The organism is Ignavibacteriota bacterium (assembly GCA_016707525.1).
Classification (GTDB): Bacteria; Bacteroidota; Ignavibacteria; order UBA10030; family UBA6906; genus JAGDMK01.
In genome coordinates this window covers 132,501-247,843 of record JADJHP010000002.1, presented here as the reverse complement: position 1 = coordinate 247,843, position 115,343 = coordinate 132,501, and the positions used below count along the sequence as shown (strand labels likewise).

At 60.8% G+C, this 115,343-nt stretch carries 116 protein-coding genes and 7 tRNA genes (2 of these 123 cut by a window edge); 25 read left to right on the top strand and 98 right to left on the bottom strand.

The features are described from left to right. From IPI01_04780 to IPI01_04505, 56 genes are all read right to left on the bottom strand, one after another. On the bottom strand, positions 1–1,850 hold the 5' portion of the coding sequence (locus IPI01_04780) for a PIG-L family deacetylase (GenBank protein ID MBK7257113.1). The gene continues 508 nt to the left of window position 1, outside the view; only the first 1,850 of its 2,358 coding nucleotides appear in the window; its start codon is at positions 1,848–1,850; the stop codon falls past the left edge of the window. A gap of 120 nt (positions 1,851–1,970) precedes the next feature. Next, positions 1,971–3,017, bottom strand: coding sequence for a PorV/PorQ family protein (locus IPI01_04775; GenBank protein MBK7257112.1), 1,047 nt, complete (start codon positions 3,015–3,017; stop codon positions 1,971–1,973). Positions 3,018–3,106: 89 nt separating this feature from the next. Next, positions 3,107–6,556 (bottom strand): hypothetical protein, encoded by a 3,450-nt coding sequence (locus IPI01_04770; GenBank protein ID MBK7257111.1) that lies wholly within the window; start codon positions 6,554–6,556, stop codon positions 3,107–3,109. 18 nt (positions 6,557–6,574) lie between these two features. After that, positions 6,575–9,508, bottom strand: coding sequence for a TonB-dependent receptor (locus tag IPI01_04765; GenBank protein MBK7257110.1), 2,934 nt, complete (start codon positions 9,506–9,508; stop codon positions 6,575–6,577). Positions 9,509–10,148: 640 nt separating this feature from the next. Then, positions 10,149–10,772, bottom strand: a complete 624-nt coding sequence (locus tag IPI01_04760; GenBank protein ID MBK7257109.1) for a YihA family ribosome biogenesis GTP-binding protein — start codon at positions 10,770–10,772, stop codon at positions 10,149–10,151. A 23-nt stretch (positions 10,773–10,795) separates the two neighbouring features. Next, positions 10,796–11,371, bottom strand: a complete 576-nt coding sequence (rplQ, locus tag IPI01_04755) for a 50S ribosomal protein L17 (GenBank protein MBK7257108.1) — start codon at positions 11,369–11,371, stop codon at positions 10,796–10,798. Between the two features lie 25 nt (positions 11,372–11,396). Next, the gene (locus IPI01_04750) at positions 11,397–12,383 is read right to left on the bottom strand and encodes a DNA-directed RNA polymerase subunit alpha (GenBank protein MBK7257107.1); all 987 of its coding nucleotides are present in this window, start codon (positions 12,381–12,383) and stop codon (positions 11,397–11,399) included. A gap of 27 nt (positions 12,384–12,410) precedes the next feature. After that, positions 12,411–13,040 carry a 30S ribosomal protein S4 gene (gene rpsD, locus IPI01_04745; protein MBK7257106.1) on the bottom strand — a complete coding sequence of 210 codons (630 nt, stop codon included), beginning with the start codon at positions 13,038–13,040 and terminating at the stop codon, positions 12,411–12,413. A gap of 16 nt (positions 13,041–13,056) precedes the next feature. After that, entirely contained in the window at positions 13,057–13,470 is a 414-nt protein-coding gene (gene rpsK, locus IPI01_04740) for a 30S ribosomal protein S11 (GenBank protein ID MBK7257105.1), read from the bottom strand. 34 nt (positions 13,471–13,504) lie between these two features. After that, positions 13,505–13,888: a 30S ribosomal protein S13 gene (gene rpsM / locus IPI01_04735; GenBank protein ID MBK7257104.1), complete on the bottom strand. Its 384-nt coding sequence runs from the start codon at positions 13,886–13,888 to the stop codon at positions 13,505–13,507. A gap of 12 nt (positions 13,889–13,900) precedes the next feature. Continuing rightward, positions 13,901–14,014, bottom strand: a complete 114-nt coding sequence (rpmJ, locus tag IPI01_04730; GenBank protein ID MBK7257103.1) for a 50S ribosomal protein L36 — start codon at positions 14,012–14,014, stop codon at positions 13,901–13,903. 18 nt (positions 14,015–14,032) lie between these two features. Beyond that, positions 14,033–14,251 carry a translation initiation factor IF-1 gene (gene infA / locus IPI01_04725; protein ID MBK7257102.1) on the bottom strand — a complete coding sequence of 73 codons (219 nt, stop codon included), beginning with the start codon at positions 14,249–14,251 and terminating at the stop codon, positions 14,033–14,035. Beyond that, on the bottom strand, positions 14,244–15,014 hold the full coding sequence (gene map / locus IPI01_04720) for a type I methionyl aminopeptidase (protein MBK7257101.1): 771 nt from the start codon (positions 15,012–15,014) through the stop codon (positions 14,244–14,246). The genes infA and map overlap by 8 nt, the downstream gene beginning before the upstream one ends. An 8-nt stretch (positions 15,015–15,022) precedes the next feature. Continuing rightward, positions 15,023–16,348 (bottom strand): preprotein translocase subunit SecY, encoded by a 1,326-nt coding sequence (secY, locus tag IPI01_04715; GenBank protein MBK7257100.1) that lies wholly within the window; start codon positions 16,346–16,348, stop codon positions 15,023–15,025. Continuing rightward, on the bottom strand, positions 16,348–16,830 hold the full coding sequence (rplO, locus tag IPI01_04710; GenBank protein ID MBK7257099.1) for a 50S ribosomal protein L15: 483 nt from the start codon (positions 16,828–16,830) through the stop codon (positions 16,348–16,350). The genes secY and rplO overlap by 1 nt, the downstream gene beginning before the upstream one ends. A gap of 28 nt (positions 16,831–16,858) precedes the next feature. Continuing rightward, a complete protein-coding gene (gene rpmD / locus IPI01_04705) occupies positions 16,859–17,047 on the bottom strand; it encodes a 50S ribosomal protein L30 (GenBank protein ID MBK7257098.1) in 189 nt (62 codons plus the stop codon). Between the two features lie 17 nt (positions 17,048–17,064). Beyond that, positions 17,065–17,604 (bottom strand): 30S ribosomal protein S5, encoded by a 540-nt coding sequence (gene rpsE / locus IPI01_04700; protein MBK7257097.1) that lies wholly within the window; start codon positions 17,602–17,604, stop codon positions 17,065–17,067. A 35-nt stretch (positions 17,605–17,639) separates the two neighbouring features. Continuing rightward, positions 17,640–17,710 (bottom strand) — tRNA-Gln (locus tag IPI01_04695). A gap of 29 nt (positions 17,711–17,739) precedes the next feature. After that, positions 17,740–18,108, bottom strand: a complete 369-nt coding sequence (locus tag IPI01_04690) for a 50S ribosomal protein L18 (GenBank protein MBK7257096.1) — start codon at positions 18,106–18,108, stop codon at positions 17,740–17,742. A 30-nt stretch (positions 18,109–18,138) separates the two neighbouring features. Then, on the bottom strand, positions 18,139–18,693 hold the full coding sequence (gene rplF, locus IPI01_04685) for a 50S ribosomal protein L6 (GenBank protein MBK7257095.1): 555 nt from the start codon (positions 18,691–18,693) through the stop codon (positions 18,139–18,141). Between the two features lie 16 nt (positions 18,694–18,709). Further along, positions 18,710–19,105 carry a 30S ribosomal protein S8 gene (rpsH, locus tag IPI01_04680; GenBank protein ID MBK7257094.1) on the bottom strand — a complete coding sequence of 132 codons (396 nt, stop codon included), beginning with the start codon at positions 19,103–19,105 and terminating at the stop codon, positions 18,710–18,712. A gap of 51 nt (positions 19,106–19,156) precedes the next feature. Then, positions 19,157–19,426 carry a 30S ribosomal protein S14 gene (gene rpsN, locus IPI01_04675; protein ID MBK7257093.1) on the bottom strand — a complete coding sequence of 90 codons (270 nt, stop codon included), beginning with the start codon at positions 19,424–19,426 and terminating at the stop codon, positions 19,157–19,159. A 20-nt stretch (positions 19,427–19,446) separates the two neighbouring features. Next, the gene (gene rplE / locus IPI01_04670; GenBank protein MBK7257092.1) at positions 19,447–20,127 is read right to left on the bottom strand and encodes a 50S ribosomal protein L5; all 681 of its coding nucleotides are present in this window, start codon (positions 20,125–20,127) and stop codon (positions 19,447–19,449) included. A 40-nt stretch (positions 20,128–20,167) separates the two neighbouring features. Further along, positions 20,168–20,491: a 50S ribosomal protein L24 gene (gene rplX / locus IPI01_04665; GenBank protein MBK7257091.1), complete on the bottom strand. Its 324-nt coding sequence runs from the start codon at positions 20,489–20,491 to the stop codon at positions 20,168–20,170. A 12-nt stretch (positions 20,492–20,503) separates the two neighbouring features. Next, positions 20,504–20,872 (bottom strand): 50S ribosomal protein L14, encoded by a 369-nt coding sequence (gene rplN / locus IPI01_04660; GenBank protein MBK7257090.1) that lies wholly within the window; start codon positions 20,870–20,872, stop codon positions 20,504–20,506. A gap of 25 nt (positions 20,873–20,897) precedes the next feature. After that, the gene (gene rpsQ / locus IPI01_04655) at positions 20,898–21,185 is read right to left on the bottom strand and encodes a 30S ribosomal protein S17 (protein ID MBK7257089.1); all 288 of its coding nucleotides are present in this window, start codon (positions 21,183–21,185) and stop codon (positions 20,898–20,900) included. Then, positions 21,182–21,424, bottom strand: a complete 243-nt coding sequence (gene rpmC, locus IPI01_04650; protein MBK7257088.1) for a 50S ribosomal protein L29 — start codon at positions 21,422–21,424, stop codon at positions 21,182–21,184. The genes rpsQ and rpmC overlap by 4 nt, the downstream gene beginning before the upstream one ends. A gap of 18 nt (positions 21,425–21,442) precedes the next feature. Beyond that, on the bottom strand, positions 21,443–21,865 hold the full coding sequence (gene rplP / locus IPI01_04645) for a 50S ribosomal protein L16 (protein MBK7257087.1): 423 nt from the start codon (positions 21,863–21,865) through the stop codon (positions 21,443–21,445). 25 nt (positions 21,866–21,890) lie between these two features. Continuing rightward, entirely contained in the window at positions 21,891–22,562 is a 672-nt protein-coding gene (gene rpsC / locus IPI01_04640) for a 30S ribosomal protein S3 (protein MBK7257086.1), read from the bottom strand. A 21-nt stretch (positions 22,563–22,583) separates the two neighbouring features. Beyond that, entirely contained in the window at positions 22,584–23,057 is a 474-nt protein-coding gene (gene rplV, locus IPI01_04635; GenBank protein ID MBK7257085.1) for a 50S ribosomal protein L22, read from the bottom strand. Between the two features lie 6 nt (positions 23,058–23,063). Then, positions 23,064–23,351: a 30S ribosomal protein S19 gene (gene rpsS, locus IPI01_04630; protein ID MBK7257084.1), complete on the bottom strand. Its 288-nt coding sequence runs from the start codon at positions 23,349–23,351 to the stop codon at positions 23,064–23,066. 4 nt (positions 23,352–23,355) lie between these two features. Beyond that, on the bottom strand, positions 23,356–24,183 hold the full coding sequence (rplB, locus tag IPI01_04625; GenBank protein MBK7257083.1) for a 50S ribosomal protein L2: 828 nt from the start codon (positions 24,181–24,183) through the stop codon (positions 23,356–23,358). Positions 24,184–24,208: 25 nt separating this feature from the next. After that, a complete protein-coding gene (rplW, locus tag IPI01_04620; GenBank protein ID MBK7257082.1) occupies positions 24,209–24,499 on the bottom strand; it encodes a 50S ribosomal protein L23 in 291 nt (96 codons plus the stop codon). A 17-nt stretch (positions 24,500–24,516) separates the two neighbouring features. Continuing rightward, positions 24,517–25,146 (bottom strand): 50S ribosomal protein L4, encoded by a 630-nt coding sequence (rplD, locus tag IPI01_04615; protein MBK7257081.1) that lies wholly within the window; start codon positions 25,144–25,146, stop codon positions 24,517–24,519. 15 nt (positions 25,147–25,161) lie between these two features. Further along, positions 25,162–25,797, bottom strand: a complete 636-nt coding sequence (rplC, locus tag IPI01_04610; protein ID MBK7257080.1) for a 50S ribosomal protein L3 — start codon at positions 25,795–25,797, stop codon at positions 25,162–25,164. A 145-nt stretch (positions 25,798–25,942) separates the two neighbouring features. Continuing rightward, positions 25,943–26,251 carry a 30S ribosomal protein S10 gene (gene rpsJ, locus IPI01_04605; protein MBK7257079.1) on the bottom strand — a complete coding sequence of 103 codons (309 nt, stop codon included), beginning with the start codon at positions 26,249–26,251 and terminating at the stop codon, positions 25,943–25,945. Between the two features lie 15 nt (positions 26,252–26,266). Beyond that, the gene (gene tuf / locus IPI01_04600; GenBank protein MBK7257078.1) at positions 26,267–27,478 is read right to left on the bottom strand and encodes an elongation factor Tu; all 1,212 of its coding nucleotides are present in this window, start codon (positions 27,476–27,478) and stop codon (positions 26,267–26,269) included. Between the two features lie 31 nt (positions 27,479–27,509). Then, positions 27,510–29,612, bottom strand: a complete 2,103-nt coding sequence (gene fusA, locus IPI01_04595) for an elongation factor G (protein ID MBK7257077.1) — start codon at positions 29,610–29,612, stop codon at positions 27,510–27,512. A gap of 9 nt (positions 29,613–29,621) precedes the next feature. Then, a complete protein-coding gene (gene rpsG / locus IPI01_04590) occupies positions 29,622–30,089 on the bottom strand; it encodes a 30S ribosomal protein S7 (protein MBK7257076.1) in 468 nt (155 codons plus the stop codon). A 21-nt stretch (positions 30,090–30,110) separates the two neighbouring features. After that, positions 30,111–30,488, bottom strand: a complete 378-nt coding sequence (locus tag IPI01_04585; protein MBK7257075.1) for a 30S ribosomal protein S12 — start codon at positions 30,486–30,488, stop codon at positions 30,111–30,113. An 81-nt stretch (positions 30,489–30,569) separates the two neighbouring features. Beyond that, complete coding sequence (gene rpoC, locus IPI01_04580) at positions 30,570–34,784, bottom strand: DNA-directed RNA polymerase subunit beta' (protein ID MBK7257074.1); 4,215 nt, start codon at positions 34,782–34,784, stop codon at positions 30,570–30,572. Between the two features lie 96 nt (positions 34,785–34,880). Further along, complete coding sequence (gene rpoB / locus IPI01_04575; GenBank protein ID MBK7257073.1) at positions 34,881–38,645, bottom strand: DNA-directed RNA polymerase subunit beta; 3,765 nt, start codon at positions 38,643–38,645, stop codon at positions 34,881–34,883. A gap of 245 nt (positions 38,646–38,890) precedes the next feature. Then, complete coding sequence (gene rplL / locus IPI01_04570; protein MBK7257072.1) at positions 38,891–39,265, bottom strand: 50S ribosomal protein L7/L12; 375 nt, start codon at positions 39,263–39,265, stop codon at positions 38,891–38,893. A 48-nt stretch (positions 39,266–39,313) separates the two neighbouring features. Next, complete coding sequence (locus tag IPI01_04565) at positions 39,314–39,835, bottom strand: 50S ribosomal protein L10 (protein ID MBK7257071.1); 522 nt, start codon at positions 39,833–39,835, stop codon at positions 39,314–39,316. Between the two features lie 112 nt (positions 39,836–39,947). Next, positions 39,948–40,646, bottom strand: coding sequence for a 50S ribosomal protein L1 (locus IPI01_04560; protein ID MBK7257070.1), 699 nt, complete (start codon positions 40,644–40,646; stop codon positions 39,948–39,950). A 77-nt stretch (positions 40,647–40,723) separates the two neighbouring features. After that, positions 40,724–41,149, bottom strand: a complete 426-nt coding sequence (gene rplK / locus IPI01_04555; GenBank protein MBK7257069.1) for a 50S ribosomal protein L11 — start codon at positions 41,147–41,149, stop codon at positions 40,724–40,726. 31 nt (positions 41,150–41,180) lie between these two features. Then, entirely contained in the window at positions 41,181–41,714 is a 534-nt protein-coding gene (gene nusG / locus IPI01_04550) for a transcription termination/antitermination factor NusG (protein ID MBK7257068.1), read from the bottom strand. 15 nt (positions 41,715–41,729) lie between these two features. Further along, positions 41,730–41,912 carry a preprotein translocase subunit SecE gene (gene secE, locus IPI01_04545; protein ID MBK7257067.1) on the bottom strand — a complete coding sequence of 61 codons (183 nt, stop codon included), beginning with the start codon at positions 41,910–41,912 and terminating at the stop codon, positions 41,730–41,732. A gap of 66 nt (positions 41,913–41,978) precedes the next feature. Then, a tRNA-Trp gene (locus IPI01_04540) sits at positions 41,979–42,052 on the bottom strand. Between the two features lie 46 nt (positions 42,053–42,098). Further along, positions 42,099–42,248: a 50S ribosomal protein L33 gene (gene rpmG, locus IPI01_04535; GenBank protein MBK7257066.1), complete on the bottom strand. Its 150-nt coding sequence runs from the start codon at positions 42,246–42,248 to the stop codon at positions 42,099–42,101. A 60-nt stretch (positions 42,249–42,308) separates the two neighbouring features. Continuing rightward, positions 42,309–42,381, bottom strand: a tRNA-Thr gene (locus tag IPI01_04530). Positions 42,382–42,402: 21 nt separating this feature from the next. Beyond that, positions 42,403–42,475, bottom strand: a tRNA-Gly gene (locus tag IPI01_04525). Positions 42,476–42,575: 100 nt separating this feature from the next. Beyond that, positions 42,576–42,658: transfer RNA gene (locus tag IPI01_04520), tRNA-Tyr, on the bottom strand. Positions 42,659–42,695: 37 nt separating this feature from the next. Continuing rightward, positions 42,696–42,768, bottom strand: a tRNA-Thr gene (locus tag IPI01_04515). A 131-nt stretch (positions 42,769–42,899) separates the two neighbouring features. Beyond that, a complete protein-coding gene (locus IPI01_04510; protein MBK7257065.1) occupies positions 42,900–44,744 on the bottom strand; it encodes a DUF2723 domain-containing protein in 1,845 nt (614 codons plus the stop codon). Then, positions 44,741–47,671, bottom strand: coding sequence for a hypothetical protein (locus IPI01_04505; protein MBK7257064.1), 2,931 nt, complete (start codon positions 47,669–47,671; stop codon positions 44,741–44,743). Before IPI01_04505 ends, IPI01_04510 begins: the two co-directional genes overlap by 4 nt. Before the next feature lie 115 nt (positions 47,672–47,786). Here IPI01_04505 and IPI01_04500 point away from each other — a divergent pair, with 115 nt between their 5' ends. The 12 genes from IPI01_04500 (at position 47,787) to IPI01_04445 (ending at position 60,700) form a co-directional block, all read left to right on the top strand. After that, on the top strand, positions 47,787–48,089 hold the full coding sequence (locus IPI01_04500) for an EthD family reductase (protein MBK7257063.1): 303 nt from the start codon (positions 47,787–47,789) through the stop codon (positions 48,087–48,089). A 71-nt stretch (positions 48,090–48,160) separates the two neighbouring features. Continuing rightward, positions 48,161–50,113 carry a hypothetical protein gene (locus tag IPI01_04495; protein ID MBK7257062.1) on the top strand — a complete coding sequence of 651 codons (1,953 nt, stop codon included), beginning with the start codon at positions 48,161–48,163 and terminating at the stop codon, positions 50,111–50,113. A gap of 26 nt (positions 50,114–50,139) precedes the next feature. Next, positions 50,140–50,841, top strand: a complete 702-nt coding sequence (locus tag IPI01_04490; protein MBK7257061.1) for a DUF1573 domain-containing protein — start codon at positions 50,140–50,142, stop codon at positions 50,839–50,841. A 188-nt stretch (positions 50,842–51,029) separates the two neighbouring features. Further along, on the top strand, positions 51,030–51,584 hold the full coding sequence (locus IPI01_04485) for an RNA polymerase sigma factor (protein MBK7257060.1): 555 nt from the start codon (positions 51,030–51,032) through the stop codon (positions 51,582–51,584). After that, a complete protein-coding gene (locus IPI01_04480; GenBank protein MBK7257059.1) occupies positions 51,581–52,372 on the top strand; it encodes a zf-HC2 domain-containing protein in 792 nt (263 codons plus the stop codon). Before IPI01_04485 ends, IPI01_04480 begins: the two co-directional genes overlap by 4 nt. Beyond that, a complete protein-coding gene (locus IPI01_04475; GenBank protein MBK7257058.1) occupies positions 52,362–53,525 on the top strand; it encodes a HEAT repeat domain-containing protein in 1,164 nt (387 codons plus the stop codon). Before IPI01_04480 ends, IPI01_04475 begins: the two co-directional genes overlap by 11 nt. A 71-nt stretch (positions 53,526–53,596) precedes the next feature. Continuing rightward, positions 53,597–54,583 carry a PDZ domain-containing protein gene (locus tag IPI01_04470; GenBank protein ID MBK7257057.1) on the top strand — a complete coding sequence of 329 codons (987 nt, stop codon included), beginning with the start codon at positions 53,597–53,599 and terminating at the stop codon, positions 54,581–54,583. A 257-nt stretch (positions 54,584–54,840) separates the two neighbouring features. Beyond that, positions 54,841–55,851, top strand: coding sequence for a hypothetical protein (locus tag IPI01_04465; protein MBK7257056.1), 1,011 nt, complete (start codon positions 54,841–54,843; stop codon positions 55,849–55,851). A gap of 6 nt (positions 55,852–55,857) precedes the next feature. Continuing rightward, the gene (locus IPI01_04460; protein MBK7257055.1) at positions 55,858–56,187 is read left to right on the top strand and encodes a YbjQ family protein; all 330 of its coding nucleotides are present in this window, start codon (positions 55,858–55,860) and stop codon (positions 56,185–56,187) included. Between the two features lie 76 nt (positions 56,188–56,263). Then, a complete protein-coding gene (locus IPI01_04455) occupies positions 56,264–57,253 on the top strand; it encodes a DUF2911 domain-containing protein (GenBank protein MBK7257054.1) in 990 nt (329 codons plus the stop codon). Positions 57,254–57,384: 131 nt separating this feature from the next. Beyond that, complete coding sequence (locus IPI01_04450) at positions 57,385–59,100, top strand: short-chain dehydrogenase (GenBank protein MBK7257053.1); 1,716 nt, start codon at positions 57,385–57,387, stop codon at positions 59,098–59,100. Positions 59,101–59,104: 4 nt separating this feature from the next. After that, positions 59,105–60,700, top strand: coding sequence for a response regulator (locus tag IPI01_04445; GenBank protein MBK7257052.1), 1,596 nt, complete (start codon positions 59,105–59,107; stop codon positions 60,698–60,700). Here the strand turns inward: IPI01_04445 and IPI01_04440 are convergent. From IPI01_04440 to IPI01_04400, 9 genes are all read right to left on the bottom strand, one after another. Then, positions 60,697–62,229: a sel1 repeat family protein gene (locus tag IPI01_04440; GenBank protein MBK7257051.1), complete on the bottom strand. Its 1,533-nt coding sequence runs from the start codon at positions 62,227–62,229 to the stop codon at positions 60,697–60,699. The genes IPI01_04445 and IPI01_04440 overlap by 4 nt on opposite strands. A 9-nt stretch (positions 62,230–62,238) precedes the next feature. Then, positions 62,239–63,480: an ABC transporter permease gene (locus IPI01_04435; GenBank protein MBK7257050.1), complete on the bottom strand. Its 1,242-nt coding sequence runs from the start codon at positions 63,478–63,480 to the stop codon at positions 62,239–62,241. 7 nt (positions 63,481–63,487) lie between these two features. After that, the gene (locus IPI01_04430; protein ID MBK7257049.1) at positions 63,488–64,714 is read right to left on the bottom strand and encodes an ABC transporter permease; all 1,227 of its coding nucleotides are present in this window, start codon (positions 64,712–64,714) and stop codon (positions 63,488–63,490) included. Between the two features lie 17 nt (positions 64,715–64,731). After that, positions 64,732–65,451 (bottom strand): ABC transporter ATP-binding protein, encoded by a 720-nt coding sequence (locus IPI01_04425; GenBank protein ID MBK7257048.1) that lies wholly within the window; start codon positions 65,449–65,451, stop codon positions 64,732–64,734. A 1-nt stretch (position 65,452) separates the two neighbouring features. Beyond that, on the bottom strand, positions 65,453–66,721 hold the full coding sequence (locus IPI01_04420) for an efflux RND transporter periplasmic adaptor subunit (GenBank protein MBK7257047.1): 1,269 nt from the start codon (positions 66,719–66,721) through the stop codon (positions 65,453–65,455). Positions 66,722–66,744: 23 nt separating this feature from the next. After that, positions 66,745–68,082, bottom strand: a complete 1,338-nt coding sequence (locus tag IPI01_04415; protein ID MBK7257046.1) for a TolC family protein — start codon at positions 68,080–68,082, stop codon at positions 66,745–66,747. 154 nt (positions 68,083–68,236) lie between these two features. Next, positions 68,237–69,655: an HD domain-containing protein gene (locus IPI01_04410; GenBank protein MBK7257045.1), complete on the bottom strand. Its 1,419-nt coding sequence runs from the start codon at positions 69,653–69,655 to the stop codon at positions 68,237–68,239. Positions 69,656–69,658: 3 nt separating this feature from the next. Next, a complete protein-coding gene (locus tag IPI01_04405) occupies positions 69,659–70,651 on the bottom strand; it encodes a Gfo/Idh/MocA family oxidoreductase (protein ID MBK7257044.1) in 993 nt (330 codons plus the stop codon). A 10-nt stretch (positions 70,652–70,661) separates the two neighbouring features. Further along, positions 70,662–71,360, bottom strand: coding sequence for an HAD-IA family hydrolase (locus IPI01_04400; GenBank protein MBK7257043.1), 699 nt, complete (start codon positions 71,358–71,360; stop codon positions 70,662–70,664). Positions 71,361–71,465: 105 nt separating this feature from the next. On the opposite strand from IPI01_04400, the gene IPI01_04395 reads away from it, so the two are divergent. Next, complete coding sequence (locus IPI01_04395; protein ID MBK7257042.1) at positions 71,466–72,650, top strand: class I SAM-dependent rRNA methyltransferase; 1,185 nt, start codon at positions 71,466–71,468, stop codon at positions 72,648–72,650. Positions 72,651–72,728: 78 nt separating this feature from the next. Continuing rightward, entirely contained in the window at positions 72,729–73,502 is a 774-nt protein-coding gene (locus IPI01_04390; GenBank protein ID MBK7257041.1) for a hypothetical protein, read from the top strand. 122 nt (positions 73,503–73,624) lie between these two features. Here IPI01_04390 and uvrA read toward each other — a convergent pair whose 3' ends face one another. From uvrA to IPI01_04310, 16 genes are all read right to left on the bottom strand, one after another. Continuing rightward, positions 73,625–76,453 carry an excinuclease ABC subunit UvrA gene (gene uvrA / locus IPI01_04385; protein MBK7257040.1) on the bottom strand — a complete coding sequence of 943 codons (2,829 nt, stop codon included), beginning with the start codon at positions 76,451–76,453 and terminating at the stop codon, positions 73,625–73,627. A gap of 134 nt (positions 76,454–76,587) precedes the next feature. Then, positions 76,588–78,021, bottom strand: a complete 1,434-nt coding sequence (locus IPI01_04380) for a hypothetical protein (GenBank protein ID MBK7257039.1) — start codon at positions 78,019–78,021, stop codon at positions 76,588–76,590. Between the two features lie 64 nt (positions 78,022–78,085). Continuing rightward, positions 78,086–79,324: a type II and III secretion system protein gene (locus IPI01_04375; GenBank protein MBK7257038.1), complete on the bottom strand. Its 1,239-nt coding sequence runs from the start codon at positions 79,322–79,324 to the stop codon at positions 78,086–78,088. Positions 79,325–79,331: 7 nt separating this feature from the next. Next, a complete protein-coding gene (locus IPI01_04370) occupies positions 79,332–80,240 on the bottom strand; it encodes a hypothetical protein (GenBank protein ID MBK7257037.1) in 909 nt (302 codons plus the stop codon). A gap of 25 nt (positions 80,241–80,265) precedes the next feature. Then, a complete protein-coding gene (locus IPI01_04365; protein ID MBK7257036.1) occupies positions 80,266–81,828 on the bottom strand; it encodes a hypothetical protein in 1,563 nt (520 codons plus the stop codon). A gap of 39 nt (positions 81,829–81,867) precedes the next feature. Continuing rightward, the gene (gene tadA, locus IPI01_04360; GenBank protein MBK7257035.1) at positions 81,868–83,100 is read right to left on the bottom strand and encodes a Flp pilus assembly complex ATPase component TadA; all 1,233 of its coding nucleotides are present in this window, start codon (positions 83,098–83,100) and stop codon (positions 81,868–81,870) included. A gap of 146 nt (positions 83,101–83,246) precedes the next feature. Beyond that, positions 83,247–84,497, bottom strand: a complete 1,251-nt coding sequence (locus IPI01_04355) for a hypothetical protein (GenBank protein MBK7257034.1) — start codon at positions 84,495–84,497, stop codon at positions 83,247–83,249. A gap of 11 nt (positions 84,498–84,508) precedes the next feature. Continuing rightward, entirely contained in the window at positions 84,509–85,153 is a 645-nt protein-coding gene (locus tag IPI01_04350) for a hypothetical protein (protein MBK7257033.1), read from the bottom strand. Between the two features lie 21 nt (positions 85,154–85,174). After that, complete coding sequence (locus tag IPI01_04345) at positions 85,175–85,678, bottom strand: hypothetical protein (protein MBK7257032.1); 504 nt, start codon at positions 85,676–85,678, stop codon at positions 85,175–85,177. A 3-nt stretch (positions 85,679–85,681) separates the two neighbouring features. Continuing rightward, entirely contained in the window at positions 85,682–87,475 is a 1,794-nt protein-coding gene (locus tag IPI01_04340) for a type II/IV secretion system protein (protein MBK7257031.1), read from the bottom strand. 9 nt (positions 87,476–87,484) lie between these two features. Continuing rightward, a complete protein-coding gene (locus IPI01_04335) occupies positions 87,485–88,864 on the bottom strand; it encodes a type II secretion system F family protein (GenBank protein ID MBK7257030.1) in 1,380 nt (459 codons plus the stop codon). A 144-nt stretch (positions 88,865–89,008) separates the two neighbouring features. Then, on the bottom strand, positions 89,009–89,380 hold the full coding sequence (locus IPI01_04330) for a hypothetical protein (GenBank protein MBK7257029.1): 372 nt from the start codon (positions 89,378–89,380) through the stop codon (positions 89,009–89,011). Between the two features lie 103 nt (positions 89,381–89,483). Then, complete coding sequence (locus tag IPI01_04325) at positions 89,484–89,894, bottom strand: hypothetical protein (protein MBK7257028.1); 411 nt, start codon at positions 89,892–89,894, stop codon at positions 89,484–89,486. 239 nt (positions 89,895–90,133) lie between these two features. Then, the gene (tadA, locus tag IPI01_04320) at positions 90,134–91,942 is read right to left on the bottom strand and encodes a Flp pilus assembly complex ATPase component TadA (GenBank protein ID MBK7257027.1); all 1,809 of its coding nucleotides are present in this window, start codon (positions 91,940–91,942) and stop codon (positions 90,134–90,136) included. Beyond that, positions 91,942–92,322, bottom strand: a complete 381-nt coding sequence (locus tag IPI01_04315) for a response regulator (GenBank protein ID MBK7257026.1) — start codon at positions 92,320–92,322, stop codon at positions 91,942–91,944. Before IPI01_04315 ends, tadA (IPI01_04320) begins: the two co-directional genes overlap by 1 nt. A 136-nt stretch (positions 92,323–92,458) precedes the next feature. Continuing rightward, positions 92,459–92,532: transfer RNA gene (locus IPI01_04310), tRNA-Ile, on the bottom strand. 236 nt (positions 92,533–92,768) lie between these two features. Here IPI01_04310 and IPI01_04305 point away from each other — a divergent pair. From IPI01_04305 to rpsU, 4 genes are all read left to right on the top strand, one after another. Next, complete coding sequence (locus tag IPI01_04305; GenBank protein ID MBK7257025.1) at positions 92,769–92,948, top strand: hypothetical protein; 180 nt, start codon at positions 92,769–92,771, stop codon at positions 92,946–92,948. 37 nt (positions 92,949–92,985) lie between these two features. After that, complete coding sequence (locus tag IPI01_04300; protein ID MBK7257024.1) at positions 92,986–93,171, top strand: hypothetical protein; 186 nt, start codon at positions 92,986–92,988, stop codon at positions 93,169–93,171. A gap of 145 nt (positions 93,172–93,316) precedes the next feature. Next, positions 93,317–93,709: a hypothetical protein gene (locus tag IPI01_04295; GenBank protein MBK7257023.1), complete on the top strand. Its 393-nt coding sequence runs from the start codon at positions 93,317–93,319 to the stop codon at positions 93,707–93,709. A 21-nt stretch (positions 93,710–93,730) separates the two neighbouring features. Then, positions 93,731–93,925 carry a 30S ribosomal protein S21 gene (gene rpsU, locus IPI01_04290; GenBank protein MBK7257022.1) on the top strand — a complete coding sequence of 65 codons (195 nt, stop codon included), beginning with the start codon at positions 93,731–93,733 and terminating at the stop codon, positions 93,923–93,925. Between the two features lie 106 nt (positions 93,926–94,031). Here the strand turns inward: rpsU and IPI01_04285 are convergent, their stop codons facing one another. Both IPI01_04285 and IPI01_04280 read right to left on the bottom strand, forming a co-directional pair. Then, a complete protein-coding gene (locus tag IPI01_04285; protein MBK7257021.1) occupies positions 94,032–94,241 on the bottom strand; it encodes a histone H1 in 210 nt (69 codons plus the stop codon). Positions 94,242–94,271: 30 nt separating this feature from the next. Further along, positions 94,272–95,378, bottom strand: coding sequence for a deoxyhypusine synthase (locus IPI01_04280; protein MBK7257020.1), 1,107 nt, complete (start codon positions 95,376–95,378; stop codon positions 94,272–94,274). A gap of 290 nt (positions 95,379–95,668) precedes the next feature. Between IPI01_04280 and IPI01_04275 the strand changes: the two genes are divergently transcribed. From IPI01_04275 to IPI01_04255, 5 genes are read left to right on the top strand one after another with little or no spacing between them, the layout of a single operon-like run. After that, a complete protein-coding gene (locus IPI01_04275) occupies positions 95,669–96,115 on the top strand; it encodes a transcriptional repressor (GenBank protein ID MBK7257019.1) in 447 nt (148 codons plus the stop codon). Between the two features lie 10 nt (positions 96,116–96,125). After that, complete coding sequence (locus IPI01_04270; GenBank protein ID MBK7257018.1) at positions 96,126–96,377, top strand: ferrous iron transport protein A; 252 nt, start codon at positions 96,126–96,128, stop codon at positions 96,375–96,377. Then, positions 96,374–98,497: a ferrous iron transport protein B gene (feoB, locus tag IPI01_04265; protein MBK7257017.1), complete on the top strand. Its 2,124-nt coding sequence runs from the start codon at positions 96,374–96,376 to the stop codon at positions 98,495–98,497. Before IPI01_04270 ends, feoB begins: the two co-directional genes overlap by 4 nt. Before the next feature lies 1 nt (position 98,498). Then, the gene (locus IPI01_04260) at positions 98,499–98,693 is read left to right on the top strand and encodes a hypothetical protein (protein ID MBK7257016.1); all 195 of its coding nucleotides are present in this window, start codon (positions 98,499–98,501) and stop codon (positions 98,691–98,693) included. Then, on the top strand, positions 98,612–99,013 hold the full coding sequence (locus IPI01_04255) for a metal-sulfur cluster assembly factor (protein ID MBK7257015.1): 402 nt from the start codon (positions 98,612–98,614) through the stop codon (positions 99,011–99,013). Before IPI01_04260 ends, IPI01_04255 begins: the two co-directional genes overlap by 82 nt. Positions 99,014–99,039: 26 nt before the next feature. Here IPI01_04255 and IPI01_04250 read toward each other — a convergent pair whose 3' ends face one another. The 8 genes from IPI01_04250 to IPI01_04215 form a co-directional block, all read right to left on the bottom strand. Beyond that, entirely contained in the window at positions 99,040–100,461 is a 1,422-nt protein-coding gene (locus IPI01_04250; protein ID MBK7257014.1) for a tetratricopeptide repeat protein, read from the bottom strand. 8 nt (positions 100,462–100,469) lie between these two features. Next, a complete protein-coding gene (locus IPI01_04245) occupies positions 100,470–100,781 on the bottom strand; it encodes a hypothetical protein (protein ID MBK7257013.1) in 312 nt (103 codons plus the stop codon). After that, positions 100,772–103,204, bottom strand: coding sequence for a response regulator (locus tag IPI01_04240; GenBank protein MBK7257012.1), 2,433 nt, complete (start codon positions 103,202–103,204; stop codon positions 100,772–100,774). The genes IPI01_04245 and IPI01_04240 overlap by 10 nt, the downstream gene beginning before the upstream one ends. A 182-nt stretch (positions 103,205–103,386) precedes the next feature. Further along, a complete protein-coding gene (locus tag IPI01_04235; GenBank protein ID MBK7257011.1) occupies positions 103,387–104,286 on the bottom strand; it encodes a phosphoribosylaminoimidazolesuccinocarboxamide synthase in 900 nt (299 codons plus the stop codon). A gap of 12 nt (positions 104,287–104,298) precedes the next feature. Continuing rightward, a complete protein-coding gene (locus tag IPI01_04230) occupies positions 104,299–104,700 on the bottom strand; it encodes a hypothetical protein (protein MBK7257010.1) in 402 nt (133 codons plus the stop codon). A 168-nt stretch (positions 104,701–104,868) separates the two neighbouring features. Beyond that, on the bottom strand, positions 104,869–105,444 hold the full coding sequence (locus IPI01_04225; GenBank protein ID MBK7257009.1) for a leucyl/phenylalanyl-tRNA--protein transferase: 576 nt from the start codon (positions 105,442–105,444) through the stop codon (positions 104,869–104,871). 33 nt (positions 105,445–105,477) lie between these two features. After that, positions 105,478–106,506, bottom strand: coding sequence for a zinc-binding dehydrogenase (locus tag IPI01_04220; GenBank protein ID MBK7257008.1), 1,029 nt, complete (start codon positions 106,504–106,506; stop codon positions 105,478–105,480). Continuing rightward, positions 106,503–106,697, bottom strand: a complete 195-nt coding sequence (locus IPI01_04215) for a hypothetical protein (protein MBK7257007.1) — start codon at positions 106,695–106,697, stop codon at positions 106,503–106,505. The genes IPI01_04220 and IPI01_04215 overlap by 4 nt, the downstream gene beginning before the upstream one ends. A 117-nt stretch (positions 106,698–106,814) precedes the next feature. Here IPI01_04215 and IPI01_04210 point away from each other — a divergent pair, with 117 nt between their 5' ends. Continuing rightward, complete coding sequence (locus tag IPI01_04210) at positions 106,815–107,720, top strand: decaprenyl-phosphate phosphoribosyltransferase (GenBank protein ID MBK7257006.1); 906 nt, start codon at positions 106,815–106,817, stop codon at positions 107,718–107,720. 90 nt (positions 107,721–107,810) lie between these two features. Here IPI01_04210 and IPI01_04205 read toward each other — a convergent pair whose 3' ends face one another. Beyond that, positions 107,811–108,032, bottom strand: a complete 222-nt coding sequence (locus IPI01_04205) for a zinc ribbon domain-containing protein (GenBank protein ID MBK7257005.1) — start codon at positions 108,030–108,032, stop codon at positions 107,811–107,813. Positions 108,033–108,319: 287 nt separating this feature from the next. On the opposite strand from IPI01_04205, the gene IPI01_04200 reads away from it, so the two are divergent. After that, positions 108,320–110,821, top strand: coding sequence for an ATP-dependent Clp protease ATP-binding subunit (locus IPI01_04200; GenBank protein ID MBK7257004.1), 2,502 nt, complete (start codon positions 108,320–108,322; stop codon positions 110,819–110,821). Positions 110,822–110,836: 15 nt separating this feature from the next. On the opposite strand, the gene IPI01_04195 is transcribed toward IPI01_04200, so the two are convergent. The 6 genes from IPI01_04195 to pstC form a co-directional block, all read right to left on the bottom strand. Next, the gene (locus tag IPI01_04195; protein MBK7257003.1) at positions 110,837–111,610 is read right to left on the bottom strand and encodes a hypothetical protein; all 774 of its coding nucleotides are present in this window, start codon (positions 111,608–111,610) and stop codon (positions 110,837–110,839) included. Positions 111,611–111,673: 63 nt separating this feature from the next. Further along, complete coding sequence (gene phoU / locus IPI01_04190) at positions 111,674–112,339, bottom strand: phosphate signaling complex protein PhoU (protein ID MBK7257002.1); 666 nt, start codon at positions 112,337–112,339, stop codon at positions 111,674–111,676. Positions 112,340–112,367: 28 nt separating this feature from the next. Further along, positions 112,368–113,126 (bottom strand): phosphate ABC transporter ATP-binding protein, encoded by a 759-nt coding sequence (pstB, locus tag IPI01_04185; GenBank protein ID MBK7257001.1) that lies wholly within the window; start codon positions 113,124–113,126, stop codon positions 112,368–112,370. 3 nt (positions 113,127–113,129) lie between these two features. After that, complete coding sequence (locus tag IPI01_04180; protein ID MBK7257000.1) at positions 113,130–113,879, bottom strand: phosphate ABC transporter ATP-binding protein; 750 nt, start codon at positions 113,877–113,879, stop codon at positions 113,130–113,132. Positions 113,880–113,884: 5 nt separating this feature from the next. Continuing rightward, entirely contained in the window at positions 113,885–114,730 is an 846-nt protein-coding gene (gene pstA, locus IPI01_04175) for a phosphate ABC transporter permease PstA (GenBank protein MBK7256999.1), read from the bottom strand. 10 nt (positions 114,731–114,740) lie between these two features. Continuing rightward, positions 114,741–115,343 carry the 3' portion of a phosphate ABC transporter permease subunit PstC gene (gene pstC / locus IPI01_04170; protein ID MBK7256998.1) on the bottom strand. Its footprint extends 273 nt past the window's final position, so only the last 603 of its 876 coding nucleotides appear in the window; its start codon lies beyond the right edge, outside the window; the stop codon is at positions 114,741–114,743.

Genomic DNA, 115,343 nt, shown 5'->3' with positions numbered 1-115,343 from the left:
TGCGCCGCCAGATCAGCCCGGGGCTGGCCGGCGATGCGCAGCACCTCTTCGAGGGGAGAATCGAAGATCGAACTCAGCAGTCCGGCGCGCACGCTCGAATCTGCTCTGACACTGAACGCCCGCGCCGTGACGGACCGCTTCCCGCCGCGCCCGGACAGTTCCAGCAACAACAGCCTGCCGTCGGTCGTCTTCGCCGTTTCACCCGGCAGATAGAGGGTGTCAACGATCTTTTCGTCCTTACGGGTGAACTCCACAGGGAGGTGATCCGGCTCCCCCGTGGTGTCCGAGAGGACCAGGTCTCCCCGGAACCTGTCACGCGAGATATTCTGCAACTCCACGATCACCGGCGTGGAAGGGGCATCGTACACCAGCGGTGTGCGCAGGGTGAATGTCCGGCGCGGACCGAACCGCAGCCGCACGTCTCTCCGGTACATGTAGCTCAACTCGCGGCGGGGGTTCTTATGGATGACCACGAAGGGAAAGACCGTCTCCATCCGCGACTGGGAAAGTCCGAACTCACTTGCCGGGACCGTGTACTGGACCTCGGTCGGGGCAAGGATGTTGAACCTCGATGCGGTGTCGAGCGGGAAGAAGTAGCCGATCTTTTCGTTCACGGTCCATTCGCCGGAGACCGCGAGAGGGAAAATGATGATGGTCTCCCCCTTCCCCCGCGTAGCCGGGTCAGGGGCAACGGAAAGAAAGAAGATCTGATCGGCGGTCAGCACGCTGTCGCTTGCGCTGAACGGGAGCGAGATCCCGCGTACGGCACAGCGGAGATCTTCGAGCGCCTCTTTCCATGCGATGGCGATCCGGCGTTCTCGCCGCGCAAGGACCTTCTTCTGCTGAACGATCGCATACTCCGTTGACGCGATGAGCGGGAGGAGGTCCTTCACTGCAACAGAACGGATCCCCCGGGCATTCGTCCGGACCGCAGCCCGGGCCCCCTGTGCAACGCTCCGCAGGTGGGTGCCGGGGTCCGACAGTTCAAGGCCGATCTTCTCGGGAGGCGTCGCTGGTGCCGTCAGGGCCCCGTTGGTGATCTCGTGATACGAGGATGCCCTTCCGGCCCATCCCCGGATGCGCAAGCGGAGTGTCCGGTACAACGCGCCCGCCGCATCGGCCATTGTGGATGGTGTTGTATGCAGGAGGGGGTGACGGAGGGTATATGCTGCGGGAACGCGGGCCGAAGGCCGTGCGGCGTACAACCGCGACACCGTCCACGGGAGAAGGCCTCTGCTCATCGATGTATCGCGTGACCCTGCAGCGACGCTCATGGCCTTTCGCACGGTCGACAGTGCGACGGTATCTCGGGCAGACATGCGCCCTGCCGGCCCACGCGGGTCGGCCGTCAGCACGATGATATCGGGCTGGACGGTGCGCACGGCTTCCACAAGCCGTTTCGTCGCTCCGGTGGAATCCCAGAACTGCGCAAGGTCGGTCCAACGATCCGGGGCGGCGGCATCGGGTGCATTGATGAACCACGCCTCCGCATCGAGGAGGCGGGCAGCCCGGTGCGCTTCCAGCTTACGTTCGCCGGTCATCCAGACGGGATACTGCGACAGGGTATCGCCTGCCGTAGCTTCGCCATTGGTCAGGAATGTCACGGCAGTGCGGAAGCCCTGATGCGCCCTCAGGTAAGCGAGCAGTGCGGGATCTTCGGAGCCGGGCTCCGGGGCGACCACCATCACGACGACCGGGGTCGTGATATCCAGGCTGCGCTGATGGACGGCGCGGGCTCCGTCGCGGGGAAAGTAGGGGGAATCCTCCCCTGCCGGGGCGGGGTTCCATGTCGTGGCCAGCAGCAGGAGGGCGCCGAGCCACCGTGCGCCGGCGATCGCGTGTCGTTTCATACGTTGGGATCCATGGTTCGGCCCGGAGCACATCCCGGGATGTCACAGTCTAAGATGACAGAAGGCCGACATGGTCTCCATGTCGGCCTTCTGCACGTCACTGATGCTGCGAATGCCGGATCAGAGCCCGACCTTCAGCGTGATGATGTTGCTGGCATCGAAGTACTTCATATGCCGGTAGGCGTAATCGAACGTCAGATCGAGTTCGCCCGTGTTGTAGTGAACGCCGGCACCCACCGTGAAGTCGTACAGATACCCGCGCTGGCCGAGCGCATCGTTCGTCGAGTGGCCGGGCATGGTGTAGCCACCACGCACGAACAGCAGATTGTCGAACGAGTACTCGAGGCCCAGGTTGTACTCATCTTCCTGGTAGTTGTTGTTGCGGAAGAGGCCGCCAACGGTCGCCAGGTTCTGATCATCGAACTTGTGCGTATAACCAAGGCCGATCTCCAGGCTGGAGGGCATTTCGTTGGATGCTGCTTCCACTGCATAGAACTGCGTGCCACGCAGGCCGGTTGCGGACGCACCCTGCTGGAGCAGGTTGGACCCGGCGAACTGCATGTTCGTACCGATGTTCTTCACCGCGATACCCAGATTCAGTCCCTGCGTACCGAGGTTCTGGTACTGGATACCGACGTTGAACGCGACACCCGACGCGCTCATCTCGAGGATGCGCTCGTTGACGAGGTTCGCGGTCAGACCGACAGAGATGCGGTCGGTGAGGGACTTCGAGTACGTCGCACCCAGGGTCAGGAATGTCGGCGAATAGGATTCGCCGGTCCCGTCCGGGAACGTGGTCGTGGTCACGGGGATCTTGCCGAATCCGATCGACTTGATGGAGAAGCCGATGGTGCCGAACTCGCCGGCTTTGATGCCGAGAGCTCCGTAGACCACGTTGATATCAGCGATATAGTTCATGGACGACATCATCGCCTCGACGCCGTTGGTCATCTTGCCGAGACCCGCAGGGTTCCAGTAGATGGCTTCGACGCCGGTGGAGAAGACCATGTATGAGCCGCCGACGGCGATACCTCGCGCGCCGACCGGGATCAGGAGTTCCTGCGCGCCGGCTGTACCGATACGGCTCCGGTTCTCAGCGTCTGCTGACCCAGCGACGAACACCGCGAGCAGCAGGCACAGGACCGACCGCACTAGTGTGTTCTTCATAACTATCTCCTTAGAATTCCGATTTCTCATTGACGATTGAATCCCGCCTCTGCCGGCCGGTCTGGCCGGCAGCGGTCGGGCGTGGTGTCTCACCAGCGATCGAGATACTGGCGTTCGGGGACAATACCCAGTTTCAGGATCTTCGTGACGCCAAGGTCCGGCATATCAATGTACGCAATGTACATGCCGGCCGAGACCGGGAAATCGGCCGTGTTATTAAGATCCCACTGTGCAAACTGCGTTCCATCATCCTTCACGATCGTGCGAACAAGCACGCCCGCCAGGTTGAAGATGCGGATGTTTGCCTTGCGGGGGAGATGGTTGAACGTGACGAACTTCGCGTACCGGTTCGTTTCCGCGGGGTTGAAGCCAATGTACGGATTCGGGTACACGTTGATCAGACGGATGTCTTCCTTCGCCAGCGCAGCGTCACTCGTCACCGACGGTGCCGTGAACGTGAAGGCATCCGTCGGGGTGTTCGGCTTCGTCGAGATGATGCGGAAGGTCGTGCCGGCCTGCGGCATCTGCTGCCCGTAGGCACCGGATGCGACCGTGCCGCCATTCCACAGCACGAGGACCATGCGACGCATGACGTCACCATCCGTCACTGCGGGATCCAGATAGGGATCACCGGCCGCGGCGATCGAGGCCGCGTGAGCCGCGACGATAGCGTCGTAGCCAGCCTGGCCCGGGGTGACATATTTCGGCTTCACCCAGTAGACCCAATCCGTGAACGGATCGTTCGCGCCACCGGAAATGGAGTGCGTCGGTCCGCCACCACCGAAGTCAACAGTGTCCGTTCCTGCCTTGGTAAGCAGGTTGAACGTGCTGCTGTTGTCAACATCGAGGATGTAGGGGAACAGACGATAGTCATCCGCTGTATTGGTCGGCGTATTGATGCCGATGTTCCAGAGCTCGAACGGCACATCGACGATTTCATCAGCTTCACCCGTGAAGGCACCCGCAAACAAAGCCTTGCCACCGGCCGCCGTAAAGCGGATCTCGAAATCGTACGGCACGATCTTCGACCACCGCGCACCGCCCTGCGTCACGCGACTGACGAAGAATGGGTAGTGCAAGTCCATCGTGGCGGAGTTCATACCCGTATGAATACCCCATCCCTGTGAGGCCGTCAGACCGGTCGTCTGCTGCTTCGTTCCGTCCGGACGGTCGGCCACCAGCGTGTGCGGGAACTCAGAGGCATTGAATGCGAACGCACCAGCCTCCGGCGGATTGATCGCACCCGCGGCGTTGCTCACGGTCAGGAACTCTTTGAAGTCGTTCGGTGCACCACTCACCCTGATCGCGATACCATCGGCGATCACCGTACCGGCGTCCGTACCGGACTGATCGGTCTGGTTCCGGGCAAGCGTGTCGGTCCTGCCACCAAGCGTACGGACCAGATGCCACACCGGCGCCCCACCGTTCGTGCCGAACACGACGCGGTAGGATCCACCCGTGAGGGCCGTCGGGTTGACAACTTCGGCAAACACACTGCCGTCACTCGACCCGGACGCACGCGTGATCGCTATTGTATCACCCGCTGCACCACCGTAGCGGACGCCGGGGGCGGCCGATTGCGGGATGGCGGGGAACGTTGCACCGGAGGGCGAGCTCTCAAGAGCATGCGTACCGGCTGCTGCGGGGGGATTTGCGTTGTAGCTGTACGCGGTGACGCCGAAGTAGTAGGTCGTACCGTTGATGAGCGGTCCGCCCGTGAACTTGCTGGTCGTCAGCGTGATGCTGCGGATGATGCCGCCATCGTTGCCGGCCTGGACGACCGTCGGGATGTTGGCACCGGCCGCCGGGTCATAGATCGTGTCAAGGACGGTCGTGATGCCGTTGTTCAGGTCAAAGGCCCCGAGGAGGATCGGATCGCCACCGACTGCGGGCGGCGGATACTCATAGACCTTGTACCCTTCGAACGCGAAGCCCTGATCAACTGTACCTTCGGTCTTCTTGACGTCCGCTGCCTCACCCCAGGTGAGGATCAGCTTCCCGTCCAACTCTGCCTTGGTCACCACCGGAGCAGGCGGCGGAGCGGGGATCGAGAACAGGTTGTTGTACGCTGCCTGTGCCTTATCGTCCACTGCGCGCATCTGCGAGATGCTGGAGAGGCGGTCGCCACCGACACCGGCGACGCTGGCCACGACGAGTTCCTGCGTGTCACCCACTGCCATCGTGAACGGGCCGGTGATCAAGCAGATACGACGATCCTGCGGCGTGAGGCCGCCCTGACCGTCGACCCATCCTGCGGAACCGTCCTGTGCAATGACCGGGTCACCCGCAAGACAGAACTTGGTTTCCTGGTTCGTATTCGGATCGACGAACGGCAATCCGCCGGGGGCGGTCGTCGACTTCATCAGGCGGTACCACTGCACATCACCGTTCGGCCCCTGGGCCGGATCGGAGAATGCCGTGAATCCCTGCGAGAAGAACACGAACGACGTCATCGGCAGATTCTTGAAGCCCTGGCGATACTGCAGACGGAAGAGGGCGGAGTCGCCCGGGGAAGGAACCATCGGCCCCTGGAAGAAGTCGAACCCGACGGCCGGACAGGCCGCTCCGTACGTCGCATCAATCGCATCACCATTATAGACGAAGCCAAGACTCCGGGTCGTGTCGCAACCGGCATAGTCATCGCCGGCATCGCCGAGATCCGGATCGGACCACTGCACCATGTACATCGTATCGATGGGCGCGCCGCTCTTGTTGATGAGCAGCGTGCTGGCGAAGATGGTGTTGCCAAGAGCACCCGCGCGGCGGTAACCCCAGACCGTGCGCTGCATCTCGACGCCGATCGGCGGGCAACCCGCGAGGTTCTGCGTACGCGAGGAGCTCATGTCATTCGACACATACCAGAGCGTCTGGTCGGAGCCCGGCTGGCCCGGGATGTCGATCGTGGGCTCGTAGATCTGATTGTTGTTCATGTCCTTATACGGCGCACCATCAGTTGCCGGCCATTCATTCCAGTCGGCGATGTACTGATCGTAGATCTCCTGCGCGGTGAAGCTTTCATAGCGGCCGATCAGATCGACCTCTTCGGTCTGGATCTTGTTCTGCACCGCTGCGAACTCCAACGTAGGATTGATGTCCGGACGGACACGGAAGACCCGGTACTTCGCGAGCGCTGCATTGTCCGCGACCGGATCCGTCGTTGCCGTACCGTTGCTCAGGAGCTTGCCGGCCTGAAGGCCATGGCGGTACACCGACCCGCCAACCTTCGGGACAGCACGGCCCTTGTGGTAGCCGCCCCAGACCACGCCTTCTTCGAATATCGTGGTCTTGCCGGTACCCTTATAGAACTCGAAACCGCCGTTGTTCGTCGAGTACTTGTTGTAGGATCCGTCGCCATTGTTCCCGTAGTAATTGAACACGTTGTTGATGAGGAACGGCCGGTACAAATCGTTCGCATTCGTCTTCTCCAGACGGTTCGCCTTCTCCGTAGCGGGAAGATCCGCCAGGGCGAGGCTTGCGCCGAACGCTAGGAGAACAGCGACGGAGCGAATCACTGTCCATACACGTGGTTGTTTCAACATCGGAGATCCTCCTAGGTATTAGTAATCAAGTCTCAATCCGAAGCGGATCTGCCGCGGCGGACCGTAGTTTCCGGAGTTGTCACCAAGGGTCGTCTGACGCCAGAAGTCGACATACTGCGGACCGTTGGACAGCGCGTCCGCGCGTCCACCTTCGGTCGAGAACCAGCCGTCGTCAGCCGGGTCACCCGTCCGGAAGAACGCGTTCACCGGATTGAGCGTGCCAAGCACGTTGATCACATACAGGTACACGTTCAGATCGAGCGGACCAACGGAGAAGCTCTTGTCCAGACGTGCATCAAGCTGGAAGTACCACGGTGTCGTCGAGGCACCGATCGGTTCGACCGGGATGCGGAAGCGGGGGTCGCCCGGGACGGAACCGCGCTGCTGCGCAATGACGCGCGTGAAGGCGTGGCCGCTGTTGAAATTCAGCCAGAGGTTCAGGCCGAGGCGTTCGAGGATCGCACCGCCGTCGTTCTTGCCGAACCGGTAGTCGAACAACACCGAACCACGGTGCGTCTGATTCCAGTCCGCCGGGAACGTGTAGTGCGGCAACGACACCACCGAGCCAGCCGACCACAGGCCAGCGGTGCTGGCAGTGTTCGAACCGGTGGTACTGACGTTCGAGAATGTGTAGGACATCTGTGCAGAGATGCGGTTCACGCGGCGAACATTGATCTTCACCTCGAGACCACGGGCCGTCGAGAAGTCACGGTTCACAAGGATACCGTAGTTCTGCAGGGCGGTGCCGGCTGCCGGTGCAACGTTCGTCCACGCAACCTGATCCTGAATGTCACGATAGAATGCGTTGATATCGAACGATGCGAAATCCGCGATCTGCTGCGAGAAGCCCACTTCGTACTGCGTGGTCTTCGTCGGCTTCAGACCCCAGCCCCAGGTACCCTGGACGAAGAAACCGCCCTTGATGATACCGGCCATCTGCGAGGCACCGAGGTAGGAGTCGCGCAACTGGGTCTGCTGGATGAACTTGCCATACTGTGCGTGGAAGACCGTGCGGTCCGTCACCGGGAAGCTGAATCCGAGGCGCGGGCTGATCTGGCTGGTCTTCTCTGTCGCGATAACATCGCTGGCGAGGATGAAATCGGTACCCGTGAACCCGAGGCGGGACGGATCCGAGACTTCCTTGCTGTCAGGATTGATGAGGTCATAGCGCAGACCGATGTTCAGGATGATATCCTCGAGCTCGATCTTGTCCTGGATGTAGGCAGCCGCAAACACCGGTTTGCGGGGCGCAAGATTCAGGAGGGAGCCATCGGCCCCGATCTCGTCGCTGCTGATCTCGTTGCCGAACACATCGTAGCCATAGGTGTTGGCACCCGTGCCACCGATCTTCATCAGGGTCTGCTCCAACTCCTCGGGGGAAGCGGCTTCCTCTCTCAGGCGGTACCAGGAAAGCTCCCCGCTCGGATCGTAGTTGCGGATGGTATAGCGCTGGTATGAACCACCGACCTTGACCTCATGCGACTTCATCTGGGACGTGAAGTCCAAACGGCCGCCCAACGAGGTCTGGATGCGGCGCGCGAACCCGGCCACCTGCGTGCCCGGCTGGTTCAGCGCGAAGGCACCACCCCACAACTGGTACTGGCCATAGTTGAGGGAGTTCGACTGGAGCTGGTAGCCCAGGGCTGCGTTCGCGGCAGAATCGCCATACGCATAGATGTTGTCGAGGAAATGCGGATCTTCCGTGCGGAAGCTGTTGGTCGTGAAATCGATGTTCGCCTCATAGAACATGGTCGGCGAGATCACATGGGAGATCTTCAAATTGCCGAAACCGTTCTTCGCGGTGTTGATCGGGAGACGATCCTGGTTGAACAGGTTCGCCAGTGTCGTCTGGTTCTGGGACTTCGTCACAGAGTAGGACCCCGCAACGCGGACCTGAATGGGGGTCAGGTCGAAGAGCAGGGTGGCCGATCCGACGAGCGCGCGGTTGTAGCCGCCGAGCGCGTTGCCGCCGGGAAGGACGATGTCCAGCGTGTCACGACTTGCTGTCCGATGAGCAGCCGAGATGACGGGATCCGTGATGACCGCATTGGCCCCGGAGAAATCATACGGGCTGCGGACGGACACGGAGGGGTCACCCAGGTACGTTGCCTGCGCGCTACCGAAGAAGCGGATCTTGTTGCTGAAGACCGGTCCGCCGAAGGTGGCAGTTGCATCGCCGTAGCCGTAGGAATACGTCCCAAGCTTCTTTGCCTTGTTGAGGCCCATGAAGCGATCGGTCTCACCAAGGAGGGTCATCTTCCACTGATCCTGGTTACCGGTGCGCAACTGGGACTGCACGAGACCAGCGTTGGCCCCGCCGTACTCGGCATTGAAACCGCCGGCCTGGACCTGGACCTGCTCGAGGGCTTCTGCCGTGATGCTGACAGCGCGGCCACCGAACAACGCATCGTTCACCGGCACGCCTTCGATCGAGTACCCGACCTCATCCGCACGACCGCCGCGGATGTACACGTTGCCATTCTGAATGACGACGCCGGGCTGGGTCTGGATGGCTGCATTCAAACCGCGGGCAGGGATCTTCTCGAAGAACTCACTGTCGATGATCCGTACTGCGTTCGTTGCATTCTTATTCACGAGCGGACGTTCCGCCACGATCTCCACCACGCCCACGGTCACGCCTTCACTCGGCAACTGGAAGTTCGCGTCCGTCGTCAGATCATTGCTGACGCGCAGATTGGAAATGGTGATGGCCTGATAGCCGACGTACATCGCACGAAGCGTATACGTACCGGCAGGAACGTTGAGGATAGCGAACTCGCCGTAAACGTTGGTCGCCGCACCCATCTGGGTCCCGACGATAACAACGTTTGCTCCTACCAGAGGTTCTCCCGTGCCCGCGTCCGTGACCTTCCCTTTGAACTTGCCTGATGCCAGGACAAGTGCGGGTACGAAGGCTGCGACGAGTAGAGCCATGAAGAGCTTACGTTGCATATTGTGCCTCCTTGTTGTATTGGCTGGAAAAACAATAGCGGTTACTGCAAATTATTCCCCCGTTGTCGGCATGGCGCCATGACCGGCATCACACTCGATGAGGATTATGGTCTCCTGAAAAGGAGCAGGCTCCTGGCGGTCGTACACACCGCGGTGTCACTGCTCTTCTGAACGAGGCCGTACAGCTGGAAGTGTGCTGATCATGTCCGTCTGGACATCGATCGAGAATCGATCACGCGCACGGGGATACTACGGTAAGACAGATGAAAAGTGTATCGAACGTTGCCGGGGCGTCTCCTACTTGTGAGTGGAATTGCCGATTCTGGGGTTGGCAGTACGTTGGTGGTGTGTTAATATAAATAGGCGTGTTGTGTTTGTCAAGTGTTTGAAGGAAATTGTGGCGTATTTCATCGCATTCTCACTTCTGCACCGTCAAACCGTCTGCGGTCATTATAATAGAAGACCGCGGCAGGGTGCCGCGTTCACCGCTTCGCGCGAACGGAACGATATGGTCCCCGGACCGCGATCTTCACAAGCGTGAAGCGATCATCCGCCCGCCTGTCACAGTCCTGGGCCTGTTCTTCGTGGAAAATGGCGACCTGGCACGCGAGCGAGAGAGGCGCCGGGGTGATCGGGATCCCTAGCGGGAGCCGGTCTTCCGCACCTGGTCCGGAGGGGTCTGCAGATGATCTCCAATGATCTTCACGACCTCGGGTTTTCCGAGTCCGCTGACCGAAGAGAACGGAAGCACATCGCGGCAGTAGGAGAACCGTGCGAACGTATCACGCGCAGCCTGCACGATCCGCGGCATCTTGCTGGAAGGAAGCTTGTCCGCCTTGGTCAGTGCGATGAGGAACGGGATCTCGTAATAGTCCAGCCACCCGACCATCATCAGGTCCAGTTCCGTCGGTTCGTGACGGGCATCCACAAGCTGGAGGACGAGGGAAAGCTGGGTGCGGCTCTTGAGATACTGCTCGATGAGTTTGCCCCAGCTGGAGCGTATCTGTTCGGGGAGGCGTGCATAGCCGTAGCCGGGCAGGTCCACGAAGTAGAATTCACCGTTGACGAGGTAGTAATTCATCTCGCGCGTTTTGCCCGGATCCGCGCTGGAACGCGCAAGAGATTTGCGGTTGCACAGCTTATTGATGAAGGAGGATTTACCGACATTGGAGCGACCAAGGAAGGCGACTTCCCTGGCTCCGTCCCGGGGGAGCTGCCGGAGGTTCACAGCTCCCAGAACAAATTCAGCCGATCCAATTTTCATACGCGAAGGAACGAAGGGAAGCGTTACTGCGCTGCAGGTGCGGAGGACCCGGCCGGGGTGGCGGCTTCGGCTTTCGCCGACGCGTCACCCTTCGTCTTCTTCGGGGCCTTCTTTTTGGGCGTCGTTTTCTTTGCCGGTTTCTCGGCCTTCTTCGCTGCGGGCTCCTGCCCGACGTTGAAGTCCACCAGCTCGATCACCGCCATCTCGGCGGCATCACCGTAGCGCTGGCCGAGCTTCAGGATCCGGGTGTATCCACCCGGACGGCTCGCCACCTTTTCGGCGATGACATCGAACAGTTCGGCGACCACGGCGCGGTCCTTGATGTGACGGGCCACTTCGCGGCGCGCATGCCCGCCGGCTTCGATGAACTTCTTCGCGCGTTCCGATGATGCACCCACGTTCGCCGCGGATGCATCCGCCTTGCGGGCATTCTTCGCACGCGTGATCATCTTCTCCACCACCATGCGGGTCTCTTTCGCCTTGGCAATGGTGGTATGGATCCGCTTGTGACGGAGCAAGGCCGTCGCCAGGGCATTGAGGGTCGCCCGACGGTGGCTCGCTGTGCGTTTGAGTTTACGGCCTGATTTACGATGTCGCATAATGGTCGTCCGCTAGATGATCAGATCACTCTGTGTCTTTGAGATACTTGTCCACGTCCATGCCGAACGTCAGATGCTCGGCCTCGACGATCTCCGAAAGCTCGGCCAGTGATTTGCGGCCGAAGTTCCGGAACTTCAACAGTTCACCTTCATCACGCCGCACCAGGTCGGCGATCGTCTTGATGTTCGCCGCACGGAGGCAGTTGTGCGAGCGGACGGACAGTTCGAGCTCATCGACCGGGGTCATGAGCACCTTACGCACGCGCTGGAACTCGGCGTCCTGTGCGGACTCCTCCTTCGGTGCTTCGGGTTCGATGTCGAAGTTGATGAAGAGCTGGATGTGATCGCGCAGGATCTTGCCGGCATAGGCCATGGCGTCTTCGGACGTCACGGACCCGTCGGTCTCCACCTCGATCGTCAGCTTCTCATAGTCCGTCTGCTGGCCCACACGCGTGGTCTCGACGAAATAGCGCACGTTCGTGATCGGCGTGAACGTGGCATCGATCGGGATGACGCCCAGGGGCTGGTCCGGCGTCTTGTTCTCTTCCGCCACCACATACCCCACGCCCCGGCCGATACGGAGTTCGATCTCGAACTGCGCGTCGGCGTTCAGCGTCGCGATATGCAGCGACGGATTCAGGATCTCGATATCCGGCGAGGCCTTCTGGATCTCTCCCGCCGTCAGTTCGAGCGGGCCCTTCACGGGCACCACCACACGGTTGGTCTTTTTATTGACCATTTTCATGCGGACTTGCTTCATGTTCAGCACGACCTCCGGCACATCCTCGACAACGCCGGGGATGGAGGAGAATTCGTGGGCGACGCCGTCCACACGGAAAGCCGTGATGGCATACCCCGGGAGCGACGAGAGGAGCACGCGCCGCATCGAGTTGCCGATGGTGACACCGAACCCTCGTTCGAGGGGCTGGACGATGAAGCGGCCGAACGTCGGCGTATGGGACGCTTCGTCCAGGTGAATCTTCTCCGGCATCTGGAGTGTTCCGATGGTCATGGTCTTGTCACCCTCTGTGACTGTCACTTACTTCGAGTACAATTCGACGATCAACTGTTCGTCGGCGTTAAGCGGGATGTCGGCGCGTTCCGGCACGTTCAGGAACGTTCCGGTCATCGTCGCCTTGTCCAGGCTGAGCCACGGAAGCATCGCCGTATCCTTCATGCGCTTCATGGAGGAGTGCAGCACTTCCATCTTCTTGGCCTTGTCACACACCTTCACGACATCACCGGCCTTCAGCAGGTACGACGGAATGTCCACGGGCGTGTTGTTCACCGTGAAATGTCCGTGCACCACGAGCTGGCGCGCGGCTTTGCGCGACGGCGCCAGGCCGAGCCGGTACACCACGTTGTCCAGACGGCGCTCCAACAGCTTCACCAGCAGCTCGCCGGTACGGCCGGTCTGCTTGAGCGCCTTCGCAAAGGTGTTCCGGAACTGGGTCTCCTGGAGACCGTACATCCGGCGCACCTTCTGCTTCTCGCGCAGCTGCACGCCGTATTCCGAAACCTTCTGGCGGCGGGATTGCCCGTGCTGGCCGGGCGGGAATGCGCGGCGCTCTACGGGGCACTTCTCGGTGTAGCACTTCGTCCCTTTGAGGAACAGCTTCTGCCGCTCGCGACGGCACAACCTGCAGCTGGGATCGGTATACCTTGCCATAAACGTCCTTCCTGCGTTATACTCTGCGTCTCTTGGGCGGACGGCATCCATTATGCGGGATCGGCGTTACGTCCCGGATGCTTCCGATTTCGAGTCCTGCTGTCTGGAGTGCCCGGATCGCCGCTTCGCGGCCGGAACCCGGACCCTTCACGAACACATCCACCTTCCGCAACCCCATATCGTGCGCAGTCTTGGCCGCCGATTCCGCTGACACCTGTGCGGCGAACGGGGTGTTCTTCCTCGAACCCTTGAACCCGTTCTTGCCGGCGGACGACCAGCTGATGGTGTTGCCGTACACATCCGTGATCGTCACGATCACGTTGTTGAAAGTGGCCTTGACAAACACCTTGCCGCTGACGTCGACCTGGATCTTTTTCTTCTTCCGGACAACGTCCGCCTTCGAACCGCCCTGCGGGGTGGATTTTGCCACGCGTACCTCCGTACCTGAAATGTTCTACAAACTATTAGGTCTTGGCTGCGACTTTCTTCTTCCCTGCGACCGTCTTCCGGCGGCCCTTCCGTGTGCGGGCATTCGTGCGCGTCCGCTGTCCACGTGCCGGCAACCCGCGACGGTGACGGATGCCGCGGTAGCAACCGATGTCCATCAACCGCTTGATGTTCATCTGCACTTCGCTCCGCAACGCGCCTTCCACCTTGTGGTCGGCCGTGATGATGCTGCGGATACGCTGCACCTCATCGTCCGTCAGATCACCGATCTTCTTATTGACATCCACTCCCGCCTTCGCAAGGATCGCGCGCGACGTGGTGTGGCCAATGCCATGGATGTAGGTCAGACCGATCTCTGCACGCTTCTTCTTGGGCAGGTCGATTCCCGCTATACGAGCCACGCCTGTTCTCCTTTAGCCTTGACGCTGTTTGTGCTTCGGATTGGTGCAGATCACCCGCACCACCCCTTTCCGCCGGATGATCTTGCAGTTCCGGCAGATCTTCTTTATGGATGACCGAACTTTCATGTCCTGTCCGCTCCGTCCTTATTTGTACCTGTACGTGATCCGGCCCTTCGACAGATCGTACGGCGACAGCTCCACCGTGACCTTGTCACCCACCAGGATCTTAATGAAATTCATCCGCATCTTCCCCGAGATGTGGGCCAGGATCGTATGTCCGTTCTCCAGACTCACCTTGAACATCGCGTTCGGCAATGTGTCGGTGATGACGCCGTCAACTTTTATGGGACCCTGTTTAGCCATGCCGTGTCAGTATCTCGGCTTCCTCGTTCGTGATAACCACGGTATGCTCGAAGTGCGCTGACGGCCTGCCGTCCGATGTCCGGACCGTCCAACCGTCATCATCCATCTGCACCACATACGTCCCTGCATTCACCATCGGCTCGATCGCCAGCGTCATGCCTGCCTTCAGCACCATCCCCGTTCCCGCCGTTCCGAAGTTCGGCACCGCCGGGTCTTCGTGCAGACTCTTCCCAACACCGTGACCGACCAGGTCCCGCACCACACCGTATCCTGCTGCTTCCGCACACCGCTGAACCGCTGCGGAGATATCGTGGAGATGGTTGCCTGCGCGCGCCTGCCGGATCCCCTCGTGCAACGACGCCTCCGTCACCTGCAACAGCCTGCGCTTCTCCTCGCTGATCTTCCCGACGGGAAAGGTCCGGGCCGCATCACCGTAGAACCCATCCTTCTTCACGCCGACATCCACCGAAACGATCTGCCCCTCTTCGAGCACCTGTTTGCCGGGAATGCCGTGCACCACCACATCATCCACCGACACACACAGCGTCGCCGGGAATCTGTTCCGGCGGTCGGGGCCGTATCCTTTGAAGGCCGGCAGGCCTCCCTGGCTCCGGATGAAATCCTCGGCCAGTGCATCCATGTCCCGCGTCGTTACCCCCGGGCGGATCTGCGATCCCACCAGGGTCAGAACCTCTGCCACGATCCGGCCACTCTCACGCATGAGGGCGATGTCGCCGGCGGACTTCAGGATGACGCGTGACATACCTATCGTCAGCGGGCCCGCCCCTTGAGGCGACCCGATTTCATGAACCCATCATAATGCCGCATCAGCAGATGCGACTCGACCTGCTGGAGGGTGTCGAGTGCGACACCGACCATGATCAACAAGCTCGTACCGCCGAAGAACTGCGCGAAGCTCGGCGTGACCCCAAAGCGGGACACGAAGGCCGGCAGGATCGCGATGATCGCCAGGAAGATGGACCCCGGCAACGTGATCTTCGTCAGGATATTGTCAATGAAATCCGCCGTATGCTTGCCCGGACGAATGCCCGGGATGAACCCGCCCTGCTTCTGCATATTCTCCGAGACGTCCTTCGGATTGAAGGCGATCGCGGTGTAGAAGTAGGTGAAGAACACGATCATCGCACCGTACATGATCGAGTAGGTGATCGAGGTGTACTCCAGATATCCCGCAAGGCTCTGCATCCATTCACTCTCCGGGAAGAAGGTGAGGATCGTGCTGGGGATGAACATGATCGACTGTGCGAAGATGATCGGCATGACGCCCGCCGTGTTGACGCGGAGCGGGATGTACTGCGTGACGCCGCCATACACCTTGCGACCGACCACGCGCTTCGCATACTGCACCGGGATGCGGCGGGTGCCCTGTGTGACGAGCACGACACCGGCGATGATCGCGATCATCACGGCCAGGATGATGAGGCCGATGATGATGTTCTGGCTCACCCGGAACTGATCCACGATCGAATGCGGGAACCGTGCGATGATACCGATGAAGATGATCAGCGAGATACCGTTGCCCAGGCCGCGCTCGGTGATCTGCTCGCCGAGCCACATCATGAACATCGTGCCCGCGGTCAGGAACACCACGGTGCTCATCGTGAAGGCGAGCCCCTGGATCTCGATCGGGACGATCGGGATGCCTTCGATGTTCATGCTGGTCAGGCGGACGCTCACGCCCCAACCCTGGAGGGCGGAGACGACGACCGTGCCGTAGCGGGTCAGCTGGGTCAGCTTCTTGCGCCCTTCTTCTCCCTCTTTCGAGAGCTTCTGGAAGTACGGAACGACCGCACCCAGCAGCTGGAGGATGATGGAGGCGCTGATGTAGGGCATGATACCGAGCGCAAACACCGCCGCATTCTTGAACGCACCGCCGACGAAGAGGTCATAGAGGCCAAAGAGCGTGTTGGCCGTCTGACTCGCCTCCGCTCGTGCAAGCAGGGAGGCATCGACGCCGGGGAGCGTGATGTGTGCGCCGATGCGCACGACGATCAGAAGCGCGGCCGTGAACAGCAGACGCGTCCGCAACTCCTGGATCTTGAAGATATTCCGGAAACTCTCGCCGAGCTTTGCCATTAGTCTTTGGAAAGTGCGCTGATCGTTTGGGCTTTCCCGCCTGCAGCTTCGATCTTCTGCAGAGCGGACGTGCTGAAGGCATGGGCGGCGATGTCCAGCTTCGCCTTGAGCTCGCCCGTGCCGAGGATCTTCACCGGCAGACGGCCGGTCTTCACAACGCCGAGTTTCCGCAGAACCTCGGGCGTCACCGCACCGTCATGCAGCTTGCCGCCCGTCGCCAGCTTCTCGAGGGTCGCAAGGTTGACGATCTGATAGGTCTTCCGGAACGGGCTGAAAAAGCCGCGCTTCGGGATACGTCGGACGAGGGGCATCTGGCCGCCTTCGAACCACGCCGGGTAGCTTGTACCGGAGCGGGAACCAGCGCCTTTGTGGCCGCGCGTGGACGTCCCGCCGTGGCCGGAGCCCTGACCGCGTCCGATGCGCTTCCTTTTTTTGCGTGACCCGGGTGCGGGTTTCAGCGTACTCAGAATATCCGTTGCCATGGTCTCTTCACTTTCCTGCAAGTCAGCTTTATTTCTTCAGTTCTTCGACGCGCACCAGGTGCGCGACTCTCCGGAGCATCCCGCGGATCGCCGGCGTGTCCCTCTGGATCACCGAGTAATTCGGTCGGCCGAGCCCGAGCGCCTTGATCGTGCGCTTCGCGGCTTCCAACTGCTCGATGATGCTCCGGGTCTGTGTGATCTTCAGCATATCTGCCATCGTCGTCTCGTCCTCTGTTACGGTGTTGGGGCCGCGGCCGTGGTGCCGAAGAGGCCCTTCAGGTCCATGCCGCGCCGCTTCGCAACGGCACGTGCATCCACCAGTCGTGTGAGGGCGTCCATCGTTGCCTTCACCACGTTGTGGGGATTCGATGAGCCCATGGATTTTGTGAGCACGTCGCGGACGCCCGCCGATTCCAGCACCGCGCGCACGCCGCCGCCGGCGATGAGGCCGGTACCGGGCGAAGCCGGTTTGAGCATCACGCGTGCAGCACCGTAGCGCCCGATGATCGGGTGCGGAATGGTGCCCCGGAGGAGCGGGACCATGGTCACGCCCTTCTTGGCATCATCCACGCCCTTGGCGATCGCATCGGCAACTTCATTCGCCTTGCCCAGCCCGATGCCGACATGACCCTTGCCATCCCCGACCACGACGATCGCGTTGAAGCTGAAGCGCCGGCCGCCTTTGACGACCTTTGCGACGCGATTGATGTGGACGAGTTTGTCCTTGAGTTCGAGTTCACTCGCTTTGATTCGTGCCACCGATGTCCCTCGCAACGTACCACATGGTTAACTGTTGTCGTTTCGCACTGCTGTCGGGAGAGGAGTCGAACCTCTACTCACGGCTCCAAAGGCCGCTGTCCTGCCATTAGACGACCCGACAGTGAATCGGGTCCCGACGCGTGCGGCGCCTTAGAACTTCAGGCCGCCCTCGCGGGCGCCTTCGGCCACGGCCTTGATCACGCCATGGTACCGAAAACCGTTACGGTCAAACACTACCTGCGCGATGTTCTTTTCCTTCGCACGGCGGGCAACCAACTGCCCCACCAACTTCCCGACGGCCACCTGCCCTTTCGCCGCCTTCGCCTGCTCCACCAGCTCCTCCGTCAGGTCCGACACGCCGACCAGGGTCTTCCCCTGATCGTCATCCACGAGCTGCGCATACACATGCTTCAGGCTGCGGAAGACCGTCAGGCGGGGGCGTTCAGCCGATCCCGCAAGGTGCAGACGGATGTGCTTCTTCGTCCGCTGGCGATGTTCTATTTTCTTCTTCGTGATCATACGAATAATACTCCCGGTGCAGACCTGTGATTATGACTTGGCCCCGCCCGCAGCAGCGGCCTTGCCGGCCTTCCTGCGGATACGCTCGCCTTCATACTTGACGCCCTTGCCCTTGTACGGTTCGGGCGGACGGAAGGAACGGATCTTGGCTGCCACCTGTCCGACCAATGCCTTATCGATGCCGCTGATGAGGATGCTGGTCTGGGTCGGCGCGGTGATCTCGATCCCACCGGGCGGAACGAACAGGATCGGGTGGGAGAAGCCGAGCAGCAGCTGGAGACGCTTGCCCTTCATCTCGGCGCGATACCCGACGCCGACGAGTTCGAGTTTGCGGGAATAGCCGGTGGACACGCCGACCATCATGTTCTGCAGCAATGCGCGCCACAGTCCATGCAGTGCGCGGTCGCCCTTCGCTTCCGAATGTCTCTTCACCTGCAGGATACCGTCGGCCATCTCGACACTGAGGTTGGCATGGACCGCGGCTTTGAGCGAACCCTTCGGGCCCGTCAGGGTCACCTCGCGCTCCGCGATCTGCACTTTCACCCCCTGCTGAACGGGGATAGGTTTCTTTCCAATCCGTGACACGGTGGTCTCTCCTTCGTTACCAGATTTCGCACAGAACTTCGCCGCCGACGCGCGCATCGCGTGCCTGCCGGTCGGTCATCAGACCCCTCGACGTCGAGATGATCGCGATGCCGAGTCCACCCAGTACCCGGGGAATGGCATCCGCATCCACGTACTTGCGCAGGCCCGGACGGCTCACGCGCTTCAGTCCGGCGATGACCGGCCTGGTATCCTGATACTTCAACTGGATCCGGATCACGCCCTGGGCGGTCTCCTTGATCTCGGTGAACCCGGCAACATACTGGTGTTCCACCAGCAGCTTGGTCATCTCACGCTTCAGGTTCGAGGTCGGCACATCCACACGCTTGTGGCCTGCCTGAAGGGCGTTCCGCAGCCTGGTCAGATAGTCGGCGACGGGATCGGTCATTGTCATAAGGTCATTCTCCTGCAACTCACACTGTAAACGTGGTTAGTCCCGTACCTCTTACCAGCTCGCTTTGCGCACACCGGGGATCTTTCCTTCCAACGCAAGGTCACGGAAGGCGATGCGTGAGATCCCGAACTTGCGCATGTAGGCGCGCGGGCGTCCCGTCATGATGCACCGGTTGTGCAGGCGCGTCGGGCTGCTGTTCCGGGGCAATGCCTGGAGGCCGGCGTAATCACCCTTCTCTTTGAGTTCCTTGCGCAATGCGGCATACTTCGCCACGAGTCGTTCGCGCTTCGCCTGCCGGGCCTTTGAACTGGTCTTTGCCATGTGGGACAGCTCCTGTCAGATTATGCTTTCGGTGTCTCGAGTACTTCCTGCCGCTTCACGAACGGCATGCCGAAGGCGCGCAGCAGTTCCTGCGCCTCCTCGTCCGTCCGCGCGGTCGTCACGAACGTGATGTCCATACCGAAGATCCGCGCGATCTTGTCCACGTCGATCTCCGGGAAGATCGTGTGTTCCTTGATCCCGATCGTGTAGTTCCCGCGCCCGTCGAACGACGTGTCGGACAACCCGCGGAAGTCACGGATGCGGGGGACCGTCACGCTGATGAAGCGGTCGAGGAACTCATACATGACCGTGCGGCGGAGCGTCACCCGGCAGCCGATCGGCATCTTCTCGCGCAGCTTGAAGTTCGAGATCGACTTCTTTGCGCGCGTGATGACGACCTTCTGGCCCACGATGGCTTCGAGGTCCTTGGCAGCGACCTCCACCATCTTGGCATCCTGGGTGGCGATGCCCACGCCCATGTTGATGGCGATCTTCTCGAGGCGCGGCACCTGCATCACGTTCGAATACTGGAACCGTTTCATCAAGGTGGGGATCACCTGGTCCCTGTACATGATGCTCATGCGGGCCACCACCTTCTCCCTGGGGCCCTTCGCCCTGGGGGCCTTCTCGGCAGGTGCCTCTTTCTCCTTGGCAGGCCGCTGGGCCTCTTTCTTCGGCTTCTTGGATTTCTCGTCGCTCATACCGGCTTCAGGGTAATGTGATTATCGTTCAGTGGGCGACTCAAAACATCTCGCCCGTTGCTTTCGCCACCCGCATGCGGCGCTTCTTGCCGGTGGTCTCGTCCTTCACCACGCTGGTACCGACACGCGTGGGCTGATTCTGCTTCGGGTCCAGCAACATCACGTTCGACACGTGGATGGGTGCTTCGCGCTGGACGATGCCGCCCTGCGGGTTCTTCTGGCTCGGACGCGTGTGGCGCTTCATGATATTCACGCCTTCCACGATGATGCGCTCCCTCTCGGGGTACACCTTCAGCACTTTGCCGGTCTTCCCTCGGGCATTGCCCGCGATGACCATGACGGAGTCATTCTTCCTGATCTTCATGCGCCTGGTTCCTTATAACACTTCCGGTGCGAGCGACACGATCTTCATGTACTGGCGCTCGCGCAGTTCGCGGGCCACCGGCCCGAAGATACGGCTGCCGCGGGGTTCGCCCGTATCGTTGATGAGTACGGCCGCGTTCTCGTCGAACCGGATGAACGATCCGTCCTTGCGCCGTGTCTCCTTCCGCGTCCGCACGATGACCGCACGGGCAACTTCACCCTTCTTCACGGTTGCGTTGGGGATGGCGGACTTGACCGAGACGATGATCTGGTCGCCCAGACCCGCATATCTGCGGTCGGACCCGCCGAGAACCCTGATGCACCGGACCTTCTTGGCGCCCGAGTTATCGGCCACTACGAGGTTTGTTTCTTCCTGGATCATGTGCGTTTACTCCGTGGACGATCACTCACTTTGCTTTTTCGATGACGGACACCAGGCGCCAGCGCTTCTGCTTGCTCATCGGCCGGGTCTCCATGATCTTCACCGTATCCCCCACGCCAGCGGTGCTCTGCTCATCATGCACCATCAGCTTGGTGGTCCGGCGGAAATACTTCTTGTAGAGCGGATGCGGCACCCGGCGTTCGATCGTCACCAGGATGCTCTTGTTCATCTTCGTGCTCACCACCTTGCCGACACGGGTCTTGCGACGCGTGGTGCGGGCGGGGGCGACTACGGCTGCCGACTCTGGGGTCATGACGTCTTCACCTCGGTGTTCTCAGTCTGTGTGGTCTGTCCGGCCGCGGGCACTGCCTGCCTCTGGCGCAGCACCGTCTGGATCCGGGCGATGTCCTTGCGGACCGTCCGCACGCGGATCGGGCTTTCCAACTGGCTGGTCGCCAGCTGAAAGCGCAGGTTCGCCAGGTTTTCCATTTCGTCGGACAGCCGACGCTTCAATTCGTCGATCGAGAGATCTTTCAGTTCAAGTACCTTCATACGCTCTCCGTGCTAGGATCAGGCTCCCTCGTAATCGGGCCGGATACTGATTTTCGTCTTGATCGGCAGCTTGTGCGACGCAAGGGTGAGCGCTTCGACCGCCGTGGCCTTTGTTGTACCGCCAACCTCGAACATCACACGCCCGGGCTTGATCACCGCCACCCAGTACTCCGGCGCGCCTTTTCCCTTACCCATACGGGTCTCGGCAGGCTTCTTCGTGACCGGCTTGTCCGGGAAGATGCGGATCCAGATCCGCCCCTCACGCTTCATCATGCGGGTCAGGGTCACGCGGGCCGCTTCGATCTGCCGCTGGGTGATCCAGCCGGGCTCCAGAGCCTTCAGACCGAAATCCCCGAAGTCTATCTTCGCGCCGCGGGTCGCCTTCCCCCGCATGCGTCCGCGCTGCGCCTTCCTGAATTTTACACGTTTCGGCATCAACATGATGTGCTACTCCTGCTTGATCTGATTACTGCCCGCGGCGCGGCTGTGCCGGTTGCTGCATGGTCTGCTGTGCATCCAATACCTCGCCCTTGCAGATCCATACCTTCACGCCGATCGCTCCGTAGATGGTCCGCGCCGTCGCCGTCGCATAGTCAATGTCGGCACGCAGCGTGTGCAGCGGGATTCGTCCTTCTTTGTACTGCTCGGTGCGCGCCATTTCCGCGCCGCCCAGACGACCGGCGGCCTTCACGCGGACACCCTCAGCACCCATGCGCATCGCAGCCGTGATACCGTTCTTCATCGCCCGGCGGAACGCGATGCGTCCCTCCAGCTGCTGCGCGATGTTCTCGGCGACCAGATACGCATCCAGCTCGGGCCGCTTGATCTCGTTGATCAGGATCTTCACTTCCTTGTTGGTGATCTTCTTCAGCTCTTCCTCGAGCTGCGAGATCTCCTTGCCGCTGCGGCCGATGACGATGCCCGGACGCGAAGTGTTGATCGTGATCACCGCACGCTTCGGCGTCCGCTCGATCAGAATGCGGGAGATACCCGCCTTCTTCAAACGGTTCCGCACGTAGTTGCGGATCGTCCGGTCCTCTTCCAACTTCCCGGCGAACGACTTCTCATCGTACCAGTTGGAATCCCAGGAGCGGATGATGCCCAGACGCAGACCGATCGGATGTGTTTTCTGTCCCACGACGACTCCTTCGTATGTCGGTTACTTCGATTCCTTTGCGGCCGGCTTCGCCGGCTTTGCGGTCTTCGTGGCCGCCTTCTTCTTCGGGGCTTCCTTCTTCTCTGCCGCCGGCTTCGCTGCCTTCTTCGTCGGCTGCACCGGCTTCGCCTTCTCTTCCTTCGCCGCCACCACGATCGTCACGTGGTTCGAACGCTTCCGCATCCGGAACGCACGCCCCATCGGGGCCGGCAGGATCCGCTTCATCGACATCCCGCTGTCCACGAACGCGGTCTTCACGACCATCCCGGACGGCTCGATGCGGCCTGCATCGTCCTTGTTCTGCAGGTTGGCAACCGCCGACCGCAGGACCTTCTCCGCGACACGCGACGCATGCTTCGTGGAATAGTGGAGAATGTGCAGCGCCTCGTCCACCGACTTCCCGCGGATCAGGTCAATGACCAGCCGCATCTTACGCGGCGAGGTGGGAATATATCTGTTGATCGCCTTAGCTTCCATGGCTGCTTATCCCGGTTTCGACGTTTCTTCTTTTCTTACGCCCGGATGTCCGCGGAACAACCGGGTCGGGGCGAACTCACCCAGCTTATGCCCGACCATTCCTTCGTGGATGTAAACCGGAATGAACTTGTTCCCGTTGTGCACGGCGAACGTCTGGCCGACAAAGTCCGGCGTGATCGTCGATGCACGGGACCAGGTCTTGATGACCTTTTTCTGATTCCCCTTCGACAGAGCGGCTACCTGTTCGAGCAGCCGGACGCTGACGAACGGTCCTTTTTTCAGCGAGCGACTCATGCGCTTACTTCCTTCGTTTCACGATGAACTTGCTGGATGCCTTCTTGTGCTTGCGGGTCTTCTTGCCCTTGGTATGCCATCCCCATGGTGACACCGGGTGAGGATTGCCCTGGGGCGACTTGCCCTCGCCGCCACCATGCGGGTGATCGACCGGATTCTGCACGACGCCGCGGGACTGCGGGCGGATGCCCAGCCAGCGGTTGCGGCCGGCCTTACCGACGCTCAGATTCTCGTGATCGGCATTACCGACGCCACCGATCGTGGCCATACAGTCGAGGGATACCAGGCGGACCTCACCGGACGGCATCTTGAGCTGGGCGAACTTGCCTTCCTTCGCCATCAGCTGCACGGCCATGCCTGCGCTGCGCGCGACCTGCGCACCCTTCCCCGGGCGGAGTTCGATGTTGTGCACGAACGTGCCCGCAGGGATGTTCGACAACGGCATCGCATTCCCCGTGCGGATCTCTGCATCCGTCCCGGAACGAAGCACGTCGCCCACCTTCACACCTTCCGGTGCGATGATGTACCGGCGCTCGCCGTCCGCGTACTGCAGCAGCGCGATGCGCGACGAACGGTTCGGATCGTATTCGATCGCCGTCACCTTCGCATCCATGCCGGTCTTGTCCCGCTTGAAATCGATCACGCGGTAGAAGCGCTTGTGCCCGCCCCCACGGTGGCGCGATGTCACGCGGCCGGTGTTGTTCCGACCGCCGCTCTTGCGCAACGGTTCGATCAATCCCTTTTCGGGACGGCTCTTGGTGATCTCGGTGAAGGCGGGGACAGATGCCCAGCGCGTTCCCGGTGTCACCGGCTTGAGTTTACGTATGGCCATGGTGATTCTCTATCGCTGTTGACTATCAAACATTCTGGAAGAACTCGATCTTATCGCCTTCCTTCAGGCGGACGATCGCCTTTTTCCAAGCGGAGGTCCGGCCCTCGAAACGCCCGCGCTTGGTCATCTGCGACTTGGCCTTGCCTTTGTACCGGACGGTACGGACGTCGAGGACGGTGACGTTGAATTTCTTCGCCACTGCCTGTGCAATGGTGATCTTGTTGGCCGCAAGGGAGACTTCGAAGGCATACTGACCCTTCTCCTGCAGCGCAGTCATCTTTTCCGTGACGATCGGTCTCTTCAGAATGCCAGTCATGGTCGCTTCACGCGCTCTTAGTTCTTGAACGTATTCTGCAACACTTCAAGCGCGCTCTTCTGGATGAGCAGCACCTGCGTGTTCACGAAATCATAGGTCGACGCCTTGTCGGCCTGCGCAACGAACAGCCCGGGGATGTTGCGGCCGGACTTCACGACGTTGGCATCGGGTTTGGCAAGGAGCAGGAGCGTCTTCGTGGTTCCGAGTTCCAGCGCCTTCAGCACACCCACCATCTCTTTGGTCTTCGGCGCGGACGTCGAGAAATCCTCGATGACGCGGATCAGACCTTCCTTGGCCTTGAGCGAGAGCGCGGACTTCCGGGCCAGACGGCGCATGCCGGCCGGGAGCTGATTGGTGTAGTCGCGCGGCTCCGGTCCGAAGATCGAACCACCACCGACCATCACGGGCGACCGCGAGGTACCCTGACGGGCCATGCCGGTATGCTTCTGCTTGAACGGCTTCTTACCGCCGCCCCGCACTTCCCGGCGCGTCTTCACCTTGGACGTGCCCTGGCGCTGGTTGTCCAGGTACACGCGCACCGCACGGTAGATCAGATGATGATTCGGCTCGATCCCGAAGATCTCCTCCGAGAGCTTGACCGTCTCACCGCTCTTCGTCCCGTCCTTCTTATATACGTTGAGTTCCATCGCCGCACTCGTTCGTTACTGTTGAGTCGTGAGCTTGTGGATTTCCACGACGCCGTTCACCGCGCCAGGGATCGAACCTTTGATCAGAAGCAGGTTCGAGTCCGCGATCACGCCGACCACCGTCAGGTTGCGTACCGTAATCTGCGTGCCGCCCATCCGTCCCGCCATACGCTGTCCTTTGAAGACACGCGACGGATACGACGACGAGCCGATGGAGCCCGGTGCACGCATACGGTCGCTCTGACCGTGCGTCCGCGCGCCGCCGCCGAAGTGATGCCGTTTCACGACGCCCTGGAAGCCGTGCCCTTTGGAGGTGCCGACCACCTTGACGACGTCGCCTTTGGCAAACACCCGGTCGACCGTGAGTTCCTGGCCGGGCTGCATCTCTGCGCTCCCGTTGCCGCGGAATTCACGAACGACACGCGCCAGCTTCGCTCCGGCCTTCGCGAAATGTCCGCGAAGCGGCTTGCTGACGAGCCGTTCTTTCTTCTCCCCGAACCCGAGTTGAACCGCCTCATACCCGTCACGCTCTTTGGTACGTATCTGCGTGACGTAGCAGGGGCCGGCTTCAATCACCGTGCAGGGGATCACTTGACCAGTCTCATCGAAGATGCTGGTCATGCCGAGTTTTTTTCCAAGTAGTCCTGTCATACCACCATCCATGTATGCATGCACTTGCCGCCAAGAGGCCGCACCAATGCGGACACTGCTCCCGACGCCGTTCTCCTGCCCCTTCGGGAAGGTCCCTTAGCGGGACCCACCGTCGGGGGGTACACCTGTGTTGTCGTTGGTCTGGCTAGACCTTGATCTCGACGTCAACTCCCGCGGGAAGATCCAGCTTCATCAGGGAGTCAACGGTCCTGTTCGTCGAGTTCAGAATATCGATCAGCCGCTTGTGAGCGCGCGTCTCGAACTGCTCCCTCGACTTCTTGTCAACATGAGGTGACCGAAGCACAGTATAGACCGTACGCTTCGTGGGTAACGGAATCGGGCCGGAGACCACAGCGCCTGTTGACTTGACAGTCTTGATGATCTTTTCCGCAGACTTGTCGATCAGGTTGTGATCGTACGATTTGAGTTTTATACGTATTTTTTGACCGGCCACGGTTAACAGTACTCCTTATTCCAGGATCTTTGTGACAACGCCTGCGCCGACCGTGTGTCCACCTTCGCGGATTGCAAAGCGAAGGCCTTCCTCCATAGCGATCGTGGTGATGAGCTCCACGAAGAGGTTGTCCACATTGTCACCAGGCATGATCATTTCCGTACCTGCCGGAAGCGTGGCAACACCCGTCACGTCCGTCGTCCGGAAGTAGAACTGCGGACGATAGCCGTTGAAGAACGGGGTGTGACGACCGCCTTCTTCCTTCTTCAGTACGTACACCTGCGCATTGAACTTCTTGTGCGGAGTGACCGAGTTCGGCTTCGCAACGACCATACCACGCTCGAGCTCGTTCTTGTCCACGCCGCGGAGCAACAGACCCGCATTGTCACCAGCCTGCACCTCGGTCAGTTCCTTGCGGAACATCTCGGCACCGGTGATGACGGTCTTCTTGTGCGCGCCCAGACCGATGAGCTCCACTTCGTCACCGACCTTCGCCGCACCACGTTCCACACGACCCGTACCCACCGTACCGCGACCCGTGATCGAGAACACGTCTTCGATCGGCATCAGGAACGGCTTGTCAATGTCACGCTGCGGCACCGGGAAGTACGTATCCACGGCATCCATCAGCTCCATGATGCACTTGAACGCCGGATCATCAGGCTTCGAATCCGCCTTCACGGCGGCTTCCATCGCCTTCAACGCGCTGCCACGCACGATGGGGATCTCGTCACCCGGATAGTCATTCTTCTTGAGCAGGTCGCGGAGCTCGAGCTCAACCAGGTCCAGCAACTCGGCATCGTCCACCGCATCCACCTTGTTCATGAACACCACCATGCGGGGTACACCGACCTGGTGGGCAAGCAGGATGTGCTCACGCGTCTGCGGCATGGGGCCGTCGGTCGCGGCGACCACGAGGATGGCACCGTCCATCTGGGCGGCACCCGTGATCATATTCTTGATGTAGTCGGCGTGGCCGGGGCAGTCCACGTGCGCATAGTGGCGCTTTTCCGTGGAGTACTCGACGTGTGCCGTTGCAATGGTGATACCGCGTTCGCGCTCTTCCGGTGCGTTGTCGATGCTATCGAACGTACGGATCGCAGACAGACCCTTCTTCGCCAGCACCATGGTGATGGCGGCGGTCAGCGTGGTCTTGCCATGATCGACATGGCCAATGGTACCCACGTTCAAGTGTGGTTTGTCGCGCGTGAATTTCTCTTTTGCCATTGCTCTATTCTCCTCTAGATAGAAGGGGATATTACGCCGTTACAGAATTCTTTCCTTTGATCTTTTCGATGATGGCTTCCGCAACGCTCTTCGGTGCCTCATCGTAGTGCGACAGCTCCATCGAGTAGATGGCACGCCCCTGCGTCATGGAGCGCAACGTCGTCGAATACCCGAACATCTCGGAAAGCGGCACGCTCGCCTTGATCACCTGCGCATCCTTGCGGGGCGCCATACCGGAGATCTTGCCGCGCCGTGAGTTCAGATCGCCCATCACGTCGCCCATGTACTCCTCGGGCGTGACAACCTCCACACCCATGATCGGCTCGAGGATCGCCGGGTCCGCCTTGCGGGCGGCATCCTTGAATGCCATGGAGCCAGCGATCTTGAATGCCATTTCCGACGAGTCCACCTCGTGGAACGAGCCGTCGAACAGCTTCACCTTGATGTCCTCAACCGGATACCCGGCCAGCACACCGTTGCGCATCGCCTCGGCGATCCCCTGCTCCACCGGCTTGATGTATTCCTTCGGGATGACGCCACCAACGATCCCGTTGATGAACTCGAACCCCTTCCCCTTCTCGTTCGGCTCCACTTCGATCCACACATGACCGAACTGGCCGCGGCCACCGCTCTGCCGCACGAACTTCCCTTCCTGCTGCACCTTCTTACGGATCGTTTCCTTGTACGCGACCTGCGGCTTGCCGATGTTCGCTTCGACCTTGAACTCGCGGCGCATACGGTCGACGATGATCTCCAGATGCAACTCACCCATACCGCTGATGATCGTCTGGCCCGTCTCTTCGTTCGTCGATACGCGCAGCGTCGGGTCCTCTTCGGACAACTTCGCCATCGCCTCGCCCATCTTCTCCTGGTCCGCCTTCGTCTTCGCTTCGATCGCGACGTGGATGACGGGATCCGGGAAGGTCATCTTCTCGAGGATCACCGGATCGTCCTCGGTGCACAACGTGTCGCCGGTGCGCGTGTTCTTCAGCCCGACCGCCGCCACGATGTCGCCTGCATAGGCTTCTTCCACATCCTCACGCGTGTTCGCATGCATCCGGAGGATGCGGCTCAGACGCTCCTTCTTGTCGCTGATCGAGTTGTACACGTACGAACCCGACTTCAACGTGCCCGAGTAGATGCGGAAGTACGTCAGCTTGCCCACGAACGGATCAGACATGATCTTGAAGGCCAGCGCGGTGAACGGTTCCTTGTCGGAAACCTTGCGCTCGATCTTGTCCGTCATGTTCACATGGTGCCCGACCAGCTTGCCCTCGTTCAGGTCCATCGGCGACGGCAGGTAGTGGATCACCGAGTCCAGCAGCATCTGCACGCCCTTGTTCTTGAAGGACGATCCGCAGAGGACCGGGATGATGTTCACTTTGAGGCATGACTTGCGCAGGGCAGCACGGACCTCTTCGGGCGTGATCTCTTTGCCCTCGAGGTATTTCTCGAGCAGCGTATCATTCTCGTCGGAGATCGCTTCGAGCATCTTCGTGCGGTAGACCTGGGCACGGGCCTGCATGTCGTGCGGGATGTCCATTTCGTCCCACTCGGTACCGAGCGTGGATTCGCGATACATCATCGCCTTCATCGTGACGAGGTCGATGATGCCGGCGAACATGTCGCCTTCGCCGACCGGGATCTGGATCGGCACCGCATGGGCTCCGAGCCGGTCCTTCATCATCTGGACGACGTTCAGGAAGTCCGCACCGACACGGTCCATCTTGTTGATGAACGCCATACGGGGAACACCGTACTTGTCCATCTGGCGCCACACGGTCTCGGACTGCGGCTCGACGCCGCCGACCGCGCAGAACAACGCGATGGCTCCGTCCAGCACACGCAGCGAGCGCTCCACCTCGGCCGTGAAATCCACGTGGCCGGGGGTGTCAATGATGTTGATACGATGGTTGTCCCAGAAACAGGTGGTCGCCGCGGAGGTAATGGTGATGCCGCGCTCTTTCTCCTGCTCCATCCAGTCCATGGTGGCTGCACCGTCATGGACTTCGCCCATGCGGTGGAGCACGCCCGTATAGAACAGGATGCGTTCCGTCGTTGTTGTCTTCCCGGCATCGATATGTGCGCTGATGCCGATATTGCGCGTCCGCTCAAGCGGAAATTGTCGCGGCATACGTTCTTCTTACCACTTAAAATGGGCGAATGCCTTGTTGGCTTCGGCCATTTTATGGGTGTCTTCCTTTTTCTTGATCGCGCTGCCCTCACCAGTGGAGGCAGCTATGAATTCTGAGGCCAGCTTCTGCGCCATGGACCGCTCTTTGCGGGCTGTGGCGTACGAGATAAGCCAGCGGATAGCCAGCGCAACGCTCCGTCCGGACCGCACTTCGGTCGGCACCTGGTAGGTGGCACCGCCAACACGGCGGGCTTTGACCTCCAGCATCGGGCGCGCGTTCGACATCGCCTTCTTGAAGACGTCGATGCCGTTCAGCTTCGTGCGCTCTTCGATGATCCCGAAGGCATCATAGAGGATCCGGCGGGCCTTGTGCTTCTGGCCGCCTTCCATGATGTTGTTAATGAATTCCGACACCAGTACATCATTGTACCGGGGGTCGGGGATGCGGATACGGGTTCCTGCGCGTTTCTTTCTCACTGCGAGACCTGGATTGGTTTGCTACGATTTCTTGGCTTTTTTGGCGCCGTATTTCGACCGGCCCTGTTTCCGTTCCGCGACACCTGCGGTATCCAGCGTGCCACGGATGATATGGTAGCGCACACCGGGAAGGTCCTTCACCCTGCCCCCACGGATCATCACGATGCTGTGCTCCTGCAGATTGTGCCCTTCCCCCGGGATATAGGCCGTAACCTCAACCCCGTTGGACAAACGGACACGAGCCACCTTCCGGAGGGCCGAATTCGGCTTTTTCGGGGTGGTCGTATACACACGCGTGCACACCCCCCGCTTCTGGGGGTTCCCGCTGATGGCGGGTGCCTTGCTCTTGTATGTTACCGCACGGCGGCTTTTCCGTACGAGCTGATTGATCGTCGGCACGTTGGCTCCGAAAAACTACAGGATCGTGATGAAGATGGATATAAAAACAGCCTTACAAGGTACAACTTTTTTCATCGAATGTCAAGGCGTCGTTTGACGTTCGCGTATCCGCGGCCGAATTACTTCTGTTTCGGCCACAGGAGGCTCTTCTGAGGCCATCCTGACACCCGTCGGCGGTACCACAAGGTCCGAGAACTTCTTCAGACCCGTGCCTGCAGGGATCAGATGCCCCATAATGACGTTCTCCTTCAGCCCGAGCAGGTGATCCACCTTGCCCTCGATCGCCGCATCCGTCAAAACCTTCGTGGTCTCCTGGAACGAGGCCGCCGAAATGAAGCTGTCGGTCGACAGGGCCGCGGACGTGATGCCCAGCAGCACGGGCTCCGATGTCGCCGGATCCGGCTCCCGCTTCTCAATGACCTTCTTCCCACGCTTCTTCAGGTCCAGATTCAATTCACGGAATTTCTTCAGCGTGATGAGCTGCCCGTTCTTCACCTTCGAGGAGTCACCCTTGTCCTTCACGAACACCTTGTCGCGCAACGACTCGTTCTCTTCCTCGAACACGAGCTTGTCCACGAAATCACCCTCGAGGAACTTGGTGTCCCCCGATTCCGCGATGCGCAGCTTCTGCATCATCATGCGCACGATGGTCTCGATGTGCTTGTCGTTGATCTTCACACCCTGGATACGGTAGACCTCCTGGATCTCATTCACCAGGTACTCCTGCACCGCACCCACACCCTTGATGCGCAACACGTCATGGGGATCGATGGCACCGTCCGACAATCGCTCGCCGGCCCGGATGACGTCGTTGTTCTGCACGAGCACGTGCTTGCCGAGCGAGATGGGGTACTTGCGGACATCCTTCGCGTCGTGGCTCGTGACAATGACCTCGCGCGCACCGCGCTTCTGCGCACCGAAACTCACCACACCGTCGATCTCCGACACGACCGCGGGGTCGCTGGGGCTCCGCGCCTCGAACAACTCCGTCACGCGCGGCAGACCGCCCGTGATGTCACGCGTCTTGCCGATGTCGCGCGGGATGCGCACAAGGATCGTACCGGGGGCGATCTCCTGTCCGTCGTTCACCGCAAGGTGCGCACGCGTCGGGACGATGTAACTGCCCAGCTTATGCTCCTTCGTACCGCGGTGCTCCACGACCACGAGGCTCGGGACCAACGTCTTGTCGCGCGTATCAATGACGACCTTCTGGATGTGTCCCGTCTGCTCGTCGTCGATCTCGCGATACGTCACGTTCTCCTTCAGATCGGAGTACCGCACCATGCCGCCGTGTTCCGAGATGATGACCGCGTTGTACGGATCCCACTCGTAGATGATCTCACCCTTCGCCACATGGGCGCCGTCGGCAACCAGCATGTGGCCGCCGTACGGCACGTCGTACTTGGTCATCACCCGGTTGTCCTGGTCGAGGACGTTCACGATACCGCTGCGTCCGACCACGACCACGTTCGTCTTCCCCTCGTCGTCGACCTCGATCAGTTTGAGGCCTTCGTACTGCAGCTTGCCTTCGAACTTGGACTGGACGCGGGACTGCGATTCGATGAGCGATGCCGTACCGCCGGTATGGAACGTGCGCAGGGTCAGCTGCGTGCCCGGTTCGCCGATGGACTGCGCGGCGATGGTACCGACCGCCTCGCCGGGCTGGATCAGCTTGCCCGTCGTCAGGTTGCGCCCGTAGCACAGCGCGCACACGCCGCGCTTGGCTTCGCACATCAGCACGGAACGGATCTCGACGGTCTCGATCGAGGTTTCGGCGATGCGTTCGGCCTTCTCCTCGTCGATGATCTCTCCCGCTTCCACGATCACCTCGCCCGTCTTTGGATCCGCCACGTCATGCACCGACACACGGCCCATGATGCGTTCGTACAGCGGCTCCTTCACGTCCTCGCCTTCCTTCAACGCACCGGTCACCACGCCGCGGATCGTGCCGCAGTCGTGCATGGTGATGATGGCGTCCTGCGCGACGTCCACCAGACGACGGGTCAGATACCCGGCATCGGCGGTCTTCAGAGCGGTATCGGCGAGACCTTTACGCGCACCGTGTGTGGAGATGAAGTACTCGAGGATCGACAACCCCTCACGGAAGTTGGCGATGATCGGGTTCTCGATGAGCTCGCCGGTGGCACCGGAGAGCGACTTCTGCGGCTTGGCCATCAGGCCGCGCATACCGGCCAGCTGACGGACCTGCTCCTTGGAACCGCGGGCGCCGGAGTCGACCATCATGTACAGCGAGTTGAAGCCCTCGCGCGACTTCGACAGCGATTCGAACAGGCGGTCGGCCACGCGGCTCGTCGCACGCGTCCAGATGTCGATCACCTTGTTGTACCGCTCGCCACGCGTGATGAAACCACGCGACCACTGGCTGTCCACTTCGTCCACGCTCTTCTGCGCCTTGGCGATGATCTCGTCCTTCTCCTTCGGGATGACGACGTCATCCAGGCCGACGGAGAGGCCACCCTTGGTCGCATAGCGGAACCCGATGTTCTTCAGGTCATCCAGGAATCCGGCCGTCTTGAGGTTGCCGACCCGGCGGAACGACGTGGAGATGATCTGCACGAGCCGCTTCTTGTTCAGCAACTCGTTGATGAACCCGACCTCCGGTGGCACGATCTGGTTGAAGATCACGCGGCCGGTGGTCGTTTCGATGATCTGACCGTTGATGCGCACCTTGATGCGGGCATGCAGCGCCACCTTGCGGTGGTTGTACGCCACGATCACTTCGGTGGGCGACGAGAAGATGAGCCCTTCGCCGACGTCGCCGGTGCGCGACTTGGTCAGGTAGTAGCACCCGAGCACCTGGTCCTGCGTCGGTGTGACGATCGGGGACCCGTGGGCGGGCGACAGAATGTTGTGGCTCGAGAGCATGAGGATGCGTGCTTCGAGCTGGGCGTCGAACGACAGCGGCACGTGCACGGCCATCTGATCGCCGTCGAAGTCGGCGTTGAATGCCGTACACACCATCGGGTGGATACGGATCGCCTTGCCTTCGACCAGCACCGGCTGGAATGCCTGGATACCGAGACGATGCAGCGTCGGTGCACGGTTGAGCAGCACCGGATGCCCGTCGATGATGTGCTCCAGGATCTCCCAGACCTCGGGCCCCTTCTTGTCCACCATCTTCTTCGCGCTCTTCACCGTCTTCACGATACCGCGCTCGATGAGCTTGCGGATGATGAACGGTTTGAAGAGCTCGACCGCCATGTCCTTCGGGAGCCCGCACTCATGCAGATGGAGTTCGGGACCCACGACGATCACGGAACGGCCGGAATAATCGACGCGCTTGCCGAGCAGGTTCTGACGGAAGCGGCCCTGCTTGCCTTTCAGCATGTCGGACAGCGACTTCAGGGCGCGGTTGTTGTCGCTCCGCACCGCGTTGATGCGGCGCGAGTTGTCGAAGAGCGAATCCACCGCTTCCTGCAACATGCGCTTCTCGTTCCGGAGGATGACGTCCGGTGCCTTGATGTCGATCAGGCGCTTCAGACGGTTGTTCCGGATGATCACACGGCGGTACAGGTCGTTCAGGTCGGATGTCGCAAAGCGACCGCCTTCCAGGGGGACCAGCGGACGCAGTTCCGGCGGAATGACCGGCACGATATCCAGGACCATCCACTCCGGACGGTTCAACGGCGAATTCTCGCGCTCGCGGAACGCCTCGACAACGCGCAGGCGCTTGAGGGCTTCCTGCTTCTTCTGCACCGAGGTCTCTTCACGGATCTGCGCGCGCAGTTCGGCCGCCAGCAACTCGATGTCGACCTGCTTCAGGAGAGCCTTGACCGCCTCGCCGCCGATCTGCGCCACAAAGCGGCGCTTGTCGGTCACTTCAAGGTCGTCGTTGTTCTCCGGCAGCGAGGCCAGGATCTCGAAATACTGCTCCTCCGAGATCAGGTCCTTCCGCTGCAGTCCCGTCAGCCCCGGGTTGACCACCACGTACGATTCGTAGTAGATGATCTTCTCGAGGTCCTTGGTCGTCATCCCGAGGATGTAGCCGATCTTGGACGGCAGCGAGCGGAAGTACCAGATATGGACCACCGGCACGGCCAGGGCGATATGCCCCATCCGTTCGCGGCGGACGCTCTTCTGGGTGACTTCAACGCCGCAACGGTCGCAGATGATGCCCCGGTAGCGGATGCGTTTGTACTTGCCGCAATGGCATTCCCAGTCGCGGACCGGGCCGAAGATCTTCTCACAGAAAAGACCATCTTTTTCGGGCCGGAACGACCGATAATTGATCGTCTCAGGCTTCGTTACCTCGCCATGGGAACGCGCGAGGATCATGTCCGACGACGCCAGGCTGATGACGATCTTGGAAAAACTCTTGCGCGTTTCTCGTTCGTGACGCAGCAATGGGTACCTCCTCAGTCGGTGGTGTCGCTACTCCAGTTTCACATCCAGTCCAAGTCCCATAAGCTCCCGGATGAGCACGTTGAACGATTCCGGAACGTTGGACTCGGGCAGGTTATCTCCCTTGACGATCGCCTCATAGACCTTGGCACGGCCGGAGACGTCGTCACTCTTCACGGTCAGGATCTCCTGCAGCACGTGTGCTGCACCGTACGCTTCAAGCGCCCAGACCTCCATCTCTCCGAAGCGCTGGCCACCGAACTGGGCCTTGCCACCGAGGGGCTGCTGGGTGATGAGGGAATACGGCCCGATCGACCGGGCATGGATCTTATCGTCGACAAGGTGCGACAGCTTGAGCATGTAGATGACGCCGGTCGTGACCTCCTGGTCGAACCGCTCGCCCGTCCGGCCGTCATACAGCACCGACCTGGACGTGTTGCCCTTGCCGGCCCGCTGCAGCTCCGCCGTCACATCATCCCACGTCGCACCGTCGAAGATCGGCGATGCATACTTCGTTCCGAGCGTCAGCCCTGCCCACCCCAGTGCCGTTTCGAACAGCTGGCCGAGGTTCATACGGGAAGGCACGCCGAGCGGGTTCAGCACGATGTCCACCGCGGTCCCGTCCGGCAGGAACGGCATGTCGGCCGAAGGCACCACGCGCGACACGACACCCTTGTTGCCGTGACGGCCGGCCATCTTGTCGCCCACCGACAGCTTGCGCTTCTTGGCGACGTACACCTTGGCCAGCTGCACCACACCCGGAGGCAGTTCGTCGCCGAGCTGGATCTTGTTCTTTTCGTGACGGAACTCTTCCTCGATCGCTGCCAGCTTGTCGAAGTAGTTGGTGTAGATCTTGCTCAGCGTGGTGTTCTTACGCTTGTCCTCGACCCACTCCTTCGTGTGGTCCAGCTTTTCCAGGTCCTCATAGGACTCAAAGGTGTCGCGGCGGAAGGTCGTCCCGCTGCGGAACACCATGTTCCCGTCATTGTCGCGCACGCCGACCGACTTCTCCTCGTCCAGCAGGATGCCCAGCTTGGACGCAAGGCGTTCGCGCAGTTCGGCCAGCATCTTGCGGCGCTGGCGATCGAGAGCATCGCTCCGCTTCTTGTCCTCTTTCTTGGACTCGGCGTCCTTCTTCTTGCGGCTGAAGAGCTTGGTGTTGATGACCACGCCCTTCATGCCCGGAGGCGCTTTCAGCGACGCATCCTTCACATCGCCCGCCTTCTCGCCGAAGATCGCCTTCAGCAGCTTCTCTTCCGGCGTCGGATCGGATTCACCCTTCGGCGTGATCTTGCCGATCAGGATGTCGCCTTCCACCACTTCGGCGCCGATGCGGATGATGCCGTTCTCGTCCAGGTCCTTCGTGGCCTCTTCGCTGACGTTCGGGATCTCCCGGGTCAGTTCTTCTTCGCCACGCTTGGTGTCGCGGACCTGCAGTTCGAACTCCTCGATATGGATCGAGGTGAAGACATCGTTCGACACCATCTTCTCGCTGACGATGATGGCATCTTCAAAGTTGTACCCGTTCCACGGCATGAACGCCACCACGACGTTGCGTCCGAGCGCGAGCTCGCCGCCTTCCGTCGCTGCGCCGTCTGCCAGCACGTCACCCTTCCGCACGCGGTCGCCCGGCTTCACCACGGCACGCTGGTTGATGCAGGTGTCCTGGTTGGTCCGGAAGAACTTCGTGAGCGGATACTCCACGCGGCGCTTGTCCTCGAAGGAAATGAGCGCCTCGGTGCTGTTCTCGTCGATGTCGTACTCGACCATGATGCGGTCGGCGTCGACATACGTCACGATACCGTTGCGCTCCGCGACCGTGAGGGCGCGCGCATCGCGGGCGATCTTCTCCTCGAGTCCCGTGCCCACGATCGGGGCTTCCGGACGGAGGAGCGGCACCGCCTGGCGCTGCATGTTCGAACCCATGAGGGCGCGGTTCGCATCGTCGTGCTCGAGGAACGGGATCAGTGCCGCCGCCGCGCTCACGATCTGGTTCGGCGCCACGTCCATGTAATTGACCTCGTCCGGCTTCACGACGGGGAAGTCGCTCTGGAAGCGGGCCTTGACGCGTTCCATCTGGAAATTGCCGCGGGTATCCAGCGGCGCATTCGCCTGGGCGACCGTCAGGTTCTCTTCCTGTTCTGCCGTCAGGAACTCGATCTCGTCCAGCACCCGCCCCTTGACCACGCGGCGATACGGGGTCTCGATGAACCCGAACTCGTTGACGCGGGCATGGATACAGAGCGAGGAGATCAGACCGATGTTCGGGCCTTCCGGCGTCTCGATGGGGCAGAGGCGGCCGTAATGCGTATAGTGCACGTCGCGCACCTCGAACCCGGCGCGCTCGCGGGTCAGGCCACCCGGTCCAAGGGCCGACATGCGGCGCTTGTTCGTCAGCTCGGCCAGAGGATTGGTCTGGTCCATGAACTGCGAGAGGGGGTTCGTCCCGAAGAACGCATTGATCACGCTGCTGATCGTGCGGGCATTGACCATATCCTGCGGCGTCAGATTCTCGCTGTCGCGCACGTTCATCCGCTCGCGGATCGTGCGGGCCATGCGGGCCAGACCGATGTTGAACTGTCCGGCGATCTGCTCGCCCACCGTGCGGACACGGCGGTTGCCGAGATGATCGATATCATCGACCGCGCGCTTCTTCTGCTGCAGTTCGATGAGGTAATTGATGATCGCGATGATGTCGCCCTTCGTCAGCGTGGTGGTCGACACCGGAATGTCGAGCCCCAGCTTGCTGTTGATACGATAGCGTCCCACATCACCGAGATCGTACCGCTTCTCGTTGAAGAAGAGGCGGTCGATGAGGGTCTTGGCGGTCTCCAGATCGGGCGCATCGCCCGAGCGGAGCTGCTTGTAGATGGCCGTGAGGGCATCCTCTTCGGACCGGACGCTGTCCTTGAGGATGGTCTTGGCGATGACGGATTCTTCGTTCCCCTGCTGTTGCAGGAGGCGGATCTTCTTGACGCCGGCCTTCTTGATGCGCTTGATGATCTCGGCATCGAGGCGGGTATCCTTGTTGAGGAAGATCTCGCCGGTCTTGCGGTCCACGACGTCGCTGCAGATCATCCGTCCCTCGTAGGTTTCGAGGTCGGCCTTGGCGACATCCACTTCTTCCACGAGGTTGAAGAGGGTGAGGATCTCGTCGTCGGACGAGTACCCCAGCGCGCGGAGGAGCGTCGTGACCGGGAACTTCTTCTTCCGGTCGATGTACGCATACATCACGTTGTTGATGTCGGTCGTGAACTCGACCCACGATCCGCGGAACGGGATGATGCGCGCGGAATAGATCGGCGTCCCATTCGGGTGCATGGATTCACTGAAGAACACGCCCGGGGAACGATGCAGCTGGCTCACCACGACGCGCTCGGCGCCGTTGATGATGAACGTTCCCTTGTTCGTCATCGTCGGCAGATTGCCGAGATAGACGTCCTGTTCGATGGTATTGATGAAGCTCTTCCCGTCCTCGGCCTTCTGCGACAGGCGCAGTTTGGCCTTCACCGGCACGGCGTACGTGAGGCCGCGTTCGACGCACTCGGGGACGGCGTATTTCGGCTTCTCCACGTAGTACTCGACGAACTCGAGGAGGAAATTCTCGCGGGCGTCGGTCACCGGGAAGTTCATCTTGAACACGGCCTGCAGCCCGCGGTTCTTCCGCCGTGCGGGTGCCGCATCGGCCTGCAGAAAACTCTCCCACGACTCGAGCTGGATATTCAGGAGATCGGGTGCATCGATGATCTCCGGGATCTTGCCGAACGAGATGCGCTTGTTGGCTTGATTCTTCAAGAGCGCCACTCCTTGGTCAGTGTCTGGTGTACGGCATCGGGGACACACGTACCGCTAAAAACAGAAACAGCAAGCCACACGGAGAGGGCCTGCTTGTGGGTACGACAGAATGTTGTCAGAGACATAACGCGGTTCACCCGACCGTGTGTTACAATCCAGGGCGTACCGGCCTGCCGTCAGCATCCCCTCCGTTCCGGAACGTCGGAGGTGCTCACGCGGGCCGGTCAGCCCCGGGGACTACCTGCTTACTTCAGCTCGACCGATGCTCCGGCTTCTTCGAGCTCCTTCTTCAGCTTCTCCGCATCGTCCTTGGAGATGGATTCCTTGATCGGCTTCGGTGCACCGTCCACCAGATCCTTTGCTTCCTTCAGGCCGAGGCCCGTGGCAGCGCGGACGACCTTGATCACGTTGATCTTCTGGGCACCGGCTTCCTTCAGGACGACCGTGAATTCGGTCTTCTCTTCGACGGCGGCTGCTGCTGCGGCGGGTGCGGCACCGGCCATCATCATCGGGGCTGCGGCGGTCACGCCGAACTTGTCCTCGAGGGCCTTCTTCAGTTCCACCGCTTCGAGCAGGGTCAGTTTTTCAATTTTCTCTACGATCTCGGCAACTGCTGACATGATGTGTCTCCTTGATTATTCTTCTCGTTTCACTATCGTTGCTGGAACTCAGGCGGCCTTCTTTTTGCCGAGTTCGTCAATGACGCTGACCAGTTCACGGATGACGGCGTTCACGGTACCCGGGACGCCGGCGAGCGGCGCGTTGATGCTGCCCAGGATACCCGAGATCACTTCACCACGCGACGGGATCAGGGCGATCTCTGCCAGACGGGAGCCGTCGTACACTTCGCGCTCGATCACGCAGATCTTCAGCTTGAGCTTTTTGTGCTTGTCGCTGAACTTCTGAATGATCTTCGCGGGTGCGACCGGATCGTCAAACGAGAATGCGACACCCGTCGGGCCTTTGAGGCCGGGGAATACCTTATCGTATCCGCCCAGCTGCTCGAGTGCCTTCCGGATCAGGGTGTTCTTCGCGACGACATAGTCGATACCGGACTTCCGGAGCTCACGACGCAATTCCGTCGCCTGCTCCACGGTCAGACCGCTGAAGTCGGTGAAGAACATCCCGTGCGCACGGCCCGCGACCTCCGCCACATCGGCGATGATCTGTTCTTTCTCCGTACGTTTCATTACGTCCTTCCTACCTCACGGGAGGTATGTGCGCGATGAGAGAGAAGCCCCGGTGATACCCCCCGGGCAATGAACGCGCAGCAGTTGATTAGTGAGTGCGTAACACTTGTTCTTATTGATGCACGGTATGCGCTGTGCGATCAACTTCCACTCCGATACCCATCGTACTGGAGAGGTGAATGCTCCTGATATACGTTCCCTTCGCCGTCGGCGGACGGAGGCGGTTGACCGCATTGATGAACGCATGAATATTGTCTGCAAGCGCCTTGGGTTCGAAGCTCGCCTTCCCGACGCTCGAATGCAGGATGCCGGCCTTGTCCACACGGAACTCAATCTTGCCGGCCTTCACTTCTTTCACGGCCTTCGCAACATCCTGCGTCACCGTGCCACTCTTCGGATTGGGCATCAGGCCCCGGGGCCCGAGGATCTTGCCCAGTTTACCGACCTCGCCCATCACATCCGGCGTAGCGATGATAACGTCCACATCGGCCCATCCGGCCTGGATCTTCTGGACGTATTCCGCCAATCCGGCATGGTCTGCCCCGGCTGCCCTTGCTTCTTCATCGCGGGGCGGGCGGGCCATGACGAGGACGCGCACCTCACGGCCGATGCCATGCGGCAGGGCCACGGTACCGCGCACGGCCTGGTCGGCCTTTTTCGGATCGACGCCCAGACGGATGGCGATGTCGATCGATTCAACGAACTTGGCGGTCGCGGTCGCCTTGACTTTGGCGACGGCTTCTTCCACCGAATACAGCTTGTCCTGATCCACCTGTTTGGTCAAGGCGGTGTAACGCTTGCTCATCTTCATCGCGATGTTGCCTTTATCGTGTGGTATTATCGTCCGGGATGGCCGAACTCCCACCGGCGTGCGAACACGCCGAACCCTTAGTCTTCGACGACCGTCAGACCCATGCTGCGGGCGGTGCCGGCGACCATGCTCATGGCCGCTTCAATATCGTTCGCGTTCAAGTCGGGCATCTTGATCGTCGCGATCTCACGTACCTGCTTCTTCGTCACACGGCCGACCTTCGTACGATTGGACTCCGCGGAGCCCTTTTCGACCTTCGCAGCCTTCGACAGCAACACGGCGGCCGGCGGAGTCTTCGTGATGAAGGTGAACGACTTGTCCGAGAACACCGTGATCACCACGGGGATGATCATCCCGGCTTCTTTTTGCGTCCGCGCATTGAACTGCTTGCAGAACTCCATGATGTTCACGCCCTTCTGGCCGAGGGCGGGACCGACCGGCGGCGCAGGGTTGGCCTGGCCGGCGGGGATCTGCAGCTTCACAAACCCAACGATCTTTTTCATGACAACGTGCCTTCTACGAAATGATCAATCACTACTTTTCGAGTTCCACCTGGCTGAAGTCCAACTCCACCGGCGTCTTCCGCCCGAAGATGGACACCATCACCTTCAGCTTCATCTTCTCTTCGGCCACTTCCTGCACGAAGCCGCTGAAATTGTTGAACGGGCCGTCGATCACCTTCACCGCGTCGCCGACACGGAACGGGACCTCCAGCACTTCGACATCCTTGCGCTCCTCGATCTTGCCGATCAGCCGGCGTACTTCGATCGGCTGCAGCGGCGCAGGCGTGTTCTTCGGCCCGACGAAGCTGATCACCGAGGGCGTGTTCAGGATCACATGCTGGGTCGCCTTGTCCATGACCGCTTCGACAAGGATATAGCCCGGGAAGAACGTCCGCGTCTTGCTCTTCTTCTTGCCGTCCTTCACCTCGAACACCTTCTCGGACGGCACGATCACGGCGGTGATCTTCTCGCCGAGATTGGACTGCAAGACCTCGTTCTCGAGGGCCAGTTTGACCTTATTTTCGTGGCCCGAATACGTCCGCACCACGTACCATTTCTTGTCCACCGCTCGCCCCTTCCCTTACAGGATCTGCTGGAGAATCAGGGTGACCCCCGCGTCGACCGCGTAGACGAAGCCGGCGATGATGAGGCAGACCACCAGAACGATGACCGTCGAATCGCGCAGATCATCTTTCTTCGGCCAGGTGACCTTCTTCATCTCCTTCACCACGTCGGTGAAGAATCCAATGATCTTATCTTTCATGGGCGTGACCCCTTTTTCACATGATCCATTATCCATGGATCATGGATAACGGATAATTATGTTTTGCACGTCAGGAGGGACTTGAACCCCCAACCTGCGGTTTTGGAGACCGCTGCTCTAGCCAATTGAGCTACTGACGTGTGGCGTACACCGACCCGTCATGGCCCGTACAGGCCCCGGCCGGGATCAGCGCGTCTCTTTGTGCGTCGTGTGCTTGCTGCACCAACGGCAATACTTCTTGTGCTCCACGCGGCCCGACTGCTTCTTCTTGTTCTTGGTCGTGGAGTAGTTCCGGCGCTTGCAGTCCGTGCATTCCAACGTGATGATGTCTCTCACTGGGTCCTCGGGTCTCTATCTTTGACGCAGGGTTCACGCGGGCTGCGTGCCACGCGCTTGAGCTTGCGACCGGGATTGAACCGGTGACCTCTTCCTTACCAAGGAAGTGCTCTACCAACTGAGCTACGCAAGCAACAACTTCACACCAACCTCGAGCGGGAGACGGGACTCGAACCCGCGACCAACAGCTTGGAAGGCTGTGACTCTACCAACTGAGTTACTCCCGCGGTACGCCACATCTGCCAACACACTTTCACCGCGACCAACCCCGCTTCTGCTTCCAATGAAGAACTAAGAATTCTTAGTTCTCAATTCTTAATTCATCCGTGGGCAGGGAAGGATTCGAACCTCCGAAGGCCGAAGCCGACAGATTTACAGTCTGTTGCGTTTGACCGCTTCGCTACCTGCCCGATACACAAAGATCAGTACCACCCTTCCACATCCCAGAGCTGGCGATGGGACTCGAACCCGCAACCTGCTGATTACAAATCAGCTGCTCTACCGATTGAGCTACGCCAGCAGACAAAACACCCCTTCGTCATCCCCGACTCTTGCGAGATGACTACGGGCTTCCTTTGACGGCTAAGCACAGTAATATAAGAAACTTTTACAAATAGTCAACTACAAATGTGTGGGAAAACAGAAGAAAGATCAGCGGAGGCCGGAAAGCCGTGACCGCAGTTCCATCGAGGTTGGATCCATCGAAATCCCCCAAAGATAGGCATTTTTTGCCTCTTCCGCAAGCCCATGCAGAAGATAATAATCCCCCCGGGCAAGATACGCACCCCCGTACAGCCGCCAGATCATGTCCTCAAGCCGCCCCCCCCTCGCATTTGGCCTCGCCCGGAACTCCTTCAACGGCGTCGGATGAAACAGCGTGTCCGCAACCACCCGCATCGCCAACCCCTCCGGCACCCGCACCATCCCGGCCGTGAACTCCGGTTCGATCTCCGACGTCACATACACCGCCCGCTCCTCCATCCCCCTGGCGATCATCGCACGGATCATCCCCACGTACCGCGCCTCGATCACCTGCCCGTCGTATGGTACCCCCTGCTCGAACTTCGCCAGCTCCCGCCCGAAAAGATCCACCTCCATGGCAACCTTCTCCATGAACACCGGCGCCTTTGCCGCAAGTTCCTTCAAATACCACGACCGACGCAACAACTCCTTGTCGATCACCAGCACATCCCGCCGCTCCCGACGCACCTCCTGCACATAGTACGACGCCGATACCCAGTAGTCCCATTGATACGACAGTACCAGCGCCCCGGGCTGCAGCGATGCGAACATGTTCGCGGTGTAATCCTCCACAAGATGATCCGATGACCCATCAACTGCCCGATAGTGCACGGCGCATGGCAGCGATCCGGCAACCACCATCAGTGCGCCAACGACCCGCCAGGGCATCCCGATCGCCCGCACCAACCACCCCCCCGCCACCAGAAGACCCGCGGCCGCCCACATTCCCACACAGATGTACGCGAGCAGATAGTACGAATCGATATCCTGGATGTCATAATTGATCGCATACAGCACACACACCACGAACATGATCAACGTGCCCGCCGCGATCTGCCTGTCCTTCATCCAGAGCGCAATGAAGCCGATCACACCGAATACCAGGCCGGCAACCGCGAACTCGCCCGGGATCCCCTGCACGAAAGCACCGAGGTGCTTCATGGCCACTTCCGTCGACGAGAAGATCCACACCCGGTATTGCTTGCCACTCAGGTGCGAAAGAAAGCGCCCCGGAGACGAGGGGTCCCCCCAGTTGCATACCGGCGAGGCCGATGCCCGCAACGGCAAATAGAGATACACGGACAATCCGAGGACGAACGCCGGGACAAGCCGGAGCACCCCTCGCACCATCCCCCGCCAGCTACCGATCGAGGTCCCGTAGAAATACAGTACTCCCGGCACCAGGAGGATCGTGGTCATGTGGTTGGTGAAACTGAGCCCGAGCACGAACGACGCAAGGATCCAGAGCACCTGCGAACCCTTCGCACGGGCCTCCAGCACGAGCACCAGGACAAGCGAGATCATCAGGATGTGCAGCGAATAGACCTCAACGGCAAGGGCCTGGACCCAGAAGGTCCGCGAGAACGCAAGGAAAAGCACACCTCCCGCGGCCGCAGCCTGAACGATCTCCACGGGCACCTGCATCTTCTTTGCCGGCCCCGCAAGGATCATCTGCGCGACCCTATAATAGAAGATGAGCGAGAGCGCACAGAGGATCGCGGCCATGACATTCAGACGATACGCCTCCTCCCCTCCGAACGGGAGATGCGCGAACACCCACCCCACAAGCGTGAACAGCGGATAGCCGGTCGGGTGCGCGATCCCGAGCGAATGCACGACGGTCACGAGCTCCCCGCTGTCAATGAACCCGATGCCCGGCAGCAAGGTCCGGACGTAGACAACCAGGGCACACGCCGCAATGGCAGCGCCAGGCACAAGAGGATGCCGGAAGAGTCGCGTGAAGAACTGCATCATGATCCCGGAGTTGTGGTTTCCATCCGCCCTGCGATCTCAAGGAAGAGAGACCGCACCCTGCTCATGGTGGAAGTGGCCCGCGCCGCAAGTTCCGGTCCGCGTGACCGTGCGGCGCACCGTGCCAGCGTATCAAGTTTGCCTTCTACGGGAAGGATCGAACCGTGCTCGCCGAGGGTGATCCGGATGGACAACTCGAGCCGACGGTAGAAGCTGTAGGCCTCGGCCAGAAGATCCCGTTCGGCCGCGCTGACCACCGGAGGTGACGTCGCGCGCAGCACGGCAAAGACATCCGCTCCCCGGACCTCCGCCGGAACGGCTCCGGCAAGTTGCAGCATCTGCACGAGAAATTCAATATCCACCATCCCGCCGGCACCGAGCTTGATGTCGATGATGGCTTCCCCGCGCGTCCGCGTCCGGGACTCCATCTTCTTGCGCATCTCCACGGTGGTCTGGACCCACCCCGGGGGCAGAGGCGATCCAAAGACGAAGTCGCGGACCTCTTCCAGCACTGCCCGGCCCAACGCTTCATCCCCGGCGATCCAACGAAGGCGTGTCAGCGATTGCCGTTCCCACAGCGATGCGCGCTGTGCGAGATACGACCGGTATGCCGTACGCTCGGTCACCAGCGGAGCGTTCCGCCCCTCCGGACGCAGCCGCATGTCCACCTCATACAACCTCCCCCGGTCCGTCACAGCCGTCAGCGCCCGGACGGCATCGCCGGCGAGTTGCTCCAGACCGCTGAGTTCCTCAGGGCTCGCTCCCTCCCCGATGCACAACAGGTCCACGTCGGCATCGAACGTCAGCTCCCGGCTGCCAAGCTTTCCGAGGGCGAACACGGCAAGGTGGGGAGTGTGCTGCCCCCTGAGCTGCGCGTGCAATGTGTGCCGGACCACCGCTTCCGCGATCATGGACAACTCAGCGGTGAGTTCTTCATATCGGGAGAGCCCGAAGACGAAGCGCAACCCTGCCCGCACTTCGTGATACAGCTTGAAGAGTACCGGATCATCCGTAGGAGCAAGCGCGTCCGGCGCCATCGCCTCCAAACCCGACGGGTCGTTGGCGACGGTCTCCAGGAGGACCGGGTGGTCTCCCAGGGCCCGGGCAAAGCGTGGACTGGCGGAGCACGTTTCGATCACGAAGCGCCGGAAGCGGGGATCCTGGATCCCGGCGTAGAACGACCCCGGAAAGCGTTGGGCCCCGCTGATGAGGGTGACGCTGTGCAGCGTGAGGTCGGGATCCGGCGTGGATGCAATATCATTGAAGAGGACCGTGGCCACCTGGCGGAACGCGGTGCGTGCACGGGTATCGGTCTCACGTGTCCCGCTGAGCGTCGACCCGAACGCGAGGGACCGCATGTTGCGCAATGCCTGGCGCACATCCCGGAATCCGAGATCGACAAGAATGCGATGCGTGGCATCCTCGGTGAGGACCCCATCGATGGCGGCCTCCAGCCCGGCGGCCACCGGTCCTTCGCCCGACTGAAGGACCTTCGTGAAGAGAGAACGCACGTGGCGGAGATGATCGCGGATCTCCTGGTTCAGGATCGACGCCGAAGGCAACCCCACCCGGCGGGCGAGCAACCCCCGTTCGCGCTCGTCGGAAGGCACGGTATGCGTTTGCGTGTTCTGCATGATCTGCAGCCGGTGTTCGATGGTGCGGTAGAACGTGTATGCCTTCACCAATCCTTTCGCATCGCGCACCGGGATCTTCCCATCGTCCCCGAGTGCGACAAGTGCAGCAAGGGTATTCCCGCCACGCATCCTCGGATTCTTGCCGGCATGCAGGAGCTGCAGTGCCTGCACGATGAACTCGATGTCCCTGATCCCTCCGGGCATCAGTTTGATGTTCGTCGTCTCGCCGAGTGTCGACTCGATGCGCGCCTTCATGCGCACGATCGCTTCCGCCGGATGTTCGAGGAATGCGCGGGGATAGACGAACGGCTCCAGGGCCCGGAGGAATGCGGCACTCAGTTCCCTGTCACCCCCGACATGCCGGGCCTTGATCAGCATCTGTCGTTCCCAGAGCTCACCGCGCGACTCATAATAGAGAAGGTAGCTCTGCAGCGAGCGCGCCAGAGGGCCTGCGCCGGATTCAGGACGCAGCCGCATGTCCACACGGAACAAGTGCCCTTCACCGGTCGCGCGCGACAGGTGCTGCACCAGGCGTTCGCCGAGCGCGTGAAAGAATGAGAGCGCAGCTTCCGGATCGTCCCCGGGGCCGGGATCACCATACACAAACAATAGATCGATATCCGAACTGTAGTTCAGCTCCCCCCCGCCGAGTTTACCGAGGCCGATCACGGAGAACGGCAGGTCCGGCACGTTCCCGTCCTTCGCCCGCGCCTGGTCGAAGGTCCATCGGACCGTCGCGTCGATCATCGCATCGGCGAGCCTCGAAAGCTCGGTGGTCACCGACACCAGGTCCGCGATACCCAGGACATCCCGTGCGCCGATCCTCAGAAGTTGCCTGCGGAACATCCGGCGCAGGGCATCCATGCGTCGATCGATCGCGAGGAACATCCCGGTGATCCCGGCGGTCTCCTCCGCCAGTTCAGCAGCGGAGACGGCGGAGTTGAGCACGGAGGAAGCGGTGAGCCAGCGGAAGAGCCCGGGATCGCGGACGAGTATATCGGCAAAGAACCGTGAATTCCCGAGGACCCGCATGAGCATGTCGAGCAGGACCGTATGTTCCACAAGGTCGGTGAAGAGGGATGCCCTGCTGGTACTCACCTCACAGAACCGGAGCAGGTTGGTCAGGCCAAGGTCGGGATCGGGAGCGGAATGGAGGGTGGTCTGGATCGCCCGGGAGAAGTCGTCAAGCGATGCCCGGCTCCCGGATCGCAGGAAAAGCTCATGCAAGGCGCGGAGATTCCGCTCCCCGCTCCGGGCATCATGGAAGAGATCCAGGGGGAGTTCGGGTGCGCTCATGCCACAGGGTACGAAAAAAAGAGGAGAGAGAAAAGACCGTACCCGTGGCCGCGTTTGCTTTTCCCCACCCCCGTCGCTATATTTTTCCATCGATCATTCACGACGCGGAACCGGCATGATCACACTTGTAGCGCTGTACAAACGCCCCTCCGACGATGGGGAATTCGAGAAGCACTTCCTCGAGATCCATGTCCCCTTGCTGCGCCAATTCCCCGGACTGCGCGCATTGAATGTCGTGCGGGTGACCGGCGCGCCCATCGGCGAGAGCAAATTCAGTTTCCTTGTCGAAGCTTCCTTCGACACCCGTACCGCGATGGACGCCGCACTCTCATCGCGCGAAGGAAAGGCTGTCGCACGCGACCTGATGGCCTTCGCCGCCGACCTCGTCACCGTCTTCCACGGTGAACCGCTCGCGTGAACATACCGAGGACTGCCATGGATCATGAGGTTCATCACAACGCCCGTATCCCGTCCGTCGTAAGATCCGGTATGGCCATCCTGTTCCTGCTGACGGGCTTGTCGTGTTCTTCCCCTTCAACCAGAGCGATCCACTGGGAAGCGCTGCCGGGCCCGTACGCGCTCAATGTCTCCGCGGTCTACCCGGTCGGGACGGGATCGATGCTCTATGCCGGACTCACGAACGGCGAGACCGCCATTTCCTTCGATGCGGGCAGGAGCTGGAGCTACCGTACCCCGGTAGCACGTGGCTACCCGGTCCGTGACTTTGCCAGGGACCCCGACTCTCCTACGGGGATCTACGCGACCACCGCTCGCGGCCTGTTCCGATCCGCTGACAGTGCGCGCACATGGAGGGCAGTGCCGCTCGCTGCCCCCGGGCAGTTGCCACTACCGGTTCTCTCGTTCACGTTCGATCCCTGGAAACCCGAGCGACGGTTCGTCGGGACCGAGGGGCGGGGCATCTATCGCTCCACCGATGCCGGTTCGACCTGGTACCCCATCCCTCTCCAGAAAGATTCATCGCTGGCGTTCGCGAGCATCTGGACCATCATCGTTGATCCCGGACGTCCGGACCGCATCCTCGCGGCCGCGGGCACGTTCGGGCTGTTGACCTCCACGGACGGCGGCGACACCTGGGCGGCGATCGCGCGGGGATCGACGCAACTCGGCGCACGGTCGACACATCTCCTGATCCATCCGCGGGAAAGCAACACGTTGCTGCTGGGGACCGATGCAGGGAGCATCTTCCGCACGACCAACGGCGGTGACTTGTGGAGCCCGGTACACCCGGGGGCAGCCGGCAACACGATCCGGTCGCTGCGCAGCGATCCTCAACTCGCGGGAGTGGTGTACGCCGGCACCAACGAAGGCCTCCTCTTCTCCCGCGATTTCGGTGAGAGCTGGCAGGCGCTCGGCGCCGATCTGCCACGGCTGGGCGCCACGGTGGTGGCCGCACCAGCGGGAACACGCCTCTTTGCATTCGGCAACGCGATCGGCCTCAGGTCCTCGGTGGACCGGGGATTAACGTGGTCGCACGCCGATGAACAGCTCGGCGGGGCAACCCCGACGCTCCTCGTGGTCGACCCCGCCGATGCAGGCTATTTCGCGGCAGCCGGCGATGCACTGATCCATTTCCGCACCGATTCTTCCCGATGGATCCCGATCGGCGAAGGGTTGAGCGGCGGTCAGGTCACCTCGATCTCCATTGATCCGCGCCAGCGGCAGTACATGTACGCAACGACCCACGCCGGGCCATTCCGCAGCACCGATGCGGGAGCGCATTGGCACGAGTTTGCACGGTCGATCCCCTCCACACCGTACCTCCTCGTGCAGCACCCCTGGTTCCCGACGCGCATGCTCGCATCCACGGATAAAGGTATCTTCAACAGTACCGACCGCGGCTCGACGTGGAGAGAATCACGGCCCAACGGCAAGACCCCGCCGGTCCGGTCATTCTCCTTCCTCCCTTCGAATGCGGGTTCGGTGTTCGCACCGGCCTCGCCATCTTCCGTGCTCATCACTTCGGATGGTGGCATCTCCTGGGAGACGACACGGTACGGGCTGGGCGCCGACTCGCTGTCCTTCGTGACCCTGGACCCTTCCGATATGAAGGTCATGTATGCCTGGACGTTCACCGGGACCTGCTACCGTTCGTTGAATGGCGGCACGGAGTGGAGCAGATTCTCACCGCCCTGGGAGCAGACGGATCGTGTCCTGTTCGGCCGGGACCCGCAGGACCCATCCAGTTTCGTTGCGATGGTGAATGGCCGGATGCTCTTCCTGACGATCGACGGGGGGACGACATGGACCCGCATTTTTGAACAAGGGTTGCCGGGCACGCCGGTGTCGCTTGCGTGGCACGCGGGCCACGGGATCCTTATCGCAGGCATACGCGACCGGGGAGTGTTCCGCGTCCGTCTCGCGGGTTTCATTCCCCGCACACAGGAAGCTCCGAAGAGCTACCCGAAGTCCACAGATTATTAGTCACGTCCCCGAAAGAAGACCTTGTCATGATGTTCCATCGCATTGCAGGACTCGTCGGAGCGATACTCCTCACGTCCATCGTCGGCGTTGCCCAACCGGCCATCCAGATCGTGGAGAACAAGTCATTTGATTTCGGGGAGTTGCTCAGAGGAACGATCGCCGAAAAGAAGGTCCTCATCAAAAACACCGGGAGCGAGGTCCTGCAATTGTCGGACATCGAGGCCTCGTGCGGATGCACCGGCACCGCACCATCGCAGCGCTCGATCCCGCCGGGACAATCGGCCGTCATCGCCATCTCCTTCAACTCGCGCAACTTCACCGGCAAGGTCCACAAGACCGTCACGGTCCATTCCAATGCCACGAACGACCCGCGGGTGGTCATCGAATTCACCGCGTTGGTCATCGATGAGATACTGCTGACGCCGGGACACTTCTGGTTCAAGGACGCGGAAGTGGGCCGGAAGTCCACGCAGGTCATGGCGATCAAGAACAACGGCAAAGAACCGCTGAAGATCACCGGATGGCGCTGCCAGCTGGCGGGACTCAAGCTTGCGATCCCTGCGGAACCCATCGAACCCGGCGGGTCGGCCGAGGTCACGGCGGAGTTCTCACCGGAGAAGGTGAACGCCATCCTTTCCGAAGGGATGTTCCTGACGACCTCGAACTTCCGGCAGCCTGAGATCTTCATCCCGGTATACGGCAACGTCAAAGAGTTCAAATTCCAATAGCGTCGTCCGCAACAAACCCGGTCTTTTCAACGTCCTTACAAGGGACGGCCAGACCCGCCGATCACCAACGGCGGGTCTCGCTCTTTTCACCGGGTCCCCCTGCCCCGAAAGCCCGCCCGGCCCGATGTCAACGCTCCCGGGGGCCCGCGTGTCCAACCAACAGATCCGGATAATCCAGGAATCCCCGCATGCCCGCTGCTGACGAGCAGCAGTTGATCCGTGAGGCGCAGGACGGGAATCGTAGCGCATTTCGCTGTCTGGTCGAACGCCACATGAGGCAGGCCTACAACGTTGCATACGGTTTCATGCAGGACCAGGAGGCAGCGCACGACGTCGTGCAGGATGCCCTGGTCCGGGCGCATCGCGCCCTGCCCGGATTCCGGGGCGATGCGGAGTTCAACACCTGGCTCCACCGGATCGTCACCAATGTGGCTCTCAATCATATTCGCTCACGATCGGCCCGCAGCAAACGCGAGGTCCGGGTGGATGAGATCCCGGAACCGGGCGCAACGCATGATCACGACATCCATGCGCGGCAGATACGCGATCATCTTGACGAGGCGCTGCGTACACTGCCGGAATTACAGAGAACGGTCGTCACCCTGCGACATATCGAGGGACTGTCCACGCGGGAAGTGAGCACGATGCTGCGGTGTTCCGAGGGGACCGTGAAGACCCATTTGTTCCGGGGACTGAAGAAACTGCGGCAGAAGTTGCAGTATCTCCAGGAGGAGCTTGCATGACAAAACATACCACGATCCAGATCCAGCTGTACGATTACATTCGAGGGGGGTTGTCCGACGCGGAGCAGGATGCGGTCTCTGCGCACCTGCGCACATGCCCAGCGTGCGCCGCGGAAGAAGAAGAGTTGCGTGCGCTGATCACCGCGCAGGGGCCAACCCCGCCCGATCCCGCAGCATCGCTTCCGCAGGAATTCTGGAACACGCTCCTGAACGAGGTCGACCTGCGGATCTCATCGCACGCCCCGGCGGTATCTTGGTACCGCCGGCTGGCCGTCTGGATGGCACCAGGCCCCACCCCGCAGTACCGGATCGCCGTCTCGTTCGCAGCCATCCTGATCGTTGCGGGGAGTGCGCTGATCACCTGGACGGTCATGCGTCATGCCCCGGAACCGCTGGCACCGGCCGTAGCTGACGCCAGCGTCGTGGATTCATCGGCCATCGTGAAACCCACCCGTCTCCAGAAATATCTGCATCGGTCGCGCACCCTGCTTGTGGGTGTGGCGAACATGAACGTGCCCGGGGACCAGCCGGCGGATCTCCAGACCGAACGCAGGGTCTCACGCGAACTGGTGATCGAAGCCCGGGCACTCCGTCAGGAGTCGTTGGATGCGCACTCGGCCCGGCTGATCAACGACCTGGAAAAGATCCAGATCGAACTTGCGAACATGACCCCCGACGACGTGGCCCCCGGGGTCGACATGATCCGCCAGGGGATCGAATCGAAGAATCTGCTGTTCAAATTGCGGATCGCTGAAACGCTCTATCAACAGGTGAAGTATGCGGAATAGATCAGACCATCATACGGCCCCGCGGTGGGAGTGGGCCGTACGTTTGGCGATGCTCGCCGTCGCGGCGTTCCCGGCGGAAACGCTGGGACAGGAGGCGCCTCCGGCGGCGGCATCACCATTCGCTTTCGTCGTATTCACGCCCGGGCCTGACGATCCGGCGTATACGCTGTACCGCGAAGGATATGCCGCGGTCCTCGGGGAGCAGTGGGGTCCGGCACGCAAGTCGTTCGCGGAACTCCAGCGGCGCTACCCCGGCAGTCAGTTCGCGGATGACGCGGCGTACTGGACCGCGTACTCGTGGAAGGACCAGGATCCCGCAAAGGCAGCGACCCTGTATCGCAGACTCCTGCGCGATTTTCCCCGGAGCCCCTATCTCGACGATGCGGTCGCTGACCTCCGCATGCTCGAGGTCGGCCAGGAACTCGCGCGGATGCAGGAATTCCGCACCGTGCCTCTTGCGCGGCACGAGATCCGCATCGGGATCGGACAGGAGATCGGAAGGCTGCGCGAGGACCTGGGACGGCTGCGCGCGACCCAGGAGGCAGTGGAAGAGACCAGGCTGATGGTGTTCGGGTATGGTGATACGATCATCATCCGCAGCATTCCGCCGCAACGTACGCGCACACCGCTGCAACCGTTGGACCCGCAAGCGCGCATGCGCCTGAAGGCCATGCAGGAGCTCGGACGGTCCGGAGGCAATGGCGATGCTCCCCGCGCACTCAAAGAAGTGGTCTTGGATCCACGCCAACCTCCCCTGCTCCGCCTCTCGGCGGTGCACTCGCTCGGTTCGCTGCGCCAGCCCGAAGCCCGGGCAGCGCTCCTTGAGATCGCCCGGACCGATGCGGCACCGGACTTCCAGCGATCCGCCATCGAGGTGTATGCACAGAGCGCACCGGAACGCGGCAAGGCTGTGGAAGAGCTGATCGGATTGTTCCGTCAATTCAGCGGCACAGAACACCACCGTGATCCCCGCCTCGGCACGACGCTCTATGCCATCGCATCGATCGGTGATGCGCGGGCAACGGATTTCCTGGCCGAGGTCGCACGGACACATCCCGACGACGACATCCGCAACAGCGCGGTCATGTATCTCGGCAGCATGGGCACGGAACGTTCACGGGCAGCGCTCATCCAACTGCTGCGCGAAGAGTGAACCGGGATGTCAACGGACACACGGATGCCTGTGTCCAACTCCCGGAACGTCACACAAACAGGAGACACACGATGCGTACACTGGCAACACTTGTTGTGCTTCTGCCGCTGGTCCTTTCCGGGAGTGCATGCGGCAATGCTGAAGAAGGACCGCGCCGGGAAGCGAAGATCAGGCTCCGCACCGCGGAGGACTCTCACCGGGGCTACCTTGGGGTCGGGATTCATGACCTGCGCCCTGCGCAGGCAAAAGAAATGAAGCTCGCGGTCAAGACCGGAGCACTCGTGAACGAAGTTGTTGATGACAGCCCCGCGGCAGAGGCGGGCATCATGGAGAACGATGTGATCGTGGAGTTCAACAAGACCACGATCGATGATGCCGCGGAGCTTACGGAGGCGGTACGCAGGACCGAACCGGGGACCAAAACCACGGTGACCGTGGTGCGCAAGGACCAGAAAAAGACCCTCCAGGTCGCGGTGGGGTCGTTCCCCGTGCCCAGGGTTCGCGCCCTGGCCAACGGAGTCCCCATGCCACCTCTCCATATGAATGTCTTCTCCTCCATGAATGCCGTGAACGGGCTGACGCTCATGGAATTGAATCCTCAGCTCGCGGAGTATTTCGGGGCATCCGCCGGCAAGGGCGTCCTGGTTGAAGAGGTTCAGAAGAGAAGCGCAGCGAAAGAAGCCGGATTCAAAGCAGGTGACGTGATCCTGAAGGTCGGTGAGGATGAGATCGGGGAACCGGGGGATGTGCACGGCGCGCTGGAAGGACTCAAGGAAGGTGACTCCGTTGCGGTGGCAGTACTCCGCAGGGGCACCCCCCTGACCCTCCACATGGAAGTGGATGGCATCCCGGCTGCGGGCTTCTATTTCCGGCATGGCGCACCCGCTGTCCCCCATGTGTCACCGGACATGAAGGTGTTTCAATGGGACCGCATGGAATTGCAGCAGGACCTGCGGAAATTGCAGGAGGAATTGCGGAGCGTGGGACGGGAAATACGGGGAAAGATGGAAAAGCTCCGCAACACCGTGAAGAAGGAAATACGCTCGGCGATGAGCTGACGTCATGAAGGGTGGCGGGAGGGGGGGCTGGAAGGTTCTCCTCCCGCATGAAGGGGCCGGTGTGAAGTTCCGGGATCAGGTACGTTCGACCGGAGCGGCACCCCGGCCCCGGTGTTTTCTCCCCGAAACGCCCGGTAATATCATGTTGATGTAGTCCTCCCTTTTCCCTATCTTGCCTCGACCTGCCCGGCTCACCGGCACACGACAACGACTTTGATTCTCCATCAACACGTCAACTTACAGTAGAAGGGAACGCCATGACCAACGTGCGTAACACCGTGGGACTTTCGATCGCAGTGTTTCTGGTGAGCCTGCTGGTTCTCGGCTGCGGAGGGAAAAAAGAGGTCACTCCCCTTCCGGTCGGAGCGATGCAGGAGTATCGCGATCCGCAGTACGGGTTCCACTTCGAGCATCCGCAGGGCTGGGTAGCCGGCGGCGAAGCCGGCCGTCCACGCATTTACAACACGCTTGAAGCAGGGCAGCGCTTCATGGATCCGACAGGCGCATATCCCGACGGCGTTCTGATCAGCGTGGATGTGATCAAGGCCAGCAATCCCGCGGAGCAGAAGGCATCCATTCTGGCAGAACTGACAAGCTCCGGATTCGTCCTGGGCCAGGCGGCCCCCGCGACCATCGCCGGCAAACCCGCGACGAAGGTCCCGTACACCGCCAACCACAGCACCAAGGTCAAAGAGACCGGCCACCACTTCTATGTGGAGCTCGACACCGTCCTCTATGACATCGCGTTCCGCGGGTTCGGCGATATGTACGCGACACATGCCGCGATCTTTGATTCGGTCGCTGGCAGCTTCACCCTTCCCCGCGCCGTTGAGCCGGGCCGCGATGCGACACTCCCCGCCGATGCATTCACGGAATACGATGCCAAGCTGTTCTCGTTCCAGTATCCTGAGAACTTCAATTTCGAGAATGCAGCAAAGGGGAACAACGACCTCGCGCTCAGCCTCCGTGGCGTGCGCCAGGATTGCTCTGTGCAGTTCATCGTGTTCGGCGCCAAGGCCCTGACCACCGAAAAGGTCGTGGAGCAGAACAAGGGCAAGTATCCGGGTGCAACGCAGGGCAAGGCCACCATCAGCGGCCAGCCGGCGATCACGCTCACGTACACCGCAGCCCGGGATGTCCAACGCCGCGTCTACTTCATGGTGAAGGACGACAAGGTGTACCGCATCATCCTCGATTGGTTCAAGCCGCAGAGCAGTGAGTATCTCGCCGCCTACGACAAACTGATCTCCTCCATCAAGATCAAATAGGGACCCATGGACCATCATATGGTCACCACCGCATTCACGTTGGACGGTTATCGTGTCGTCCGTACTCTCGGTATCGTCCGCGGGATCACTGTTCGTTCGCGCTCCATCGTCGGCAACATCGGCGCCGGTATCCAGACCATCTTCGGAGGGAACATCACCCTCCTGCAGGAGCTCTGCGAGAAGGCACGGCTCGAGGCGTATGGCCTCCTGCTCCAGCACGCCAACGAGATGGGCGCCAATGCCATCATCGGCATGCGCTATGATGCCAACGAGGTGATGTCCGGTGTCACGGAGGTGCTCGCGTACGGAACCGCCGTCGTTGTGGAAAAGGTCTGACCCTGCACCGCATCTGAGCTCCACCCGCTCCGCGCTCGTGCGCGGGGCGGGTGATGGCTCTCCAGCCATCGGATCCATGATCCAGAAGTGTCTGACAGCCCTGCTCTTCCTGTGCGTCCTCGTGTCCTTCAGCGCGGCGAAGGCACAGGACCGCAAGATCCTCAGCCCCCGCGATTCCGTCGTCTTCGCCGTCGACACCAATATCGTGTCGATCTCCTATAGCCGGCCGTCCATGCGGGGGCGCGTTATCATGGGCGACCTCATACCATGGGGCCGTGTGTGGCGGACAGGTGCGAATCAGGCAACCCACCTGCGCACGACCTTCGATATGGTGCTTGGTGGCATGCCCGTTCCGCGCGGGACTTACATGGTCTGGACGATCCCCGGGAAGAAGGGATGGACCATGATCCTGAACAAGCAGACGGGACAGTGGGGCACGCAGTACGATGAGCGGCAGGACCTTGCCCGCTTTCCCGTCGCCATGCGGCACATCGCCGCACAGGTCGATACGTTCTCGATCTCGATCGAACGTGGGAAGGGGGTGTCCGGATCGATCGTTCTCCGTTGGGAGAACACCCGCATCTCCGTTCCCTTTGAACGGCGCACCCATCTTCCAACGCTGAGTCCCACCGATTCATCGTTCGCACGCCTGGGAGGAGGCCGCCTTGCCATCCGCTACGGGCGACCGGCGGTCCGCGGACGCACGATCTGGGGCGTCGTCGTTCCCTGGGATTCCGTATGGCGTACAGGCGCGAATCTGTCCACGGCGTTCACCACAAGTACGGATATCCGGATAGGCGGAACCCGTATCCCGAAGGGATCCTACACGCTCTATTCCATCCCGTCTCAGGATCGCTTCACGCTCATCATCAGCACGCGCGCACCGGGAACCCTCCCGGAATACGACAGCCGGCTTGACCTCGTCCGGATACCGATGACCGGCGGCCTGACGCAGAAGACCCTGGACCGCCTCACGATCTGGTTCGATGCACGCCACGGCGAGGCTGTGCGGCTCAACCTGGGGTGGTCGAACAGGACCTACTCGGTCCGCCTTTCCACCCGGTAGCCCCCCCTCCGCACCCGCTGACCGCGGGAGCCATCCCTCCCGGCGCAAAAACCATCCTTGCTCCCCGTTGCTTATTCTCACATCTCGGCGTACATTAGGGCACTAACCTCCTCTCCAACCCGGGAGTACGCATGGATATCCAGGGCAAGACAGTCTTGATCATCGGCGGCTGGGGTCTTGTGGGGTCCGCAGTCTGCCGCAAGTTCATGGAAGAACACCCCCGCCGTCTTATCGTCACCTCTCTCACCGAATCCGAAGCACGCGAAGCTGTCACAGACCTCGAACGGCTCTATCCTGATGCAGGAAAAGGGTTCTTCGTCCCCTGGTGGGGGAACATCTTCGTCCGTGAGGAATTGAAGGACATGCCGCGTGATCGCATCCTCGCGAGCAAAAAGTACCGTGCGATGATCATCGACGACATGCTCGAAGAACTGAGCGGGCCGGTGCTCGAGCGCTCAAGCCTGTACAAGCTGCTCCAGAAGTTCAAGCCGGAGATCGTCGTGGATTGCGTGAACTCGGCGACCGGCATCGCCTACCAGGACATCTTCCAGTCGTCGCGCAGGGTCCTGAAGGAAGCAAAGGCCGTTCAGCGGTCGCGCAAACAAAAGCCGGACAAGCTCGTCGAAGTGACCGAACAGCTGATCTGCACGCTGTACGTCCCTCAGCTCATCCGTCATGTGCAGCTCATGTACCGGTCGATGCAGATTGCCGGAACGAAGATCTATTTGAAGATCGGCACCAGCGGCACCGGAGGCATGGGGCTGAACATCCCCTATACCCACAGCGAAGAACGCCCGTCGCGCGTGCTGCTCTCGAAGTCGGCAGTGGCAGGCGCGCACACGCTGTTGTTGTTCCTGATGGGCCGCACGCCCGACGCCCCGATCACCAAGGAGATCAAGCCGACCGCGGCGATCGCATGGAAGGCGATCGGCTATGGTGACATCACGAAGCGGGGCCGCGGCATTCCGCTGGAGGACTGCCCGGTGTCCGGTGCGGTGAAACTTGGCAAGACCCTGAAACCCCACATGCCGGGTATCGCCCGCGCACGCGGGGAACAACTCCGTTCGGTCTTCATCGATACGGGGGAGAACGGCTACTTCTCGCGCGGGGAATTTGAGGCGATCTCCACGCCGGGACAGATGGAGTTCGTGACGCCGGAGGAGATCGCCGAGAGCACGGTGTTCGAGATCCGGGCCGGCAACACGGGCCACGATATCATCAACGCGCTCGACAATGCCACGCTGGCGCCGACATACCGCGCGGGCTACATGTTCCATAGCGCCCTGAAGACCATGCGAAAGCTCGAGCAGGACCATGGCGTGGATTCTGTGGCGTTCGAGATGCTCGGGCCGCCCCGGCTTTCCAAACTGCTCTATGAATCGTACCTGCTGAAGGTGTGTTTCGGCGATGTGCGCACGGTCGCACGTACCGAGACGAGCATCCTCAGCCGGCGTCTGCTCGACCTGATCGAGGCGGACGACCAGCTCCGTTCACAGATCATCTCCATCGGCATCCCCATTCTCCTGCCGGACGGCCGTTCGTTGGTGCGTGCGTCGAACATCAAGATCCCTCCGGCGCAGGGTCAGGATGAATTCCCGATCAACGCCTCCAGCATCGACCGCTGGGCGCATGACGGCTGGGTCGATCTGCGCGAAAAGAACATGAAACACTGGCGCCAACGCTTCACGCAGATCATCAAGGAGGTCGAAAGCCTCCCCGACGACGAGACGAGTTCCCGGACGATGCATAACCGGGAATACTGGAAGAATCTCACCGAGATCGACCCCGGGAAGGTCTGCGGCTGGATCTTCACCTATGAGGAAAAGGGCAAACGGATGAAGGCCTGATGGCATGACGACAGCACCGTCACTCGACCCCCGCTACGCGTCACCCCAGATCGTCAGCCCGCGCATCCTCATCGTGGAGGACGAGCGCATCGTCGCCGGCGATATCCGTTCGCGTCTCCGGCGACTGGGCTACTCGGTCGTGGATATGGTCTCCACGGGTGAGGACGCGATCCAGCGGGCGGACACCCTCCGCCCCGACCTCGTCCTGATGGATATCCGCATCGAAGGGCCCATGGATGGCATCGAGGCAGCGGAGGCGATCCGGGCCCGCTTCGATATCCCGGTCATCTATCTGTCCGCCTACGCCGACAAGCAGACGGTGGAGAGGGCCAAGGTCACGGAGCCGTTCGGCTACCTCATCAAGCCATTCGAGGACACCGAACTCCACTCGTCGATCGAGGTCGCTCTGTACAAGAGGAAGACCGAAGCACAGCGGCGGGCTCTGGAGTCGCAGCTCCTCCAGGCCCAGAAGATGGAATCGATCGGCACGCTGGTCGTCGGCCTCGCGCACAACCTGAACAACATCCTGGCGATCATCCTCGGCTACTCCTCACGGCTCGAGCGCACCATGGACGATCCCGCCAAGATCTCCCAGAGCGTCACGGCCATCAATCAGGCCGTGCGGCGCGGGGCATCACTGATCCAGCAGTTGATCGGTGTGACCACCAAGGCAAATCTGCAATTCGCGTCGATCGATGTGAACGGCCTCCTGCAGGACCTGATGCACATGGTGATCGAGATCTTTCCGCGGACGATCACGTTTCATGAGCAGCTGGATCCGGTGAATCCGTTCGTCTCCGCCGACCAGAACCAGCTGCACCAGGCCCTGCTGAATATCCTGCTGAACGCCCGTGATGCCCTCCCGCGCGGAGGCACCATCACGATCACCACCCGGATGGTGAACGGAGCGGACCTGAAGGCCCGGTTCCCCAATCCGAATGACGGTCAGTACGTGTGCATCGAGATCATCGACAACGGCGAAGGCATGGATGCCGATACCCTGCGGCATGCGTTCGAGCCGTTCTTCACGACACGCGACCGGGCGACTTCAACAGGGCTCGGCCTGTCGGTCGTCTACGGCATCGTGACGAGCCACAAGGGGTACATCGATATCCAGAGCACCCCCGGGACGGGAACACACGTCACGCTGGCCTTCCCTGTGGAACCACGCGCACCGTCAACCCTTGGCATGCCATCGGAGACACTGATCGCTCAACTCGGCGGCAGAGAGACCATCCTGGTCGTTGAAGATGAAGAGATGCTCCGGACGCTGGTGCGCGAGATCCTGACGCGCGCGGGGTACGAGGTCCTCGAGGCGGTGGATGGGGAGGATGGCGTCCGCATGTATCGCGAACATCACGATCGGGTGCATCTCGTGTTGCTGGACTTCGGGCTGCCGAAGCTGGCCGGGGATGAGGTCTTCGCGGAGTTGCAGCGCATCAACGAGGGCGTACGTGCCGTGTTCAGTACGGGATACGTCAAGAAGGACAAGACCGATCAGTTGATGGCGCTGGGCGCACGGGGGGTGGTGCACAAGCCGTTCACCGTCACCGAAATGCTTTCGACGATCCGGCGTGTCCTGGACGGCGAGACGATCTAAAGCTCCTCGATGTGGTAGCGCGTCTCCGTCGGACGCATGCCATCATGAAGCCTGCGCAGCGCGCGGTACGCATCCTGGCTGCCGCGCCGGGCGGCCACGCGGTACAGCCGCACCGCCTCCGAGGTCCGCACAGGTACCCCGATCCCCTTTTCATAACACCACGCAAGCGCCATCTCCGCAAGGATCGACCCGTCATCGGCAGCCTGTTCGAGGACCGACAGGGCTTGTGCCTGTGCAAGGGTGTCGGTGTCCTGCCTGAGGGTGACAACGGCACGCCGGATCGCTCCTTCCCTGCTTCCCGCATCAGCCGAACGCGTCCACAAACGATACGCCTCGGCCGGATCGGCCCCCACCCACCTCCCCGCATAATAACAGAGGGCGAGTTCATTCATGGAAGGAACATGTCCGCGCTCCACGCCGGCCTTGAGCATCTGGATCGCCTGGCCCGTCGTCAGCATCGCCTGCTCCTTGAACAACAATCCCTCATAGCCCAGACCCAACAACGCCACCCAGACATACTGGGCCTCAACATCGTTGTGACGCGCCTGCGAGCGGATGTGCGGGATCACGCCCTGTTCCTGCACCAGCCGGGAGAGGAGCTGTGATGCTCGTGGCCAGTCCATACGCAGTGCCCGGATGTAGTAGCTGCATGCCAGGACCACATCCCGCCGCACGCCGAGACCCTTCTCATAGTTCCTGCCGAGGAGAGCAAGCGCTTCCGGGCTTCCAGCCTGCGCCGCTGCGGTGATCCCCTGCAGGCGGAGCGAGTCGACAGCGATATCTTTTTCCAGCATGCTCGACAACCCGAGGGCCTTGCGCAACTCCGGATCACCGCCGGTCAGCACGGACGTCACCAGCGCCTGTCCCGCCGCCGAGTCATCATCGGATTCCGTGAACAGCGCGAGTGGCGATCGTGCCGTGTCGCTTCCCGCACTGTTCTGCTCTGCGTCGCGTGCAGCGGCTCGTTCCAGCTCCGGCAACGCCTCTTTCGCGGGGGCATAGCCGCTTTCAGCGGACTTCCGGACCCAGTACAGGGCCGCGGCGTAGTCGCGCGGCACCACCAGGTTCTCCGTGTAGTGCAGGCCGACAACGAACTCGGCCTCATGCATGCCCGCTTCGGCGCTGATCAGGAACGCTCTATAGGATTCGAACGGATTCCACGAAATGCCCCAGCCATGGTAGAGAAGGATGCCGAGGTTGAAGCGGGAGGAGATCATGTTCTGCTCGGCAGCCTTGAAGAACCAGTAGGCGGCCTTCGTGCTGTCAGCTTCGACACCCCGCCCGAGCAGATACCGCACGCCGAGCTCCTGCTGGGCAACAGGGTCGCCGGCATTCGCCTTCCTCGACACGAGGAAGGCCTGCCAGAGATCGTAGAGTGCATCCGAGGGGAGAATGAGCGGGGGTGTGGTGACGGAGCGCCGTTTGAAGACGGGACTATCCGGCAGCTGCCGATCGACCTGGGCGGCGACCGGCACACTGAGGATCCCTATGAGCATCGTCAGCAGGACGAAGCGTAGCGGTGCCCGCACCCTGACTCCCTATTCGTACCGGAGAGCTTCGATAGGATCCAGGTTGGCTGCCTTCCAGGCCGGGTAGACGCCGAACAGAAGTCCTACCAATGAACAAACAATGATGCCGATCGCGGCCCAGTCCCACGGGATCACCGCAGGGACCTCCAGGAGAAGACCGACGATGTTCCCGGTGAGGATCCCGGCGGCGACGCCGATGACGCCTCCGATCTCACTCAGGAGGATCGCTTCGATCATGAACTGGGCCAGGATGTCCTTCCGCTGTGCCCCGATCGCCTTCCGGATGCCGATCTCCCGCGTCCGCTCGGTCACGGACACCAGCATGATGTTCATGATGCCGACGCCGGCGGCGAGCAAGGCGATGGAACTCACCAGAAGAACGCCCATACGCAGGTACAGCGTGAATTCGTTGAACTGCTTGATCAGCGAGTCGTTGGAGTAATAGGCGAAGTCATCCTCCGCACCCGGATCGACCTTTCGTGCGGCACGCAGGATCGATCGCACCTGCTCGATGGTGTCGTCCAGAAGTTCCTTGCTGCGGGCCTTCACCATGATGTTCACGCTGCGATCGGCCTTGCCGTACTTCTGCATGTAGGTCGTGATCGGTATCGCCCCGAACTGGTCCTGGTTCCCGCCCAGCGCCCCGCCCTTCTTGGCAAAGACCCCGATCACCTGGTAGATCGTGCCGTCGACCCTGATCTCCTCACCGACCGGGTTGATGCTCGGGGGGAACAGTTTCTCGACTGCCGCCTGACCCAGGATCATCACCTTTCTGCCTTCATCCACATCCTGGGCAGAGAACGAACGGCCGACATCCACGGTCCAATCGTTCGTCACCAGCCCTTCCAGGTTCTCGCCACCGACCTGCATATTCGGATTGGATTTCTGTCCGCGCCAGACGAAGACCTTACCGAAGCTCCAGACCTCGAACCCCACCGCTTCGGCGAGTGTCGCACGTTCCTGCACCGCCTGTGCCTGTTCGATGGTGATGTCCTTCCGGTTGCGGAATCGCCGGCGGTCATCGGGGCCCGTATTGAACGCAGGGAATTTCTGCACCTGGAACGTATTCGCTCCGAGCTGCATCATCCCTTCTTCGATGCTGTTCTTGAGCACGCCCACAGCGGTCATCACCGAGATGATCGAGAACACACCTACCGCGATGCCGAGCAGGGTCAGGATCGACCGCAACTTGCTCGTGCGCACCGCCGAGAGCGCCATCTGCAGGCTCTCTCTGAAATTCGCCAGTTCCATCGCGATCTTACTCATACCGGAGGGCCTCCACAGGATCCATCTTGGCCGCGCGGTACGCCGGGAGGAAGCCGGAGACCACCCCGACGACGAGGGAAATGGTGATCGAAATGAAGACGACCGACAGCGGCATGGCCGTCGGCAAGACCTGGTCGACGATGAGGCTCAACGGGAACGCGATCATCAGCCCGATGATCCCGCCGATCAGACACAATGCGGCGGCCTCCACGAGGAATTGGAGCAGGATGGTGCGCTGTCGCGCCCCGATCGCCTTCCGGATGCCGATCTCTTTCGTCCGCTCGGTCACCGAGACGAACATGATATTCATGATGCCGATGCCGCCGACAAAGAGGGAGAGGCCCGTGATGAACAGGCCGATCGATGCAATGGTCAGGCTGATGGGCGCAAAGGTCTGGGTGAGCAGTTCCTGCTGATTGATGCTGAAATCACTCTTCTTCCCGGGCGCGATATGGCGGAGATTCCGCATGATCCCTTCGAGCTCGAGCTTCGCATCTTCCATCTGCGTGACATCCGCCACCCGCACCTGGATGGTCACATCCCGCCGGCGCCCGCCAAAATGCGATTCGAACGACAGCAACGGGATGAAGACGCGGTTATCCGACGTGAACACCCCGAAGAGTCCGCCCTGCTTCTCGAATATGCCGAGGACCGTATACGGATACCCTCCCACGCGGATCACCTTGCCGATCGGGTCCTCGCGCGGGAACAGCGTCTCGGCGACATTCGCGCCGATGGCACAGACCGGCCGGCCGCCGCTCGACTCCTCGGCGGTAAAGAACCGGCCGTCGGCCAGGGTCACGCCGGCGGCGTTCATATACTGATGGGTCGTTCCGCTGACGAACGCATCATCCATGCTGAGGTCGCCAAGATTGACGCGCCGCCGCGTACCGACGACCGGAGCGACCGCGTCGCTCAACTGCGACTGCCGTTCGATCTTCGATGCGAAGTTCGTTTCCAGCATGCGCCGGTTGCGGATGAGCGCCCAATCTTCGTTCCCCACCCAGGGGAAGCGCTGCACGTAGAGCACGTCGGTCCCGAACGCTGCGGCACTTCGCGCAAAGGCGCGGTTCACGCCTTCGATCGCCGTGGACATCAGCGTCACGGACACGATGCCGATCACGATCCCCAGCGTGGTCAGCACCGACCGCATCTTGTTGGCCCTGACCGCGCGGAACGAGATCAGGAGCCCTTCTTTCAACTCTGTGAGAAGATACATCCGTCAGTTCCTTCCGGTCAGGACGCGGTTGCTGCCGTCTTGACCCTGCGTTTCTGGACCAGTTCGTCGGTCTCGATCTTGCCGTCGCGCAAACGCACCACACGGTGCGCGTGCTCAGCAATGTCTGCCTCATGCGTCACCAGGATGATGGTGTTCCCCTGATGGTGCAGTTCCTCGAACAGCGCCATGATCTCCTCGCCGGTCTTGGTGTCCAGATTTCCCGTCGGCTCATCGGCCAGGATGATCGACGGCCGGGTCACCAGGGCGCGGGCAACCGCCACACGCTGGCGCTGGCCGCCGGACAATTCATTCGGCTTGTGATGGACCCTGTCGCCCAACCCGACATGGTCGAGCGTTTCCAGCGCACGTTGTTTCCGCTCGGACGATGACACGCCGCCATAGATCAACGGAAGTTCGACATTGTGCAGCGCATCCGACCGCGGCAACAGGTTGAACGTCTGGAACACGAACCCGATCTCCTTGTTCCGCACCCGCGCCAGGTCGTTGTCGTCCATCTCGCTGACATTCACGCCGTTGAACTGATAGAGCCCCGAGGTCGGCGTATCGAGACAGCCGATGATGTTCATCAGGGTGGACTTGCCCGACCCGGAGGGGCCCATGATCGCCACGTACTCATTCTTCCCGATGGCCATGGAGACCCCGCGGAGCGCGAGCACCTGCTCCGCCCCGCCCATGTCATAGGTCTTGACGATGTCCCGCAGTTCAATGACATTCATGTTACGAGCCCTCGCCGGTTTTCTTCACGCCCATTTTCTTCGGCTCTTCCACCCGCACCTTCGCACCATCCTCGAGTTCACGGTTGATCGCCTTATAGCTGCCGGAGACGACCTGTGCGCCTTCCTTCAGGCCCTCCGTGATCTCCACAAAGGAGTCGTCGCTGATGCCGCGGCGTACGGGCATGGCCTTGACCACACCGCCGTCTACCACGAACACGATCTCCTTCGCCTTGTTCTCTTCCTTCTTCTTCGGGGTCGTTCCCGCCGCCATCACCATACCGCTCTGGCCATCCCCCTCGCCGGGCTTCACCTCTTCCTTCGGCATGCGGGTCGTCACGCTCTGGATCGGCACCGTCATGACATTCGGTTTCGTCTCGGTCTCGACATCCGCCGTCATCGACATCCCGGGCCGGAGCTGGACATCGGCGTTCACGATCCGCATCTTCACTTCAAAGTTCGTCACCTCTTCCTGCGTGCCCGTCCCCTTCGATGTCGCCGTGTTCGCGATCTCGTACACCACCGCGGTCACTCTGCGGTCCGGGAATGCATCCACTTCGATGCGCGCCGTATCGCCGACACTCAGCATGATCACATCGTTCTCGCTGACCTCGACACGGGCTTCCATGCGCGACAGGTCGGCAATGGTCATCACATCCGTCCCCTGGAACTGCTGCGTACCGAGGACCCGTTCGCCGAGTTCGGAGTTCAACTGGCTGACCGTGCCATCCATCGGGGCGATGACCGTGGTCTTCCGGAGGCTCTCGTTCGCCTGATTCAGCGATGCCGTGGCCTGGGCATAGGCCGCCTTGTTCGACTCAAATGCTGCGCGGGCAATATCGAACTCGGATTCCGAGACGAGGCCCTTCTTGAACAGCGATTCCACGCGGCGAAATTCCGGTTCGCTCTTGCTGAGCCCCGCCTTGGCGGAGAGCAGCCCTGCAGCGAACTGATCGCGCTGGGCAACATAGATGTCGGGCTTGATCTTCATCAGGACATCGCCCCGCTTCACCCGCTGCCCCTCCTTCACCGGGAGGGCAACGATCTCGCCGCTCACCTCGGGGGTGATCTTCACCATCACTTCGGGCTGGATCTTGCCCGTCGCCGTCACGATCTGTGTCACCGTCCGCAACTGGGCTTTTTCCACCTGCACCGTGAGGACCGGCTCCTTCTTGCTCGCGAACCAGAGGATCACGCCCAGGATCACCACGAGCAACACGATCCCCAGAATAATGAAGAGCTTCTTCCTGGACTTCTTGCCATTCTTAGCCATTGCCACGTCTCCTTGAACTTCCGTTAGTAGGTCCGCTCACCCAGGACGTATTCCACATTCCGCTTCGCGATGACATAATTGTACGAGGCATTCACAACGTTCGCTTCGGCGCTGACGAAGCCCGCACTGGCCACCAGAAGGTCCAGCAGCGTCCCCGCGCCCAGGTTGTACCGCTCCTCCGCGATCTTCCGGTCCTCGGTTGCAGAGGTAAGCCCCTTCTGACTCACTTCATACTGCTTCATGGCTGCATCGAGGTCGAGCAGCGCCTTCTTCATTTCCACACTGATGTTCCGCTCGGCCTGTGCAACCGAGATCTCCGCGTTCCGCTTGCTCGCGGCAGCGCTCTGGATCGCCTGGTTCGTGGCAAAGCCGTCGAACAGTGTCCAGTTCAAACGCAGGCCCCAGTAGATCGTCTTGTAATCGAACAGCCGGCCGAACTCGGCATTGTTGCCGCTCAATCCGGCTGCGGCACTCAACGAGGGGAAATAATTCGAACGTGCGATCGTCACGCTGGATTCCGAAGCGTCGAGATTCTCTTTGGCGCCCAGAAGATCAGGACGGGCGGTCAGGGCGGTGTGCGTCAGCACCCCGAGGTCCCGGTACTTGGTGCGTACGGCAATGAGCTCGGTGGAATCCAGGGTGGTCGAGATCGTGGCATCCGCGAAACGATACTCATCGGCAACGTTGAGGCCGATGAGCGCTACCAGGTCGGCATTCGCCTTGTCGAACGAATTCTGTGCATTGATCAGATTCAACTCGTCCGATGCCACCTGCGACTGCTGCCGGTAGACATCGGCAAGGGACAGGGCACCGACGCGGTTGGATTCAACGATGCGCTCGAGCTGCCGGCGGTCGCGTTTCAAATTCTCTTCACTGACCTTCACCAGTTGCTCCTGGCGGAGGACGTTCAGATAGGAACTCTCCACCTGGAACACGATCGACTGCTTCGTGCGGACCAGGGTGTGTTCCGTTGCATCCGACATCGACTGTGCACGGTTCAGGTTCGCTTCGCGGTCGAATCCGTCGAAGAGCGTCAGGCCTGCACTCAGACCGGCCGAGAAGCTTCCCGTCGTCTGTTTGGCGTTCGACCCGGGGATCGCGACACCCTGGGTGTAGATCGGCCCTTCCATCTGCGTACGGGTCCATGAACCGGAAGCACTCAGGTTCGGCAAATAGCGGCCGTAGGCAGCAAGCACGCTGCTTTCCGACGAGGACGCGTTGTTCTCTGCCTGCACCACGTTCAGGTTCCGTACGAGGGCGATCTTCGTTGCCTCTTCAAGGGTCAATGTCCTGGTCTGCGCTCCGGCAACGGCGACCGCAACGACCAGTGCAATACTCAGGGCTGTGAGACGCACACTCATGGTACACTCCATCTCTTGGTAATTGTGGGACGAAAGGACAGGTGCATGCTGGGGATGGTCCTGGACTGTGGGAAAAACACCAGGCATTGAGCCTTCGTTCCTCGGTTGGGCCTGATCCATTCCCAGAATTAGACGTTTTTCAAACGGTAAAGTTTCATGAAAGGGAGCCTTTTTTGAGGATTTCATCCTTTATTTCGAGCAAATACGCCATTGCGGCATCGTGCTCGTTCGGGATCTTCCCATCAAGAATGGCTTCCTCAATGGCATCTTTGAGCTGGCCGACCATCCGGCTCGGGCCGATGCCGCATGCGGCCATGATCTCTTCGCCCCTGACCGGCGGCTGCCAGTTACGGATCCGGTCCTTCTCCTCCACCTCCCGGATCTTCTCCATCACGAGCTCGTAGTTCCGCAGGTAACGGGCGACAAGCGAGGGATTCTTCGAGGTGATATCCGCCCGGCACAGCGTCATCAGATCGTCGATGTCCGGACCGGCCTCGAACATGAGCCGGCGGACCGCGGAATCCGTCACTTCCTCATCCACCAGGACCATCGGGCGGAGATGGAGGCGGACGAGTTTCTCGATATACGGGAGATGGGCATGAGGAAGGCGCAAACGCTGGAAGACCTTCTTCATCATCCGTGCCCCGATCTCCTCGTGCCCATGAAAGGTCCAACCCACACCTTCCTGATATGCCTTCGTCCGGGGTTTCGCGATGTCGTGCACCAGCGCGGCGAACCGCAGCCAGACGTTGTCCGTCGTCGCGCAGATGTTGTCCACGACCTTGCAGGTGTGACGGAAGACGTCCTTGTGGTGGTGGTCCTTCACCTGATCCACCCCTGCCATCTGCGCGATCTCCGGGAACACGAGATGCATGAGCCCGGTCTCGTACATGAGGTGGAGACCGATCGAAGGGCGTGGTGCTTTGAGGAGTTTGAGGAACTCATCGGCGATGCGCTCGTGCGAGACGATGCGGATGCGGTCCTTCATGGCACCGACCGCTGCAAGCACCGCCGGCGCGACCTGGCAGTCGAGCTGCGCCGCGAACCGTACCGCCCGCATCATCCGGAGGGGATCATCATCGAAGGTCTGCACGGGATCGAGCGGCGTACGCAGGAGCTTTGCTTCGAGGTCCGCCGTGCCGCCAAGCGGATCGTGCAACGTGCCGAACGCACCGGCATTCAACGCAACAGCCATCGCATTCACCGTGAAGTCGCGGCGCAGCAGGTCTTCCTCCAACGTGGCGGGAACGACATCCGGCTTCCTGGACTCCTCCGTGTACTTTTCCTTGCGCGCCCCCACGAACTCCAGTTTCCCGTCACCCACCGGGATCATGGCCGTGCCGAATCTCTCATACGTGACGACGGTCCCGATGGAGAGCTCGCGTGCGACCTCATGGGCGAAGACGATACCGTCCCCCATCACCAGAATGTCGATATCCTGAACCTCCGTGCCGAGAACGAGATCGCGCACGTATCCCCCGACGACATAGACGGTCGTCCCGGTGCGGTCGCCGACCGCCCCGATCCTGCGGAGGAGAGGATGGGAGATGGTGATATGGGATGCGGGATGCATCATTCACACAGGCAGCCGCTGCTGGCTGATCTTCTGCATGATGCTCGTCGCAACCTCAAGGGCACGTCGGGCATCATCTGCGGTCACGGCAGGTGCGGTACCGGTGCGCACGGCATGCACGAACAACGCAAGCTCATGCTGCAGGGCATTGATCTCCTTCGCTTCGGGCTGTTCGTACACGATCTTCTTCCGGTTCTTGCCGAGGCCCATTTCACCGAGCACCATCGCCCCCCGCACATCGCCCGCATCCTCAGGCAGCAGGCGGAACACCTCCGCAAGCCCTTCGGAGAAGTCCAGGGAGATGTAGGCATTGGGCTGGAACATGCGCATCTTCCGCATGCTGCGCTGGGAGATGCGGCTGGCGGTGACGTTCGCCACGCAGCCATTCTCGAACTGGATGCGGGCATTGGCAATGTCGATGGTGTCCGAGACGACGGCGACGCCACTGGCGTCGATCTGCCGGACGGGTGATTTGACGAAGGCAAGGATCAGGTCGATATCGTGGATCATCAGATCCAGCACCACCGCGACATCCGTACCGCGTGGTTTGAACTGGGCCAGGCGGTGCGATTCGATGAACAACGGCTGCATCGGAAATCCGTCAAGGGCAAGGATGGCCGGGTTGAACCGTTCGATATGACCGACCTGTACCGTCACCTGTGCGGCCGCGGCCAGCCGGCAGAGTTCTTCCGCCTCCGCCACCGTCTCCGTGATCGGTTTCTCCAGGAAGACGTGCAGCTTCTTCCCGAGCGCCTCACGGGCCACCGCGAAATGGGCCGTGGTCGAGGTTGCGATCGTCACCGCGTCCACCGCCGCGAACAACTCGTCCTGCGTGGCAAATGCCCGGGTGCCGAATTCGGCGGCAACCGCGGCCGCCTTGGCCGGATCCATATCATGGACGCCGGCGAACCGCACGCCGTCCATGGTGGAAAGCATCTTGGTATGGAGCCGGCCGAGATGGCCGACGCCGATGACACCGACGCGAAGGGGTTCCATGGTCTGCTCCTTAAGCACCACCTGCGGGTCCGGAATGGCTCCGGCACCACGAAACGAACGCCGTACCATCGGCAAAGACCAGATCGGTCCCGGCCGCCAGCACACGTTCACGATCATACGCGTCCCACACCACGGCGGCCATCACAACGCCCGCATCCCGCGACGCGTGCACATCGGCCATCGAATCGCCGACCATCACCGTCTCCGGTGCCGGCACATGCAGCCTGTCCAGGATCCTGCGGATCCCCTCACCATCGGGCTTGAAGTTGGCGACGTCGTTGCCCGTCACGATCATCTCGAAGTACTGCGTCAGCCCGAGCACCTCGAGCGTGATCCCCGCGGTACGCCGCCCTTTCCCCGTGAACACCGCGAGCCGGATCCCCCGTTCCTTCAGCAACCGGAGCGCTTCGCCCATGCCTTCATGCAGGTTCGCCATCGCTCCATGGTTCGCACGGTAGAATGCACACATCTCATCCATCACCTGCGGCACCATGGCCGGGCCGAACACCTTCTCCACCGCACCCTCCTCCGGAGGGCCAAAAAGCCCGATGATCTCCGCAGGGGTGAAGGCCCGCCCCAGGTGCTTCTCGGCCACATGATTGAACGTTGCAAAGATAAGGGCATTGGTGCTCGTCAGCGTACCGTCAATGTCAAAGATCACGCACGACAGACGTTCAGGGATGGTCATATGGGGGTGGTCGGTGGACATGCTGATGTCAGATAGGTAATATACGCACACCCTGCCCGAATTTCAATTCACCTTGCTCTTGAGACACGGTATCAGTACATTTTACGACACGAACAACGAGTACCCATGACCTCCCCTTTTCCCCCCGCAACCATCACGCTACGCAAGAATGAAGAGCGGCGCATCCTGTCAGGGCACCCCTGGGTGTTCAGCAACGAGATACGCGATACGCAGGGTTCCCCGGCAGCCGGGGAGGTCGTCGGTGTGCGCAATGCCGCCGGCAAACCCCTGGGCATTGGGTTGTTCCATCCGCACTCGCTCATCGCCGTCCGGCTCCTTTCACGGGTGCCCATGGAGATCGATGCAGCGTTCTTCCGCACACGGCTTCAGGAAGCTCAGGCCCTGCGCGAACGCCTGTTCCCCGGCAGCACGGTCTACCGGCTGGTGCACGGCGAAGCGGACTTCCTGCCCGGCCTGATCATCGACCGGTTCAACGACCATTTCGTCATCCAGGCCCTGTCTTTCGGCATGGATGCCCGCCTGCCCATGATCTGTGACATGCTCGAAGAGCTGTTCCATCCGGCAGCGATCATCGAACGGAACGACCCTCCCCTCCGGACCCTCGACCAGCTCCCGCTGCGCAGAGGTGTCCTGCGGGGTGAAGCTTCGCCCGTGACCTTCATCGACGGCGGACTCCGTTTCACCGTGGACCTGCTCGCCGGACAGAAGACCGGCTATTTCCTCGACCAGAGGGTGAACCGCCTCGCTATACGGCAGTTCAGCCAGGGTGCACGGGTCCTCGACTGCTTCTGCAACGATGGCGGGTTCGCGCTGCAGGCGGCACACGCCGGGGCAACAGAGGTTGTCGGCATCGACAGTTCCGGCGAAGCGATCTCACGTGCACGGATCAACGCCGCGCAGAATGGGCTCACGACGGTCCGCTTCGAGGAGACGGATGTATTCTCGTCGCTCGCCGAACGGGCGGAACGGGGTGAGATGTATGATGTGATCGTACTCGACCCTCCGTCCTTTACCAAGAACAGAAAGACGGTTCCCGCCGCAAAGAAGGGCTACCGCGAACTCCATCAACTCGCATTCCGGGTCCTTGCTCCGGGCGGCTATGTTCTCAGTGCCTCATGCTCCCACCATATCCTCCCGGACACGTTCCTGGATGTCATCCGCGACGCAGCGGTCCGTTCTGAACGGCGCATCCAGCTCCTGGAGTGGCACGGAGCCTCGCCCGATCATCCCACTCTGCCCGCCGTCCCCGAGACCGGCTATCTGAAATTCGGGGTCTTCCGGGTCCTGTGATTGCATTTGGCTGAACGAGAACCTATTTTTGAGTCATGCTGTTGTTGAGGATGCAGTATCTTTATTAAAGAGGATCTCATGGCTCACAGGAATGGCGTACGACTGCTCATCGCCGTCGTGCTTGTGCTCGCGGCGTCCCTTTCTGCTTTCTCACAGACCACCCGGACCGGGTGGGATCCCGTACACGGGCCTGACACGATCCAGGCCGGACAGGAGCCGATCGATCCGACGTCTCCGGGCCTCTACCCGAACATCTGGAGCATCGATGTCCTGATCTCCAACGACGGCTTTGGCCTCGGCGGGTTGTACCGGCGCTCATTCACCCAGGACCTTTCCGGGTTCATCAGTCTCAGCGTGTCCGAATCAAAGGATGAGCGGGAGTTCGAGTATATCGACCCCTACTATGGGGTCTCCTACACTCCCGGCAAACTCAACCGATTCCTCGTCATCCCCCTCATGGTGGGCGTCCAGTACCGCCTCTTCAGAGAGGATATCGTCGACACCTTCCGCCCGTATATCAATGCCGGGGCAGGCCCTGCGATGATCTATCAGATGCCCTACATGGATTTCATTGACCGCGGCGACGGGGTGAAGACGGAAGAGCAGGTGGAGTTCTTCAAGAGTATCGGCCGGGGGCATCCGCAATACACCGCCGGCGGGTTCATCGGGTTCGGTTCCAATTTCGGCACCGAGCGAAGCAATATTTTCGGGGTGAATTTCCGGTACTACGTGACCTACATGTTCGGCGAAGGACTCCCTTCGCTCTACGACGTCCGGACACGTGAGGTTTCCGCAAGAAAGAAGTCCTTCGGCGGGTTCGTGATCAGCCTGAACATCGGGATGGCCCTCTGAAATGGCGAAAGGCACTGACGCGCGCGTGAGAAACGCTGTGCATCAGTGCCTTTCAATGTTCAGGCACACGTAATATATATCGGCCCGGCCCTCCATTCAGTGACGGCCGTCACGTCCGGACCTCACGACTGCCCTCTTTTCCCCCGCCCTTTCTTCTCAGGCAGACCGAGGGTCCGCGCCAGGTGCTGCCCCGTGAAGGACCGCGCCACCCTCGCCACCGACTCCGGCGTGCCCTGGGCCACCAATTCGCCCCCGCCCGATCCCGCTTCCGGACCAAGGTCGATCACCCAGTCGGCACATTTGATCACATCCAGATTGTGTTCGATGATCACCACGGAATTCCCTGCATCGATGAGGGCATGGAAGCACTGCAGCAGTTTCACGATATCATCGATATGCAACCCTGTGGTCGGCTCATCGAAGAGGAACAGTGTGTGCCTCTCGGCAGGTGGCGAGGCAAGGTGGGCGGCAAGCTTGATGCGCTGGGCTTCGCCACCGGAGAGCGAGGTGGCCGGCTGGCCGAGGCGGATATACCCCAGGCCGACGTCACGGAGCACCTTCAGTTTTGCAGCGATCTTCCGCCCGGTTGCATCGGCACCGAAGAACTGGCTGGCCTCATCCACCGTCATGCCCAGCACATCGTCGATGTTCTTCCCGCGGTACTTCACATCGAGGATCTCTTTCTTATACCGTTTCCCCTTGCACACATCGCAGGGAAGATAGAGATCGGCCAGGAACTGCATTTCCACTTTCACCACACCGTCCCCTTCGCAGGCGTCGCACCGCCCACCGGGCACATTGAACGAGAACGCTCCCGGCTTGAACCCGTGCACCCGTGCCGCAGCCGTGCCGGCAAACAGGGTCCGGATCAGATCGAACGTCTGGATATACGTGACGGGATTGGACCGCGGTGTGCGGCCGATCGGCGACTGGTCGACCATCTCGATGGCGCTCAGATGCTCCACCCCTTCGATGCGGGCATGCCTCCCGGCCTTCTCCCCACCGTGCCCCAGGGCCCGGAGTAATCCCTTGTGGAGCACCTCATGCACGAGCGTGCTCTTTCCGCTGCCGCTCACGCCGGTGATGCACACCAGGGCATGCAGCGGGATCGCAACATCGATGTTCTTCAGATTATGCTCCGACGCGCCCACCACCGTGACGGCGAACCCGTCGACAGGCCGGCGTTCCGCAGGGATCGTGATCGCCTTGCGGCCGGAAAGGTACGCGCCGGTAAGGCTCGCACGGTCCTCCAGGATCTCCGCGGGGGTACCATTGAAGATCACTTCGCCGCCCTGTTCGCCGGCACGCGGCCCCATATCCACGATCACATCGCTCGCACGCATCATATCGAGGTCGTGTTCCACGACGATCACCGTATTCCCGGCCGCGCGCAACCGCTGGAGAATGCCGATCAGCCGGTCGTTGTCCCGTGGATGCAGACCGATGCTCGGTTCATCAAGCACATACACGGCGCCCACGAGCGACGAGCCCAGGGATGTCGCCAGATTGATACGCTGCGATTCGCCCCCGGAAAGGGTGCTGGAGAGCCGGTCCAGCGTGAGATAGCCGATCCCCACGTCATCCAGATACGCCAGGCGCTTATGGAGCTCATCCAGGATCCGCTTTGCGATCCCGGCTTCGAACGGGGTGAGCGGCAGCCCCTTCAGGAACGCGCGGGCGTCCGACACCGTCATACTGACGACATCATGGATACGCTTCCCTGCAAGCCGGACACTCAGCGCTTCGGGGCGGAGGCGTGCCCCATCGCATGCCGGACAGGTGGTATACGCCCGGTACCGGCTGAGCATCACGCGATAATAGATCTTGTATGCCTTCTTCTCCACCATCTTGAAGAAGGCATCGAGCCCGTCATACTCTCCCTTGCCTTCACGTATGACCTGCAGCTCGGCGTCCGTCAGCTCCCCGAAGGGAACGTCCACGCGGATCCCCGCCGAGGGCGCCGCCCGCAGGAGCGAACGGAGATATTCTTTGAACTTCGGCGTGGACCATGGATGGATCGCCCCCTCGCGCAGGGTCTTCCGCTTGTCCGGCGCCACGAGGTCCATGTCGATCCCGATCGCGCGGCCGAATCCCTGACACGATGGACACGCGCCGAAAGGATTGTTGAATGAGAAAAGGCGCGGGTCCGGTTCCTCATACGTGATATGACAGTCCGCGCAGGCGAAATTCCTGTTGAAGTTCAGGCGCTGCGACGGATCCAGGAGCAGGACGGCCGCGATGCCGTTCCCTGATGCGAACGCCGTCTCCACCGAGTCGGCGAGACGGTTATCCGCCTCTTCCTCCCGGAAGACCAGACGGTCCACGAGCACATCCACATCCGCCGGACGCGTGCGCGCCGGGAGGGTGTCCGTATTGAGATCGAAGATCTCTCCGCCGACCACGATGCGGAAGAACCCCTCCTTCTTCAGATTTGCGAGGGCGACCTGCAGGGTCTCTTTCGGATGGATGGGCAGAGGGAAGGTCACATACATGCGCACGTCCGCCCCGGTGCGCTCCTTCCGCGCACGGAGGAGTGCGGTCCGCACCGTATCGACGGAATCCCGCTCCACCCTCTTGCCGCACTTCAGACAGAACGTCTGTCCGACCCGCGCATACAACAGCCGGAGGTAGTCGTAGACTTCGGTCGATGTGCCGACCGTCGAGCGGGGGTTGCGTGTATTGGTCTTCTGCTCGATCGCCATCGCAGGACTGATGCCCTGGATCACGTCCACATCAGGCTTGTCCATCCGCTCCAGGAACTGCCGGGCGTACGAGGACAGGCTCTCGACGTAGCGGCGCTGGCCTTCGGCGTAGATGGTATCGAAGGCGAGGCTCGACTTCCCGGAGCCACTGACACCGGTGATGACGATGAGAGCGTTGCGTGGAAGCTCAAGCGAGATATTCTTGAGGTTGTGGACGCGCGCGCCCTTGATGATCAGACGATCGAACACTGTGGTCGGAGACCTGTCGTGGAACGGAGGAGGGAGAAAACTAAAACAATTCGGAGTGGAAAGCAAGGAACGACATGACACGGCCCCTGCACCCGGAGGATGCAGGGGCCGCACACACGATGAAGGACCACCGATCAGCGGACCGTGCCGCCGAACGTATAGCCGATCGAGCCGTTCACATTGGGCCCGGTCACATTGATCACGATGTTCACCGGGGTTGGATCCGTGATGCTCCACGTGCCATCCTTCAGGATGAACGTGAAATCGGTCGTCCCGGGACCCGAGAAGATGACATCAGGCAGCTTCACGGCGCCGTTGGAGCCGAAGATGGTCGTGACCTGATTCTGCTGGATCCCTTCCGATGGTGGCGGCGGGATGAGGGCCGACACGGAGATGATCGTACCCGCGGCGAGCGGGTGCCCGAGTTCGTCCGATACGCGGAAGGAGAACGTCTGCGAACCGCCGTTCGCGATATCGAAGGTCGTCGGACTGACGTTGCTGATGATGCCATGGCCGCTCCAGAGCATGAGGGTGCTGTCCTGCACCACCGTACCACCCTGTCCGAGGGTCCGCGCAACCACGTAGTGATAGCCATCGCCATAGACCGGCGCAGCGTAGGTGCTGTACGGCGCAGGGTTGCCGCTGTACAGATTCACGGTACCGAAGCCGTTCTTGTCCGTGAACACGGACGGCTGGACCACACCGGCGCTGCTGCGGAAGTAAACGGCCGTCCCGGGGGCCACCGGATTGCTATACATGTCGCCGGCGAGGATCGTGACCGGCTGGACCTGCCCGAGCTCATGGAGCGCCGCAAAGTTGTGCGCCACGGGAGCGATCGAGAAATGCGACTGCACCGGGAACCCGCCATTGATGACCAGCCGCACCGGGCTGGACGAGATCGTACGCGAGCCCACGGTTGCGGAGGCCGTCACCTGCACCACACCCGACCGGGTACCGGAGTTGAAGGTGATGTGCGCCTGCCCGGCGGCATTGGTGGTCACGGCGTCCGGAGAGATGTATTCTCCCCCACCCGGGCCATTGTTGGACGTGAACGTCAGTTTCACAGCATGCGTCGCATCGATCGCCAGTCCGAGTGAATCGCGCACCTCGAACGAGAGCACCGAGGTCTCCTTCCCGCCTACCCCATAGACCGAGACCTCCTGCGGGGTCGAGCCCAGGAACGCGATGGTTTGTGCAAGACCGCTCGAGGATCCGCCCCCTCCCGTAACCACCGATTTGGGGGTCAGGGTGAGTTGCAGCACGAGCACGGAACCGGCCCGGAGCGACACACTGAAGGTCGTGTCGCGGTACCCGGTCTTCCTCAACGTGACGGTGGCCGTTGCGATGCTGTCGGTCGTGAAGGAAGCCCGGAAACTCCCGTTGGCATCCGTCGTGGTCGAGATCGACCCGGCCGACACGCTCTGTGCGGTCACGGCGACGTCGGAGAGGTACGAGAGCGTCGCGCCATCGGTCACGATGCCGTTCAACACCCCCTCACCTTGCGACGCCGTCGAGTTGTCTTCTGTGCAGCCGCCGAACAGCAACACGCCCACGGTCAATACGGCCATAGTCCAAATTCGTGACATCGACGTTCCTCTCACGCTTGTGACACTTCAGTGCGCAGCGCACGTATTATTTCGTACCCCTGACAGCGCGATCCTTGCTCATCATATCCTGCCGCCAGCGGCCTACGAGTTCATCTTCCCTCGTCCTCTGGGTGATGCGTTCCTGCAGGGTCGGCACCAATTCCGCCTTGAGCAGGATCACCAGCTCCTTCTTCGTGACCTCCTCCTTGTCGTAGCCGAACAGATACCGCAGGCCGAGGACGTACCAGGGGAGGTCCTTCAGGAAGGGCAGGCCGGTACGCACGGTGTTCGATTCGTTGTTGTACAGGCCACCGATCAGCGTCTCTTCGCCGTCCAGGAGCAGCAGATTGGTCTGCGCCTGGGTCTTGTTGATGATCGTGCTCACGGAGCCCGGGGTCACCGAACTGCGCTCCACATCCACGCGGACGTGGATGAACGGCACTCCCTGCTCCACGATCACCTGCGGCTGCACTTTGATGATGGTACCCGCGCTGTAGAACTTGTCGATCAGGTTCCCGGCGAAGTCCCGCTCGCGGATGGAGAAGTCCTGGCCCACCTGGATGCGGCCTTCTTCCCCGGAGCGGACGATGAGCTGCGGCCCGGACAGGATCTCGCCGAGTTTGTAGTCCGAGAAGAACTTCGCCACGAAGTTCATGTTGGCGAATTTCACCTTCGGGGTGATCTCGGTCTTGAAGATCGCGTTGCTGACGTTGTCGGCTCCATTGAACTCCGCGCCGATCGCCACATCGGAGGTGCTCTTCATGAACGACCAGTTCAGGCCCACCTCGTCCAGACGGCTCAGATTGACCTCGAAGAACACGGCCGAGAGTTTGATCTCACGGCTGCGGAACGTCGCGAGTTCTTTCTGGATCTCCGTCACGACGGTGCCGGACTGCACCGGCCGGCCGTCACCCACGGGCCCCAGAGCGGACTCGCCGGTCGTCCCTGACGTGATCTGGATGTAGCTCTCGAATTCCGAGAAGGCGAGGCTGTTCTTCCGGCAGATCGTCTCCAGGGCCTCCCGCCATGGGAACCCCTGGATGTCCACGTTGATCGGCATCGAACGCCGTTCGGTGTCGATGATGATCTTGCCCGTGGTCTTCTTGCTGACCTCGCTGATGATCGACAGGGCTTTGTCCAGGGTGGTGGACGGGGCGATGGACACCAGCTCCGCCGGCGGCGTAAAGTCGCGCGTGATCTTGCGCTCGGCCTGTGACTGCGCGTCGGCTGCCGTCCCAACGATGCACAGCAGGGCGACAACTGCTACCACGAATGATGCTTTCATGCTCTCCTCACCGTTTAGTCTGAACATTGACTTTCGCCTGTGGACCGTAGCGGATCACCATTTCCACCTTCTCGATGATCCCGCCCTTGTTCAACGTGCACTCCACACGCCCACCTTCGGGATCGACGCGCGTCACGTACCCCAGATACACCTCATCACCCTCATTGATCGTCCTGATCGTGTTGTTCTGGTCCAGCACGAATGCCTTGCCGGGGATGACCGCCTTCAGCTCCGAACGCTGGACCTCCACGAGATCGTGGATGTTCGGCGGGATGCCGGAAGCGATGACCGGCGCGAACGGATCCACCGTCAACATGTTCGGCGTGAGCGACCGCTCGCCGAGGGAGCTGGAGAGCTCCGACACCGACGAGAAGTACGCGTGCACGGTCATATCAAAGGTCACCAGCACCTGGCCCAGCTCATGCTCCGCATCAGGTGCCACCTCCACCCCCTTCATCGTGATGGAGTGGATCTTGTACAGGCGGCGGTCGTTCTCCAGATACCAGATGAACCGGTAGAGGTTGTCGAACGGCGCCTCGCCCCGCAACCCGTACGTGTTGTACCCGTAGTTCGCAAGCATGGTCGTCCCGGTATAGACCATGTTGAGCTTCACTTCGCCGCTCTGATCGATCAGATGGCTGAAGTACGCGTAGCTCTGCGAGCTCACGTCCACGGGCGGGATATCCTTGTTCCGTCCATCCCACCGCTTCTGCGTATCGTTCAGCACCGCGCTCAGGTCGTTGAACTGATTGACCAGATTCGGCGTGTTCTGCAGTTCCTCATCGATCTTGGCCACCTCGGCCTCAAGGGCTTTGATCTTCTTCGGCAGGTGGAACGCACGGATGTACGTGCCGACCGAGAGGATCAGGAACAGCAGAACCCCGAGGGCGATGCTATTGCGTAATTTATATGACACGGCCTCTCTCCTTTCCTCGTGATATCTACTGTCCCACCGCCGACGACGACGGCACCTTGATCCGGTACTTGTACACGGTCTGCTCCCGGATCTCCTGGACACTGACCTCCTCCAACAGTGCATTGTCAAAGAGGGTCGCCAGACGCGGGATCCGCGTACGGTACGTTGTGAATCCATTCATCATGAGATCGGCATCCTTGCCGGCCGTCATGTCCGTGAGCCAGATCGCATTCATATCCTCGACGCCATGGCTCAACTGCGTCAGGACCTTGCTCCACCGTTCGCTCCCCGGCACCAGACTGTCGTACAGCGCCATCGAGGTCTTGTACCGTGTCAACTGGTCCTCCAACGCCTGGATCGAGTTCGCAAGCGTGAGGTTCTCCGCTTTCTGGCTCTCCTTGAGGACCAGCACGTCGCTGAGTTCCTTGATCTCCCTCGACTTCGACGTGACGGACCACGTGAAGAAGAAGGTCATGGCAAAGAGGGCGAGCAACAAGGCATAGCCGTGCCAGGCCAGTTTGAAGACACGCTGCCCTTCCCGGACCGATGCCGGGAGGACGTTGACATGGTAGATCGCTGAGCCGCCCGGCTCGAGGACCTGCATGGCCGCACCGATCGGCACGGCGAACTCTGACAGGCCCTCCTGCTGCTCGGGGCTGAGTCCGCTCGCATCCAGCCGGGGCAAGGTCAGATACTCGATCTCCTGGTCCGGCAACTGCTGCGCGAGGAAATCCCGGAACCCGACCCGGTGGCATTCGCCCGCCAGGATGATCCGACGGATATGCGGGATCGCCAGGTTGTCCTGCTCGAGCAACAACCGGGAATACACGGTATTCTGCAGGTTCGGCGAATCGTATCCTTCACCGATGATCGGGGCGAATTGATGGAAGTGCTCGCCACGCATGAAGATCAGTCGCGTGAACTCGGTTCCCACATAGATGATCACCGTCACGTCCTGCGGCTCGATATCATAGTTCGCGCGGACCACGTTCATCATGGACACGTCGGCACTCGTCACACCGGAGATCAGAGGCAACCGGTTCCCGATATACCCCTTGATGTTCTCCAGGGCGTTGATCAGGCTGAGCCCGTCCTCGCGGACGATACAGAGGAGGTTCCCCTCGTCCGTCTTGATCGCATCCACCGCATCGGATGCCGGCTGGAATGCGCGCGTCGACCGGAGTTCGGTGAGAATGCGGTCCTTGAGGCGCTTCCCCTTCAGCCCGAAATCGCTCTCGAGGATGTGGTAATAGATCGAGGGCTCGGAGATGGCATACGTCAGCGAGTACTTGTGCCGGGGATAGTTGGCAATGAGGCCCAGGAGCACCGCATTGTTGTCCTCGCTCGATTCCGGTGTCGGGTCCGGGACCGGCGCATTCGCGAACGCGAACGCGTCGTTCGGATCCGTGATCGTCGCAACGGCCTCGTCCGCCAACTTCCGGTCATGCAACTTCTGCATGAGGGTCGCGGTCTTCAGCTCATTGATCACGATATGCTTGCGTGACACGGAGAGGTGCGCGAGCTTGACATCCAGCCCGTCCACGAACAACCCGAGCACCGTCTTTCCTTTTCCCATCACCGTGGCCATAGTCCCTGTCTTTCGCTTGTGACGTTCCCGGCCGTCCGCTTATTCCGCGGTCGGGGACATATTCAACAATTGCTGGAACCGCCGTTTGTTGTTCGCTGCCACCATGGCGTTGTCCAGCGAGATCTTCTTCATCGTATACAACCGTTTCAGGTCCTGCTCCAGCGTGACCATGCCCAGATCACCCGATTCCGCCATCATCTGGTAGATCTCGCCCGTATTGTTGTTCTTGATCGCGGCCCGTACGGACGGGATCATCACGAGGACCTCTTTGGCCAGGACGAGTTTCCCTTCCAGGCTCGGCACCAGCTTCTGCGACATCACACAGCTCAGCGTGTCGGCCAGACGGATGCGCACGCGTTCCTGTTCGATCGGCGGCACCTCGCCAATGATACGATCGATGGTCTCGACCGCCGACGCCGTGTGCAGCGTGGAGAACACCTTGTGCCCGGAATCCGTGATCTCCAGGGCCGTCATGATCGTGTCCGGGTCCTGCATTTCACCGATGGTGATGATGTCGGGATCCTGTCGCAATGCCTGGATCGCACCATCCTTGAACGACAACACATCCCGCCCGACCTCGCGGTGACGGATGATGCACCGGTCGGGCGTATGCACGTACTCCACAGGCGATGCGATGATCACGATGTGGCCATCCACGGTGTGGTTGTTCGCATCGATGATGCTGTCCAGCGTGGTACTCTTGCCGGAACCGGTGATACCGGTGATCAACGTCAATCCCTGTGTGGTGTGCGCCAGACTGAGCACACGCGTCACGTTCGGGTGGAACTCGAGGGCCTTGTACGGGCGGATCACGTTGTTGATCGCGCGCATGTTCATGGCCAGATGGTCCAGGTCGAAGCACACGTTGCTGCGGAACCGGAACATCCTGTCGTCTTCGATCACACTGTACGAGAGGTCAAGGTTCCGGTTCTCGTACAGGAACAGGCGCTGGCGCTCGATAAGGACGCTCTGGATGAGCACGCTGCATTCGTCCAGCGTGAAAGTCCCGAGTTCCTTGGCCGGCCGCTTTTCGCCATAAATGCGGTACCAGATATGCTTTGAAGTACCATACCCTCCCAGGTCGATATCGGATGCATTGATGCGGGACATGCGCATCAGGAGGCTGTCCATGAGCTTCCGGAGCGCACTCCGTTCCGCAGGCGATTGGCGTGACACCAGATCGCCGATCAGCATCTGACGTTCCATTCCCGGAGCCGTGTCCGGGACATTCGCCGAAATCTCCTGCAACATGCGTACAGCTGTTTCGATCATTACCGCCGCTCCCCGTAGTTCTGCAAAGATGACAAACTCAATACACGTGCCACAGATCACATGAAAAAAACAAGCCTCTGGCGCGAATTACAGCGATTGACGCAGCGCACAGAGGCCAATAGTAACCACGCATGGAATATTCTACACTACTCGTACCATGCAAGGATCTCATAGGCTTTCGTCGTAGGAAAGTACGGCGGCGCCGAGGTCCGGAACCTCTCGTCAAACCGCAGATTGACCTTCAAGCCCTTCGTGATCGAGGAATTCGTCGTCGCATAGATGTCATTCACGGTCCACCCACCGTACGTGTACAGTGTGCCGAGATTCCGCGTTGCCAGATTCTCCACCTCAATGGACGCCGCATAGCTGAACAGCGCCGCCATCACCGTGAAATTGGGCCCCCCACCGCTGGCATTGTTGTCGGCGATCGTGATCTTCTGATTCGCTACGATGCCGAGCATGTCGGTGGACGCCGGATTGACCCGCGGATCCGTGTTATACCGGATGTGGTCGTCGATGACCACCTGCCCGCGCGAGGTGCTCTGGGTGTCGATCGCCCCAATGGTGAAGCGCCCCTTCACGATCCCCTTCACATGCAGCTTCCCATTACTGTTGTTGAGCACGATGGCACCGTTCGGTGCAAGGGCTGTTGCCAGGACGGTCGTATCAGGGCCTGCTGGCGCTCGTTTGTACGTGATGGAATCCCCCTTGAAGTGCAGGTAGAGGTCATCGTTGCCGGTGAAACTCTTCCCCCCCGCAGAGGCCTTTTCTCTGAGTTTGGTGTAGTCCCTGTTCAGCGGGATGCTCACACCGGTCTCCACCCCGGCATTGAAGATCGGGTGCCCGCTCCATGACGTGCTGTCCACGTTGTTCTTGCACGTGGCCTTCCCGCCGAAATACGGATACCCGGTCGTCCGGAGCGTGCCTTCAACATGCGTCGGGCCGAAGATGGAGTCGTACGTCGCCCAATAGACGGAAGACCCGGCAGACCCGGCGTACATGGCGAACTTGGCGAAGTTGCTCGGCCGCAGGATCGCGATCACGGTCGCCGTACTGTCCCGATAGGTCGCAACCGATCTGAGCGTCAACCGCTTGTCACCGGTCAACGGATCGATACTGGTCGTGGAATCCACGGTCACCACGAACGACCCGCCGTTGAATTGCACGGGAGTGGTGTAGCCGTTGAACCAGGCATTGCCGTTGATGAGAGGCGGATACAGGAAGATGTAGTTCGCCGCCATGTTGGCCCCGGAGATCGCGATGTTCCGCGCCGACTCCTGGTCGTAGTACGTCATGGCGTTGTCGTACGCCTGCACGCTCATGTCGGACATGAGCAGTCCGCTCATCAGGAGCAATGCACTATAGCCCAGCACGAGTATCAGAGAGGCTTTGCCCATCGTTCGTTCCCCTATCGGTTACGGTAATTACGGGATGACAACCGGAGCTGCTGCCAGAATGCGGACGAAAACTGGGTGTTGATCGGCGCAGTTTCCACAAGCTCTCCCGCAACGACATTTTCCACGATGAGTGAGATCTGGATCGTCTGGATCCGCTGCAGGTTCGCCGCGGTCACCGGGACACCCAGCTCGTTCCCCTGCCCGTCATAGTACCGGAACTTGAACGAGGTCACACCGAGATTCGATCCCTTTGCCGCATCGTTGTTCACGACGCGATACAGCAGCCGGTCGCGCGGATTCATGGTCCCCGCAAGCTCGGACACCGGCCCCAGATAGTAGTAGATGCTGTCCACCACCCCGTCCGGCCCTGCCCCGGTCAGATCCACATCGGTCAGGAATTTCAACCGCGCACTGTCCGCAAGGATGATCGCCCGGGTGGGATCAGGGATGTTGTTCGGCTCCATGCAGAAACCGATCTTCCGGAAGTCATACTCCAGCAGCCGGGTCACTTCCACGAGGTTCTCCTGGACCAGGAGCTCCCCGCCATAGGTCTGCATGTTCTCGGAATTCGCGACGCTGATGCGGATCGACGTGAGGAGGAGCCACCCGAAAAGAACGGTGGAACCGATGAGATCGATGACGACCTGGGAACCCATGGGCGAACCCGCTCTCTGTGACTATCGGAAATACCAGTAACTGTACACGGTCGAGAATTTCAATGTGTCGCGCATGAACGGGCTCGACACCCAGACCCGGAGACGTTTGTGATAGGTCCGGGAGGCCGACGTGACCACGGTATTCGACGAGATCGCGACATAGTCCACGGAATCACGGATCATGTAGGTCGCCGACCGGAAGAAGACGCTGTCGCCGACGATCGTCTTCGTGAACCCGTTGTAGTCATCGAAGTCGTCGAAGGTGGTCTCGACCTCCGAGCCTTCTTTCCCGAGAGTGGAACTCAGGGACGAGACACTGCCGATATCACTGGACACCGTATTCTCATCGAAGGCCTTCCCCAGTGCCTGCTCCATCTGGGAGACACCGAGAGAGCTCGCCATGATCACGTACTCCGTGGTCTCCACGGATGAGCCACTGTCGAGGGTCGTGTTGTTCATCATGAGCAACACACTCCCCAGCAGCGCCATCGCCAACACGCTCAACATCATTTGTCCGAGTCCCATGGGTCAGTCGTCCGTTGTTGCTGCTGCGATCTCTTCCAGTGTGGTCTGCCCCGCGAGGATGCGCTCGATGCCGGACCGCCGCAATGTCCACATCCCGTCCTTCATCGCCTGGGCACGAATGCTGTCCTCATCGATGTCGTTGCCGGACTTCGCGATCATGGCCCGGATCTCCCGCGAGAAGAACAACGCTTCGTGGATGGCCGCGCGCCCCTTGTACCCCGAGTTGCACCGTTCGCACCCCTGCGCTTCGCAGATCGTGCCGTTGACGATGTCTTCTTCGGCGAATCCGAACGTCTTATACACCTCATGATCGATCTCGTTCGGCGCCAGCTGCTTCTTGCAGTGCTGGCAGAGCGTGCGGACCAGTCGCTGCGCCACGATGATGTTGATCGCGTAAGCGATCAGGAAGGGCTCGATGCCCATCTTGTACAGACGGGACACCGCACTGGGCGCATCGTTGGTGTGCAGGGTCGAGAACGTAAGGTGGCCCGTGTTCGCGAGCTTGATCGCGATCTCCGCCGTACTCTTGTCACGCATCTCACCCACGAGTACGATATCCGGGTCGTGACGCAGGATGCCACGGATGGCCTGGTCGAAGTTCATCTTGGGGCCGATCCGGAGCTGCCGCGCACCCTTGATGATGTACTCCACCGGGTCCTCAACGGTCAGCACGTTCACCGTCGGGTCGATCACCTGGTGCAAGGCCGCGATCAGCGTCGTACTCTTGCCGCTTCCTGTCGGACCCGTCAGAATGACGATCCCCTGGGGCTTGGCGATGGCCCTGTTGAAGAAGTCCTTCGCCGGGCCCTGCAAACCGAGCTTGTTCAGGTCGGTGATGACCTTCCGGTCGTCGAGCACACGGATAACGATACTCTCGTACTTGTGCCGGAACTCGATGCCCACGATCGGCATGATGGAGACACGGAACCGGATCATGTGATCGTCGATGAGGCGCTGGATGAAACCGTCCTGCGACATCTCGCGTTCGAAGCGGTCGACGTTCTTGGAGCGGTCCTTCACGACGGCAGCGACCGCCTCGGGCATCGTCTTTTCCTGGACGTGCCAGAGCTTCAGGTTGCCGTCGTTCCGGAACCAGAACTCGGTCCGGTTCCCTTCCTTGGCGATGATATGGATATCGGATGATCCCTGGCGGACAGCTTCGACGAGGGCGCCTTCCACAAGGTTGACCAGGGCGCTCTTGCTGATCTCGGCCTCGAGGGCCTCCTCATCGACGAGCGCATCGTCCTCTTCCTCCTTCACCTGGATCCCCACCTGGGAGTCCTCGAGGAGTTTCAGGAACTCGTTCTCCGGAGGGATGACCTGCTCGAGCAGGTTCTGGAGGTCCTTCAGGCGGCAGTAGGCCACCTCGTACTTCTTGGCGGCGAACTCGCGCGCAATGATCGGGATCCTGCGGTCCGTCGGGTCCGCGGAGATGATGATCAGCTTGTCGGGTTGCTTGTCGTCGTACTTGAGCGGCAGCATGCGGGACTGGACGACCATGTCCCGGACGTTCTGCGCCAGACCATCCACGAACTTCTTGATGAAATCGATCCTGGTCCGGTCGATCACCTCATCGGCAAGATAGATCTCCCGGAATGCATAGAGGTCCGCCACCTCGCGGAACACCGCATCATGGTCGGCCCCGAAATCATTGACCAGGATCTGTCCGAGATTGCGGCGGTTCTTCTTGTCCTCAGAGTCTTTGACCCTCAGAGACTTTTCGAGCGTCTCGTAGTCGATCACGCCCTTCTTGAGGAGGGCGAAACCGATCTTGTCCGTGATGTCGATGGGCGGCATGGGCTTCTGCTATGTTAACGGGCGATCAACGTGCAATTCGTACACCTGTCCGGCCGCGGGGTTCTTCGGCCTGATCGTCGCGGTCTCCGACGAAACGATCGTCAGGGCCGTCAGCACGATCATGATGATCATCGAGATCCACAACTGGATGAACTCGATGACGTTCTTCATCTTGTACGTCGTCTCTTTCTCGTAATACTCGGCAAGCTGCAGGGCGGTGGTCTTCACCGTACCGGTCTCTGCGCCCGAGTGGAAGCGGGAGATGGCGGTCTTGGTGAACACGCCCGAAGCTTCGAACGCCTCGGTGATGCCGGCCCCCTTCTGGATCATCATGGGGATCGCGATCGCCTTGATCCGCGCCTCCATGTACTTGTTGCCGCAGGCCTCGGCAGCCATGCGGATGACCTCGATGTTCTCCCCCGAACCGCTGTACAGGGCATAGAACACCCGGCAGAAGATCTCGATGGAGGTCTTGTGCAGGAGCTGGCCGATCACCGGGATGTTCCACATGTACTGATCGCGCAGCAGCCGCCCCCTCTCGGTGGAGAGCCAGCGGATGAGAAGCACGGTCGGGATCGTGCAGGCGATGATGATCCACAGCATGTTCGACACAAGGAAATCGCTGACCTGCAATGTGGTCTTGGTCATCGGCGGCAGGTCGATCTTGAACTTCACGAACAACTTGGCCGTGGCCGGGAAGATGTACCCGACGTAGTAGATCACCGCGCCGAACAGGACGGCGAGGGTGATGAGCGGGGTGATCAGAGCGCTTTTGAGGTTCTTCTTGAACTCGGTCTGGCGCTCGAGGAACTTGGCCGTGCTTTCGTAGATCTCGGCCATGTTACCGCTCTTCGACGCGAGGCCCAGCATGTGCGCCGCAAAGCGCCCGAGCACGGCTTCGTGCTTCACGAACGCCTTCTCGCTGTCACGCCCCTGCTTCAATTCGATGTTGATGTCTTTGATCGCTTCGCGGAGGGTCCGGTTCTCGATGTCGTTGATCAGCAGCGCGAGGATCTCGTTGAATGGCAGTTTCTGCCGGATCAGGTCGGCGCTGACGCGGACGAACGTGACGATCTCCGTGGACGGCGGTTTGGCCTTGAACTCGAACAGGCGCTTCTGCACGTGGAGGACGCGGTAGCCCATCTTCGTGAGCGCATCCTCGACCTCGGCGCGGGTGAACGCCTTCTGTTCGCCCATGATGGGCTTTTCCGTCCCGCGTTGGACCTTGTACATCCAGGTGGAGCGCGGGATCACATGGAGGAGTTTGAACTTACGCGCCGTCGCGAGCTGTCCGGCCTTCTGCTTCGCCGTCCGGATCGAGTCTGCCTCGAGCAGGCCCTGCACCGGCTTCCCGGCGACCGTGATACCCTCTATCCTGAATTCTGGCATGCGTGCCACCCCTCAGTGTAATGAACTCCGTAAACGCGAAAAGGCACCCGTTCCGTACACTGGTCTGTGCTGCCCGGCTTGTGTTCCCACCACTCTCAGACCACCTCAGGAAAAGGGCCCTGGTTCAGAACCCCCGACCAACCGCTAATTCAACTCTGACACAAGGATCGAATCCGCACGCACCATGACCGCAACCTTCACCGGATGTATGCGATCATACCCGATCTCGGACCCGACGCCCTCGATCGTGACCTGCGTCCCGGTCGCACCCGACACGGTGAACGCTCCGTTCCCGTTGCTCTGGGCGGTGCTGGCCAGGGAGAATCCCACGAATGAATTGCCGCCCCCACCCATACACCGGGGCTTCTTCTGGTAGACCTGCGCCTTGGAGGCGTGGGCGGTCAGGTCGTTGGCAATGGCGTCGCGATTGGATGCAGAAGCACCGTCGCCGAACATGATGACTCCGATGGAGATCATCAGTCCGATCATCAGCACCCCGACTATCAGCAACAACATCTGCTGACTTCCCATCGCTCGCCTGCTCCGTTAGTTCAGTGAACATGACATCGTTAGAGGAACAACGAAAGGGGCCTCAGACGAGGCCCCCTCCGGCACATCGTTAATGGACGATCACAACGCTATCCGATTTCGTGTTCGACACATGGATCTCCATGGTCACATAGTTGGTCCCATCGACCATTTCGGTGCCGACGCCCTGGAGCACCACGCCCGTTGCATTACCTGCCGTCGTGATGGAATACGTGCCGTTGGCGTTGGTCTCACGGTTCGTCAGCTTGCGCAGACCGGCCGGATCAGCAGTAAGGCCCGTGAAGTTGTTGCCACCACCACCGAGAGCTGTCGGACGGCGATAGAACTGCTGCGCACGTGCCGCAAGGTTGACCAGGTCATTCGTGACCGCATCACGGTTCGCGCTGATGGCGTTGTCCGTGAACATCGTGATACCGACCGCCACTGCGATACCGACAACGATGACGCCGAGGATGATCAGAAGAAGCTGCTGCTGTCCCATGATGTAACTCCTTTATGATGTTGGTGGTGTAAGCGAACTACAGTTTTTTTTCTATGCGACTTCGTTCGTTGGTTGGTAGAAGAGCAAGCGCTGTGCCAACATCGACGTCGCCTGCCTTCTGCCATTACCGCGCGAAATCGCGGGAACAGCACATCTGTTGAGGATCACTTTTACCGCATTCGGTCAATCTGACCGCCCGTGTTTGTAGGATTGGCAAAGACTTCGGTGTCATGGTCCCGTCACAAAGAGAATGCAAGCAGTTCTTCGACCGTCGTCGATCCCGCCACGAACAGATCCTGCGCCTGACGCGCCATGGTCACCAGACCACCCCGCTCCGCCGCTGCTTCGATCTGCGCTTCATCAGTACGTCCTGCTTCCTGGAGAAGGACGTGCCGGACGTCCTGCGTCATCGCGAACGCCTCATACAACATCCATCTGCTGCTGTACCCTCCCTTGCAATCGATGCACCCCACCGCACGATACGTCACGGGCGGCTCCACCTTCACCCGCAGGCGCTCAAGCTGTTCGACCTGCAGATTCTCAGGGAACGGCTTGCGGCAACGCGGACAGAGGAGGCGGAGCGATTGCTGGGCAACGATCCCGGTAACTGCCTCCGATGCCCGGAATGCCGATCCTGACAGATCGATGAGGTGCGTGAGGGCCTTGGTCGCGCTCCTGACCGGGAGGGTAGCAAGGACCATGTGGCCGATATTCGCCAACCGCACAGCGATCTCAGCCCTCCCGGGCGTCGTGAGGTCGCCAAGCATGATGATGTCCGGATCATGATCGGTGATCATGGACAGGGCATCGTCAGCGGTCAACCGCGGATTCAATTTGACCTGTCGCGCACCGTCGATGATGAACTGCACGCGATCCTGGATGACCAACGCATTCACGGCATTCTTGATCAGCGCACGGAGCACTGCCACTTGTGTCGATGCCGCGCCATCACGCGCGCTGCCGGCGAACAACAGGAGGCCGTGCGAAGCCGCCATCGCATTGCGGATCACCTGATCGACATGCGGATCGCACCCGAGGCCATCGAGACCGGGGAGGATGTTCGCATCGCGGAAGATCCGCAGGACGATCGACTCGATGCGCGATTGACTGTCGCGCGTCAGGAGAGGGAGCACGGACACAGCGATGCGCACCGGGATATTCTCGACGGTACGTTCGATCGTTCCCTGCTGTGCCGCCTGTCGCTCATACCGATCGATCCCGATCGAACGCTCCTTCAGCGCCGTCGCCACCGCTTCGCACCGGACGTCGTCCATCGATGCCCAAAGTGCGAGATGGCCGTCAAGCCGGAACATGACCTCCGTCTTGCGCGGGCCGCGTGGCGTGATGTGGACCTCCGATGCATTCGAACGGATCGCATCGAGGATCAGGTTGTCCAGCTGCACGTTGATCTTCGCGCGCGCGATCTCCCGGTCCATCAGCGACTCGAAGTCACCTTCGGAGACCTTTGCGGCCGCGGTCGACGCCGGATCAGCAGTGTCCTTGGCGTTGCTGGAGGAGACCTGGCGCCAGTACTCGGCCCATTCCGCCTCCTTCATGTAGCAGATCTCGAACCGTTTATAGGGGAAAACCCTTGCAAATTCGTGGATCTCGCGGTCCGCCGGGTTGGGCGTAACGAGCACGACCTTGTCGGGCTGGTTCTCAGCAACATCGAACGGCAGCAGCTTCAGCTTGATGAGTTGCTGGAACGTCGCTTCAGGCAGACCCCGGACGATCTTGTGCACATCGGAGAGCAAGAGCCGGCGCACACTCCTGTCAAGCAGGGTGACGGTACGGAATGCGTAGTACTGTGCGACGGCCTGACGCAGGGGATCGGCGGGAACATTGAGGACCTGCTCGAGGATCTCGACGAGTCCGCGCTTGTCCTTGTCGTTCTTCCGCTTCCACTCGGTGGCATCAACGGCGTGTTGCTTGCTGATCACGCCGCTGCGCACGAGATGCTCGAGCAGCGATGTGAGTGGCGGGGCCGCGCCTGCAGGTGCCGGCCGTGGGACCGGCGGGCCTTCTGCTGTCTCGTACGGAGCGTCCATCACTGTGCCTCGGGCTCGATCGTTCGCCGGAGGTTATCGATCAGTAAGAGCACCTTGTCGATCGGCGTCGTCTTGCTGAAGAAGAAATCACGGTCGGGATCCACGACAAGATTGCGCGTGCTCTCGTCGTCGTACCCGGACATGAAGATGAACGGTATATCGGGAGCGTCTGTGAATTCGCGGACGTAGTCATGGAACCGGACGCCATCCAGCGTCGGCATAAAGACGTCGGAAATGATCAAGTCGGCCTTGTCGAATTCAAGGGCCTCACGCGCTTGTTTGCCGTTCTCTGCAAGGAGGACCTCATAGCCCGAATCACGGAGAACTTCACCCATGACGTTGAGGTAACCTCGTTCGTCGTCCACAAGCAGGATCTTCATGCCTTCTCACCTTTGCTGGTACATTGACCACTATCATTGCTGGCGATATTATCGCAAAAACTGCGCCAGAATCTGGTCGGGGGGAGAGGCCGAAATGGAGCGGAACGTGGAAAATAGGGGGGAGGGGGTATCTTCGTGGGCCCTGCAGGACTTGAACCTGCGACCGACAGATTATGAGTCTGCTGCTCTAACCAACTGAGCTAAGGGCCCGGTGCATCGTGCTGCATGGATCAGGCAGCACGGTAAAATATACGAAACCATGGCCTCTCCGGCAAGGACGGAAAAAACGTCAAAATATGTGGGGCATGTCCGCTCATGCCCTCCGGCACAACATCCTCGCCCTCCATGCGATATATTGGAACCACACCGTTACACTGCTGCACCGAGACACATGCGGGAGATGCACCCCGCTCCAGAGATCAGTTGGACACAATCGGGATCACATCATGAAAAAGGCCACCCACGCCGACGCCGTGTTGATCGCTCGTTCGATGAACATGAAGGTTGATATCGTATGGGACATCATCGGAGGGATGAACTACTCATCGTACTCCGAGCTGGTGATGGCAGTGCTCATCTGTCTGAAACCGCTCCCCATCGAGCGCCTCAGTTCCCCCGGCAAGTAATGGATTCTTTGAACCGTATAACGGAGATAGGGCTGCCATGGATCATCGCATAGCCACACATGCCGAAGCCGTCTATGTTGCCCGTGCCCTGAACCTGCAGATCGAGGCCGTATGGCAGATCATCCAGGGCCGGCACTACGCAACATATGCCGACCTCGAACTCGTCGTCCACAACGCGTTCCTGCAACGACAGGCGCACCCGCAACGGTCACTGTCGCGCTGAGATTCTCTCCCCTCAGGTTCTGTTGACATCCTCACGGGATTTCGTTACATTCTTAAACGACTCTCTGCACTACCCGCCCGGGATCCAGGGTCCTCAGGTACACCTCGCCGGGACTGTACTGCACCGTTTTCCGCAGGAGGTTCACATGGCAAAAGGAAAATATATCGTGCATCATTGTGGTCATTGCGACCGCGATGCACGGATGGAACTGATCGGATCAGCGGAAAATCAGCCCGACAGGTCCTGGTACCGTTGTACCAGGTGCCGGCACGTATCGCTGATCAACCTGGAAGAGCTGAAGCGGGAGCTGGAGGTGGCGAAGAAGCCGCTTGAACGGACCGACGCCGCAGACTATGAACCGGGTAAGACATACCGGGTGGGAGAAGCAATTTTTCACACGGATTGGGACGATATCGGCAAGATCATCTCCAAGGAACGCACCTCCGGCGGCGGAAGCGCCATCGTGGTGTCGTTCGAGCGGCTCGGCGAACGCCGGCTTCTGGAGAATGTGGCGATAGATCCCGAACCCCAAGAATGACCCCGAAGGGAGGTGACACGATTGGTCGGCATTGTCGTTTCAGAAAATGAACCCATCGATCGTGCGATAAAGCGTTTCAAGAAGAAATACGAGCGCTCTGGCGTACTGAAAGAGTTCAAGAAGCGCGCGTATTTCACGAAGCCCTCCGTCAAAAAACGGATGAAGCGTCTGAAAGCCATCCGTCGCGCCCTGCGGAACGCCGCAGAAGCATCCTGATACAAAACAAAGAACCCACCGCAAGGTGGGTTCTTCGTTTCTCTGCCCTGTATGCCCCCCGATGATCCCACCGGAACCGGCGGGCCGACGGGGCAACCACAAAGAGCTATTCCTCCGCGCCTTCGGCCGCCGGCGTACCACCATCGGCCGCCTTCCGCTCCTGGACTTCCTTGCGGATCTCCTGAGCTTTCCGCTTCAGTTCGTTCATGTGCTTGCGCACACGCGTCCCTGCGGACTTGTTCCCCTTCTCATAGAATTTTACGAAGTCCTTCTCGAACGTCGCAAGAAGGTCTTTCAGTTCCTGGAGTCTGTCCATCGGTGTCCCTCCTTGGGATGGATGATTGAGTTATCTGGAACGTGTACTGGCCTTTTCATACTCGCGCTTCAACAACGCCATGGCCTCTTCCCGGCGGTCGTACAGACGCTTGAGGCGCCGCTTCTTCTTCCGGGCAAGGGCATAGGAGGTGAGGATCGGCATCGCCACCGTGGAGTCCAGATAGACCACGACGGTATCCGGCAACATCGACGGATCGACCTTTCCCCAACTCACAGCTTCTGACGGGGTCGCACCGGAAAGACCCCCGGTGTCAGGCCGCGCGTCGGTGATCTGCAGGAAGAAGTCGTGCCCCTTTTCCTTGATGTTGAGCACTTCCTGGATCTGCGGTTCGGTCTGCAACATGAAATTCTTCGGCGAGCCGCCCCCGAAGATCAACACTCCACTCTTCCCCCCACGGCGCTTCGCATCAAGGACAAGTGCCGCGGTCTCATTGACGTCCCGCAAAACATCGATCTGGACCCCGAAACCAGCAAGCGAGGCTTCTGCGATGTTCATGCCGATGGAGCTATCGCCCGGGGATGACGTGTACACCGGAACGCCACAGCGATACGCGGCCGCGAGCATGCTCGCATTCTTCACGCCAAGCACCCGCTCACGCTCCGCAACATATTTGCCCATCAGATAATGCATCTCCGCGGTCCCCATCCGGCGCTGGAATTCGGGATTGCGCATCACCGTCCGGAAAAAATCGTCGGTGCTCAAAAGCACCTCATAATCGAACAGGATGTCATAGATACGAATGACGCCTTCTTTACGCAATAACCGGTCGTCCACGAACGGCGTCCCCTTGTGCAGGGTCCTGCCGATCGAGAAATGCGTATCATGATACAAATTCGCCCCGGTACTGACGATCCAATCCACAAATCCGTTCTCAATGAGCGGAACAACACATGACCCGCCCAGCCCGGCAGGTGTCAAGGCACCGGTCAGACTCATCCCAACCGTGACGTCCTTGGCAAGCATCCGGCCCGTGAACAACTGGCATGCTTCACCAAGACGACCCGCATTGTACGCCTGAAAATACTGTTCGACCAGAACAGTCACCGGCACATTGGCAGGGATCGGCTTCGTCGCGATCGCCTTCCCTTTAAGGAATCTACTCTTATGGGCTTTCATTCAAACGTGGGATGAGGAATATAGGGTTAACCAAGTATGGTCTAAAATGCGTTATTTTGAGGAAGAACGCAAGCACTTTTTCCTTGACAAGAGGGGGTAAAGTTAGTTATTTTTATTTAGACTAATTCTAATTAGTGACATCGGTATCGTGACAAGGAACGCAAATACCGATCGGGTGAGAAGAGACAACGTCAAAATGCTCAATGAATTCAAGGGGCTTTTTGAGTACTCCCGATACAAGGTCCGGCTGATGAATGACAAAATTTGTTCAGAAATGAGCGGAACGGTCCATGAATGCTGAAGCTGCCCACGATATTCTGACAAAGCACCTCCGGGCGAACGGAAATCTCAGATCCACCGCCTCCCGCCTGGCCGTCCTCGATGCGGTCCTGGCCAGCCAGGGACACTTCGATGCCGAAGGCTTGTACTACCGGATGATCACCAACGGTACACGGATATCAAAGGCCACGGTATACAACACCCTGGACCTCCTCCAGGAATGTGGCCTGGTTTCAAAATATCGATTTGCAGAGAATAGCTCCCGCTATGAGAAGGCGTTCGGACGCCCTCACCACCACCACCTGGTCTGCCTCCAGTGTGGCGATATCATCGAATTCGTCAATGAACGTCTCAATCGCATTCAGGAAGATGTCTGCAGCGAGAAGAACTTCGATCCCCAGAGTTCCAGCCTCCAGGTCTTCGGGACGTGCGCAAAATGCCGGAAATCGAGAGGATAGGATCAGCGCCATGCCCAAAGAGATCGTGTCACTGAGTTCATTGGCCCCGGGCGAGTCGGGGACCATACAGCAAATGCAGGGACTCGGCCGCAATGCCCGCCAGCGTCTGCTCGAAATGGGTTTGATGCAGGGCGTGCGCATCCGCCTCGTACGGCGCGCGCCACTGGGCGACCCGCTCGAGATCCACCTGAAGGGATACAGACTCATGCTGCGCGACAGCGAGGCATGCAGCATTTTCCTCGAACGCGAATGCATCGTATGACGCGCCCGGTGGACATGGTGACTGACACTCGTATCGTTGCCCTCATCGGCAATCCGAATTCCGGCAAGACCACCCTCTTCAACGCGCTCACAGGCCTGCACCACAAGGTCGGCAACTACCCCGGTGTCACCGTCGAAAAGAAAGAGGGCCGCGTCCCGATCAAGGGCGGAGGCTCCTTCACACTCCTCGACCTCCCGGGCACGTACAGCCTTCACGCACAGTCCCCCGACGAGCGCGTGGCCACGGATATCCTCCTCGGTCGCACATCGCATACCCCTCCACCACATCTGGTCCTGTGCGCGGTCGATGCAACGAACCTCGAACGCAATCTCTATCTCGTGACCCAGGTGGTGGACCGGCATTTGCCGCTCGTCGTCGCGCTGACGATGAGCGACCTTGCACAGGAACAGGGCATGTGCATCGATGCCAGAACCCTGTCCCGCCACCTCGGGTGCCCGGTGATACCCGTCGTGGCACAGAAGGGCGAAGGGCTCGAGGCTCTCCGCCTGGCGATCACATCCGTTTCTCTCACCAACGGCCACCGTCCACCATGGAACGCATCGGATGCGCTCCAGCGGGAGTGGGAACGGCTGCGCGACCACCTGCACACCGCCTCGCACCTCCCTCTCCCGCAGGCGAGCCATGAGGCGATCGAACTCCTCTCCTCCCCTGAAGCACTCGCGGCGCACGCCGACCGCTACGATCCCGCCCTGACATCGCTGCTCCGGGCGTCGGTCGAAAAACTCGACTACCTCGGCATCGACCGGCAATCGGCATTCGTGGAGTCGCGCTATGCCTGGATCCGCACGGTCCTCGCGGCCGCCGTCGCTTCACCCGAGATCGCACGTGCCCGACTGACCGACCGGATCGACCGCATCGTCACGCACAGATTCTGGGGATTCCTGATCTTCCTTCTCGTGATGGCCACGATGTTTCAAAGCATCTTCAGCTGGGCCACCGTCCCGATGGAGTGGATCGGATCCGGATTCGAAGCGCTGAGCGCATTCGTCACCTCGCTCATGCCGCCGGGCGACCTCCGTGAACTGATCGTGCACGGTGCCATCGCCGGAGTCGCGGGAGTGGTGACCTTTCTGCCGCAGATCGTGTTCCTGTTCTTCTTCCTCGGACTCCTGGAAGATTCGGGGTACATGGCGCGGGCGGCATTCATCATGGACAAACTGATGAGCAAGGTCGGGCTGCACGGCAAGTCGTTCATCCCGCTGCTCGGATCGTTCGCCTGTGCCATCCCCGGCATCATGGCCACGCGCACCATCGATAACCCGAAGGACCGCCTGGCGACCATCCTCGTGGCACCGCTGATGAGCTGCAGTGCCCGCCTCCCGGTCTACTCACTCCTCATCGGCGCGTTCATCCCTGCCACCATGCTGTTCGGCGTGCTGTCGGTGCAGGGGATCACCCTGCTCTCCCTCTACCTCTTCGGTATGGTGATGGCGTTGCTGATGGCGTGGGCCTTCAAGAAGACGTTCCTCCGCGGCGCTCCCCCGCTCTTCATCATGGAACTGCCCGCCTACCGGATGCCGTCGCTCCGCACCGTCCTGTACCAGGTCTGGGAACGCTCGCTCGCATTCCTCAAGACCGCTGGCACGATCATCCTCGGCGTGTCGATCCTGCTGTGGGCACTCACCGCCTACCCGAAGGTCAGCGAGGATGCACCACGGTCCACCCAGCTCGAACAGAGCTATGCCGGGCGCGCCGGCAAGGCCATCGAGCCGTTGATCCGGCCCCTCGGGTTCGACTGGAAGATCGGCATCGGCCTGATCTCCTCGCTGCTGCAACGCGAAGCGTTCGTGAGCGCCATGGCCACGATCTACAACGTGCGCGACCCGGAACTCACCGGCGGGGAGCGGACGGTCTATGATGCGATGCGCGGGGATATGAACCCGGAGACCGGCATGCCGACGTTCTCGCTGCTGACCGCGGTGAGCCTGATGATCTATTATGTGCTCGCCATGCAATGCCTGTCCACCGTGGCGGTGGTGCGCCGCGAGACCAACAGCTGGAAGTGGCCAGCGTTCCAGATCGCGTACATGACCGCACTGGCGTATGGCACCACGCTGATCGTCTACCAGGGCGGATCACTGCTCGGATGGGGAGGGTAGCATGAACTGGCAGGAACCCGCAGCACTGGCGGTCGTGGCCGGCACCGTCCTCCTGATACTCGTGCAGAGGATCAGACGCTACCGCCGGCGGGGCGTGGGGCAGTGCGGCACGTCATGCCACTGCTCACCGCTTGCTTCCGCGGAGAGCAAGCCGTATCTTGCATCATCACCAATGGAAACGGAGAAGCGATCGTGAGTGAGACCATCAATGCGTCCGTGAACGAAGCACAGGTGTACGATGCGCTCAGGCAGTGCTATGATCCCGAGATCCCGGTGAACGTCGTGGAACTCGGCCTGATCTATGACGTGAAGATCATCGATGACTGGGTGGGGGTGAAGATGACCCTGACGACCCCGGGCTGCGGCATGAGCGGGATGATCGCCCAGGACGTGCGGAACCGGGTGCTCGGACTTCCCGGCGTCAAAGAAGCCGATGTGCGGATCGTGTGGGAACCAGCGTGGACGCCGGAGAGGATGACGCCGGAAGCACGGAAGAAACTGGGACTCAAAGGGTAGGAAGACCGCACACAGGGAGCGGGCCGTCAGGAGACGTGGACGCCCGCTGTCCTGAGGGTACGCTTCAGTTCAAGAAGCGGACGGTAGTCCGCGTCCGCTTCCCGCCAGATCATCAGCAATCGTTGACCGATCTCCCCCGCCATCGCCTTGTCCCCCATCCCCGCGTAGACCATCGTCAGTGTGTGCAGTACCTCCGGCGCTTCCGGGTTCACGGCCAGCGCCCGCTCGATGGCATCCATCGCACCGTCCCAGTTCCGGGCCGCCAGATGCACCCGTGCCAGATGCAGGTAGACCCTTCCCCGCGTCAGAGGGTTCGCCAGTTCCAACGCCTCATCGCACGCCGCCTTCGCGGAATCAAGCGCGCCGGCCTCGGTGTATACCCGCGCACGGATAAGGTGAAACACCTCCATGTACTGCGTCCCTGCCAATCCCCGCCGCTCGATCTCCGCCAGGGTGCTGTCAACGACCTCGCGGGCCTCCGCGAAGCGCTTCAGGCGGCTCAACGCGAACGCGAGTTGATACGCCTGGTTCATGAACGATGAATCCACGATCTGCGCCGCGCGGAACCGGGCCACGGCATCGCCGAACTGTCCGCGCTGGATGTCGAGCACACCGCGAACCCTGAGCATGCCCGACTCGGTGGCGCCGTTGGGTGGCAGCATGTTCCCGGCTTCTTCGAATTGCCGTTCCGCGTCGCGCAACCGGCCCTTGATAAGATAGACCGTCCCGATCTCGCGCACTGCGTACCAGTAGTCCGGCTTGATGGCGAGCGCCGCCCGGTACTGCTCCAGCGCTTCTTCGTACCGGCCGGCGCGAACGAGAATGTCGGCATACGAGGCCCGCGGATCGGGCTGATCCGGTGCCATCCGGATGTACCGCTGCATGTACTCCACCGCACGGTCCTGCTCGCCCAGCGTCGAGTAGGCGTAGCCGAGCGACATCACGCCGAGGGCGAACCCGGTGTCGCGCTCGACACTCTGCGCATAGGCTTCCACAGCCGCTTCGTACTTGCGGTCGCCCTCATAGCACTGCCCGCGGATGAGATAGAGTTCGGGATCATCGGGGTACCGCGCAATGAGGGAATCGGCAAGGTCTGCTTCGGACTGTCGGCGGTCGGTGATCCGGAAGGACCAGAGCCGGATGATGTCGCGTTCGCGCGGGGTTGCATGCTCGGCGAAGGATTGTGCGCGGCTGATGGCCGCACGCGCCGTCGTGAGATCGCCGGTGGAGTACAGCAGAAGGGCCCTGCGTCCCCATGCGGCCGCGAACGTGGGATCGCGGCTCAGGGCACTGTCGATCGCTGCAAATGCCTCAGGGTACAGGAACCGCTGCCATGCCTGCACCCCCTTCTCATACCATGCCACCGCGGAAGGATCGGTCGTCGTCCAGCGAACATCATCCCTGCACCCGGCGATGAGCGCTGCCACAACCACTATCACCGCCGCCATGCACGATCTCACGGGTGTCCCCCGTCCGGTGGTTGTCCGCCCGGCGGCACCTCTGTCAGTGCCCGCATCCGGCGGATCTGGTCCTCGAGTCTGTCAACCGCCTGACTCATGGTCTCGTAATACTGCTCGCGTTTCTCTCCGTCCGGCTTCATCGTCCTCAACACGTGCATCGCGAGACGGAGGATGCCGATCGGACTCGCCACATCATGGGCAAGGGTCCGGATCGCTTTGTGCTCTGCATCGATGAAGTGCAGGAGCTCTTCGACCGTCAGGTCGTCGGAGGGACGGTCCTCGGGAGGCGCGGACATCGTCAGGGCCACCTCGCGTTCTCAACGTTGGTGATCTCGCGCAGCAGGTCCTTCTTCGTGAACGCCCCCTTGCTCATCAGTCCGGAGACCGAAGACCCGAGTTGCTGCTGCATCTCCTCATCCACATCCATCGATGTCAGCACGATGATCGGGATATTGCGCGTGGCAGGGACCTGGCGGAGTTGCTGCGCCACGGCGAAACCGGACATCCCCGGCATCAGCAGGTCCAGCATCACCACATCGGGGCGCTCATGGATCGCCATGGCCACACCATCCGCACCATCATTCGCCTTCAGCACGCGATAGCCTTCATTCTCCAGGATCACCTGCACGAGATCGGCCGCCGATTTGTCGTCGTCAACGACGAGCACGGTCGGGCGTTTCGTATCGCGGCCCGGGAGCACGTGCACGCGGTCCATCGCCTGCACAAGCTCCTCACGGTTCACCGGTTTGACGAAGTATTCGGCTGCCCCGAGACTGAAGCCGAGGCTCTTCTCGTCTATTATAGATACGATGATGACGGGGATATGTTTGCAGAGCGGATGCTTTTTCAGCTCCTTCATCACCGTCCACCCGTCCTTCCCCGGAAGCACCAGGTCGAGGGTGATGACGTTCGGATGAAGGCGTTTCGCCATATCGATGGCATCAGCGCCATTCCTGGCGATCTCCGCACGGTAGCCGGCGGATTCGATGTACACCTTGAGCAGTTCGCCCGCCTGCAGAGAATCCTCGACGATCAGGGCAAGGGGTTTCTCGCCGCCCTCCTTGCGCCAGTTCTCACGCTTCAGGGCATCCAGCAGCATGCCCGCCTGCATGATGCGCTCGGAGGTGGCATCCACGATCAGCGGTATGCGGAACGACACCGTGGTCCCCTTCTCCCATTCACTCTCGATCCAGATGGTGCCGCCGTGGAGCTCAACGAGTTTCCGCGTGATCGCCAGACCGAGCCCGACCCCTTCGCGGTTCTGTGACTTGCCACTTTCGGCGCGGCGGAACGGACGGAACAGTCCGGCGATCTCTTCCGGACGGATGCCACGGCCCTCGTCCCTGACACTGAACACCATGTCGTTGCCCACACGCCTGGACGTGACCTCCACCACACCGCCGTCGCGGCTGAATTTCACGGCATTGGACACGAGGTTGATCAGGATCTGCTTGAAGCGCGTCTGGTCCACCACGAGTTCGTCGAGCTCCGGGTCCGGCGCCCACGTCAAACGTATGCGCTTCGCGGCGATCGGCCCTGCAAGGACGCGCTGCACCGCCTCTTCAAAGTACGGCGTGGGATAGGTCGCCACATGCAACTCGAGCTGCCCGGCTTCGATCTTGGAAAGATCCAGGATGTCGTTGAGGATCTGCTGGAGATGCCTGCCACTCACCTGAATGTTCTTCATGAACTCGCGCATCGTCTCGGGCGGCAGATCGTGCAGGTCCGACGTCAGAAGCTCGGAGAAACCGATGATCGAATTGAGCGGTGAGCGGAGTTCGTGGCTGAACATCGCAAGGAATTTCTTGAGGGTGTCGCTCGCTTCAACGGTCTTCTCGGTCTGCGCTTCGAGCTCGAGGTTCTTCATGCGCAGGTCATCGATCAATTTGCGCCGGCTGAGGCCCACGGCCAGGTCGTTCGCGATCACGGTGAGGATCGCCAGCCGTTCCTCGATGTACGAGGGGTCCTTGATGGTCATGAGCTCGATGACGCCATGGACCTCCTGCTGCACGAGCAGGGGGATCGCGACGACGGAGCGGAGCTGGAGATCATCCACCGTACCGTCCAGGAGCCGGCCGAGCGTGCCTTCGGCGAGCGCACCCGTGACCACAGGCTCCCTGGTGTACGCGGAACGCGCGGCAAGGGTCGTTGCACCTGCGTGCACGCGCTGATGGACGAGCTCCACGGGGAAGTCGATGTCGAGGGACGCGGGAGCAACGAGGCGGAGTTCATTCGCGCGGGCATCGTACAGGTACACACACACAAGATGCGAGGGGATCCCCTCCATCACCGCGAGGACGTTCGCGCAGCGCTGACTCAGATCGTCCACGGAGCTCGCCGTGTTCACGGCCTTGGAGATCTCGACAAGCACCTCCTTCTGCATCTGCTCCTGTTTGTGCTCGGTCACATCCTGGAAGAAGACCGACAGGCCGTTCTCCGCCGGATAGATGCGGATGTCGTACCACTTTTCGAACCGCTCATCGCGGTAGGCGGAGTCGATCGACTGGAACGTACGCGTCTCCATTGCGAGGCGATATTTCTCGCCGATGGCAGCTTCGCGCGCGTTCGGAAACACATCAAAAACGCTCTTCCCCAGCACATCCGCTGACGCCATTCCCGTCCCCGCTTCCGACGCCTTATTCCAGTACGTAATGCGGTATTCGGCATCCATGGCGAAAAAACCGCCACTGATGCTTTCGAGAATGCTTTCGTAGGAGATCGATGTGGACATAGGTTGCGAGGCACCTGATGTGATGTCAGGGGTGGGAACGTGACGAAGGCTAAGTAATGAATTTTATTGATTAATGCAAGGGGTGGTTGAACCGTCACTTGAGACGAAGGGGCTATGGCTATGGTCAGCCAGTGTCTGCGGTGCATGCCGCAGGCGTGGGGGTACAGCGGGTGTGAGTGCCGTTATTGGAGAGAACTGCCGGTGATGAGCGCAAGCGCCTCACCATACTTCCGTGCGGTCGTCGCGATGACGTCCGCAGGAAGGGACGGTGCCGGAGGCCGCTTGTCCCACTTGATCGCCGTAAGGTAATCACGAACGAACTGCTTGTCGAAACTCGGTTGCGCCCCGCCGGGCACATATGCCGCAACAGGCCAGAACCGCGATGAGTCCGGCGTCATCGCCTCGTCGATCCAGACCAACCCGCCCTTCTCATCCACGCCGAACTCGAACTTGGTATCGGCGATGATGATGCCGCGCGTCCGCGCGTGGGCAGCGCCCTCCTTGTACAGGCGGATCGAGACATCGCGGACCTCACGGGCGCGCCCGGCACCCAGGATGTCCGACATCTGCTCGAACGTGATGTTCTCGTCGTGCTCGCCGATCGCCGCTTTGGTGGTCGGCGTGAAGATCGGCTCGGGAAGTTCGTCCGATTCGCGGAGCCCCGCGGGAAGCGTGATGCCACAGACGCTGCCCGTCCGCTTGTACTCGCTCCACCCGGAGCCCGACAGATACCCGCGCACGATGCACTCGACCGGCAGCGGCCGCGAGGCGCGCACCAGCATCGAGCGACCGGCGAAGATGTCCGGACGTGAACGGAACGGCTCGGGAAGATCCTCTTGCTCGATCGAGATCAGATGGTGCGGGACGACATGCGAGAGCTTCTGGAACCAGAAGGCCGAAATGCGGGTCAGCACTTCTCCCTTGCCGGGAATACCGTCAGGGAGAATGACATCAAAAGCAGACAACCGGTCGGTCGCGCACAACAACAGGCGGTCGCCCAGGGCGTAGATGTCGCGCACTTTTCCCTGCTGCGACGGCGTGAATGGCCCCCCGGCGGTGGACGTGATGACGTGTGCGGGCATGCGGGTGAGGGATCAGCGCTCGAAGCTCGCGCCCAGGATCTCTTCGATCGTGCCACGCACGATCTGCGAGGTCGGCGGTGCAGCAACGGATGCCCGGCTGATGCTCTCGAGCTTCAATCCGCGCCACTCGGACTCGATCTTCGCATTCACGAAATCCTGAACGGTCTTCTGAATGTTCTTGATATGACCCTTCCCCTTGCGCAACGAATCCACGAACAGGTCCACTTTGATCTCATGACTGGAGATGCGCGTAGGCACGAGCATGTAGTTCAACGATCCGGATGTCCGCCAGGCGTACGTACGTTCAAGCCTGTTGAACGTCGAAGGGATCTGCAACAATGTCCGCTCATCTGCACGGGGGACCAGCGTGATCGTCACCCGTTCCACCTTGTGTGCGTCTCGTGCGAGAGACATGAGGAAGTACTCCTTGGCACCTTGGAATGCGGCTGCGAGAAGGAATTGATTCACACACAATATACCCACAAACACCAGCCTTTGCAATAGGAGATCGGCGGGATTTCGCCAGTTGTGACGCAGCGCACATCCCAGATCACAGAAATTGTTCCAACATGTGACGGGCGGTCAGTCGTTGAAGGATACGTCGATTTCGAGGGCATTCTCGAGGAGGGCGAGATACTCGATGCGAGGTACCTCGATGGCCCCAAATTGGGCAAGATGGGGGGTAATGTATTGTGAGTCCAGAAGTGAAAAGCCGGACGCTTCAAGCCGTACGATAAGCGAGGCAAGAGCAACCTTGGAAGTTCCAGATACCCGGCTGAACATCGACTCCCCGAAGAACGCTCCTCCGATCGCCACGCCATACAGCCCCCCCACAAGCGCTCCACCTTCCCAGGCCTCGACGCTGTGCCCATAGCCGACCTTGAAAAGCGCGGTATAGACCGCGATGATCTCCTCGGAGATCCACGTCTCCTCACGCTCCGCACATGCCCGCATGACCTGCTCGAAGGACGTGTCGAACCGCACCTCGAACCGTCCGTCGCGGACGAGCTTGCGTACGCTCCTGGGGATGTTGCCCGGCCTGAGGGGAATGATCCCGCGCGGGTCGGGAGAATACCACGAGAGCGGGCCGTCCCGGCTCTCCGCCATCGGAAAGAAGCCGATACGATACGCATCGAGCAGGATATCGGGTGTGAGGATCTCATGGTGGTGCCGGCCTGTCACGGGATTGGTTCATTCATCCATGCGAACCACCACCTTGCCGACCGACTGGCGGTTCTGCAGGTAGCGGTGCGCTTCTACGATCTCACGGAACGGGAACACCTTGCCGACGAGCGGTCGCAAGGCACCGAGGCGGTACCAGGTCAGGAGCTCCCCTGCTGCCTCTTCAAAATACCGCTCCTTGCCCGTGATGAGTCCGAGGTTGAAGCCGAAGATCCCCTTGTTGATATGGATCAACCCGGGAGGGAAGATCGGCTTCATCTGCTCATACGCATCCACGATCATTGCACGCGTGAGATTGCCATCAGCGGTCGTCATCGAGGATACCCCGAGCAGCAGATAGCGTCCCATCGGGGCAAGCAATGCCCAGCTCTTCTTGAACACCTCGCCACCCACGGAGTCCATGACCACATCGACCCCATAGCCCTCCGTGAGCCCGTCGATCTTCTTCTCGAAGGCGTCCGTCGTATAATTGATGACATGATGCGCTCCGAAACTCTTCGCGATCTCCACCTTCTCGTCCGTCCCCGCGGTCGCGAACACCTCCGCATTCAGATGACGGCCGATCTGGACGGATGCGAGTCCCACACCCCCCGCCGCCGCATGCACGAGGATCCGTTCGCCGGTGTGCAGGTTCGCGAGACGCACCAGTCCGTGATACGCACTGAGCATCGAGACCAGGAACGACGCTGCTTCCTCGTACGACATCTGTTCGGGGGCGGCGGTGGCATAGTGCTGATTCACCAGCACATACTCCGCGTGGCTGCCGAGCTTGCTGTACCCCATGATGCGCTCACGGCCGGAGAACTTGGTCACGCCCGAGCCGATGCGCACGACATCCCCGGAGAACTCCAGCCCGGGGATGTATGGCGGCTTCGGGGTGCCGGGGTACGCGCCGAACCGTCCCACGATATCGGCAAAGTTCAATCCGATGCAGCGGACCTTCACAAGAACCTGGTCAGGCCCGGGCTCGGGGATGGCAGCGTCCCGGAACTCGAGGACCTCGGGACCGCCGTAGCGGGTGACAAAGGCTGCTTTCATAGGCGCTTCACCCTGTTCACCACGTACCGCTCGTACATTGCTGCGAGCTTCTTCTGGGAGAGGTTGTCCAGATCCTCGTCATCCTTCTTGCGCTTCACATACATCTGGAAGGCCTCTTCTTCGGTACGCGACATCTTGTGCGTGTAGTCGCGCAGTTCCAGGATCATCTGCTTCTGTTCTTCGTGGGTCATGCAGGGGGTCTCCTCTGTCCGATGGTACGAAAAAAAGGAGGAACGGTCAAACCCCCGCCTTGCAATTTGTACGGGGAATGAGTAATCTCTCAGGACACACACCTGAGACAGGAGGTCATGAAAGCAGTCACGGCACCCATCCTCGCAGCGATCAAGCTCATCCGCCCCAAGCAGTGGATCAAGAACGGCTTCGTGTTCGCGCCGCTCGTCTTCGCCAAGGAGCTCTTCCAGCCGGAACCCCTTCTGCTGACGGTGCGTACCTTCGCGGCATTCTGCCTGACCGCCAGCATGGTCTATATCATCAACGATATGATCGATGTGGAAGCGGACCGTGCCCACCCCAAGAAGAGACTGCGCCCCCTCGCGGCCCGCACGATCTCGGTCCCCGCGGCCTTCGGCATCCTCGCCCTGCTGCTCGTGGCGGACGTGTTCCTGGTGACCGGCATGCCGGAGAAGTTTCTCTTCCTCCTCGGCGCGTATTTCCTGATGAATCTGGCCTATACCTTCAAGCTGAAAGAGATCTTCCTTCTGGACGTGTTCATCATCGCCGCAGGGTTCATGCTCCGCGTCCTGGGCGGCGCCTATGCCATCTCGGTCTACGTCTCGAGCTGGCTGATCCTCTGCACCCTTTTCATCTCCCTGTTCCTCGGATTCGCCAAACGGCGGGGGGAGATCGTCGCCATGCAGGCAGCGGGCGCAATGCCCGAACGGAAGGTGCTGCAGCATTACCGCCTGGGTGTGCTGGACCAGATGCTCACGATCACGGCTGCGGGCACCGTCATCTCGTACGCGCTGTACACGGTGGCGCCGCGGACCGTCACGGTGTTCGGAACGGACAAGCTCATCTACACGACCGTGTTCGTCATGTACGGCGTGTTCCGGTACATGCACCTCATCCACACGACCGAAGCCGTGGAGAACCCGGCCGCCGTCGTCTCATCCGATTTCCCCATCATCGCGAACGTCCTGCTGTGGATCGCTTCCTGCGTGGTGCTGATCTACTTCACCGGGATCGTCGGCTGAACCCAGCGCACCCCTGAACTGAGAACGGCGCCGGTCAGAGATCCTGACCGGCGCCGTCATTTCTGGAAGGCCTGGAGACATGTCAGCGTATCAATTCATCCCGCACGAACCGCCGCTACAGCATCCCCCACTCGCACACGGCGGGGGTTCCGGTGCGCCACTCTTCATCGCAAAACTCGGCGCCGAGAGCAGGCGCGTGTGCTTCACGGATCCGCACTCCGGGCACAGGATATCCTCTTCGACCTCGCGGACCTTGTGGAAGATATCGTAGGTCTTTCCGCACTCATTGCACTGATAATCGTAGATCGGCATGGCACTCCTCTTCAACGGGACTGTTATCTCCTATAAGATGCACCAATCGGAGAAAAGGTTCAAGAGGCGGCATAGAAAGTGCTTCGCACATGGGTGACCGGTGCTTGCCGTTGCAGAACGGCATTTTTGAGCCCCATTGGGCATAAATTGACTTACCTTGCCCTTTTGGTTATATTCACTTGCCTGTCCCGGTGAGAGAGCGGAACCTAGCTCTTGCCGCTGCGTGTTACGTATAATAGAAATGCGCGGAAGGATCTGCGCGGTTCATACTACAGACGGGGTCTTGAATGGAAGGCAATTTCTCCAACCGGGTGCAGGACGTCATTCGCCTCAGCCGCGAAGAAGCATTGCGACTCGGTCATGATTATATCGGTACCGAACATCTCCTCCTCGGCGTGATCCGGGAAGGAGAAGGGATCGCTGTGAAGATCCTCCGCAACCTCGGCGTCGACCTCTTCAAACTGAAGAAGGCGATCGAGGATACGGTGCGGACCTCCGGCGGCACCCTGACCATCGGGAACATCCCGCTGACGAAGCAGGCAGAGAAGGTCCTGAAGATCACCTACCTCGAAGCGAAGCTGTACAAATCGGATGTGATCGGCACGGAGCACCTGCTCCTGTCGCTCCTCCGCGACGACGATAACATCGCTGCCCAGATCCTGCACCAGTTCAACATCCACTACGATGTGGTGCGCGGCGAACTGGACAATATCATCAACGGCAAACCCTCCAGCCCGCAGCAGCCCCACCAGCCGGCGGCGGAGAAGAAGGCCGAGAAGTCCAAGACACCGGTGCTCGACAATTTCGGGCACGACCTTACGAAGCTCGCCATCGAGGACAAGCTGGATCCGATCGTCGGCCGGGAAAAAGAGATCGAACGCGTGGCCCAGGTCCTGAGCCGCCGCAAGAAGAACAATCCCGTCCTCATCGGTGAACCGGGCGTGGGCAAGACCGCCATCGCCGAGGGCCTCGCGATGCGCATCGTCCAGAAGAAGGTCTCCCGCGTGCTCCACGGCAAGCGGGTGGTCACCCTGGACCTTGCGGCGTTGGTGGCCGGTACGAAGTACCGCGGCCAGTTCGAAGAGCGCATGAAAGCGGTCATGAATGAGCTCGAGAAGGCCAAGGACGTCATCCTGTTCATCGATGAACTCCACACGATCGTCGGTGCGGGCGGCGCCTCCGGGTCCCTGGATGCCTCCAACATGTTCAAGCCCGCGCTCTCCCGCGGCGAGCTGCAGTGCATCGGCGCCACGACCCTCGACGAGTACCGGAAGTACATCGAGAAGGACGGCGCGCTCGATCGTCGCTTCCAGAAGATCATGGTGGACCCGACGTCGGTCGATGAGACCATTCAGATCCTGACGAACATCGCACACAAGTACGAAGAGCATCATGGCGTCCGCTACCAGGAGAAGGCCATCGAAGCTGCAGCCCGGCTGAGCGACCGGTACATCACCGACCGGTACCTGCCGGATAAGGCGATCGACGTGCTGGACGAGTCCGGTTCCCGCGTCCACCTCGCTAACATCCACGTGCCGCAGGAGATCCTCGACCTGGAAGGCGAGGTCGAGAAGATCAAGCAGTCCAAGAACCAGGTCGTCAAGAGCCAGAACTTCGAAGAAGCCGCGCGGCTGCGCGACATGGAGAAGAAGCTCCTGAGCGATCTGGAGATCGCCAAGCGCGAATGGGAAATGAAGGCCCAGGACACGATCCACGAGGTGACCGAGGAGCATATGGCGGATGTGGTGGCCATGATGACCGGCATCCCGGTGAACAAGATCGCGGAATCGGAGTCCGCCAAGCTCCTCAAGATGGAGGAGGCCCTCAAGGAACAGGTCGTTGGCCAGGATGAGGCCATCGCCAAACTTACGAAGGCCATCCGCCGGACACGCGCGGGCCTCAAAGACCCGAAACGCCCCATCGGTTCGTTCATCTTCCTCGGCCCCACCGGCGTCGGCAAGACCGAACTGGCAAAGGCCATGGCGCGCTATCTCTTCGACACGGACGATGCCTTGATCCGTATCGACATGAGCGAGTACATGGAGAAGTTCAGCGTCTCCCGCCTCGTCGGTGCGCCTCCGGGCTACGTCGGCTATGAGGAGGGCGGACAGCTCACCGAAAAGGTGCGGCGCAAACCCTACAGCGTGGTGTTGCTGGATGAGATCGAGAAGGCACATCCGGACGTGTTCAACCTGCTGCTCCAGGTACTGGACGACGGCATCCTGACCGACAGTCTGGGCCGCCGGGTCGACTTCAAGAACACGATCATGATCATGACGTCGAACATCGGCACACGCGATCTGAAGCGCGGCGGCATCGGTTTCAACGCCGGCACGGCCAAGGACGAGTACGGCGCCATGAAGTCCACGATCGAAGAGGCCCTCAAGCGGGTGTTCAACCCCGAGTTCCTCAACCGCGTCGACGACACGATCATCTTCCACCCGCTCGACAAGTCGCATCTGCTGGATATCGTCCAGATCCAGATCCGCGACCTGACAAAGAGGATCGTCGCGCAGGGCATCAACATCGAACTCTCCAAAGCAGCGAAGGAGTTCCTCGCCGATCGCGGGTACGATCCGGCCTACGGCGCACGACCTCTCCGCCGGGCGATCCAGAAGTACCTGGAAGACCCGATCGCCGAAGAGCTGCTGAAAGGGAAATTCCCCGGTGGCACGGTGTTGCAGGTGAAGGTCAACAAGAAGACGAACGAACTCAAGTTCGTGACCCCCGTGACCGAAAAAGGTGACGGTGACGTCGAAGAGGAAGAGAAATCGGCTGACGTGTCGTAAGACGCTCTCCCCGCTTCAGTGAAGTATGAACGGATCCCGGCCCTCACGGCCGGGATCGTTCGTTTCAGGCCCCTCCACCCCTTCCATCCCCCGGAACAGTGTGACGAATGCATCCGTGCACAGTGCCCTCGCGCCCAGCACCACCAGCCCTTCGGTGTCGCGATCCTGAACGGTATACACGTTCCGTCCCATCTCGAGCAACATCATCACCAGCGCTGCCACGGCGCCACCCGGACGCGCATAGGGGACGAAGATCGTGTCGGCGAGGGCCGCCACGAACGCGTTGCGCAGACCCGCAAGGCCGCGGTCCACACGCCGCCGCCCGGGGGCGAACGGAGAAAGAACGGCCAGGCGGCCGTCGGCGATCGCCGCGGCCCATGCTGCGGGCACGCTTCGGGATTGGATGCGCCTCCCCGGACAAACGACCATCGGCACATGCCGGGTGGACAGCAGATCAAAGACCGTGCGCTCCATCGGCGAATGGAACCCGCCGATCACCGTGGGGCCTCCGGGCAAGGCATTGCGCGCGATCCGGTACGTTTCCATCGCGATGGGCCCGGGACAATGGGCCGAGCAAAGAATGGAAAGCCGAGGGCGTTGCATGATCGCGGGGTTCCCGATGCATGCTATCGGCGGGGACGGGAGCTGAGGGTCGAACAGTGCCGGCCCGCCGGCCCAGCCCTGCCAGCGGCCGTCAGGAAGCGGATAGTCGGGTTCCCCCGGCTGCACATGCCGCACCGCGGGAACGCGGGCACGGGGAGGATGATGGGAGTTCTGGGTGGAATGCATAGTGCCGTCTCCTAGAAGATACAGGAGACGGCACGGTTTTACGAAGGGGACCGGTGCTGCGGGCTACTTCTTCTCCTCGGCGTGATGCTTCATCACCCGCGCCTGGGTGAGGAACACGACCTCTTCGGCGATGTTCGTGGCAAGATCGGCCACGCGCTCCAGGTTACGGCTCACACGGATGAGGTCCACCCCTTCCTCCACCGGCAGCGTCTTCGCACCGATGAACCCGATCACCTCGCGGGCGTTCGAACGGTTGATGTCGTCCACCTGGTCGTCCTGCTTGCACACGGCGCGCGCCTTGTCCGGCTCCAGATGCAGGAATGCATCCAGGGCATCGCGCAGCATCGAACGCGTCATTTCCGCCATCTGCGGGATCTGCAGGAGCGACGGCAACGCCGCCGACGCGGTCAGCGTCTGGGCCGACTGCGCGATGTTCACTGCGTGGTCGCTGATGCGTTCGAGGTCGTTGTTGATCTTCTGTGCCGCGATGATGAGGCGCAGGTCGCTCGCCACCGGCTTCTGCAGTGCGAGCATATCCACGATGGCATTATCGATCTCCAGCTCCAGCGCATCAACACGCCCGTCCGTCCGGATCACCTGCTGCGCGAGCTCCACATTCCGCTCCACGAGGGAACGGATGGCATTGTGGAAATTGTCCTCCGCCATGCTCGCCATCTTCATCAGCATGGTCTTCAGGCTTTCCAGTTCACGGTCGAAATGACGTTCCATAACTCATCCTTACATGATGACCCGGATCTCAGCCGAACCGGCCGGTGATATACTCTTCAGTGCGCTGCTGGCGCGGTGCGGTGAAGATCTGCTTCGTCTCCCCGAATTCCACCACCTCTCCAAGGTACAGAAAAGCCGTGTAATCCGACACCCGCGCTGCCTGCTGCATGTTGTGCGTGACGATGACGATGGTGTATTGCTTCTTCAGCTCCCGCATGAGTTCCTCGATCCGCATCGTCGCGATCGGGTCGAGGGCCGAGCAGGGTTCATCCATGAGGATGATCTCCGGCCGCATCGTCAGCACCCGCGCAATGCACAGGCGCTGCTGCTGCTCGAGGGAGAGGCTGAGCGCGGAGGATTTCAAACGGTCCTTGAGATCGTCCCACAGGAGCACATTCCGCAGTGCTTCCTCCACCACCGCCGGGAAGTCCTTCCGCTGCGCGGTCCTGTGGATCTGCAGGCCGAACGTGATGTTCTCTGCCACGGAGAGCGGGAACGGGTTCGGGCGCTGGAAGACCATCCCCACACGCTTGCGCAACGCGATGAGGTCCACATCCGGACGGAAGATCTCCTCGCCGTGGACACGCACATCGCCGGTGACATGGACGCCTTCGATGAGGTCGTTCATGCGGTTGAAGACACGGACCAGGGTGGACTTGCCGCAGCCCGACGGGCCGATGAGGGCGGTGATCTTCCGCTCTTCCAGGTCGATGTCGATGTCCGTGAGCGCGTGGAACGAACCGTAGTACAGGTTCAGACGGCGGGTCTGTATGATGGGTGTCGTCATGTCTTATCCGAACTTCCCGGTCACGTATTCGTCGGTACGCGAGTCCGATGGCATGGTGAAGATCTTCTTGGTCTCGTCCAGCTCCACGAGTTCTCCCATGAGGAAGAATGCCGTCCGTGTGCCGACGCGCGCTGCCTGGGCCACATTGTTGGTGACCAGGACGATCGTGAAGCGGTCCTTCAACTCGAGCATCGTCTCCTCCACGCGGGCGGTGGAGATCGGATCGAGTCCGGAGGTGGGCTCGTCGAACAGGATCACCTCGGGCTTGCCGGCGAGCACACGGGCGATGCACAGCCGCTGCTGCTGACCGCCGGAAAGGTTCATCGCCTGACTGTCCAGGCGGTCCTTCACTTCGTCCCACAGCACCGCGTCACGGAGGCTTTGCTCCACGATCCGGTCCAGTTCCGCTTTGTTGCGGATGCCATGCATCCGTGGACCATACGTGATGTTGTCGGCGATGGACATCGGGAGCGGGAACGGCAGGGCGAACACGATACCGATGCGGGCCCGGAGTTCCTCGACATCGATCCTGTCGATGTCCTCGCCGTCCAGCGTGATCGTCCCGGTCTTCCGGTACACATCGTTCAATTCGTTGAGGCGGTTCAGTGTCTGGAGGAACGAGCTCTTCCCGGAATTCGCAGGCCCGATGATCGAGAAGATCTCGTTGCGATGGATATCGAACGAAAGCCCCCGGAGGGCGGCGTTGTCCTTGTAGAAGACGCTCAGGTCCTGGACGGAGATATGTGTCGCCATGGAGGTCACCACTTTTTCTTCTTGCGGAAGCGGTAGCGCAGGATGATGGCAGCCAGGTTCAGGAGCAGCACGAGCAGAAGGAGCACCAGTGCGGTCCCGAACCGGAAGTCTTCGCGGATGCCCGGAACCTGTGTCGAGATCACGTACAGATGGTACGGGAGGGCCATGGTCTGGTCGAAGACGGACTCCGGGAGGGCCGGCAAATAGAAGGCGGCCACCGTGAACAGGATCGGGGCGGTTTCGCCCGCTGCCCTTCCCAGCCCGAGGATCGTTCCGGTCATGATGCCCGGGAGCGCATGCGGCAGCACGGCATGGCGGATGGTCTGCCACCGGCTGGCGCCGAGGGAGAAACTGACCAGGCGGAACGACTTCGGCACGCTTTCGAGCGCTTCACGCGACGCCGTGATGATCACGGGGAGGATCATGATCCCAAGCGTGAGAGAGCCGGACAGGATGGAGACTCCGAACCCCAGGAAGATCACGAAGATCCCGAGCCCGAAGAGGCCGTAGACGACCGAAGGCACGCCGGCCAGGTTCACGATGGCCAGCCGGATGAGCCGGCTGATCGCGTTATCGCGCGAATACTCCACGAGATAGATCGCCGAGAGGACCCCGAGGGGAACGGCGAAGGCCACGGCGCCGAAGACGAGATACAGTGTACCGAGGATGGCCGGCAGGATACCGCCGGCATTCATGCCGCTCTCGGGGAACCCCAGGAGGAAATCCAGGTTGAGGGCGGAGATGCCCTTCAGAAAGATGATCGCAAGGATGATGAGGACGGGCATCACCACGAGAAGCGTGGCACCGAGGAGGAACCCGAAGGCGATGCGTTGTTCAGTACGGGCGTTCATGGTCGGTCCTTTACCTGCGGGTCGTCCGGTGGAGGTAGATATCGGCGAACCCGTTGATCAGGAACGTGATAATGAAGAGCACGATGCCGATGGCGAAGAGGGCGGCGTAATGGTCGCCTCCCTGGACGCTTTCCCCCATTTCCGCGGCGATGGTGGCCGTCAGGGTGCGCACGGGCTGCAGGAAACTATGAGGGATGAGAGCGGCGTTGCCGGTCACCATCATCACCGCCATGGTCTCCCCGATCACGCGGCCGATGCCGAGCATGATGGCGGCGATGATGCCCGGCCGCGCGGCGTAGGTCACAATGCGCCAGGTGGTCTGCCATTTGGTGGCGCCCATGGCGATGGCTGCTTCACGGTACTGTTTGGGCACGGCGGTAACGGCATCCTCGGCGATCGACACGATCGTGGGCATGGCCATGAAGGCCAGGGTGATGGAGCCGGTGAGCGCGGTGAGGCCCGTGGAGAGGTTGAACGTTTCCTTGATGAAGGGGCCGAGGGTGACCATACCGATGAAACCGATCACCACGGACGGGATCGCGGCGAGGAGCTCGATCCCGGCCTTCAGGATCTCCTTGAGTTTCGGCGGTGCGATCTCGGCGATGTACAGGGC

What these genes read in the sequence shown, in the direction of transcription:
- IPI01_04405 (MBK7257044.1), bottom strand. Translation starts at nt 70,651, where the DNA reads ATGGAACCCCTTCGCGTCGGTGTCATCGGCGTCGGCCATCTCGGCCGG.
- IPI01_04490 (MBK7257061.1), top strand. Translation starts at nt 50,140, where the DNA reads ATGATGTTCCATCGCATTGCAGGACTCGTCGGAGCGATACTCCTCACG.
- rpsD (MBK7257106.1), bottom strand. Translation starts at nt 13,040, where the DNA reads ATGGCAAGGTATACCGATCCCAGCTGCAGGTTGTGCCGTCGCGAGCGG.
- IPI01_04495 (MBK7257062.1), top strand. Translation starts at nt 48,161, where the DNA reads ATGGCCATCCTGTTCCTGCTGACGGGCTTGTCGTGTTCTTCCCCTTCA.
- IPI01_04240 (MBK7257012.1), bottom strand. Translation starts at nt 103,204, where the DNA reads ATGTCCACATCGATCTCCTACGAAAGCATTCTCGAAAGCATCAGTGGC.
- IPI01_04255 (MBK7257015.1), top strand. Translation starts at nt 98,612, where the DNA reads ATGCCACTGCTCACCGCTTGCTTCCGCGGAGAGCAAGCCGTATCTTGC.
- IPI01_04505 (MBK7257064.1), bottom strand. Translation starts at nt 47,671, where the DNA reads ATGAGCGCACCCGAACTCCCCCTGGATCTCTTCCATGATGCCCGGAGC.
- rplW (MBK7257082.1), bottom strand. Translation starts at nt 24,499, where the DNA reads ATGACTGGCATTCTGAAGAGACCGATCGTCACGGAAAAGATGACTGCG.
- IPI01_04355 (MBK7257034.1), bottom strand. Translation starts at nt 84,497, where the DNA reads ATGGGCAAAGCCTCTCTGATACTCGTGCTGGGCTATAGTGCATTGCTC.
- rplV (MBK7257085.1), bottom strand. Translation starts at nt 23,057, where the DNA reads ATGGAAGCTAAGGCGATCAACAGATATATTCCCACCTCGCCGCGTAAG.
- IPI01_04315 (MBK7257026.1), bottom strand. Translation starts at nt 92,322, where the DNA reads ATGAAGATCCTGCTTGTGGACGACGAACGAGGTTACCTCAACGTCATG.
- rplP (MBK7257087.1), bottom strand. Translation starts at nt 21,865, where the DNA reads ATGTTGATGCCGAAACGTGTAAAATTCAGGAAGGCGCAGCGCGGACGC.
- IPI01_04325 (MBK7257028.1), bottom strand. Translation starts at nt 89,894, where the DNA reads ATGGGACAGCAGCAGCTTCTTCTGATCATCCTCGGCGTCATCGTTGTC.
- IPI01_04500 (MBK7257063.1), top strand. Translation starts at nt 47,787, where the DNA reads ATGATCACACTTGTAGCGCTGTACAAACGCCCCTCCGACGATGGGGAA.
- infA (MBK7257102.1), bottom strand. Translation starts at nt 14,251, where the DNA reads ATGGCTAAACAGGGTCCCATAAAAGTTGACGGCGTCATCACCGACACA.
- IPI01_04770 (MBK7257111.1), bottom strand. Translation starts at nt 6,556, where the DNA reads ATGTTGAAACAACCACGTGTATGGACAGTGATTCGCTCCGTCGCTGTT.
- IPI01_04295 (MBK7257023.1), top strand. Translation starts at nt 93,317, where the DNA reads ATGGCAAAAGGAAAATATATCGTGCATCATTGTGGTCATTGCGACCGC.
- fusA (MBK7257077.1), bottom strand. Translation starts at nt 29,612, where the DNA reads ATGCCGCGACAATTTCCGCTTGAGCGGACGCGCAATATCGGCATCAGC.
- feoB (MBK7257017.1), top strand. Translation starts at nt 96,374, where the DNA reads ATGACGCGCCCGGTGGACATGGTGACTGACACTCGTATCGTTGCCCTC.
- IPI01_04200 (MBK7257004.1), top strand. Translation starts at nt 108,320, where the DNA reads ATGGAAGGCAATTTCTCCAACCGGGTGCAGGACGTCATTCGCCTCAGC.
- IPI01_04345 (MBK7257032.1), bottom strand. Translation starts at nt 85,678, where the DNA reads ATGGGACTCGGACAAATGATGTTGAGCGTGTTGGCGATGGCGCTGCTG.
- IPI01_04460 (MBK7257055.1), top strand. Translation starts at nt 55,858, where the DNA reads ATGGACCATCATATGGTCACCACCGCATTCACGTTGGACGGTTATCGT.
- rplL (MBK7257072.1), bottom strand. Translation starts at nt 39,265, where the DNA reads ATGTCAGCAGTTGCCGAGATCGTAGAGAAAATTGAAAAACTGACCCTG.
- rplQ (MBK7257108.1), bottom strand. Translation starts at nt 11,371, where the DNA reads ATGCGACATCGTAAATCAGGCCGTAAACTCAAACGCACAGCGAGCCAC.
- IPI01_04230 (MBK7257010.1), bottom strand. Translation starts at nt 104,700, where the DNA reads ATGTCTCTCGCACGAGACGCACACAAGGTGGAACGGGTGACGATCACG.
- IPI01_04420 (MBK7257047.1), bottom strand. Translation starts at nt 66,721, where the DNA reads ATGGCTAAGAATGGCAAGAAGTCCAGGAAGAAGCTCTTCATTATTCTG.
- tadA (MBK7257027.1), bottom strand. Translation starts at nt 91,942, where the DNA reads ATGGACGCTCCGTACGAGACAGCAGAAGGCCCGCCGGTCCCACGGCCG.
- rplK (MBK7257069.1), bottom strand. Translation starts at nt 41,149, where the DNA reads ATGAAAAAGATCGTTGGGTTTGTGAAGCTGCAGATCCCCGCCGGCCAG.
- IPI01_04510 (MBK7257065.1), bottom strand. Translation starts at nt 44,744, where the DNA reads ATGATGCAGTTCTTCACGCGACTCTTCCGGCATCCTCTTGTGCCTGGC.
- IPI01_04775 (MBK7257112.1), bottom strand. Translation starts at nt 3,017, where the DNA reads ATGAAGAACACACTAGTGCGGTCGGTCCTGTGCCTGCTGCTCGCGGTG.
- IPI01_04465 (MBK7257056.1), top strand. Translation starts at nt 54,841, where the DNA reads ATGACCAACGTGCGTAACACCGTGGGACTTTCGATCGCAGTGTTTCTG.
- IPI01_04300 (MBK7257024.1), top strand. Translation starts at nt 92,986, where the DNA reads ATGGATCATCGCATAGCCACACATGCCGAAGCCGTCTATGTTGCCCGT.
- IPI01_04765 (MBK7257110.1), bottom strand. Translation starts at nt 9,508, where the DNA reads ATGCAACGTAAGCTCTTCATGGCTCTACTCGTCGCAGCCTTCGTACCC.
- IPI01_04260 (MBK7257016.1), top strand. Translation starts at nt 98,499, where the DNA reads ATGAACTGGCAGGAACCCGCAGCACTGGCGGTCGTGGCCGGCACCGTC.
- rpsQ (MBK7257089.1), bottom strand. Translation starts at nt 21,185, where the DNA reads ATGACCCCAGAGTCGGCAGCCGTAGTCGCCCCCGCCCGCACCACGCGT.
- IPI01_04215 (MBK7257007.1), bottom strand. Translation starts at nt 106,697, where the DNA reads ATGACCCACGAAGAACAGAAGCAGATGATCCTGGAACTGCGCGACTAC.
- rpmJ (MBK7257103.1), bottom strand. Translation starts at nt 14,014, where the DNA reads ATGAAAGTTCGGTCATCCATAAAGAAGATCTGCCGGAACTGCAAGATC.
- tadA (MBK7257035.1), bottom strand. Translation starts at nt 83,100, where the DNA reads ATGATCGAAACAGCTGTACGCATGTTGCAGGAGATTTCGGCGAATGTC.
- IPI01_04250 (MBK7257014.1), bottom strand. Translation starts at nt 100,461, where the DNA reads ATGGCGGCGGTGATAGTGGTTGTGGCAGCGCTCATCGCCGGGTGCAGG.
- IPI01_04480 (MBK7257059.1), top strand. Translation starts at nt 51,581, where the DNA reads ATGACAAAACATACCACGATCCAGATCCAGCTGTACGATTACATTCGA.
- IPI01_04180 (MBK7257000.1), bottom strand. Translation starts at nt 113,879, where the DNA reads ATGGCGACACATATCTCCGTCCAGGACCTGAGCGTCTTCTACAAGGAC.
- pstA (MBK7256999.1), bottom strand. Translation starts at nt 114,730, where the DNA reads ATGAACGCCCGTACTGAACAACGCATCGCCTTCGGGTTCCTCCTCGGT.
- map (MBK7257101.1), bottom strand. Translation starts at nt 15,014, where the DNA reads ATGTCACGCGTCATCCTGAAGTCCGCCGGCGACATCGCCCTCATGCGT.
- IPI01_04340 (MBK7257031.1), bottom strand. Translation starts at nt 87,475, where the DNA reads ATGCCGCCCATCGACATCACGGACAAGATCGGTTTCGCCCTCCTCAAG.
- IPI01_04475 (MBK7257058.1), top strand. Translation starts at nt 52,362, where the DNA reads ATGCGGAATAGATCAGACCATCATACGGCCCCGCGGTGGGAGTGGGCC.
- rplD (MBK7257081.1), bottom strand. Translation starts at nt 25,146, where the DNA reads ATGGAACTCAACGTATATAAGAAGGACGGGACGAAGAGCGGTGAGACG.
- IPI01_04235 (MBK7257011.1), bottom strand. Translation starts at nt 104,286, where the DNA reads ATGCCCGCACACGTCATCACGTCCACCGCCGGGGGGCCATTCACGCCG.
- rplN (MBK7257090.1), bottom strand. Translation starts at nt 20,872, where the DNA reads ATGATCCAGGAAGAAACAAACCTCGTAGTGGCCGATAACTCGGGCGCC.
- IPI01_04390 (MBK7257041.1), top strand. Translation starts at nt 72,729, where the DNA reads ATGGCTCACAGGAATGGCGTACGACTGCTCATCGCCGTCGTGCTTGTG.
- IPI01_04375 (MBK7257038.1), bottom strand. Translation starts at nt 79,324, where the DNA reads ATGAAAGCATCATTCGTGGTAGCAGTTGTCGCCCTGCTGTGCATCGTT.
- IPI01_04275 (MBK7257019.1), top strand. Translation starts at nt 95,669, where the DNA reads ATGAATGCTGAAGCTGCCCACGATATTCTGACAAAGCACCTCCGGGCG.
- IPI01_04270 (MBK7257018.1), top strand. Translation starts at nt 96,126, where the DNA reads ATGCCCAAAGAGATCGTGTCACTGAGTTCATTGGCCCCGGGCGAGTCG.
- IPI01_04750 (MBK7257107.1), bottom strand. Translation starts at nt 12,383, where the DNA reads ATGACCATCGGAACACTCCAGATGCCGGAGAAGATTCACCTGGACGAA.
- rpsH (MBK7257094.1), bottom strand. Translation starts at nt 19,105, where the DNA reads ATGACAATGACCGATCCCGTCGCCGACTATCTGACCAGGCTGCGGAAC.
- rplE (MBK7257092.1), bottom strand. Translation starts at nt 20,127, where the DNA reads ATGAGCGACGAGAAATCCAAGAAGCCGAAGAAAGAGGCCCAGCGGCCT.
- IPI01_04280 (MBK7257020.1), bottom strand. Translation starts at nt 95,378, where the DNA reads ATGAAAGCCCATAAGAGTAGATTCCTTAAAGGGAAGGCGATCGCGACG.
- rpsN (MBK7257093.1), bottom strand. Translation starts at nt 19,426, where the DNA reads ATGGCAAAGACCAGTTCAAAGGCCCGGCAGGCGAAGCGCGAACGACTC.
- IPI01_04425 (MBK7257048.1), bottom strand. Translation starts at nt 65,451, where the DNA reads ATGAATGTCATTGAACTGCGGGACATCGTCAAGACCTATGACATGGGC.
- IPI01_04455 (MBK7257054.1), top strand. Translation starts at nt 56,264, where the DNA reads ATGATCCAGAAGTGTCTGACAGCCCTGCTCTTCCTGTGCGTCCTCGTG.
- IPI01_04445 (MBK7257052.1), top strand. Translation starts at nt 59,105, where the DNA reads ATGACGACAGCACCGTCACTCGACCCCCGCTACGCGTCACCCCAGATC.
- rpmD (MBK7257098.1), bottom strand. Translation starts at nt 17,047, where the DNA reads ATGGCAGATATGCTGAAGATCACACAGACCCGGAGCATCATCGAGCAG.
- IPI01_04410 (MBK7257045.1), bottom strand. Translation starts at nt 69,655, where the DNA reads ATGCATCCCGCATCCCATATCACCATCTCCCATCCTCTCCTCCGCAGG.
- IPI01_04220 (MBK7257008.1), bottom strand. Translation starts at nt 106,506, where the DNA reads ATGAAAGCAGCCTTTGTCACCCGCTACGGCGGTCCCGAGGTCCTCGAG.
- IPI01_04380 (MBK7257039.1), bottom strand. Translation starts at nt 78,021, where the DNA reads ATGGCCGTATTGACCGTGGGCGTGTTGCTGTTCGGCGGCTGCACAGAA.
- secE (MBK7257067.1), bottom strand. Translation starts at nt 41,912, where the DNA reads ATGAAAGATAAGATCATTGGATTCTTCACCGACGTGGTGAAGGAGATG.
- IPI01_04305 (MBK7257025.1), top strand. Translation starts at nt 92,769, where the DNA reads ATGAAAAAGGCCACCCACGCCGACGCCGTGTTGATCGCTCGTTCGATG.
- rplB (MBK7257083.1), bottom strand. Translation starts at nt 24,183, where the DNA reads ATGGCCATACGTAAACTCAAGCCGGTGACACCGGGAACGCGCTGGGCA.
- IPI01_04335 (MBK7257030.1), bottom strand. Translation starts at nt 88,864, where the DNA reads ATGCCAGAATTCAGGATAGAGGGTATCACGGTCGCCGGGAAGCCGGTG.
- tuf (MBK7257078.1), bottom strand. Translation starts at nt 27,478, where the DNA reads ATGGCAAAAGAGAAATTCACGCGCGACAAACCACACTTGAACGTGGGT.
- IPI01_04760 (MBK7257109.1), bottom strand. Translation starts at nt 10,772, where the DNA reads ATGAAAATTGGATCGGCTGAATTTGTTCTGGGAGCTGTGAACCTCCGG.
- IPI01_04395 (MBK7257042.1), top strand. Translation starts at nt 71,466, where the DNA reads ATGACCTCCCCTTTTCCCCCCGCAACCATCACGCTACGCAAGAATGAA.
- IPI01_04485 (MBK7257060.1), top strand. Translation starts at nt 51,030, where the DNA reads ATGCCCGCTGCTGACGAGCAGCAGTTGATCCGTGAGGCGCAGGACGGG.
- rpmC (MBK7257088.1), bottom strand. Translation starts at nt 21,424, where the DNA reads ATGAAGGTACTTGAACTGAAAGATCTCTCGATCGACGAATTGAAGCGT.
- IPI01_04285 (MBK7257021.1), bottom strand. Translation starts at nt 94,241, where the DNA reads ATGGACAGACTCCAGGAACTGAAAGACCTTCTTGCGACGTTCGAGAAG.
- IPI01_04450 (MBK7257053.1), top strand. Translation starts at nt 57,385, where the DNA reads ATGGATATCCAGGGCAAGACAGTCTTGATCATCGGCGGCTGGGGTCTT.
- IPI01_04210 (MBK7257006.1), top strand. Translation starts at nt 106,815, where the DNA reads ATGAAAGCAGTCACGGCACCCATCCTCGCAGCGATCAAGCTCATCCGC.
- rpsS (MBK7257084.1), bottom strand. Translation starts at nt 23,351, where the DNA reads ATGAGTCGCTCGCTGAAAAAAGGACCGTTCGTCAGCGTCCGGCTGCTC.
- IPI01_04435 (MBK7257050.1), bottom strand. Translation starts at nt 63,480, where the DNA reads ATGGAACTGGCGAATTTCAGAGAGAGCCTGCAGATGGCGCTCTCGGCG.
- secY (MBK7257100.1), bottom strand. Translation starts at nt 16,348, where the DNA reads ATGGCAAAGCTCGGCGAGAGTTTCCGGAATATCTTCAAGATCCAGGAG.
- pstB (MBK7257001.1), bottom strand. Translation starts at nt 113,126, where the DNA reads ATGACGACACCCATCATACAGACCCGCCGTCTGAACCTGTACTACGGT.
- IPI01_04365 (MBK7257036.1), bottom strand. Translation starts at nt 81,828, where the DNA reads ATGGCCACGGTGATGGGAAAAGGAAAGACGGTGCTCGGGTTGTTCGTG.
- IPI01_04470 (MBK7257057.1), top strand. Translation starts at nt 53,597, where the DNA reads ATGCGTACACTGGCAACACTTGTTGTGCTTCTGCCGCTGGTCCTTTCC.
- IPI01_04430 (MBK7257049.1), bottom strand. Translation starts at nt 64,714, where the DNA reads ATGTATCTTCTCACAGAGTTGAAAGAAGGGCTCCTGATCTCGTTCCGC.
- rplO (MBK7257099.1), bottom strand. Translation starts at nt 16,830, where the DNA reads ATGGCAACGGATATTCTGAGTACGCTGAAACCCGCACCCGGGTCACGC.
- IPI01_04400 (MBK7257043.1), bottom strand. Translation starts at nt 71,360, where the DNA reads ATGTCCACCGACCACCCCCATATGACCATCCCTGAACGTCTGTCGTGC.
- IPI01_04330 (MBK7257029.1), bottom strand. Translation starts at nt 89,380, where the DNA reads ATGTTGTTGCTGATAGTCGGGGTGCTGATGATCGGACTGATGATCTCC.
- rplX (MBK7257091.1), bottom strand. Translation starts at nt 20,491, where the DNA reads ATGAAGATCAGGAAGAATGACTCCGTCATGGTCATCGCGGGCAATGCC.
- IPI01_04195 (MBK7257003.1), bottom strand. Translation starts at nt 111,610, where the DNA reads ATGCATTCCACCCAGAACTCCCATCATCCTCCCCGTGCCCGCGTTCCC.
- IPI01_04350 (MBK7257033.1), bottom strand. Translation starts at nt 85,153, where the DNA reads ATGGGTTCCCAGGTCGTCATCGATCTCATCGGTTCCACCGTTCTTTTC.
- IPI01_04205 (MBK7257005.1), bottom strand. Translation starts at nt 108,032, where the DNA reads ATGCCGATCTACGATTATCAGTGCAATGAGTGCGGAAAGACCTACGAT.
- rpoC (MBK7257074.1), bottom strand. Translation starts at nt 34,784, where the DNA reads ATGATCCTCGCGCGTTCCCATGGCGAGGTAACGAAGCCTGAGACGATC.
- rplC (MBK7257080.1), bottom strand. Translation starts at nt 25,797, where the DNA reads ATGACAGGACTACTTGGAAAAAAACTCGGCATGACCAGCATCTTCGAT.
- IPI01_04415 (MBK7257046.1), bottom strand. Translation starts at nt 68,082, where the DNA reads ATGAGTGTGCGTCTCACAGCCCTGAGTATTGCACTGGTCGTTGCGGTC.
- IPI01_04690 (MBK7257096.1), bottom strand. Translation starts at nt 18,108, where the DNA reads ATGATCACGAAGAAGAAAATAGAACATCGCCAGCGGACGAAGAAGCAC.
- IPI01_04565 (MBK7257071.1), bottom strand. Translation starts at nt 39,835, where the DNA reads ATGAAACGTACGGAGAAAGAACAGATCATCGCCGATGTGGCGGAGGTC.
- phoU (MBK7257002.1), bottom strand. Translation starts at nt 112,339, where the DNA reads ATGGAACGTCATTTCGACCGTGAACTGGAAAGCCTGAAGACCATGCTG.
- IPI01_04560 (MBK7257070.1), bottom strand. Translation starts at nt 40,646, where the DNA reads ATGAAGATGAGCAAGCGTTACACCGCCTTGACCAAACAGGTGGATCAG.